The following is a 115,343-nucleotide window of genomic DNA, read 5'->3' as shown; positions in this document are numbered from 1 at the left end:
AATGACACCAATGTTTAAACTTATTGTAACAACTAAGCCTGAATCAAAGTCACAAGATGTTACTGACAAAATACATAATCGGGTAGTTTCTATTAGGGCAATTGACTTGCCAGGAGTAACAAGCGATTACGTGGAAATCATTCTTGATGATGCAGTCGGAAACCTAAAACGCGAAGACTTTGGTTCTGAATTTGAAGTAAGCCTGGGTTTTGAAGGTGAAAAACTGGTTAAAGTTGGGACTTATATTTTTGATGAAGTGACGTTTGAAGGTCACCCAATGAAAATGCGATTATTAGCCTCATCTGTGGATTTTTTAAATAACCTTAAGTCCTCAACCTCTAAGACTTGGTCTGATACGACATTGGGTGAAATTGTGAGTACTATCGCCAAAAAATACGGTTACACACCGAGTATATCTGATGCTTTGGCCAGTAAGCCCATCGAGCAGCTAGATCAAACATCCGAATCGGACTTGCAGCTGCTTAACCGCCTGGCATCCACCTATGGAGCCATATTTAAAGCAGTACAAGGCTTTATGATATTTAAGCCTAAAGGCAATGGGTTGAGTGTGTCAGGTACACCTCTTAACGCTGTTTATATTGAGCCTGGCATGGTAACTCGTTGGCAGGTCAATGACCGAGGTCGTCCACGCTATGGTGCAATACGTGCCAGCTATTATGATTACAATGCGGCTTTGGTTAAATATGTAACGGTGGGTGGTGGCGATGTGGTTGAGGAGCTAAAAACAACCTATGCGTCTGAAGAGGAAGCTTATTCACATGCGGCTGCCAGATTGCAAGATCGTACTATGGCAACGGTGGATGGTTATTTATCGCTGCCAGCTACACCAAAAGTTATCAAGGGGCTGATATCCGAAGGTGTGCTGGAACTTGCTAAATTTAGAACCAGTGTTGATGGTCGCTATCACATTACACGTGTCGAGCATACGTTAACTAAGCAGAGTGGCTATCAACTGAAAGTAGAATTCAGCAAACAGTGGACGGGTTATAAGAAGTGATTGGCATGAATAGAACAACGGGCAAGGTTTTAAGTGGTATTGACCACTTACGCCAACGCATTGCCGATGTTCTGACAACACCAATGGGTACCCGTGTTATGCGTCGAGACTATGGTTCACGGGTATTTGAGTTAATTGATAATCCAATGAACGAACGCTTTAAAGTTGAGATTACTATGGCCGTTTATGAGGCATTTAAAAGCCCTGTAAACGGTTTATATGATTTAACTTTAATCAGCGTCTCTGTCACGGCCAACACAAGCGGCCAATCTTTTATAGACATTGAAGGTAAATACGTCCCCACTGGTGAAATGCTGAAGCTTGAACAAATTGCATTGTAATTTTGAGGTTTTCAGATGGCTGGTGAATTCACAGCGGTTGACTTATCTAAGCTACCAGCACCAAGCGTGGTGGAATCGCTATCTTTTGAACAGATTTTTGCTGAGATGCTGGATGATATTCAGCAACGCTCAAGCACATTTACTGCATTGGTGGAATCTGACCCTGTCTACAAAGTACTTGAAGTGGCTGCCTATCGTGAACTGCTTATTCGCCAAAGAGTAAACGAAGCATCAAAAGCAGTTATGTTGGCCTATTCCAGTGACTCTGATTTAGATAACTTAGGTGCTCTATTTGGTGTTAATCGCTTGGTAATTGATGCAGGCGATGAGACCGCAACCCCACCAATACTTCCAACCTATGAAGCCGATAATGACTTTAGGTACCGCATCCAACTCTCACTAGAAGGTTACTCAACCGCTGGCCCTGAAGGAGCTTATGTTTTTCATGCTTTGTCCGCGGATGCTGATGTATTAGACACAAGTGCAACCAGTCCTGCACCTGGCGAAGTGTTAGTAACGGTATTATCTCGCACCAGCGATGGCACAGCCAATCAAACCTTGCTCGATGCCGTTGATGCTGTGCTTTCCGCAGACGATGTACGCCCATTAACCGATGCCGTCACCGTGCAAAGTGCCACTATTGTGCCTTACACCATTGAAGCCACGCTCTATTTTTATGCTGGCCCTGGATCAGAACAAGTGATGGCACAAGCACAAACGGCAGCTGAAACTTACACAGCTAATCAACACCGTATTGGCTTAGATGTCACCTTGTCTGGTATCTATGCCGCACTGCATCAACCAGGCGTGCAACGTGTAGAGCTGGTTCAGCCAGTCGCCAATATTGTGGTAGATCGTCAAAGCGCAACCTACTGCACAGCAATCACCTTAACCGATGGTGGTCTTGATGAGTGATAAAACAACGCTATTGCCACCCAATGCCACCGAGCAAGAACGTGCCATCGAGCAAACCACCGCACGCCTTGAAGACGTACCCATTGGCATTCGTGATCTATGGAACCCTGATACCTGTCCACAAGAGTTATTGCCATGGCTGGCCTGGTCGTTTTCATTAGATGCTTGGAAAAGCTACTGGCCTGAAGAGGTCAAACGTGCACGCATCAAACAAGCCGTAGCCATACAACGCAAAAAAGGCACATCCCAATCCGTCCGCGATGTAGTAGCCAGTTTTGGCGGTGGCTTGTCACTCAAAGAGTGGTGGCAAACCCAACCAAAAGGCACACCGCACACCTTTGAAGTCGTGCTCACATTAGGTAGCGGTGCACCCACTACGGCAGAATACCAGCAAGACGTAATAGACGCTATTACTCAAACAAAACCAGTGCGCTCGCATTTTACCTTTGTGCTTGGTATTACTGCATTAGGTGGCATCGGCTTTCAAAGCATTTTAAGAACCATGACACACCGCCGCCTACAGGCAGTAGAAGCACCCTATACAGGCGGCCTAGGCTTAGACGGCTATGCACGCCCAATGAACCATTTACGATTAACCGCAACAGAGGCAATTTAACATGTCTATTAGTTTAATAATCACAGACGCAGGCCGTGCCGAAGTTATCAATGCCGATAACACAGGTACAGGCCCTGTCACATTAACCGAGGTCGCGCTGGGTACAGGCATTGCCGCAAGTAATCCAACCCAAACCGCTTTGCAAGCCGAATTTAAACGCCTAACCACCATCAGCGGATTAGCCGTGGCGGATGACACTATCCACGTCACCGTGCGCGACGAAACCAATGCAGAATACAGCTTTTCAGAGTTCGGGATTTTCACCGACTCAGGCACGCTGTTCGCCGTCTATTCCGCACCAGCAGACATCATGCAAAAAGCCGCCGCGTCATCACTCAATATGGCGCTGGATGTAGTATTAGGCACGCTCGATGCCAATACCGTGACTTTTGGCGATACAAACTTCGCAAACCCGCCAGCGAGTGAGACGGTTAGCGGTGTTTCAAAAGTGGCTACACAAACAGAAACCAATACTGGCACGGACGACACTAAATTTGTCACGCCTAAAAAACTCAAAGCATGGGTAAAACAGGCGACCGAATCCGTAATTGGTATGCTGAAAATAGCCACCCAAGCGCAAACCGATGCTGGTATAGATGATACCGTAGCAGTAACACCTAAGAAAATGAGATTCGGATTTTTAATACAAAAAGCACTTCCAGGATATATTGTATTTCCATCATGGTTAGGCGGGTTTATTATACAGTGGTCATTTATCCCCTTTACATCATCAGCCGTACAGGTATGGACTTACCCAATATCGTTCCCCACTGCTTGCATTAATGTTTCCGGCCTTATGTTTAATGCCGGTGCAAGCCCGTACCTTTCCATAGAGAGCGCGCCGACAACAGCGAATGTTTCCTTGCGTAACTCCACTGGGGCAGTGGCTATAAACGGCTACGTTATCGCATTCGGATATTAAAAGGATTTAAAAAATGAAAATATTTTTCAGCGCTACAACAGGCGGGTTTTACCCCTCAACCATGCAAGCAGATTATAAAGCAGTAGGCACATGGCCAGCAGATGCCATTGAATTGACGGAATTAGAAAAGGCCACATATTGGCGAAAACAACCTCCAGAAGGCAAAAAACTAGGTGCTGACGTAGATGGTCGTCCTCTTTGGGTGGATCTGCCACCACTATCTGCAGAAGAACAAGCAATTTTAGATAACCGCTTAGCCAAACAAACAGGCGAGCTTTATGCAGATACGGGAATTACGGTACCCTTCACGAACGAGGTGGCCAATGGGCTAATGCAGATTAAAAACGGATTTGATGCGGCTAAAGATTTGGTAGCAACGGGTGCTATGACGCAGGCTGATTACGATGCGTTAAGTGCAAATCTAGAAATTAGCCCCACGGTTAAATTGCCATTAACCCCAGCTACTATCTTGCCATTCTCTGCATGGTTTTGGACTAAGCGCAGTGCCTTCTTCTAATCAAACATTAATAAACAGTGGTATTTTAGTTGAGGTGTTGTTACCAAATAATTGGTTACAACGCCCAAAATACCAACTCTTAAACAACATAGAGTGTGCTGGTCATCACGTACCAGCAGGCTTCATTTCAGATGGTGCAACCGTACCACGCATATTCTGGCCAATATTCCCACCCATTGGCCGCTACCTAAAAGCCACACTCGTTCACGACTACTATCTACAAAAAGGCTTAGACCGCAAAACCTGCGATCAACATTTCAAAACCTGTCTGATAGCTCTAAACGTAGAACCCTGGCGAGTCAACGCTATGTATTATGCTGTGCGAGGGTACGGTATAGCTAAAAAGTTAAGTTTACATGCCTGGCGAAAAATCGTCTTCTTCAGGAATCGGTTTAAGGTTTAATTCCATCTCAGCTTTGCACTCTTCAAAGCCACATTCTTCACAGAGTAATAAAGTATCATTTGGACAAATTGGACTGCTTATCCAGGACAATTTATTTTTACATTTTGGGCAAATATAACCATCACTTTCTCTCATGGTCAGGCTCCTTAATAATCTTCCATGGCAATATCTGGATGCCATGCTGGTGGCAGCTTAATAGGTTCAAATCGAATCGTATTGTTTGTCAAATCGATGGTAAATTCAAAACTGCGCTCGGCAGATTCATAATCGATGCTTCTCATGTCCTTACAAGGTGACCAGTAATCCACAATAAAGTTAAACTCCATTGATCCTACCATGCTGTCTTCATCAAGATTTAATTCATAGATATCGGCACCATCCATAGAAACTGTTTTATTTACCATACCGTCATCCGCCAAGCGTTCACAATAAAGCATAAAATCACCCATGCTATTGGAAATAGATTGTTTAACATGCTCTCTTAAATCTGTTACATGTCCTCTAATAGCCATTTCTATTGTTAAAACATCATCTTCTAATCTATACATAATCTTCTCAAACCTTTGAAATTCAAACTTTTTAATAAACCGTTAATCTGTCTTTAAAGCACGGTTAACCGTGTTGTAACTATTTAAACAAACTTGCATCAGACCTGAATGGTTTTTTTTATGCTTGATGCAGCGGTATAGATATGACAAATAAAAAGGAGATTGTCATGAAAAACATTGTTGTGATTGTATTGGTACTCATTTTAATAGGCTGCCCAGGGAACGTTCTTTAAGACCTAGATATCAAAAGCGTAGAAATAGTTTGAAACTTATCATGGGCTTGAAACCCAAAGGAAAGGTGAGTTTGTAAATAATAAACAGAAAGGAAAGGAGCGACCCGTCGATTGCACCAACAATCAACGAGCCACCCACACATGCTACATAGAGCATGAGTGAGCCAAGACTCCCCAGCTTACGTAAGCCAGGGGATTGTATCATTCATGCACTAGGAGCACCATATGAAACACCACCCAGTTATACCTTGGATTGGCGGAAAACGCCGTCTATCAAAATGGATTCTACCAAAATTCCCTGAACACAAATGCTATGTCGAAGCCTTTGCTGGCGGAGGCGCACTCTATTTTGCCAAAGAAGAAAGCAAAGTCGAAGTACTCAACGATTTCGATGGTGAACTGGTCAATATGTACCGCGTGATTCAACACCATTTAGAAGAGTTTTTAAGACAGTTTAAATGGGCTTTAAGTAGCCGAAAAATATACGAATGGCAAAACATGACCAGGCCTGAAACCTTAACAGATATACAACGTGCAGCACGTTTCTACTACCTCCAAAAACTATCTTTTGGAGGAAAAGTCACAGGAAGAACCTTCGGTACCGCAACCACCTCACCACCAAGGCTTAACCTAATGCGAATTGAAGAGGATATGAGCCAGGCACACCTAAGATTAGCCAGGACACATATTGAGCACTTATCATGGGAAAAAGTATTCAAGAAGTACGACCGAGAACACACCCTCATCTACTTAGACCCACCATACTGGCAAACCGAAGGCTACAGCTCAGAATTTCCCTGGGAGCATTACGAGCTCATGAATAAGATGGTTCGCCAATGCAAAGGAATGGCCATAATCAGCATCAACGCCCATCCAGACATCATTGAGCTGTTTGCAGGTCTACACATGGAGACAAAAGACATTAAATATACGGTTGGAGGTGGAGGCGGTAGCCAGGCAACAGAATTGTTAATATGGAATGATAATGTAGCCAATAAACTAAAACAGGCCTGTGGATAACTTTCTATTAAATTAGGTTTTAAATGCAGTTTAAAGAGTGTTTAAGACCTAAAAAAGATTCGCAAACCATCTGTCGCACAATAGCCAACCAAATGGCGCGCTACACAATAGAACACCAAGAAAGGAATTAAGGAACCATCATCGTCAGAAATAAATAAAATTTAGACATTAAAAAAGCCAGACTTCATTCACTCGTAAGTGTTTGAATAATCTGGCTTTAGAATGTGGTAGCGGGGGCTGGATTTGAACCAACGACCTTCGGGTTATGAGCCCGACGAGCTACCAAGCTGCTCCACCCCGCGACAATTTGTAGACCGTAACGTTTCCGTTTCGATGTGGCGTATTATAGGGAGTTACAGAAATATTACAACCCTAAATGGCAAGTTTATTTAAGTTTTTTCTAATATCCTTTTTTAGCACTACTTTGGCACGGTTAAAAACAAAAAAGGGAGTTTTTAAAACTCCCTTTTATAAGTATGAATAAAGCTAAATTACGCATTATTCTTTTTTATAAATTGCTTGAGGTTATAACGATATATAAAACCAGGGAAAGCAAAAATCATAAACATAAAGAGTGTGATTGTATAAAACTCCCAAGTTTGCTCAGCAACATGTCCCATACTTTTGTTCTCTAATTGATAGGCAAAAAAGCCTGTAACAATAAAGTATGAGAACCATTCCGTTAAGTTAATCCAAATAGACTTTTCTGGCACTTTTATAAAGATAAAAAGTCTATTTGATAATATAAACGGGATGTTCGCCAGTACAATGGCTGTTGCCACCAATAACCATACAGCTTGATTCATATCCATAATTTTATCCTAAAACGTAAAAAGCCCGCTTCACGGGCTTTTGTTAATTTAAATTACTTTTAAAGTACTTTTAAACTGTTGTAACACAAGTCAATCAAAGAACTCGGTACTAAACCTAGTACTAATAAAGAAAGCGCAAAGAAACTTACGGCCCAATTTGAACCTGAGCTGGTTGTTTCAATATTGGATTGATCTTCTGGTTTGTCAAAGTACATCGCTTTAACCACTTTCAAGTAGTAGAAGGCACTGATTACAGCCATGATAACACCGACTACTGCTATCCATACAAAACCTGCTTTGATTACTTCTTCTATAACGATGATTTTTGCCCAGAATCCAATAAATGGAGGAATACCAGCCATAGAGAATAGGACAATCAACATCATAAATGCTAACCACGGATTACGTGCATTTAAACCGATAAAATCAGAAATCTTATCAAATTCATTTCCAGTCTTAGATAATGCGACAATCATACCGAAACCAGCTACACCTGTAATCGCATAAACAATTACATAGAACATTGCTGCAGAATAACCTTCTGGAGTTGCTGCAATAACACCTAACAACATAAAACCAACATGACCGATACCTGAATAGGCAAGCATACGTTTTAAGTTATCCTGAACGATTGCAATTAGTGAGCCTACGACCATTGATAGAACAGATATCATGATAATCAGAGACTGCCAGTCTTCTACCAGGCCTGGTAAAGCTTCTTCAAGTAAGCGATAAAGCATAGCAAAACCAGCGATTTTAGGTGCTGTACCTAAATATAAAGTTACAGCTGAAGGCGAGCCTTGATAGACATCTGGCATCCACATATGGAATGGCACAGCCCCTAGCTTGAAGGCTAAACCGATTACTACAAATACCACACCAAATGATAGTACAACTTTATCAACATTACCTTCGGCAATCACTTTAGCCATTTCTGGGAATGTAATTGACCCCGTTGCACCATAAATCATTGAGAACCCGTATAACAGCATACCAGTGGCTAAAGCACCAAGTACAAAGTATTTGATTGCTGCTTCTAGGCCTTGACCGTGATCTTTTCTAAGGGCAATCATGGCATACATGGCTAAAGACATAATCTCTAAACCAATAAACATGGTAATCATGTTATGAGCTGAGATCATTACAAACATACCTAAAACACCAAACAGTCCTAAAATAAAGAACTCTCCAGTGAAGAATTTATGCTGTAACAGGTATTCTCGAGAGAAAAGGAAAATACCTAAACTCACTAAAATGGTGAATAGTTTGAGTACATCAGCAAAGCTATCACGTACAAAACTACCATCAAAAGTAATAACTTGTGTTGTAGCAAAACTTGTAAGAATAAAATACCCTACGACAACTAAAGAGATTTGAGTCGCATAGTACGTTGCAAATTGGTAACGTTTTGACCAAAAGGTATCTGCTACCAAAATAAAAGAAATGAGACCTAAAAGCACCATTTCTGGGATAGCTGGTGCAAATGATGGAATAACAAAATTCATATAATTAATTCACCTATATCCGATTAAAGTTTAGACGTTGTTGCTTGAACTAATAAGTTCTCAACAGAAGCGTGCATCACTTCCATAATAGGCGCAGGATAGACACCCAAGCCAACAACCGCTACTGCTAGAATTGCCATTATGGCAAATTCACGTTTATTTAAATCGGACAATTGTTCGACATTTTCATTTGTGACAGCACCAAAGAATACGCGCTTAACCATCCATAAGGTATAGGCCGCACCGATGACTAAGGTTAATGCCGCTAAAGTTCCGTACCAAAGGTTAGCTTTGAACGAGCTGATGATCACCATAAATTCACCTACAAACCCTGAAGTTCCAGGTAAACCTACGTTGGCCATAGCAAATAGGACTGCAAAGAACACAAACCATGGCATTTTATTCACAACACCACCATAGGCTGAAATTTCACGCGTATGCATACGGTCATATAACACACCAATGGCTAAGAACATAGCACCCGAGATAAATCCGTGAGAGATCATCTGAACCATGGCACCTTCCATACCAATTTGCGCCCCTTGAATGCTTCCAGTGTTTTGCATAATGTCATACACCAAGAACATACCTAGAGTAACAAACCCCATGTGTGAGATTGAAGAGTAAGCAACCAGTTTCTTCATATCACTTTGCACCATCGCGACCACACCGATATACACGATTGCGATGAGAGATAGGATGATGATTAACCAATCTAATGTCATGGATGCATCTGGAGTGATTGGCAAACTGAAACGAACAAAACCATAGCCCCCCATCTTAAGCATGATTGCCGCTAGTACAACAGATCCCGCTGTTGGTGCTTCAACGTGAGCATCAGGCAACCAAGTGTGTACTGGGAACATTGGAATCTTGACTGCAAATGCAATTAAGAACGCCAAGAAGATAAGAATCTGGACAGTCATACCTAACTGCATTGTTTGGAAGTCTAAAATACTAAAGCTACCTGATTGGTAATACATGTAGATAAATGAAATCAACATAAATACCGAACCGAAGAAGGTATATAAGAAGAACTTCATTGTTGCATAAACACGACGAGGCCCACCCCATTTACCGATTACGATAAACATTGGGATCAAAAGAGCTTCCCAGAAAATATAGAAAAGGATTGAATCTAAAGCGACGAAAACACCAACCATGATACCGCCCATGATAAGGAAGGCACCCATGTACTGTTCAACACGTTCTTTAATAACATCCCATGCCGAAGCAATGACTAACACTTGTGTAAACGTTGTTAGTAAGACTAAAGGCATTGATAGTCCATCTACTGCCAAGTGGTAGTAGATATTGAACATTGGAATCCATTCAACCTTCTCTTCGAACTGCATAGCAGCCGTAGTGGTATCAAAGTTGAACCACAAAGGAAGCGAAAGAATAAAAGTTAAGCCCGCCGTAGCAAGTGATAACCACTTTGCAACTGTATCGTTATTACGACCAGCAAATAATACTAGTAAACCACCAATAATTGGTAGCCACACTAGTGTGCTTAAAATAGGATAGCTTGATAGCATGTAGTCTATTCCCTTCTTCTTATTCTTTTAATTACCACAGAGTCCAAACTAGCATTGCTAGCAGACCAAAAATCATTACAAACGCGTAGTGATACATAAACCCAGTCTGAGACTGACGTAATGCAGCAGCTGAGTTAGCAACGGTCATAAAGGTGTTTGTTACCATACCAGTATCAATCAATTTAACATCAATCGAACGGGTAAAGAATTTACCTAATTTCTGACCACCTTCAACAAAAATGATTTCATTTAAACGATCGAAGCCATAAGCGTTATCCAACATGTAGTATCCACGAGGACACATATTTTTTAACTTACCAGGAATAGTTGGCATTTTGATATACAGCAACCAAGCTAAGAATACACCCGATAGAGCAAGGAATACTGGTAATGTCATAAATGAGTGCACAATCATATCCAACACACCGTGGTAGAAGGTATTGAATAGAGACATCATTACATCATTCTCCGGTAGGATGAAAATTGACTGACCAAAATACTGACCATTCAACATACCTTCTATCATTGGAATACCCATTACGACAGCAGGGATTGATAAAAGAATTAATGGAACCGTTACCACCCATGGAGACTCTTTAATCTCGTGTGTTTTAACGTAATCACTCTCTTCTCCATGGAAAACCAAGAAGAACATGCGGAAGCTATAGAATGCTGTGATAAACACACCCATCATTAACAGAACATAGGAGAAAGTTGATCCAAAACGTTCAGAAGCATCTAATGACAATAAAATTGAGTCTTTAGAGAAGAACCCAGAGAATCCAGGGAAACCAATTAATGCCAATGAACCAATTAACATGGCGGCATAGGTGATTGGCATGTACTTACGCATACCACCCATTTGACGGATGTCTTGAATGTGATGCATGGCAATAATGACCGAACCTGCCGCTAAGAACAATAATGCTTTAAAGAATGCATGCGTTAATACATGGAACATACCTGCCGCATAAGCTGAAGCACCCATAGCAGCAGTCATATAACCAAGCTGTGAAAGTGTAGAGTAAGCGACAACACGCTTAATATCGTTCTGAATAAGCCCAAGAAGCCCCATCATAAATGCCGTTAAAGCACCAATAACCAAGACAAAACTCAACGCGGCTTCAGACAATTCAAATGCAGGTGAAAGACGAGCCACCATAAAGATACCCGCTGTTACCATTGTCGCTGCGTGAATTAATGCAGAAATTGGCGTAGGACCTTCCATGGATTCTGGTAACCAAACATGTAAAGGCATCTGTGCAGATTTACCCATTGCACCAATGAACAATAAAATAAGCATTAAAGTAATCATTGACCATTCCACACCTGGAATGATTTCTATCATCACATCTTTTTGAGTTGAAAGCTGAGCAAAGAACTCTTTGTAATCCATAGTATTGAAATACACGAATACCACAGCGATACCTAGGATAAATCCAAAATCACCTACACGGTTAACCAAAAATGCTTTTAGGTTTGCTTGAATCGCAGACTCACGTTTCATGTAGAAACCAATCAATAGGTACGAGACTAAACCTACAGCTTCCCAACCGAAGAATAACTGCAGGAAGTTATTCGCCATAACCAATGAAAGCATTGAGAACGTGAATAAAGAGATATAACTGAAGAAACGCTGATAGTAAGGGTTATCGTGCCCGTAATCTTCATCATGGTCCATATAACCGATGGTATAGATGTGAACCATTAAAGATACGAACGTCACCACCAACATCATCGTGGCTGAAAGTTCATCAATCATGAAACCAAGTTCAAACTTGATGCCATCACTCACTAACCATGTATATAAACTGGCATTGTAAGCCTCAGCTCCATTAAGAACGAACTCTACAAATACATAAGCAGCTAAAACTGTAGAAATAGCCACACCCGCAATTGTTGAATAATGTGCACCTTTACGGCCTACTTGTCTACCAAACAAACCAGCGATAATAGAACCAACTAAAGGAGCAACTAAAATAACAGTAAGAATTGTATGCAACATCAACAACTACCCCTTCAGTGATCCAAGATCATCAACGTTGATGCTCTTACGATTACGGAATACTAATACGATAATAGCCAAACCAATTGCTGCTTCAGCTGCAGCAACGGTTAGGATAAAGAATACGAAGATTTGTCCAGTCACATCGTTTAAGTAATGTGAGAACGCAACTAGGTTCGTGTTAACAGCAAGGAGTAATAACTCAATTGCCATTAATAAAACAATGACATTTTTTCTATTTAAGAAAATACCCGCCATACTAATCATGAAAAGAACTGCACCAAAGATTAGGTAATCAGATAAAGCGATCATTTGTCATCCTCCTCTTTAGAAACAACATTTTTTTCAATAACCGTTTCCATCTTAACCATACGGAAACGTTCTGCTGCTAACGTTTTGTTTTGTTTATCAACATCTTGATATAACACTTCTGTTGTAGGACGACGACGTAACGTCAACGCGATAGCCGCAACAATACCTAATAAAAGAAGTACCGCTGCTAATACAAAGGCATAAGCGTGTGTAGTGTATAGAGGAATGGCAATCGCTTCAGTATTACTGAAGTCTGCTGCATGGGTTACTGGTGCACCCGTTACTTCTAAACCAAAATGTTCAGGTCCTAACACCATATACATCATGGCAAAAATGGCAGCCGCAGCCATCGCACCTAAAGGTAGGTATTTAGTAAAACCTTCTTTCAAAATCGCCATATTGATGTCTAACATCATGACGACAAATAAGAACAGTACCATTACGGCACCAACGTAAACTAAAATCAGTACCAGGCCTAGGAACTCAGCCTGAGCCATAATCCAAATACCTGCTGTTGAAACGAAAGCAAGAACTAACCAAAGAGCCGCCTTAACAGGGTTTTTAACAGAGATCATCATCAAACCTGCAACGGTAGCAATCGTAGCAAGGAGATAAAATATAAATTGTTCAAATGTCATAACTATCTACTTTCCTATTAACGATACTTAGCATCAACTGCACGGTCTGCAGCGATTTGCTCTTCATGTTTGTCACCAAAAGCTAACAAATCTTCTTTAGTACGGATATGAGGACCACGCTCGTGAAATTCATATTCGAATACACGCGTTTCGACAATCGCATCTACTGGACAAGCTTCTTCACAGAAACCACAGTAGATACACTTGAACATATCAATATCATATTGTGTTGTACGACGTGAACCATCATCGCGCTCTTCTGATTCAATCGTAATTGCGTTAGCAGGACAAACTGCTTCACATAATTTACAAGCGATACAGCGCTCTTCACCATTTTCATAACGGCGTAAAGCATGGTGCCCTCTAAAACGTGGTGAAAGTGGAGTTTTTTCTTCTGGATAACGAACGGTTATCTTTCTTTTGAAGAAATATTTACCTGTGACTGAAAGCCCTTTAAATAGCTCAGTAAGACCCCAGGTTTTAATTTGATGTTTTAAAAATTTACCCATGTCAGCCTCTATTAATTAAACCAAGGACCAAAGCTGAAGTATTGCATTGCACCTACAACGAATACCCAAACAATCGTAACTGGGATTAATACTTTCCATCCTAAACGCATTAATTGGTCATAACGGTAACGTGGGAATGTGGCACGTAACCATAAGAACACAAACAATAAGAATGATACTTTAAATGCTAACCAACCTAGTTGTGGAACCCATGCAAATAATGGTTCCAAAACAGGAACACCTTCAAACGGTGATAACCAACCACCAAGGAACATGATTGATGTCATGAAAGAGATCAAAATCATCATGGCGTATTCAGCCAGCATGAATACACCAAACGTCATACCAGAGTAATCTACGTGAAAACCAGCAACGATTTCAGCTTCACCCTCGATAACATCGAATGGTGTACGGTTTGTCTCTGCTAAACCAGAAATAAAGTAAACAAAGAACATAGGTAGCAGTGGTAATAGGTACCAATGCAATACTCCGCCTTTTTGACCATTTACAATTTCAGTTAAGTTCATACTGCCCGCAATCATCAATACCGTAACCAAAGCGAAACCCATTGCGATTTCATATGAAATTTTCTGAGCAGAACCACGTAAGGCTCCAAGGAATGCATACTTAGAGTTAGAAGCCCAACCCGCAATGATAATCCCGTACACCAAAATTGATGACACAGCCAATACATATAAAACACCCGCATTAATATCGGCTACAACCATACCTTCAGAGAATGGGATAACAGCCCAAGCTGTAACAGCAGGTGCTAAAGCAAGGACAGGCGCAATAATAAATAGGTACTTGTTAGATTGTGCAGGAAAGATAACCTCTTTAGTCATTAGTTTTAATGCATCAGCTATTGGCTGAAGTAAACCAAGAGGTCCAACTCGGTTTGGCCCCATACGAACCTGCATAAAACCAATTACCTTACGCTCAGCGTAAGTTAACCACGCAACCACTAACATAATAGGAAGAACAACAGCTACAGCTTGTAAAACAAGGGTAATAACGATTGCTAACCAATCAAATAAAAAGCCTGATAAAAAGGCTTGAAGTGTATCAAACATCTATTTACCCTCTTCCCATTGTTTCAACGTTTGCATCAGGGGTTGCCTGAAGCGATGGTGAACGACGAACAATCGCATCTATCTGATATGGAGAAACCATTCGTACGTCACCGTCATTATTACTTTGCGGTAATTCACAAGCTAATTCTGTAAAGTTGATTTTTGAGGCAACATTATCCAATACTTCACTCAACACTTCATTTGAATGTATGTAATCAAATCCATCAACATCAAACATATTGCCTAATACACGAAGAATTTTCCAAGCAGCCTTAGCATCACCTTTCGGTTCAACCGTCATTTTGAAAGATTGTTTTGTACCGTTAGCGTTAACAAAAGTTCCTGCAGTTTCAGTAAATGTTGCTATTGGTAACATTACATCTGCGTAAGAACGCTGATTTTCACTATCAAAGGCCGTTAAGTTCACAACAAAATTAGCATTTTGCATAGCTGTTAAAGCGGCATCGCCATTTGTAAAATCAGCTTCAGGTTCAATATTCATATTAATAAATGCTTGCATGCCTCCAGAAATCATTTGTGCACTGTTTTTACCCACAAGTGGTAAAAAGCCAACTAAATGTGCTCCTACTTCATTAGCAGATAACGGAAGAACGTTTAACTTCGCTCCAGTTGCTTCTGAAATAATGGCTGTAAGCTTCTGAATTACAGTGTAATCTGCATGATTTTGCGCTAATTGCCCTAGCATAATAGAGGCATTTTCAGTATCAATTAGAGACTGAGCAACTTGCTTTTGCTCTTCGTTAGCAGAAACCGTGTTTAACCAGGCCTGGTCAATTCCTTTAATCTCACAAGCGGCTTTAGCAATACCTGCAAGTGTGAACACCATTCCAGAATCAGAAGTAACTTCTGTAACCTTATAGTTAAAGTCATATTGAGCAGGATTAATCACTAATGCCTGTGCACCAGCCTGAACAGCTTTACGAATTCTGTGGTTAAGAATTGGCAATTCTTTACGAAGGTAAGACCCTACTAACAAGACAGTTTTTAGCTTTTCTACTTCATTCAAACTGTGCTCTAGTGATGGTGCATTAAAACCAACAGAGTCTGATTTAAAGTCAACTTGACGATGTCTATAGTCGATATTATTAATACCTAAACCACGTGCCATTTTTTGTAATAAATGAAGTTCTTCAAGAGTTGAGTTAGCAGAAGCTAAAACGCCAATATCTTGACTGTTTGTCAAAACGTTTTGAAGACCTGAAACGGCAAATTCTAAAGCCGTTTCCCAATCGGTGGCTTTCCACTCGCCATTTTGTTTGATCATAGGCTGAGTTAAGCGAGATTCACAATTCACACCCTCGTATGAAAAACGGTCTCTATCTGAAATCCAAACTTCATTAATCGCTTCATTTTCACGAGGAACAACACGTTTAACATCGTTGCCCTTGGTATGAACAGTAATGTGCGAACCGATACTATCGTGAGCAGCAATGGCTTTATGAGCCTTTAACTCCCAAGAACGAGCTGTATAGCGGAAAGGCTTAGATGTCAAAGCACCTACTGGGCATAAATCAATCATGTTGCCCGACATTTCTGAAGTGATTGATTTCTCAATGTAGGTACCAATTTCCATCCACTCACTTCGACCCGTTGCACCAAGTTCCATCATTCCAGCTACTTCCTGGCCAAAACGAACGCAACGCGTACAGTGGATACAACGCGTCATATCTGTTTTAATCAATGAACCTGCTTCACGATCGCTTACAACACGTTTAGCTTCTGAGTAACGAGAAACATCATCACCATAATCCATTGCTACATCTTGCAGTTCGCATTCACCACCTTGGTCGCAAATAGGACAATCCAATGGATGGTTAATTAACAAAAATTCCATAACAGACTTCTGAGCTGCAATCGCTTTTGCTGATTTAGTATGAACTTTCATACCATCTGTTACAGGAGTAGCACACGCAGGAAGCGGCTTCCATGCCCCCTCAACCTCTACAAGACACATACGACAGTTAGCCGCAATAGACAATTTCTTGTGGTAACAAAAACGGGGAATGGCAATTTGAGCATCATCAGCGACATCAATTAGCATGTCCCCTTCATGTGCTTCAATAACTTGTCCGTTTATTTCAACTTTTACCATAATTCTATAACCTAAGTTTTCTAACTTATTTTTCGTAATAATCGATATGGATTATTGACGATCTAAAATACTGCAACCATGTTCAATATAGTGCTGGAATTCATGTTCATAGTGCTCTAAAGCACTGGTTAATGCGATTGTTGCCGCATCACCTAAACCACAGATAACATTACCCATGATTTTCCCTGAAACATCCTTTAAAGCAGTGATATCTTCTGGACGGCCTTTGCCATTCACAATACGAGTCAAGACACGGTATAACCAACCTGTTCCTTCTCGGCACGGGGTACATTGACCACAAGACTCATCCCAATAAAAATGTGCTAAGTTTTGCATCACTTTAACGATATCTGTTTGATCATCCATGATGATGACCGAACCCGCTCCTAAAAAAGAACCTGCCTTAGCAATAGAGTCATAATCCATATTCATTGCCATCGCTTTTTCCGCTGGCAAAATCGCAGTTGAGGCTCCACCTGGAATGACCGCTTTTAATTGACGACCTTTCCAAATACCGCCAGCAAGTTCCAATAAATCTTTAAATGGTGTACCCATGCGAACTTCAAAGTTTCCTGGTGCATTTACGTGCCCAGAAACTGAATAACATTTTGTTCCACCTGCGTTTTCGACACCAAGGTCATTAAACCATTCGCCACCCTTAGCTAAAATCATTGGGATAGAAGCAAGTGTTTCGGTGTTATTAATCGTTGTTGGCTTGCCATACAAACCATAACTTGCAGGGAAAGGTGGTTTGAATCGTGGTTGACCTTTTTTACCTTCAATCGACTCAATAAGTGCAGTCTCTTCACCACAAATATAAGCACCCGCACCTAAATGCGTGAATAGGTCAAAATCCCAACCTGTACCAAGAATATCTTTACCCAACAAACCAGCTTCACGGGCCTGGTTAATCGCACCATTAAAGCGTTGATATGGTTCCCAAAATTCACCACGAATGTAGTTATAACCCGCTGAAGCACCAATCACATAACCTGCAATTGCCATACCTTCAACCAAAGCATGTGGGTTATATCGAAGAATGTCCCTATCCTTAAATGTGCCAGGTTCACCTTCATCAGAATTACATACAATATACTTCTGACCTGGTGCGAAGCGATTCATAAAACTCCACTTCAACCCAGTTGGGAAACCAGCTCCACCACGACCACGAATATTTGAAGTTTTCACTTCTTCGATAATTTCGTTTGGTTCGATTTCGCCTGCTACCACTTTTTTCCAAACTTCGTAACCACCGTTAGCGATATAGACATCAATATCCCAAGAGTTATCTAGATGGTTTAGACGGAAACAGTTTTCGTTTTGTACGACCATTTATTTCCCCCACTCTTCAAGTAGTAGATCAATCGAGTTTTCTGTTAAATTTTCGTAATAAGTTTTACCAACTTGCATCATTGGCGCACCACCACAAGAACCTAGACACTCAACCATTTTTATTGAAAATCGTCCATCAGGTGTCGTTTCACCTGGCTTAATACCTAATTTTGTTTCTAGATATTTAACTATGTCATCTTTACCACGCAACATGCACGAAATACTGTTACAAATACACAGTTTAATTTCGCCAACAGGAGCATGTTCATAGTTTCCATAGAAAGTCGCAACTTCATAGACTTCCATTGGTGTAATTTCTAAATATTCAGCAATTTGGTCCATTAAGTCATTCGTTAAATATCCATGATGACATTCCTGAACAATCCTTAACGCAGGCATAACCGCTGATTTTTTTTGTTCTACTGGATAGTTCGCAATCCATTTATCAATACGAGCTTTAACATCGCCTTGAATAAAGTTAGCTGTATTTGTCTCTGTCGAACTCATCGATCCACCTCTCCGAATACAATATCTTGCGTACCAATGATTGAAACCACATCGGCAATCATATGGCCTTTAACCATTTCATCTAATGACGCTAAGTGAGCAAATCCAGGTGCTCTTACTTTCATACGGTATGGTTTGTTAGCCCCGTCAGAAACCATATAGATACCAAATTCACCTTTAGGGTGCTCCACAGCAGAATACACTTCACTCTCAGGAACGGTGTAACCTTCTGTGTACAATTTAAAGTGATGAATTAACGCTTCCATATTTGACTTGGCATCTTCTCTTGAAGGAGGCGCAACTTTGTTGTCATCGGACATAACAGCACCAGGGTTTGCTTTTAACCAATCCACGCACTGTTTAATGATCTTATTTGATTCACGCATTTCTGCAATACGAACTAAATAACGGTCATAACAATCACCAGTTACACCGACTGGAATGTCAAAATCCATCTTGTCATAAACTTCATATGGTTGCTTTTTACGCAAATCCCACTCAATACCAGAACCACGCAACATCGGACCAGTAAAGCCCAGCTGTAAAGCACGTTCTGGAGAGACGATACCAATATCAACAGTACGCTGTTTCCAAATACGATTATCTGTTAAAAGCGTTTCATACTCATCAATGTATCCAGGAAAACGCTCAGTAAAGGCTTCGATAAAATCTAGTAAAGTTCCTTCACGTGTCTCGTTCAACTGGTCTAACTTTTTACCCGAATTCCATTTTGAAGCTTCATATTTAGCCATAGTATCAGGCAAATCACGGTATACCCCACCAGGACGGTAGTATGTAGCGTGCATGCGAGCACCTGAAACGGCTTCATAACAATCCATTAAATCTTCACGCTCACGGAAAGCATAAAGAAAAACTGTCATGGCACCGATATCCAATGCATGAGCACCTAACCACATCAAATGGTTAAGAACACGAGTGATTTCATCAAACATCACCCTAATGTATTGAGCACGCTCAGGAACTTCAACACCTAACATCTTTTCAATTGCCATGACATAAGCATGCTCGTTAGACATCATTGAGACATAATCTAAACGATCCATATAACCAATAGATTGGTTATAAGGTTTAAATTCAGCTAATTTTTCTGTACCACGGTGTAATAAACCAATATGTGGATCTGATCTCACAATGGTCTCACCATCAAGTTCTAAAACCAGACGTAACACACCATGTGCTGACGGGTGTTGAGGACCAAAGTTTAAAGTATAGTTACGAATTTCAGGCATATTTGATTCCTAATTACACGTTGCTTGGTGATTTTTTACGAATCACACGTGGGACATTGACTCTATTTTCAATAGATACTGGCTCATAGATTACGCGGCCTTTTTCTGCGTCGTAACGCATCTCCACGTGACCAGTAAGAGGGAAGTCTTTTCTTAAAGGATGTCCAACAAAACCATAATCCGTTAGGATGCGACGCAAATCTGGATGTCCTTTAAACAAAATACCAAATAAATCGAATGCTTCACGCTCAAACCAATTTGCAACATTCCACACATCAATGACGCTATCAACGATTGGCATTTGAGTAGACTCAGGGAACACTTTAACGCGTAAACGGAGATTATTTTTTACGGATAAAAGGTGATAAACCACAGCAAAACGTCTTTCCATTGAATCCGCTTCAGAGGCTTGCTCCTCTTCAGCGAAGTCAAATACTCCTCGACTAAAACCACTATTAACGGCTGTCATGGTTTCCCAATTAGCTTGACCATAATCCAAATAGTCAATACCACACAGATCCATAAGCTGCTCAAAACCGAGTTCTTCTTTTAATGTAGTGAGTGCTGCTAGAGCCGTTAGGGGAGAAAGCTCAATCGTAAGCTCATCTAAAGCGATGTTAGAAGAAATTATTTTATCCCCTAAAGCCTGATTAACATTGCTTTGTAAATCTAATACTGACTGTTTCATAGTAATGTCTACTTTCTTATTTCTTATCTAGCAATCGTGTTAGTACGTTTAATCTTATTCTGTAACTGAATAATTCCGTATAACAGAGCTTCTGCAGTTGGTGGACAACCTGGAACGTATACATCAACGGGTACAATTCGGTCACACCCTCTTACAACAGAGTACGAGTAGTGGTAGTAACCACCACCATTGGCACATGAACCCATTGAAATTACCCAACGTGGTTCTGCCATCTGATCATATACTTTACGTAAGGCTGGAGCCATTTTGTTTACAAGAGTTCCTGCAACAACCATCACATCAGACTGACGCGGACTAGGTCTAAAAATAATCCCAAAACGGTCTAAATCATAACGTGAAGCACCTGCATGCATCATCTCAACGGCACAACAAGCCAAACCAAACGTCATTGGCCATAACGAACCTGTTCTAGCCCAGTTAATTAATTTATCAGCAGAAGTGGTAACAACCCCTTCTTTTAAAACGCCTTCTACTCCCATTCAAGCGCTCCTTTTTTCCACTCGTAAATAAAACCAACGACTAATAGTGACAAAAACACACCCATTGCTAATAAACCAAATGTGCCCACTTCATCAAGCACAATAGCCCACGGAAATAGGAATGCAATTTCCAAGTCGAAAATAATAAACAAGATTGCTACAAGATAGAAACGTACATCAAACTTCATACGAGCATCTTCAAAAGCTTCAAATCCACACTCATAGGGAGAGTTTTTTTCTGAATCAGGTTTTTGCGGCCCCAATAGGTAACCGATTAAAATAGGGCCAACCCCAAAAAGGGTTCCTAGAACAATAAATACTAGGACTGGAAGATAGTTTTCTAGCATGGGTTTTAGACCTCGTCTAGCGTTTAATTGATTACTGCAACATTGCAGTAATATATAAATATGGTGCCGATGGCCGGAGTCGAACCGGCACAGCTTTCGCCACTACCCCCTCAAGATAGCGTGTCTACCAATTTCACCACATCGGCTAAATGTGTTTATTCAGGTACTACAGGAGCTTTAGTTTCTTCTTCAACCTTAGCTTCAATTGGTGCTTGTGTCACACTTTGATACCCTTTAGCTTGCTGGCTTCCGATATAAGCCAAAACTAAACTTGTAATAAAGAAAATAGTTGCAACGACTGCTGTCATACGAGACAAAAAGGTTGCAGAACCAGAGCTACCGAAAACTGATTGTGATGAACCGCCGCCGCCAAAATTTGCACCAGCATCAGCACCTTTACCATGTTGCACAAGAACAAGTGCAATCAGTATTAATGCAATAATTAAATGTATTGTTAATACAATTCCAAACATGATTAGCCCGCCGCTTTACAAATTGCGATGAAATCATTAGCGTTTAATGAAGCACCGCCAATCAATCCACCATCGATATCCGCTTGTCCAAACAACTCTTTTGCGTTGTCTGGTTTCACACTTCCACCGTATTGAATAATAACTTTTTCAGCAACAACTGGATTTAACCCAGCTAATTTGCCACGAATAAATGCATGCACTTCTTGTGCCTGTGCTGGTGAGGCTGTAACCCCTGTTCCAATCGCCCAAACAGGTTCATAGGCAATGACAATGTCTGTAAAAGCATCAATACCTACAACGGCTAAAACCGCATCAAGCTGAGTAGCAATCACTTGCTGCATCACTCCTGACTCACGTTCATCAAGCGTTTCGCCTACACAAAGAATAGGTGTGACGTTTGCAGATAGAGCGACCTGAACTTTAGTAGCAATTTCAGAATCTGTTTCACCGTAAATTGCACGGCGTTCTGAATGACCTAGAATGACATAAGAACAGTCAAAATCCTTTAACATCTCAGCAGAGATTTCACCTGTAAACGCACCTTGAACTGGCTCTTCTGCCATATTCTGAGCACCAACAGAAATACCATTACCCGCTAGGGTACGGTTAGTATAATCTATATAAATAGCAGGTGGACAAACAGCAACATCAACGTCACCAAGCTCGCTAGCTTGAGCATTCAAACCAGTTACTAAGCTCAAGATGGACGCTTTTGAACCATGCATTTTCCAGTTCCCTGCGACAAATGGCTTTCTCATTACTAATCTCCAACACAAAAGTTTTACAATATTAGCGTTTTCTTTTGTGAAAAACAATATTGCATTTTTATGAAATTTCTGATTTCACTACATTAATTAGCTCATTCGCCAATGATTCAACTAAAGCAGCATCAGCCCCCTCAATCATTACACGAATAAGTGGCTCTGTACCTGATGCGCGAACCAAAACTCGCCCCTCATCCGCAAGACGTTGTTCTGCTTCATTAATTGCGTTTTGCAACCCTATACTCTGCATAATTTTCTGAGCATCATCGACCACTTGATTTTTTAAAACCTGTGGGTAAAAATCGACTTCTGAAGTTAATTCAGACAATGTCTTACCTGAAGACACAATTGCAGACATTATTTGCAATGCCGCCACAATTCCATCACCCGTTGACGTCTTATTTAAGCACAACACATGACCAGAAGGCTCTGCACCGTAATTCCAGTTATTTTCAACCAATTTCTGCATGACGTAGCGATCACCAACTAATGAGCGTTCAAACCTTATACCTTTGGCTTTTAAGGCATTTTCTACACCTAGATTACTCATAACAGTACCGACCACCCCAGGCACATCAAAGTTAGACTGAGTGGCCAAAATGTAAAGAATCAAATCACCATCTACAACTTTGCCACTCGACTCAACCATCATGACTCGATCCCCATCGCCATCAAAAGCGATGCCTAAATCCGCACTTCGTTTAACCACCTCGTCCTGCAAAGCTTCAAGATGGGTTGCACCGCACTTTTGGTTAATATTGATACCATTAGGCTCAGCGCCAATCGTAATAACTTCTGCACCAAGCTCCTCAAACACATGAGGCGCAATATGGTATGTTGCTCCATGTGAACAGTCTAAAACAATTTTAAAACCATCTAATTTCACTGGTGCATAAAAAGTACTTTTACAAAATTCAATATAACGTCCAGCGGCATCTTCAATGCGCCTTGCCTTACCCAACTGTTCAGACGGAACAACTTCAATCTCTTCTTCAAATGCAGCTTCTACAGCAAGTTCTATTTCATCACTAATTTTTTTACCTTGAGATGAAAAAAATTTAATGCCGTTATCGTGATGTGGATTATGAGAAGCACTGATGACAATCCCCGCATCAGCGTGAAAAGTCTGGGTAAGATAAGCAACAGCCGGTGTTGGCATTGGACCAAGCAACCAAACATCAATACCTGCAGCGATAAAACCTGCTTCTAAAGCAGATTCAAACATATAGCCTGATATTCGAGTGTCTTTACCAATCATCACCCGACTCTCTCCACGAGCCTTCATGACTTTACCAGTAGCCCAACCAAGCTTCAGAATTTGGTCTGGGCGAATCATACCTGAACCAACCCTGTTTCGGATACCATCTGTACCGAAGTATTTCTTTTGTACTACACTCATATTCAACACCTATCACTACCCGTCATCAAACTAACTGTGAAATCACCTTAAGAGACTCAACAGTAGAGGCAACGTCATGCACTCTCACCACACTAGCCCCTTTCATTCCAGCGAGTACAGCGGCAGCAACACTACCATGTAAACGCTTCTCTACAGGAGCATTATCTAGCATCTCGCCAATCATCCTCTTACGAGATACTCCAACCAACAGAGGATAATCAAGCTCAATAAAATCTGACAGTTCATTAAACAGCTGCGTATTATGCGCCAAAGTCTTACCAAAGCCAAACCCTGGATCGATGATAATTTTATTTTTTGAAATACCAGCCGCCTCACACGCTTGTGCGCGATCCAGTAAAAAATCTCGAACCTCAATAACAACATCACCATATTCAGGCGCATTTTGCATATCTTCTGGGCAACCTTTTTTATGCATAATACAGACGGTAACATCTGACTCAGCTACGATTTGCATAGCGCCTTCTGACTGTAAAGCATTAACATCATTAACAATGTCAACACCTCTTGAAATAGCCTCAGCCATTACTTCAGTTTTATAAGTATCTATGGAAATAGGTATCTCAAAACGTGATTTAATCCACTCAATAACAGGAATAACTCTTTGCAGTTCAACCTCTAAAGAGACTTTTTCAGCACCAGGCCTGGTAGATTCGCCGCCAATATCAATAATATCAACACCTTCTTCAATCATCTGCAGAACTCTAGACTCGATAATTTGCTGATTAACGTAATTCCCACCATCCGAAAATGAATCAGGAGTCACATTCAATATCCCCATTACAAGAGGCATACCAGGCCTGGTAACATTTACTTTTAATATCTCATCATGCAAATCAAACATACATGTACTTCCAAGTTTAATAGGTTCAAAAAAAAACCCCGAAAAACGGGGTTTTTACACAACGATATAATCCATTAATGAAGTTTTGGCTCACCTTCTGAATCTTTAGCAGATCCATCACCACTTAAATCATCTTTAACCATATCATCTGTTTTATGATTTTCCTCTGTGGAATCATCCGATGCACTCATTGACGAACCAGAATCTTTATCATCAGAATCTCCCCAACCTTTTGGCTCACCAGCTGGACGACCTTCCATAATATTCTTGATTTGCTCTGCGTCAATCGTTTCATACTGCATTAACGCTTCAGTCATCAACTCCAACTCTTTAGAATGCTCAGTTAAGATATCTGTAGCTCTTTTATAGTTTCGATCTATCAGATTACGAATCTCATGATCAATTTCTTTTGAAATTTCACCAGAAACATTGGCATTACGAGAGGTACCCATAAAACCACCCTTATCGTCCTCTTCGTACATTAAAGGCCCTAAGTTATCAGACAATCCCCACTTAGTTACCATATTACGGGCAATAGAGGTGGCGCGCTCAATATCATTACTTGCCCCTGTTGTAACGGCGTCAGGGCCATAAATAATTTCTTCAGCAATACGCCCACCATATAAACTTGACAACTGGCTTTCAAGCTTACGTTTACTGTAACTATAACTATCTTCTTCAGGAAGGTACATGGTAACGCCTAACGCTCTACCACGAGGCATAATACTGACTTTATAAACAGGATCATGCTCTGGAACTATCCAGCCAACAATCGCGTGACCTGCCTCGTGATAAGCCGTCATACGACGCTCTTTCTCACTCATCACCATGCTCTTACGCTCAACACCCATAAGAATTTTGTCTTTGGCTTTTTCAAAGTGTTTTTGTGTAACTAATTTGTCATTATTACGCGCTGCAAATAGAGCGGCTTCATTCACTAGGTTCGCTAAATCCGCACCCGAAAAACCTGGTGTACCACGAGCAATATAAGATGGCTCAACATCGTCTGCCAATGGCACCTTTCGCATATGAACTTTTAAAATTTGCTCACGACCACGAATATCAGGTAAGCCAACCGTTACCTGTCTGTCAAAACGACCTGGACGAAGTAAAGCAGGATCTAAAACATCAGCACGGTTAGTGGCTGCAATGACAATAACCCCTTCATTCCCTTCAAAACCATCCATTTCAACCAACATTTGGTTCAAAGTTTGTTCACGTTCATCATTGCCGCCGCCCATACCTGAACCACGACTACGACCTACCGCATCAATTTCATCTATAAAAATAATACAAGGAGCGTGTGCTTTGGCTTGTTCAAACATGTCACGAACACGTGAGGCACCAACACCAACAAACATTTCTACAAAATCAGAACCCGAAATCGTAAAGAAAGGCACTTTTGCTTCACCAGCAATAGCTTTCGCTAATAAAGTTTTACCTGTACCTGGTGGGCCCACCATCAATACGCCACGCGGAATACTACCACCTAAGTTTTGGTACTTACTTGGATCTCTTAAAAAATCAACAATTTCACCCACTTCTTGTTTGGCTTCATCCGCACCAGCAACATCATCTAGCGTCACTTTGTTTTGATCATCGGTCAGCATTCTTGCCTTACTTTTACCAAATGACATTGGACCACCTTTACCGCCCATACCACCACCGACAGAGCGCATAAAGAAGATCCAGACAGCAATCAACAGAAGCATAGGGAACCAAGAGATAAAGATTTGCATCAAGACACTTTGCTGCTCAGGTGGCTGCGCACTTACCTTAACTTGATTGTCAAGCAAGTCACCCATTAAACCAGGGTCACCTGGATTATAAGTAGTAAAAGCATCACCATTCATATAGACACCACGAATCGTTGCGCCCTCAATTGAGACCTTACTAACTTGCCCTTGATGTACTTGCTCAATAAATTCTGAGTAATCTAGACGACTAGACGAACCTTGGCCTTGCGTACTAAAGTGATTGAATACAGACATTAGCACCATTGCCACTACAGTCCAAATCAGTACGTTTTTTAACATATCATTTTTCATGGTTAACCTTACTTTCTCATTGTCCCATGGTTATTTAACCATAAGGACAATCCTATCAGTTTTTTATAGAATTATTTTAACACATTCTGCCATAAACATATTTTATAGACAATTAAACTTTCTAATAATAACTATGCTTTTTTGCCCCGAGCTAAAAGATAAATCTCTTTACTTCTTGCCCTGGAAGCATCTGGCTTCCTAGTAATAACTTTAGTGTATTTAGACTTCAAGTTATTCATTAACTCGTTATAGCCTTCACCCTGAAAAACCTTCATTAACAAATCTCCATCTTTCTTTAAGACTTGATCAGCCAATTCAACGCAAAGCTCAACAAGATACATCGCTCTAGGAATATCAACCCCTTTATTGCCACTCATATTGGGTGCCATGTCAGACATGACCACATCGACATCACGACCATCAAGTGCATTTAATAAGTTTTCATAAACGTCATCTTCACGAAAGTCACCTTGAATAAAAGTCACACCTGCGAAAGGCTCTACGGGCAAAATATCTAAAGCAAATACTTCACCTTTTACGCCAATTTTATGCGTTGTCCATTGAGACCACCCGCCAGGAGCCGCACCTAAATCAACAACACACATACCTGGTTTAAACAGTCTATCTTTATCATCAATCTCTTGAAGCTTATAAACAGCACGTGAGCGCCAACCTTCTTGCTTTGCTTTTAACACATAAGGGTCGTCAAAATGCTCTTTTAACCAACCTGCACTCGATTTACTTCTCGCCATAATGAGATTTCAACTACAATATATCTAAATTTAAATTATTAATAATGACTTCAATTGGAAAATTCAATGAGCCAACCTGAAAAACTAACAACAAACCAAAAGAAATTTTTGCGTGGAATTGCTCACAACATCAATCCGATGATTATTATCGGAGCAAACGGTGTAACCGAAAGTTTGATGAAAGAGCTTGAGAGCACACTAGAGCACCACGAGATTCTTAAAATCAAAATGGCCTCTGCAGACAGAGATGATAGAAAACAAATTATAGACTATATCCTAGAACAAACAGGTGCATTACTAGTGCAATCCATTGGTAAAATCTGCGTTATCTATCGCCAGAGTGAAGACACAGAGTTACCACTTCCTCGCTAATTTTGATTAAGCTTGCTGACTTAACCAGCAAGCTTTTACTTCAAACTAAGTGCAACAATCCTTTTTGCAAATCTTTCTTTATATCCTCAATCGACTCCAACCCAACCGAGATACGGATTAGATTATCGGTAATCCCTGCTTTTAATCTTGCTTCTGGTTCAATTCGACTATGTGTTGTAGTGGCTGGATGTGTAATACTGGTTTTTACATCACCTAAATTAGCAGTTATTGACAACATTTCAGTACTATCAATTACCTTCCAAGCCTCAGCCTGTGAACCCTTAACTTTAAAACTGACCAGGCCTCCACCCGCCTTTTGCTGTTTGTTTGCTAGCGCAAATTGTGGATGCGACTCTAATCCTGGATAATAAACTTGTTCGACGGCTGGATGTTCTGCTAGCCAAATTGCCAACTGTTCAGCATTTTCGCAATGCGCTTTCATTCTTACTGGTAGAGTTTCCAACCCTTTTAAAAATACCCAAGCATTGAAAGGACTCATCGTTGGACCAGCGGTACGCATAAAACCACGGACATGCTCTTCAATTAAATCTTCACTCCCAACCACAGCCCCGCCAATACCACGACCTTGTCCATCAATAAACTTGGTGGCGGAGTGAATGACAATATCTGCACCCTGCTCTAGCGGTTTTTGTAGTACAGGTGTGCAGAAGCAATTATCCACAATCAACAAACAATCATTTTTCTTAGCCAGCACGCTTAATGCGCCTAAATCCGCTACTTCCGTTAATGGATTTGAAGGTGTTTCTAAAAACAGAGCTTTGGTATTAGGCTGAACAGCGACCTTCCATTCTGCTAGCTCTGTTTGAGATACAAAACTTACCTCAACCCCAAACTTAGCTAAATATTTTGTGAATAGCACTTTGGTTGTACCAAAAATACTTTGAGATGAAACGATATGGTCGCCAGATTTTAGCAATCCCATAAAAGTCGATAAGATAGCAGACATACCAGATGCTGTACCAACACAAGCCTCACCGCCTTCCATAGCTGCCAAACGGTTTTCAAAAGCTCTTACGGTTGGATTAGTAAAACGAGAGTAAACATTTCCCTTCTCTTCACCACTAAACCTCGCAGCAGCTTGCGCTGCCGATTTATAACGAAAGCTAGAAGTCGGGAAAATAGCCTCACTATTCTCCTGTTCAGCGGTCTGCTGATAACCTGTTCTGATCGCTAAGGTTTCAATATCAAATTCATTCATGAATATTTATCAACCTTAATTACCATTATACAAGCCAACAGTTTCCTGCCCTGGCGCTTGCTTTGTTGACTGCGCTGTATCATTTCGGCTCGTATCCAAAGACGCTAAATATTCTGGTGTTATATCACCCGTAATATATTCGCCACTGAAACAAGAGGTATCAAATTTAGGAATGTTTTCATTCCCTACAGCAACGGCATCAATTAAATCTTCTAAGTCCTGGTAGATTAATTTATCTGCGCCGATAAACTCCGCAATCTCTTCGGTTGTTCTACCATTAGCAACCAGCTCAGAAGCTGACGGCATATCAATACCGTAAACATAAGGGTATCGTACGGCTGGTGCGGCTGAAGCAAAATACACTTTTTTTGCTCCTGCTTCTCGAGCCATCTCTACGATTTGCCCCGATGTTGTTCCACGCACAATAGAGTCATCGACCAACAAGACATTTTTCCCTTCAAACTCTAAATCAATTGGGTTTAGTTTTTGACGTACTGATTTTTTACGTAACTGCTGACCAGGCATAATAAAAGTGCGCCCAATATAACGGTTTTTCATTAAACCTTCTCTATATGGGATATCGAGTGTTGAAGCCAACTCTAATGCCGAAGTACGACTGGTATCTGGAATAGGCATGACCACATCAATATCATGGTCTGGCCATTCACGTAGGATTTTTTCAGCCAATTTCTCACCCATTCTTAGGCGAGATTTATAAACAGAAATATCATCCATCATAGAGTCTGGACGTGCAAAATAAACATATTCAAAAATACACGGTGAGTATTGAGGGTTTTCAGCACACTGCTGGTAGTAAATATCACCTTGTTCTGTAATAACAACCGCTTCACCTGGTGCTAAATCTTTTTCTAAGGTAAAGCCTAAACCACCTAACGCAACCGATTCTGAAGCAATCATGTAATCGGTGCCGTTGTCGGTAACACGCTTACCAACCACAATAGGACGTAATGCAAAAGGATCACGAAAACCCACAACACCAATCGTAGAGATAATTCCTACTGCTGCATAACCACCTTTAACACGTTTATGTACACCACGAACCGCATTAAAGACATCTTCTTGATCAATGAATAACTTTTTATGTTGCATTAACTCATGGGCAAAAACGTTTAGTAATACCTCAGAATCAGAGTTTGTATTCAGGTGACGAAGGTCTGTACGGTAAATTTCTTCAGCAACTTCATCCGCATTAGTAAGGTTACCGTTATGGCCCATTGCGATACCGTATGGTGAGTTTACATAAAATGGCTGAGCTTCCGCACTTGAAGATGAGCCCGCCGTTGGATAACGAACATGCCCAATACCCATATTACCGTGCAGATCACGCATGTGTCTGGTTCGGAAAACATCTTTAACCATACCGTTATCTTTACGCTGGTAAAAACGCCCACCTTTACAAGTAACAATACCAGCGGCATCCTGGCCACGATGTTGCAAAATAGTCAGAGAATCATAAATCTCCTGATTAACATTACTTCCAGAACCCGATACAATTCCAATAATACCGCACATCTTCGTACACTCTCTTACTTACTAAATAGCTTTGATTAACCATGAATACATGGGTGACCCAGTACAGGCCTTAAGGTAATTGCACAACCTCACCATTGGTATGCAACATTTTATCTAATTTCGCCTTATCTTTGTCAGCTTTAGCCTTAGAAAGATAAGGACCCGTTCTTACAGAATAGACTTTAGTCTTTTCATAAAATTTAATATAAACATCATACTCAGTATCTAACTGACCCAACAAATCATTCGCTTCATGAATCTCTTTAAAAGCCAAAAGCCTAACAATCCACTGCCCTTTGTACTTTTCATTAGAATCGATTTCATCTGATTTATTAATTAACTTCTGAAGTTTGGTTGTTGCAACCACGTTTTTTGGGGTTGGTTGTTCTATATTTCTGCTGACTTGCTCTTGTTGTATTTGTGCATGTGATTGCTGGCCATTGGTAAGTGGTTTATCAGAATTTTCTGGTAAACGATAGGCATGCTCAACAATAGGTAGTGTACTTTTATCTTCAACGACTGTAGTGCCTTCGGGAACAAAATTAACTGGGTGGCTATACCATTGAGGTACAATCAAAACCAATAACCCCAGCCAAATTGATGCGCCAATTAATCGATATTTACTGATTAAATCCATGAAACTATTTTTTACCCTTTATCTTCTTCACTGGCTATTAATTGATGTTAAGGCTTGGGCTACCGTAAAAAAAGACCCCCAAACGAGTACATGTTTATTTTTCAATTCTTTAACAGCTTGAACCGCTACATTAATCGACTCATACTCGTAAACATCATCTTTATCCACACCAGCGTTCAACAAAGTTTGTTTCAAGGCTCCCACATCAGTTGATCTAGGGATCGCCAAGTCCGCAATAACCCACTTCTTTACCCAAGGCGCAATCACTTTAACCATTGGTAACATATCTTTATCACGTAAAGCTGAAAATACAGCAACCCGATCAGAAGAACACAGATCTTGGGTAGCTAAGTATTCAGCAAGCACCTCTGCCGATTGAGGATTATGGGCCACATCAATTAACCAGGCCTGGTGATTCAATTGCAAGCGTTCTAATCGGCCTGGATGCTTAACCTTAAGCAACCCCTGATTAATGGCCTCAACCTTAACAGGAAGTTTTGATTTAATCTTTAAAATTAAAGCAACAACCCCTGATGCATTCTGAAGCTGAAACGCTCCTTGTAATGAAGGCTTGGCTATTGTTATGGACTCTGGCTCTCCTCGCAGGCTTTGAAACAACCAGGCCTGGTTGTTTATTGGCGCTGACGTGTAAATAAAATCCTTACCGAGAACCGAGAAATCAACTTGCAAATGCTCCGCAAAGTCTAATAAGCTCGCGGGAGGATTTGAATCAGAACAAACGGAGATTTGCTCTTTGCGCATCACCCCCGCTTTCTCTAACGCAATCAGATTTCTATCATCCCCTAACCAATCAATATGATCGACATCAATAGCCGTAATTAAGCTCGCATCCGCATCCACAATATTAACTGCATCTAAACGCCCACCTAGTCCCACTTCTAATACAACGACATCTAATTCAGATTGCTTAAAGATACTTAATGCCGAAAGAGTCGAAAATTCAAAATAAGTTAACTTAGTCGTTTTTCGCTGATTCTCAATTGAATCAAATGCCTCAATAATTAACTGGTCATTAACTGGTTTACCATTGATTTGGATGCGTTCATTGAACGCTAATATATGTGGGGAAGTATAGGTACCAATCCGATAACCCGCTTCTATTAAGATGGCAGACAACATCGCCACACTTGAACCCTTGCCATTTGTACCCGCAACGGTAATCACAAAAGGAGCAGGCCTGGTAACTTGCATCTGATTAGCCACTAAACGTATACGCTCTAGCCCTAAATCAATTTCATCTGCATGAAGATGCAGTAACCAGTCTATCCACTGAGAGAGTGTTGACTGGTTATTTGGCGTTATCATCGGTTAATCAAGCTTCACTGGTTATTTAGGTTTTAATGTCTTTTAGGCCGGCTTGTTTTGTAACATCTTGCAAATATCAGCAAGCTCATTTCTGAGTTCATGGCGATGAATAATTCGATCAATTGCGCCATGCTCTAATAAGAACTCACTTCGCTGAAAGCCTTCAGGTAGTTTCTCGCGAACAGTTTGTTCTATAACGCGTGGACCTGCAAAACCAATTAAGGCTTTAGGTTCCGCTACATTCAAATCACCAAGCATCGCAAAACTCGCTGAAACCCCACCCATAGTAGGATCAGTTAAAACAGAAATAAACGGTAACCCTTGCGCTCTTAAACGCCCTAAAGCAGCACTGGTTTTTGCCATTTGCATTAACGAGAATAACGCTTCTTGCATACGCGCCCCACCACTGGCTGAAAATACAATGAACGGCGTTTTATGTTCAATCGCCTCATTGACAGCACGAACAAACTTCTCACCAACAACAGAACCCATTGAGCCGCCCATAAATTTAAACTCAAACGCACCAACCATAACAGGTAGGTCATTTATGGTTCCCGAACCAGTAATAAAAGAGTCTTTTTCACCTGTTGCTTTTTGTGCTGCCGCAATACGGTCTTTGTATTTTTTTAAGTCTCTAAATTTCAAAGCATCTACGGGAGAAACATTCACTGCCGTTTCAACAAAACTGCCTTCATCTAAAAAAGTCTCTAAACGTTGACGACCACCTAAACGCATATGATGATCACACTTAGGGCAAACTTCCTGGTTGCGTGTTACTTCAGAGCGGTACAAAGTACTTTCACACTTAGGACATTTTGTCCAAAGCCCTTCTGGAACAGATTTTTTACGCTCTGTTACTTGTTTAATACTTGGTAAAATTTTCTCAAACCAGTTCATATTTTCTCCTGCTGAAAAGCCATCTAATTGCGTTTCAATTTACATTCTTTATTGGTTTTATTTATTTTCGTCAGCGCGATCTATCGCATCACGGAATTCAGTCATCTTTTCGCCAATAGCTAAATGAATATCATAAAGTCCTTTAGACTCATTTGCCTCAATTAAAGTCACTAAAGAAGAACCTACAATTACAGCATCGCCCAATTTAGCCATTTCATAAGCCGTTTGACCATCTTTAATGCCAAAACCGATGCCTATTGGATGAGTGATTTGTGTTTTTAATCGTTCAAGTTGTTTCGCTACATCGACAACATCCAACTCTTTTGAGCCTGTTACGCCTTTTAGAGAGACATAATAAACAAACCCACTTCCTTTTTCATTAACCGCTTGTAAACGACTTTCAGGAGTAGTAGGCGAAACTAAGAAAACGCGATCTAAACCTTTAGATTCAAGCGCTTCTTTATACCCCATTGACTCTTCAGGAGGCATATCCACGGTTAATACCGCATCAACACCAACTGAACTGGCCGCATTAGCAAAAGATTCATAACCTTCTGCTTCTATTGGGTTTAAATATCCCATTAAGACAACAGGAGTTTTTTCATCTTTTTCACGGAAGACGCGTACAAACTCTAAAACATCGTCCAAACTCACATTGTGTTTTAAAGCACGCTCTACCGCCTTTTGAATGACTGGACCATCAGCCATTGGGTCTGAGAAAGGCACGCCTAATTCGATGATATTGGCACCCTTTTCTACTAAAAGATGCATTAAATCTATCGTGGCATTGGGTTCTGGATCACCCGCTGTGATATAAGGAATTAAAGCGGTTTTACCGTTTGCTTTTAAGTCTGCTAGCGTTTTTTGTATTCTACTCATGATATTTCTCTTATTGAGCGCTTTGCACAAAGGTGGATACTCAAGCAAAGCTCTCTTACAACAAAGTCTTGTTGCTATTTTTAAAACTCATAGCCTTCAATTTGGGCGATGGTATTCATATCTTTATCACCACGACCAGACAGGTTAATAATAATCGTCTGATCAGAGCTCATAGTTGGGGCAAGTTTAGTTGCATAAGCCAATGCATGTGCCGATTCTAAAGCTGGAATAATGCCTTCAAAACGTGTTAAATCTCTAAAACCTTGCAACGCTTCTTCATCGTCAATGGCAACATAATTTACACGACCAATGTCTTTTAACCAAGAGTGCTCAGGCCCAACACCAGGGTAATCCAGCCCTGCTGAAATTGAGTGTGTACCTAAAATTTGTCCATTTTTATCTTGCATTAAGTAAGTACGGTTACCATGTAAAACACCAGGGGTTCCCTTACATAATGGCGCGGCATGTTCTCCCGTCTCCAAACCATGACCAGCGGGTTCAACACCATAAATTTTCACTGAATCATCCGCTAAAAACTTATGAAACAAACCAATAGCATTAGAACCACCACCGACACAAGCAATAAGCGCATCTGGTAACTTACCCTCTTTTTCAAGAATTTGTTCACGCGCTTCTTGCCCAATAATCGCTTGAAAATCTCTTACCATGGCTGGGTAAGGGTGTGGCCCAGCTACCGTACCAATAATATAGAAAGTATCATCTACATTGGTTACCCAGTCACGCATAGCTTCATTTAAAGCATCTTTTAAAGTGCGAGAACCTGATTCAACGGCAACAACGGTTGCGCCCAGCATTTTCATACGCATGACGTTTGGGGCTTGACGAACTACATCATCCGCCCCCATATAAACCACACACTCTAACCCTAAACGGGCAGCAACCGTTGCACTGGCAACACCATGCTGGCCAGCACCTGTCTCGGCAATAATACGCGTTTTCCCTAAACGTTTAGCGAGTAAAGCCTGACCAATGGTATTATTTACCTTATGAGCACCTGTATGGTTTAAGTCTTCACGTTTTAAATAGATTTTTGCGCCACCTAATTCTTTAGACCATCGCTCTGCATAATAAAGAGGGGTTGGACGCCCCACGTAATCTCTTAAATCATTAGCAATCTCATCTAAAAAATCAGGGTTGTTTTTGACACTTTCATATTCCTGATTCAACTGTTCAAGCGCTGCCATCAGGGTTTCTGGTGCAAAAATCCCACCGTAAGGCCCAAAGTGACCATGCTTATCTGGAAATTTTGAAAAATCTATTGTCATTAAACTGTACTCATTACTTGTTGCATAAATTGCTTAATTTTTTCTGGTGATTTAATGCCTTTTGAAGCTTCAACACCACCGCTAACATCGACCGCCCAAGGAGACGCTGTCTGAATTGCTTGCTTAACATTTGAAGAGGTCAAGCCTCCAGCTAGAATGATTGGTAAGTCAAACTCTTTTGGAATCCACTCCCAATTAAACTTTTCACCCGTACCTCCTGGCACTCCTGCTACGTAAGCATCGAGCAACATCCCTCTACACTCTTTAAACTCAAGAGCTAAAGCGTGTAGGTCGGTCGACTTCTGCATACGCACCGCCTTAATATAGGGCTTAGCAAACTGCGCACAAAACTCAGCGCTTTCATCACCGTGAAACTGAATTAAATCAATGGAAACGGCATCCAAAACTTGCTTAACATAATTCGCTTCTGGGTTAACAAACAGCGCTGTCTTAGTAACAAAGGCTGGAATGGATTGCGCAATTTTCGCAGCTTGAGTTAACTCAACATGCCTAGGGCTAGGCTCATAAAAAACCAAACCAATTGCATCCGCTCCAGCATTCACTGCCAAGATTGCATCATTAACAGAAGTCAGACCGCAAATTTTAACACGTGTTCTTAAAGGCATTTAATTCCGCTCTTGAGTTTCTCGTCATACATCACAATTACAAACAACTTACTGCCACAACACTTCATCTACAACCACTTGAGGTATGTGTAATGCTGGCGGATATATTGCATTTACAAAAAACAAGCCACTCGCGGGTGCGGTGGCGGCTGCAAGTGTTCGGTCTTTTACCTGTAACAACTCCGCCACCCAACTAACTGGTTGATGCTTCTTACCAACTTCAACTAAAGTGCCCGTTATATTTCTTACCATATGATGCAAAAAAGCATTGGCTTGAATATCAATAAAAACCATATCACCTTTACGCGAAACGTTGATTGATTGAAGTTCACGCATCGCATGGCTCGCTTGGCAAGCCGAAGCTCTGAAAGAACTAAAATCATTCTCACCCAATAAGCTTTGTGCCGCCTCATTCATTAAGGTTTCATCTAACTTATAAGGCTCCCAAGTCACTCGACCATTCAATACTGCTGAGTGTACTTCTCTGTTATAAATAACATATCGATACTGTCTCGCAACGGCCGAAAAACGTGCGTGAAAATCATCAGTCACTTCCTTTGCCCAACGAATACGAATATCCCCTGGCAACTGAGTGTTAACACCTTGCACCCAGGCTTTATTAGGTCGAATAACATGGGTTTCAAAATGCACTATCTGACCAATTGAATGCACACCAGTATCCGTTCTGCCAGCACAATGCACATCAACCTTATGTGCAGCAATACTCGCTAATGCCGTTTCAACCTGTTCTTGAACAGAGGCACAGTGACTCTGTCTCTGCCAGCCACAATAATTTGTGCCGATATATTCAACACAAAGGGCAACTTTCTTCACGAAACTAAATGTAATCTTTAATCAGAACTTCAGCAATCTGCACCGTATTGGTTGCGGCACCTTTACGAACATTATCTGCAACGACCCAAAGATTCAAACCGTTTGGAATCGTGATATCTTCTCGAATACGACCAACATACACTGGATTTGTATTAGCGGCATCACTCACCGCTGTTGGGTAGCCACCATCAACATGTTCATCAATTAAAACAATACCATCCGCCTTTGCAAACAGAGCTTTCGCTTGTTCAGCAGTCATTTTTTCTTTTGTTTCAATGTGCACAGCTTCACTATGGCCAAAGAAAACGGGCACACGCACCGCTGTAGGGTTAACCAAGATAGAGTCATCTCCCATAATTTTCTTTGTTTCCCACACCATTTTCATCTCTTCTTTGGTGTAACCATTCTCCATAAACACATCAATTTGAGGAATACAGTTAAAAGCAATCTGTTTTGGGTAAACCTTAGTTTCTACGGGTTTCATATTGAGTAAATTAGCGGTTTGTTTCGCCAACTCTTCAATAGCTTCTTTACCTGTACCTGAAACAGCTTGATACGTTGCTACGTTAACACGACTTATCCCTACCGCATCATAAATGGGCTTTAACGCAACTAACATTTGAATCGTTGAGCAGTTAGGATTAGCAATAATGCCACGATTCTTATAACCTACAATCGCTTCAGGATTTACTTCAGGAACCACTAATGGAATATCATCGTCGTAACGGAATTCAGAGGTATTGTCGATAACGATACAACCTGCCTCAGCCGCTTTGGGCGCATAAATTTTAGAGACACTTGCACCTGGAGAGAATAGGCCAATTTGTGCCTTTGAAAAATCAAAGGTTTCTAAATCTAACACTTCAATCCAGGCGCCATTAAATTCAATTTTTTTACCTGCCGAACGACTACTGGCTAATGGGTATAACGTTCCAACTGGGAAATTACGTTCTTCAAGTACTTTTAAAATGGTTTCACCAACGGCACCTGTAGCACCAACCACTGCAACATCGTATAACTTTGTCATATCTCATCCTTCACAACATTAAGACTTTACTTAACGCGACACTTAATTATTTAAAATTCTTTGTATTGATTACCGTTAAAAAACAGAATTAATCATCACTCTTATTTGGTTCACTAGCTTTAAGCACCTTTGACTCTTGGTGGTCAGTTAAAGCTTCTTGACTCTTATTCGCTCTATGCGTTAACTGAGCAAAAGTTTCGGGTAAACTTACAACCATACCCCCTTCCGTCATTTCATGGCTTTGACCGATAAACTTGCCACCCGTTTCAACCGTTAATTCGCCACTTATGAGTTCACCAATCAATTTGCCACTTTGCAAAATATCAATTTTTTCACAGGCCACCTTGCCATCTAAGACGCCACTTAGCACAATACTTCTAGCTTTAAGCAAGCCTGAAACATGCCCTGTAACGCCAATAGAAACATCAAAATCACTATCAATGATGCCTTCAACTCGACCATCGATATGTAACGAACCCTTAAGCTCGCTTATTTCACCGCTAATGAAGCAACCGTCGGCGATAATTGTTTTTCCACCTTCTTGACGATTTGGTCGACGCTTAGACTTAAAGATGCCCATGGTACCCCTTTAACTTTTGTAAAAATGTCATCATATTTATCAATTTTCCACTGGTCAAACGGCTGTGGATTCAGTCTATGATGCAAAAACCAGACTTCATAATGTAAATGCGGCCCAGAAGAGCGACCTGTAGAACCAATTTCACCAATTTTTTGCCCTTGATGAACCACATCACCCACTTTTACTGAACGCTGACTCAAATGCCCATATCGGGTTTTAAAGCCATTAGCATGGAGAATCGTTACAAGGTTACCAAAACCACTGTCTGAGTTATAAGATGAAAATTGAACCACCCCGTCGGCCGTAGCAACCACATCATCACCCGTTTTACCTCGGTAATCTATACCGCCATGCAAGTGGCGTTTTCCAGTTAATGGATGATTTCGATAGCCGTATTTACTCGTTAAACCTCTATAGTCAAGTACTGCATGTCCGCTCGGAGTCATGCTTAACATCAGACTTTTTCCAAGCGTATTAAGCTGTACCTGTTTCACTCGCTCTTCATAAGGCAGTTTCTCAGGCTCTTCAGCATCAATTCCAACCAGACTTTCCAAGCCTTGTAGAGACTGATCTAAAAACTCAACTTGAGCACTTTTTTGCTCTAAATCAATCTCAAGATTATCTTTCTCTTCAAGTAAACGCTCATAATCAGTTTTGGTTTTTAATAAAACCTCATTATAAGCTGCAACCATTTGCTCATTATGCTCTTCTAGCTCCTGAGCTTGATAAGCTAGCCACCAAAGTGAGACAGCACCAACACTCCAAATAAGCATAAATACCGCTATCATCACCCAAGCAAATTTACGAAAAAAATGCTTAAACGAATAATGGCGTGAGCCATGTACGTCGCTGATTGTGACGGTAAAATAATTTCTCATTTAAAGGTAACTACACATTAATCTTTAATATAAGATTAAAGCGCTGCAACAACAGCGTCACCCATTTCACTACAAGAAACGCGAGTCATGCCATCAGAGTAAATATCACCCGTACGTAAACCTTGGTCTAATACTTTACCTACTGCATTTTCAATTTTTACCGCCAAATCTTCACGCCCTAAAGAGTAACGTAACATCATGGCGGCAGACAAGATAGTTGCCAACGGATTTGCTAAATTTTGCCCTGCAATATCAGGTGCGGAACCATGACTCGGCTCATACATACCTTTATTATTTGCATCTAAAGAAGCTGAGGCCAACATACCAATAGAGCCTGTCAACATTGAGGCTTCATCAGACAAAATATCGCCAAACATATTGCCAGTTACCATAACGTCAAACTGCTTTGGATTTAACACCAACTGCATAGCTGCGTTATCCACATACATGTGTTTTACTTCAACTTCTGGGTACTCTTTAGAAACATCGTCAACAATTTCACGCCATAGTTCAGTCACTTCCAACACATTCGCTTTATCAACCGAAGTCAGCTTTTTATTACGTTTCATAGCCGCTTGAAAAGCCACATGGGCAATACGTTTAATTTCAGATTCTGAATACACATAAGTATTAAAACCTTGGCGCTCACCGTTTTCTAAAGTACGAATACCACGAGGCTGACCAAAATAGATGCCACCTGTTAGTTCACGCACGATTAATATATCTAAACCTGCAACGATTTCAGGCTTTAATGTTGAGGCGTCCGCCAACTGAGGATACAAAAATGCTGGACGTAGATTTGCAAACAACTGCATCTCAGAGCGTAAACGTAACAGTCCTTTTTCTGGACGAACTGAGATATCCAGAGACTCCCACTTATATCCACCCACAGCACCAAGAAGCACCGCATCGGCCGCATGTGCTTTTGCCATTGTTTCATCTGCTAAAGGTACACCATGAACATCATAAGCCGCACCACCAACAAGATCTTCTGTCATAGAAATATCTAAACCATCAGATACTTTTAATGCTTCTAATACTTTTACGGCTTCCGCTGTAATTTCAGGACCAATACCATCACCAGGTAAAATCAATACTTCTTGTGTCATTTTCTAATACTCTTAACTTTTAAATTTAAATTCTGTGCAAATCACCAGGCCTGGTAGATTACCCCATAAACAACCATGGTGCAGTTTGCTTACGTTTTTCTTCATAAGCTTTAATATCTGCTTCGTGCTGCAAGGTTAGGCCAATATCATCCAAACCATTAATTAAACAATGGCGACGGAAACTATCCACTTCAAAAGCAATCGTTTCACCATTTGGTTTAATAATCTGTTGATTTTCTAAGTCAATCGTTAGCTGATAACCTTCTTCTGCATGAACTTCTTTGAAAAGTTTATCAACAACCGCTTCATCTAAAACAATCGGCAAAATACCATTTTTAAAACTGTTATTAAAGAAGATGTCGGCAAAACTTGGTGCAATAATGGCATCAAATCCATAATCTTTTAACGCCCAAGGCGCATGTTCACGACTTGAACCACAACCAAAGTTTTCACGTGCCAATAAAATTTTTGCACCTTGATAACGCGCTTGGTTTAAAACAAATTCTTTACGCAATGGACGGCCCGAATTATCTGAATCTGGCTGCCCCACATCCTCATAACGCCACTCATCAAACAAGTTTGGACCAAAACCACTACGTTTGATGGATTTTAAAAACTGCTTAGGAATAATCGCATCGGTATCCACATTCGCGCGATCCATCGGCGCCACAATGGCGGTCATTTTTACAAACTTTTCCATAATTTTTCTCCGCTATTGTGTTTTAAAGGTAATCACGAACATCAACAAAGTGACCAGCCACCGCAGCAGCAGCTGCCATCTCTGGACTCACTAAGTGAGTACGACCGCCCGCTCCCTGACGACCTTCAAAGTTACGGTTTGAGGTTGATGCACAATGTTTACCTGTTGGTAACTTGTCCGCATTCATTGCCAAACACATTGAACAACCTGGATTACGCCATTCAAAACCAGCTTCAATAAAGATTTTATCCAACCCTTCTTGCTCAGCTTGCTGCTTAACCAAACCAGATCCAGGAACCGCTAAGGCCTGTTCAACCTTATCAGAAATTTTACGACCCTTTAATACCTGAGCCGCCGCTCTAAAGTCTTCAATACGAGAGTTGGTACATGAACCAATAAACACATAATCCACTGGAATGTCTTTGATTGGCATATCGGCTTTTAGCCCCATATAGTGTAAAGCGCGTTCAATACCACCCGCTTTGACTGCATCCGCTTCATTAGCTGGATTAGGTACTTTACCATTTACATCTAACACCATCTCAGGAGAGGTTCCCCACGAGACTTGAGGTTCAATGGTCGAACCATCCAACTCGACAACCGTATCAAAAACAGCATCGTCATCTGACTTTAAATCTTGCCAAGAAGCAACCGCCGCTTCCCAATCTTTCTCTTTTGGCGCATAAGGACGACCTTTGACATAAGCAATGGTTTTTTCATCCACACCAACAAGACCAACACGTGCACCCGCTTCAATCGCCATATTACAAACGGTCATACGTCCTTCCACAGACATATCACGGAAAACTTGTCCACCAAATTCAATAGCGTGCCCATTACCACCAGCGGTACCAATCTTACCAATAATCGCCATCACAACATCTTTAGGCGTTACACCAGGCTGTAATATTCCATCAACCTTAATCAGCATGTTTTTCATTTTTTTCTGAATCAAACACTGAGTCGCTAAAACGTGCTCCACTTCAGAAGTACCAATACCGTGTGCCAAAGCGCCTAAAGCACCATGCGTTGCGGTATGAGAATCACCACACACTACCGTCATACCAGGTAAAGTCGCACCCTCTTCAGGCCCAACCACATGCACAATACCTTGACGAATATCGCCCATACCAAATTCAGTAATGCCAAATTCGCGGGCATTCATCCCTAATGTTACAACTTGAATACGAGAAACAGGATCTGCAATAGACTCCGCGCCCCCCGTTAATTCAGTGGTTGGTACGTTATGGTCACAAGTTGCCAAGTTGGTATCAATACGCCAAGGTTTACGATTTGCCAAACGCAGCCCTTCAAACGCTTGCGGTGAAGTTACTTCATGCAGTAACTGGCGATCTATATAAATTAACGCCGTTCCATCATCTTCTTGACGCACAACATGTGCATCCCACAATTTATCGTATAAAGTCTTTGCTGACATTGCTCTAAAACCCAACTGTTATAAAATTCAAAAAATAGTCCGAAATTATATCACTTCATCTTTTATCCGACATAGTAAAATAGCCACAGAATTCGTCAATTTAAGGTAAAAGGAAACAAAAATGAGCTATTCGGTCAAAGAAGTATTCTACTCACTGCAAGGTGAAGGGTTTCACAGTGGACGACCAGCTATTTTTTGTAGAATGAGTAAATGCAACCTTTGGACTGGCCGTGAAGTTGATAGAGCCGAAGCCGTTTGCCAATTTTGCGATACCGATTTTATCGGCACAGATGGACAAAATGGCGGAAAGTTTGCTGATGCCGAAGCGCTGTGCCAACACCTTTTACAGTTTTGGCCTGTTGATAGCAAGCAACACCCTTTTGTGGTGTTAACGGGTGGCGAACCTTTATTGCAGGTTGATGAAGCACTGATTAACGCCTTACATAACCATCACTTTGAAATTGCGGTAGAAACCAATGGCACTAAAACCGCTCCAGCAGGCATTGACTGGATCTGCATGAGCCCAAAAGCCAATGCACCCATTATTTTAGATTCGGGTCACGAACTCAAGCTGGTTTTCCCCCAACCTGAACTCATGCCAGAAAAAGTGGCCGACCTTAATTTTGATTTCTTCTATCTACAGCCCATGGATGACAGCAATTCAGAGGTGACTCAGGAGAATATTAAACAAGCTGTTGCCTACTGCTTAGCACATCCGCAGTGGAAATTAAGTTTACAAACACACAAACTCTTGGGCATTGATTAACCCAACAGCCTTAAGTTACCAGGCCTGGTAACTTAAAAAGCCAGAGTAATAAATAAAGATTAATAACCACTTGTTTAGCGCATAAAACAACCAAATTAAAGGCATACAATGCAAAACCAAATACTCACTCAAATTCAGATTGAAAGCCTGACCCATGACGGCAGAGGCGTAGCTCGCATAGACGGTAAAACCACCTTTATTGCTCACGCTGTACCTGGAGACATTGTAAGCATTCGTATCATTAAACAACAAGACAAGTTTGATGTAGCTGATTTATTGGAAATTGAGACACCATCCAAAGATAGAGTCACCCCTTTTTGCAAGGTCTACCATGAATGTGGAGGTTGCCAGTTACAACATATATCAATCGATGCACAACGCCACTGGAAATCCACCAACTTTATTACACGACTTACTCAAGCGGTAAGTGCCAAAAAATGCAAAGTTGCTGAGCCACTGGTTGGCAATGACACAGGCTATCGCCGCCGTGCTCGCTTTGGTCTTTCTATTAGCAAACAAGATAAAATAGCGCGTTTAGGCTTTAGAATTGAAGCCACCAATGAGTTAGTTGATATTGAACAGTGTCCAATCCTTACCCAAAACCTAAATAAAACGCTGCAAGAAAAACGCCCTGAACTCCTTGAGCAAGCGAGTCGAGCTTATAAAGAAATTAGCTTTGTAGAAGCCGATAATGGGGTTTTTATGACCAACAGTGCTTCAGATGAACCGAGCAATCTTGAACCTAAATACACATTAAACGGGTTAGAGATGCACTTCCCCGCAGGTGGATTTGTGCAAGTTAATGCTGAGCAAAACCAACAAATGGTCAACCAGGCATTAGAATGGCTAGAGTTAGACAGCACTCACAAAGTACTTGATCTATTTTGTGGTGTTGGCAATTTTACCTTGCCCATAGCTAAACAGGTTAAAAGTGTTGTAGGCATTGAAGGGCTGATTGAACTTACCCAAACCGCACAAAAAAACGCCAAAATCAATCAAATAAATAATACTGAATTTTACAAAGCGGATCTATTTGATGAGTGCGTAAAATCCCCTTGGTTTAGAGAGCAAAAGTATCAACGTGTTTTATTAGACCCAGGCAGACAAGGCGCTTTTGAAATCAGTAAAGTGCTTTATAAACTACAACCTGAAATCATCGTTTATGTCTCTTGTAATGCCGCTACTTTAATTAGAGACATTAAAGAGCTTGAAAAACAAGGTTACCAACTACACAAAGCAGGTCTTATTGACATGTTCCCCCATACCGTACATACGGAAGTGATGGTGCAACTTAAACTAGCCAAAAAACTTAAGAAAAAACCTCGTGGAATTTTTAAGATGTAACCACCAAACAGAACTCAACACTTTTTATAAAATACCTTATAAACAAACAAGCTTATTCCCAAACTTTACATAGCAATTCATTTCAAACATTAACTTACCAGGCCTGGTAAGTTAATAATGCCCGCTCAAAATTCACCATTAATTCTATTGTTTATCAATTATCTAGAAGATTTCAGTATTTAATGATATCATCTGCCTAATAAATAAATTAGTCATGGCTAATTTTTAGTTTAGCCAACAGTAATTATTTTAGCCAAACAACCAAATATAAACATCACCGAATCGAGTAGAAAAAAGATGAAACGCAAAACGTTTATGGCCACACTTAAAAGCATGGTAATTCACACTCTAGTTGCTTTTGGGCTATCCACACTGAGCTTAAATGCACAAGCCCAACTTAATGTTGTTACCACAACAGGAATGATTGCCGATTTAGTCAAAAACATAGGTGGTCAACATGTTGAAGTTACGGCTTTAATGGGTACAGGGGTTGATCCTCACCTTTACAAAGCAACGCAAGGTGACCTACGAAGACTCACTAAAGCCGATATCATTTTTTACAACGGCCTTCACCTTGAAGGAAAAATGCAAGATATTTTCGGCAAACTGGCCCGTAAAAAAGCCGTTTATGCGGTGAGCGAGAAAATTGACCACAAATCATTCATTCAGCATGGACAACACCCTGACCCTCATATTTGGTTTGACCTTTCTTTATGGCAATTAGCTGGGCAACGCGTTTTAGAGGTTTTGCAACAACAAGATCCAGCACATAAAAATGATTATCAAAAACAAGCCGACAGCTATCTTTCTGAAATGCAGGAACTAAACCAATGGATCTCTCAGCAAATTCAGACCGTTCCTGAAAAACAACGCATATTAATTACCGCACATGATGCTTTTGGCTATTTTGGTAAAGCTTATGGCGTTAAAGTAATGGGCTTACAAGGCATTAGTACCGCCGCTGAATTTGGTTTACAAGACATTAAAAAACTGAAAGATATTATTGTACAAAACCATGTCAAAGCGGTTTTTGTTGAATCGAGTGTTTCACCACGCTTCATTGAATCGTTAGTTGCTGGGGTTAAAGCAGAAGGTCACGCACTCGCTATTGGCGGTGAACTTTACTCTGATGCAATGGGCGTTACTGGCACTCCAACTGACCATTACTTTGGTATGGTTAAACACAATGTTGAAACCATAGTAAATGCCTTAAAACATTAAGACTCATCACAACCATTATTATAAAAAAGTATTCACATGGAAAATTCTAAGCCACATATTTCACCGCTGTCTGTCGAACATTTAAGCATGCGTTATCACCACAAACCCGTGTTAACCGATGTCAGTTTCAGCATCCCTGAAGGTAAAACCATTGCCATCGTTGGGCCTAATGGCGCGGGGAAATCCACACTGCTTAAAGGCATAATGGGGTTGGAGCCCACCATTGAAGGCAGTGTCAATTTCTTTGGCCAACCATTAGAAAAGAAACGTCTATCAACCGCTTATGTACCCCAGCGTGAAGAGATAGATTGGGATTTTCCAATCAACGTGATGGACGTTGTCTTAATGGGGCGTCATGGCCATTTAAAATTATGGCAACGCCCAGGAAAAATCGATAAGGAAATTGCAGAGCAAGCCCTTAAAGACCTGCAAATGTGGGATTTTAGAGACCGCCAAATCAGTCAATTATCTGGTGGACAACAACAGCGCGTGTTTTTAGCTCGTGCGCTTGCTCAACAAGCTACTTTGTACTTAATGGACGAACCGTTTGCAGGCGTGGATGTTTCTACCGAAAAAGCCATTATTGAACTGTTTAAAAACCTTAAGGCACAGGGTAAAACGATTATTTGTGTGCACCATGATTTAAATACGGTTGGCGAATACTTTGATTGGATTATCTTTATCAACGCACGTTTAGTTGCAGTAGGCCCCGTTGAAGAGGTTTTGACTAAGGAGAATTTAAATAAAACCTACGGAGGTCGCCTTTCACTTCTTAATGACTTAACAGAAGAGATGTACCGTACCAAACTTAATCAAGCACACGATACGGAATAAAGCAGATGGAAGCTTTTACTTTACTTCAACCTGTCTCCGTTTGGGATAATTTACTGGCCTTTTGGCGCTTTGAAGACATCAATGCCTTATGGGTGTTAACAGGCAGTGTCTTGTTAGGAATGAGTGCATCCGTTATAGGCGGCTTTGCCTTTCTACGTAAACGCTCTTTAATTGGTGACGCCCTTGCACACGCAGCGTTACCTGGCGTTATGATGGCCTTTCTGCTTTTTCAAACCAGAGATCCGTTAGTGATGTTTTTAGGAGCTGTCACCAGTAGTTTTATTGGTTTCTTTCTGATTGATTGGTTACCTAAAAACACCAAAATCAAACCCGATGCCGCCTTGGCGATTACACTCTCTTTTTTCTTTGCTTTAGGGTTAATGCTACTCTCTTACATCCAAGGTATGAATGTTGAGAATAAAAGCGGTTTAGATAAGATTCTATTTGGTCAAGCTGCTGCAATGACTCAAGACGACATTCGATTATTGGGTTATGTTGCGATTATCATTCTCATTACAGTCTCCCTCTTTTTTCAAAAGCTGCGTTTAATCGCATTCAATCGAAATTACGCTAGAACACTGGGTATAAAAGTAAATAGCTATGAACTGTTATTAGCATTACTCATCGTTATGTCAGTGGTTGTAGGCCTGCAATTGGTTGGCGTCGTCTTAATGGCTGCGGTGCTACTCACGCCAATTGCCGCCGCTCGATTTTGGAGTACCGAGTTAAGTAATATGCTCATTCTTTCTGCCATTATTGGTGCCATTAGTGCCATTATCAGCACACAAATATCTTACTTAGCGCCTGCGATGCCTACTGGCCCCTGGATGGTCGTTAGCCTTTCTGCTCTATTTATCATCTCCTTACTTTTTGCACCCAAAAAAGGCTTAATTAAAAATCATCTTGAGCATAAACAATTACGCCAAAAAGTGGCTGAAGAGAATATTCTTAGAACCCTCTATAAACTGGTTGAAAGAAATACCTTAGACCAACAAGATTTTAACCAAGCGGACATTCAGGCCTTACGAAGTGTACCAAGCTCAGACTTACAAAAAACCCTTAAAGCACTTTGTAAGAAGAGCTTTATTGAATCCTCTGCACGTGGTTTTAGATTGACTGAAACAGGGTTGAATATAGCCACACAACTGACCCGTCGCCATCGTTTATGGGAAAACTATCTTAACGAGCAAGCTGAGCTAACGCCTGAGCAAGTTCATAAACAAGCTGAACGCATTGAACACATTTTGACCGACATTCAAGAACAGCAACTCCAAGAAGAGCTAGCCAATGCCATCTCCGACCCTCATGGAAACCCCATCCCCTTGCAAAACAAAAGCACACCTTCGAGCAGTGGAGGGAATTCTTAATGTTAGACCTATTATTTCAACGCATTAGTGAACTGGGCATCAATGACATTTGGATTCTTGCTACAGCCAGCCTGGTTGCCGCCTCCTCAGCATTAGTTGGCGTGTTTTTAATTCTTCGTCGTCAAGCCTTAATTGGAGATGCCATTAGCCACTCCGTTTTATTAGGCATTGTGCTGGCCTTTTTATTAACCGAGAGCCGCTCACTTTTGGTGATGTTAAGTGGTGCCGTTGTAATTGGCCTTTTAACGGCATGGCTAAGTGATACCTTACACAGAGTCAGTAAATTGCAAAGTGATGCCAGTATTGGAATTATTTTTACCCTATTTTTTGCCACAGGCGTCATTTTAGTTTCCCTCTATGCTGGCCAAATTGATTTAGACCAAGAGTGCGTTCTCTACGGTGAAATAGCTTTTGTGCCGTTTGATACCATTATTATTGGCAGTATGGAACACGGCTGGGAACTCGGCCCACGTGCCTTCTGGGGAATTGGTATTGTCTTTTTAATTGTTTTAGCGAGTGTGGTCATCGGCTTTAAACGTCTAGAAACGATTGCCTTTCATCCAAACTTGGCGGTTTCATTAGGTATTAATGTTGTATTCTGGCACTATTTTTTAATGACACTGGTTTCTATGACAACCGTGGCCTCATTTGATGCTGTGGGTGCTATTTTAGTGGTGGCTTTATTAGTCATTCCTGCGAGTAGTGCTTATTTATTAGCCAATTCACTTAAATCTATGCTTTGGATAGCACTAGCCTACTCTCAATTGGCCGTAGTGATTGGTTACACTCTGGCCTTTTTACTCGATAGTTCAATCTCTGCTTCCATTGCTGTTAGCGCAGGTTTATTGCTTCTTATGACCGTTTTCATTCAGCAGATAAAAAAGAAATTACTGCGTCGCCAAGCCGTTGCACCAACACCTCAAAACACAATATAAACGCTTTTGCTCTTTAGGATATAAAAGGTCTGTATCGGCTAAATTCAAGCAAAAACAACTAAGTTACCAGGCCTGGTAACTTGGTTTACTTGTTGAAAATCATGCAAACATGCAAAGTTAAAAACTTATCATGTTCAGAAATCCAATGGCTAAACCAAGCTCTAAGGCGTTAATAAATGCGTGAGTAAATACTCTGCAACACCGTCTTGTGCATTCGACTTTGCCGTTGGTAGCTCTGGAAACAGAGATTTAACGGTCTCGCTGGCATTGTCCATCACAACCCCATGCCCAACCAAAGCCAACATCTCTTTATCGTTCATACCATCGCCCAAAGCCATAACCTGATCTGAGCTTAAACCTCTCTCCTGTAATATCATTTGTAACGCTTGCCCTTTTGAAACCCCTAAATTCATGACTTCAAGATATTCAGGTGAAGTAAAGGTAATATACAGTTGTTCACTTAATTCGGTTTTTAAAGTCTGCTCTAGATCCACAAGTACATCATGCTGGGCGGTAAAATAAATCTTATCAATATGATTTAAGTCAATTTGAGAGAAATCCCTCAACTTGTACTCAAACCCTGATTCCTCATGAATAGATAGCAAACTTTCATGCGGTTCTTCAACTAGCCATAAATCTTGTTGATAAAGATTACGATGAATATCAAAACCTTGAGAAAGCTCTAAAACCCGTTCAACAAGGTGTGCTGGCATATGGTTTTCATAAAGCAAGTCTCCATGATGATTGTGAACCCTTGCGCCGTTCGAAGTAATCAAACACATATCCACCCCAATCTGTTCAGCAATCAGATAGACATCCTGATAATGCCGACCCGTTGCCAACATAAATTGAACGCCACCCTTCACCAGCTCTTTAATCATATATTTGGTGTAAGCGGTTAATTTGTGTTGGGGGTTAAGTAAAGTACCATCCAAGTCAGAAACCACCAATCGAATGCCTTCAACTGCTGGGGACTCAGATTCTAAAAAAGGGAGATATGGCGGTGGAGATATTGGATTATTTGGTTTCATAAAACAGGTCTATACATAATTAATTACCAGGCCTGGTGAGTTCTAATGGTTATATTATTCAATATTATTTGTAATAACTGGATTTTCTACCAAACCCTCTTGAACCGCAAGCTTTGCTTCCTCACGACTCAATAACTCAATCAACCGCTCAACCTGGCGAATACAGCAGCCACTGCCTTGGCAAGCATAGGTTTTACTGCTCACCTCTTCAAGGGTTTTAGCACCTTGTTGAATCGTCTCTATAATCTCTTTTTTACTCACGTCGTAACAGACACAAACATTTCTAGACAAATTATGTGTCAGTTCACGAGGTAAAGCATTATCTTGTGTATTTAATTCAGTTGAACTTTGATTTGTCATAATAGTATTTAACAGTTAGTTTAGGCAGTTTGACCTTGAGACTTTTACACGAGTAAGGTTCGAGAAAAAATGAACGCCCAATCAAGATAGCGAAACTCGCTACCCTAAAAGTCTTTGGATGTAGGTGGCTCGTTTTATTCAGATTATCTGAATTTAGTAAATGAATCGCGCTATTCTACAGCACAACTCATTTTGGTTGCATTTGATGAAATTCAAGCTCTTTTGTCATAAGGTAGCGAACAATATGCGCACTGTCTTCTGCCGTAATGTCTTCAAACTTAAACGCCACTCGGTGTTTACCATTAAAACAGGCCTCTTGACTTACATTTACACAACTTGCCTGACCAAAAACAAACTCGTTATCCACTTTAAACAACGCACAGAATTTTTGGTTGATTGCAAATGGCTCTGCACTATAAATTGCAAACCCTCCTGCACCTAAATTAACACTTTCTTCATCCCAGTTTTCTGTATCAGAAATCGACTGATAAGCCGTTTTGACTCTAACAAGACGCGCTTCATAAACATTCAATAGTGAGACCAATGAGGTTATCACCATAGCCAACCAATTCCGTTTCTTTGCCAGGTCCTCTAGCCCTTTTAAGTAACTCAGAATATTAAATAGTTCTAATGGTTTTTTGTGATAAAAAAAGACCTTATTTCGCAAACTATTCTGCATAACACTCACAAGCTCATCGATATAGTGATCGAGCCGTTTTGAAAGGGCTTGCAGTAAAGGTAAAACTTTTGATGAACCTTTAGATTCGGGGAGAGTAAAACGTTTATTTACATTTAAACGTTCATGAAACTCATCCGTAGATAAAACATTGCGTCCTAATAAAATAGCGTCTAACAACCAAGCCATAAACTCAATTTTATCGTTCAGTCCTCTAAATATTTGCACACCACCATTTTGAATATGCTGCTTATCTTGAAAGAGAAAATCTATAGAGGTCTTAATGGATTGAATTTGCTTCTCATCGCCTTGCTGTATGAATGTAGCTCGGTTAATATGAAAACAAATCCCGTCTTCATTCATAGCTTCAAGATAATATGGCAAGGTAACATCAAATCGAAAAAATGATCGTTTATCACTACTCACTGTTTTGTCCTAACGAAAATGAAAAGCCACAAAATAAAAAGTCGCCACTACTAATTTAAGACTTTGCACGTTTGATTCCTACCTAAATTCTTAGCTTGATACAAAGCAACATCCACATTTTTAATTAAATCATGCACTTTTTGGTTAGTACTATATTGAGCAACCCCTAGGCTAATGGTGATTTTTCCCTTATGTTTGAAATCATATTTCTCTATTTTTTTTCTAATTCTTTCCGCACTATTAAAGGCTTCATCTAGTAACGTGCTCGGCATAATAACCAAAAACTCTTCTCCCCCAAAACGACCAAATAAATCGACCACCCTAAGTTCTTCACTGATGAGTAATGATAGCTCTTGTAGCACATAATCCCCTACATCATGCCCATACTGATCATTCACTTTTTTAAAGAAATCAACATCCAGCATAACGACAGAAAATGTCTCATTAAAACGCTGTGATCGATTAATCTCACCATCAAGTCGTTTCATTAACCCATAACGATTCGCAATCTGTGTCAAGCTATCGGTCGTCGCTAAATTTTCTAACTCATGATTGGCTTTGCCTAACTCTTTCGTTCTAGCCAAAACCTTATTTTCCAGTTCAATATTTAAATCTTTTAATTCATTATTTGCTTCAACTAAATCTTGCTGGTATTGAGAGAGAACTCGATAGAAAAGTAACGATATAAAACCTGAAATCAGTAGAGCCACTAAAACCGTTAAACCCGTTAATTTATTTAAATGACGTATTTTTTGTTCATACTGGTTTGTTAATCGTTGCTCTTGAACCGTGTAATTATTTTCTAAAGACTTAGGGTAAAAACCGCTCCCAATTACCCAACCACTTTGGGGCACCATTTTCACAAAAGTAAGCTTATTATCACGCAGCCCAGTTCTGGGGTTAAGCCACTCATAAGAGAGAAAACCACCCTCTTCATTTTGAGTAGTTTTAAGTATTTTTTTGTACAGCTCTTTTAACTCCAAATTATCCGCTTTCGTGACATTTTTTCCAACAATGTCTGGCCTTGCATAATTTAAGAGCAACCTGCCTTCAGCGTCCACTACAAAAAAGTAATCCGTTTCTCCTTTTCCTACTTGATTAATTGCCTCAAGCAAATAGGTATTGGTGTTTTTGGTTGCCGTATCCAGATATTCAGCAGAGCCTAAATACCAATCATAAATACCAAATTTTTTCACATAGGCTAGCTGCTTGAACTGTTGATCAATCGACTCACCTGGTTTAGTAAAAGTATCCCAAAGAAAACCGTGACCTTGAGTTTTGGTAATTGCAATCTCTTCACGAATTACCTTACGGCCAGTTGCATCCTCAAAATCAATAATTGAGCTACCTTCTAGGTGTTTAAGGTAACTTGGAGCGAGTTGAAAATTTCCATTAAAATCCAAAATCCAAATAAAACTTTCCCCCCCATTCCATACTAAAGGTCGTAAAGCCTCAGTAATGAGTTCTTTTAGTTCAGCTTCTGGCAACTTATCCACATAGTGATCGTATAAGGTAATGCCAATACGATAGGCATCATCAACCCTACGTTGGATTCTATTATGCAGTTTTTGATTAATAATAGATTGTTGATAACTGACTAAATCAACCATATTTTTGACTTTAGATTGGATACGAGACTTTTCTGTTTCTAAAAAATCTTGTTCAATTTGTGAGTATGAACGTTCATAGAGATCTTTTTCTACACTCACAATTAAAGTACCAACAAAGAAAACGATAGCTGGAATAACAAGAACAGGAACAAAAGCGATTAACTGGATAAGTTTTTTTCTATTTCGCACGAACTAAACACCTAAATGATTTTTTTACACCCAAAACTAATTCAGTTAATTGGCTACAAAGCTTAAAAACAGCCTTTTAATCTTCTCATTAAACCCTAATAAATACCAATAAGTTTTTTTTAAAAGCCCAAATCCCAATATAAAACCAACCTTCAAGAACCAAAAAAAAGCACCCTTAGGTGCTTTAAATTATATATTAAGAATACAAAGATTAACTCTGTGGCTTACCACTTGTTGATACATGGTAATGAGGATCTTCAGACACATTCACCTCAATCAACTCTTTGGCATCATCTAATAAAACCTGACATTCAGGACTTAGATGCTGAAGTGTTAACGTCTTACCTGCTGCTAAATACTTTTTAGTTAATCCATTAATCGCTTCAATCCCTGTATGGTCATACACTCTTGAGTGCATAAAATCGATTCTTACACAATCAGGGTCATTTTTAGGGTCAAACATATCGGTAAAATTTTGTGCCGATGCAAAGAACAATGGCCCTTGAACTTTATAAGTTTTAACCAACTTACCATTAATCTCTTCAGTCGTTTCTTGCAACATAATACGCTGAGCATGCTCCCAAGCAAACACTAAAGCCGCCACAATGATACCTGCAATAACGGCTACGGCTAAATCAAACATCACGGTTAATACCGTTACCATCACCATCACAAACGCATCCGCCTTAGTCATGCCACGCATAATATTCCAGCTCGCCCAGTTAAAGGTAGCAATCACCACAAAGAACATCAAACCAACAAGCGCGCCAATTGGCACCATCTCAATCCAAGACGATGCGACTAACACAATCACTAATAAACCCAATGCGGCAGAAATACCAGACCAACGTCCTGTTCCACCAGAATTCACGTTAATCATGGATTGACCAATCAAAGCACACCCGCCCATCGTACCAAACGAACCTGCTGTACAGTTTGCCGCACCTAAAGCGATACACTCTTTATTGGCTTTACCGCGAGTTTCAGTAATGTCATCAATCAATGTCATTGTTAATAAAGATTCAACCGAACCGATAATCGTTAAAATCACCGCATAGGGTAAAACAATCCATAGCGTTTCTAAAGACCAAAAGCCTTCAGGTAACGTGGTAAACCAGCTTAAACCTTGAAAACCACCCTCAACGCCATCGCCATAAATCAATGATTCTAATGTCCCTGAAACCGATGCTTTATCGCCAACCGTAATCGCATTAATATCAAAGAAAATCACCGCTAATGAGACTAATACTATGGCTGCTAAAGCCGATGGCACCGCTTTAGTAATCTTAGGAAGTAGATAGATAATCGCTAAAGTCGCCGCAATAATCATCAACATGATATTTAGACTATCACCCGTTAGCCAAGCGCCAGAGGAGTCTTTAAACTGTGTAAACTGGGCGATTAAAATAATTAAGGCTAGGCCATTTACAAACCCGAGCATAACCGAGCTGGGCACCATTCGAATAAACCGCCCCCATTTCATAAGCCCTATGAATATTTGAAAGAGACCCATCATAATCACCGCTAAGAACAAAAAGGACGCACCATGTTCCATTACCAGGTGCATCATTACCACGGCAAGAGAACCCGCTGCTGCCGTAATCATCCCAGGACGACCACCAAATACAGCCGTAATCATGCCCACAATAATAGCGGCATAAAGACCAACTAGCGGGTGAACGCCCGCTACAAAAGCAAAAGCCACCGCTTCAGGTACTAATGCAAGCGCTACAGTAATGCCTGATAGGGTGTCATTTTTATAGGTTTGCCAATGAAATGGCTGGCTTGGATGACTCATAAAAACTCCTAAAATTTAATGTGTGCAAATTCTAACAAAAACACAGTACAATTGTCGGATATTCAAAGCCTTAGTTGGCGAACTTAATCGTTAAAACAGATATGGGAAACATTATGTGGATTCACTACATTGGCGAAATTGCGATAGGATTTTTTGTATTCTTAATTTTGATACATTTTGGTTTGCATTTTCTTTTTAAATATCAAAAAAATAAAAAAAATCAACAACAGAAACAAAATTAAAATAATTTAACCCCTCTCAAAGCATGACTACTATTGTAAAAACTTATAGAATAAGGATTTTTACATAAAACAAAGGTGTGCAATGACTACCGTGGCCTATCTTTCTACTTCTGCATTAAGTAAAAAAGAAAATATAAGCAGTAAAGAGCTTTTTAACCTGCTTGAAAAAGCTCAATGGATACAGAAGTCTAATGACTCCTGGGAATTGACTGATTTAGGTATTTCTCAAGGAGGCCGTTACCAAGAAAGCAAACGATTTGGTCAATACATTGTTTGGCCTGAAAATCTTTCAAGCTTAACAGCACAGGCACAAGAAACAACATCCCCGCAAGATTCACAATTAACATCTAAAACAATTGGTCAACACTTTCAAATTTCGGCTAATAAAACCAATCAAATTCTCTCTGAGCTTGGCTGGATTAAAAAAGCCCTAAAAGGATGGCAAGCAACGGCTCAAGGTCTTAAATTGAAAGCGATACAATCGGAGGACTATCGTTCAGGTATTCCCTATGTGCGTTGGCCGCAAAGCATTCTTGATAATAAATCACTAAAAGAAACTATTGAGCAACTAAAGGGTAATAACAAAGAACCTAGTTCACTAGAAGAAACCAAAAAAGAATTCAGAGATAAATTTAAAGCGACTCACAGAACAACTGATGGCCACATGGTGCGTTCAAAAGCCGAAATGCTTATAGATAATTGGCTCTATATGGCTGAAATAGTTCATGCCTATGAACGCAAGCTCCCCATAGAAGAAGATGTCTATTCTGATTTTTACATCCCCGCTGGAAAGGTCTACATTGAATATTGGGGGCTTGAAGAGCAACCAAAATATTTAGAAAGAAAACAGAAAAAAATAGAAATCTATAAAAAGTACGGTTTTAATTTAATTGAACTGAAAGACCATGAAGTTCAAAACTTGGATGACCATCTTCCAAAATTACTTTTAAAATTTGGTGTTCAAGCTTATTAATCTAGCAAAAAGCCCATTTTACCAGGCCTGGTAAAATGGGCTTTTCATTACAAAATTCTAAAATAATTTAGAATTTATTCTGCAATATAAGTACAGCAATAATCAGCAATATGATTTACTTTAATACCAAACTTAGAGTTGGCTGGCACTTCAAAGCTTGAACCATTTGGAATCGCTTTCCACTCAGTTTCACCTGGTAATAATACCTCTACATCACCTGATTGCATTTCCATTACTTCTGCTAATTCAGTACCAAATTCGTATTCACCAGGCATCATAATACCCAATGTTTTTTTAGAACCATCGGCAAAAATCACAGTACGGCTCGTTACTTTACCGTCAAAATACACTGACGCTTCTTTTAATACCGTTACATTTTCAAATTTAGACATTCTTTTTCCTTTAAAAAATCATTTTATAAATTTTGGCTAATTATAGCCATTTATTAAAAATCACCAAGCTTTGTTAACATGATTTACTTCCTAACATGATTTTCACCAATAAACTCAATTTGGTAACCGTCTGGATCTTCGGCAAAAGCGATAATCGTTTCACCACCATTCATAGGCCCTGCTTCACGAATAATTTTACCGCCACCCGCTTTTACGGCTTCTGCCGCTTTATAAACATCAGGCACTTCAATAGCGATATGTCCATAGGCATTACCCAAATCATAACTGTCAACACCCCAGTTATAGGTTAGCTCTAAAACGGTATTTTCTTCTTCATTGCCGTAACCTAAAAACGCCAAGGTAAATTCGCCTTTTGGATACTCTTTTTGGCGAAGTAACTGCATCCCCATCACCTCTGTATAAAAGGCGATGGATTTTTCTAAATTTCCAACTCGTAACATCGTATGTAATAAACGCATATCTACTCCTTTCTAGTTTTCTTTAGTTGAATAATACCAATTTAAACGGGTTCTTTTGTCCATTTTAAAGCGATTAATAAAGCCATTGTTGCCATAATCACACTTAAACCATAAGCCAATGAGGCTCCACCAGCAGACCAACTATATCCAGCCAATAGCATTCCTAAAGCACCACCTAAACCATGACTCGATGCCGCGAATATCGCCTGGCCTTTACCATGATTTTTTCCTTTAAAAAAACTATCTATCAAATAGATTGCAGCGGCATGAAACAGACCAAAACTGGCGGCATGCAACAACTGGGCAAATAACATCCAAAAAACGGAATCGGCCAATGAACCAATCATTGCCCAGCGAATCACTGTTAATACAATACTGAGTAATATTAAGGTGCGTACAGCATAACGCCTAAAAAGCTGACTCATCCAAAAAAACACCGCAATTTCCGATAAAACCCCTAATGCCCAAAGTAAGGAAATTGTGGTTTTTTCATAACCTAAGTCAGCAAGTTGAATAGTATAGAAGCCATAATAAGCACCGTGAGAGAGCTGCACTAAAAAACTCACTATCAATAAACTCAAAACTTCAGGACGTTTAACGATTTGCATAAAGCCGTGTACTTCGCCTTCGTGTGGCAGACGTTTACCGTCTTTTACCAAATAACTGCTGCCCCAAACAATCAATAAAATCAGCAATAAATCCAATGGTAGCCAAGCCACTGAGAAGTGCTCTATCTGCCAACCAATCGACACAACCGCCGCAATAAAGCCGATTGAACCCCATAGTCGAATTTGACCGTAACGATGTTTATCTTCAAGGCCTAAACAGTTGAATGTATAAGATTCAAATTGAGGTAACGAGGAGTGCCAAAAAAAACTGAACACCATCAAGGTAAAAAAGACAGGCCAATAGGTTTCAAAAAAGAGTAAACCAATGGATGACATTGCGGCCAAAACAGTGGCTAATCGTACCCAATAGATTGATTTACCGCTTCGGTCTGCCAACCACCCCCAAATATTGGGTGCAATCACTTTGGTGAACATCATAATACCCAGAAGCTGACCAATTTCTATGGCTGAAAAGCTTAACGATTGCAGGTAATAGCCCATATAAGGAACGGTTGTTCCTAATACCGCAAAGTATAAAAAATAGTGAAATGAGAGCTTTTTATAAGCGTTTTGATAAGAACAGTTTTTCATTTAGCTTGAATGACTCTCAACAAAAAAGAAGGATTAGTTTTGGATTCATCTAATTTACCAGGCCTGGTAAATGAATAGAAATAAAAAAACGGAGTAAAGACGAAATGTATTTTATTCCGTCCTTTACTCCGCTTTGTGCATGGCTTTAATTAGTCCGATTAGCCTAATTTTAACCCATTACAATCATTCGCCAGCGTGAGCCAAATCCATAATAGGTGGAACCACATCGCCATTCTGAGCACGGTTACGCATAAAGTGGTCAAGTAAGACTATCGCCATTTGTGCTTCAGCAATCGGGGTTGCTCTAATTCCGACACATGGATCATGACGTCCTTTAGTCACCATCTCAATCGCTTCACCATCTGCATTAATACTTTTACCTGGTGTCATAATGCTCGACGTTGGCTTTAAAGCGATATGAGCCACAATATCTTGACCCGTTGAGATACCACCCAAAATACCACCCGCATGATTAGAGGCAAACCCTTGCGGTGACATCTCATCTCGGTGCTCTGTACCACGCTGAGCAGCCACCGCAAAACCATCACCTATTTCAACACCTTTAACGGCATTAATGCTCATTAAAGCGTGCGCTAAATCGGCATCTAAACGGTCAAATACGGGTTCACCTAATCCAACAGGCACATTTTTAGCCACGATGGTAATTTTGGCACCCACTGAATCTTTTTGCTTGAGCAAATTATCCATGTAGTCACGAATCTCTTCGCTCTTCTCTGGGCTTGGGCAAAAATATTCGTTTAAGTTATCGAATGGCCAAGTGACATTATCCACCGTAATAGGCCCTAACTGAGAAAGGTAACCTTTGACTTCAATACCTAAACGCTCTTTTAAATACTTTTTAGCGATTGCACCCGCAGCAACACGCATGGCCGTTTCACGTGCGGATGAACGCCCACCGCCACGGTAATCACGAAAACCATATTTTTGCGTGTAGGTATAATCCGCATGAGCAGGTCTAAAGGTCTCAGCCACTTTTGAGTAGTCTTTTGAACGCTGGTCTTTGTTATGAATAATCATTCCAATTGGCGTACCCGTGGTTTTCCCTTCAAACACGCCCGACAAAATTTGTACTTCGTCATCTTCACGACGAGCGGTAGCGTGTTTAGAGGTACCTGGCTTTCTGCGGTCAAGTTCTTGTTGAATATCCGCTTCGGTTAACTCTAAACCTGGAGGGCAACCATCCACAATGCAACCCAATGCCAAACCATGACTTTCGCCAAAGGTGGTGACTCTAAAATTTTGACCTAAAGTATTACCAGACATAAACCTGTTCTCAAATTCGTTATAATCGGGGTATTCTACCTAAAAACCGCCTAAATTGCATTTTCACACAGTCGAGTTTTACTTAAATGACATTGATTTCTACATCATTAAATTGGCAATATCCAAAGCCATTTATTTTTCAACACACTGTCCAGCAAGGAGACCTGGATTTTTTGGGGCACGTAAACAATAAAAGTTACCTGGCCTGGATGGAAAACGTCGCGTGGCAACACGCAAAATCGGTGGGCATAAGCCATGAAAAGCAGCGTGAACTAAACCGTATTATGGCGGTGTATGAAAACTGTATGCAGTATTTAGCAAGCTGTTATTTGGGGGATAAACTACTGATTGCTACTTGGGTGGGCGAACAACAAGGTTATTGCTTACGTAAACGCTACTTTCAAATTATTAGAGAGAGTGACCTAAAAACGGTGTTTACCGCTCAAGCAACCTATGTCTGTATTGATTTAACAGACCATAAACCCAAAAAAATACCCGCTGAGTTTATAAAGCCCTATCAAACAAACCCTTAGCCAATCTAGGCTTGTGTCTCAATTTTCACTAAACGCCCTACCAATTTACGCACCGCTGGTGCAACAAAAATCACGATTGGAAACGCGACTATAAAAGCCATAAACCAAGCTTTCATCCAAATAACCATAAAGCCTTCTGGCAAGCCAACGTTAAAAAAACTAATAATCGCGGACATTAAAAAAGACATAAAAAAGGCCATAAAAAATGCGAATAAAATCGATTGGTATTTTGCGTGAAACATCTAACTTAATTTCTCCTATAAACGGATTGATAAATAAAAAATCTAGGAGAGCGATTATAAGCTAACCTAGATTTTATTTGGGTGTAACTTTGAAGTTACATCTCTTTTACAGACTGTATTTAAACTCTGTAACACTCAATAGGTTATTTTTTGGTTCCTTCAATATGCAATTCAAGTAAAACAGTTGTAGATGCTGGCCCTAAATTTTTAGTGATATTGTAGTCAGCTAATTTAATTTCAGTGGTACCACTAAAACCAGAACGGTAACCACCCCAAGGGTCTTTGCCTTCACCAATTTTATGCGCCTGAATCGTGACTGGTTTGGTAACCCCATTTAAAGTAAAGTCACCTTTCACCTGCATATTTTCATCTGTGCCAGAGATTGAACTGCTGATAAAGGTTGATTCAGGATATTTACTCACATTCAGAAACTCATCACTACGCAAATGTTTATCTCGTTCTGCATGATTTGTGCTCACACTTTTAGTATCAATTTTTACATTGATTTTACTATTCGCAAGATTTTTATCATCATATTGATATTCACCAGAAAACTGGTTAAAGCGCCCTGTTAACCAACTGTAACCTAAGTGCTTAATTTTAAAATTGATTGACGCGTGCATCCCTGGCGTATCAATTGCATAACTGACTGGAGCGGAAATCGCAGTGCCTGATACAGACAGCAGTGCTACTGATAAAAATAAAGTACGGATTTTAGTCATGGTCGTTCTCCTAATTTAATAATGGGGCTTACGGTTTTAAAAGGGGTTTTAGCATTCGTTTCAAAGTGCTGTCTTTATCTATAAAGTGATGTTTTAGCGCGCCAATAAAATGTAAAGCAACAAAGCCTATTAAGGTAAAAGCTAGCCATTTGTGTACCTCACCAGCAATATCCGCTTGTTCAGAGATTGGCGCTACTAGAGCGGGAACAGAAAACCAGTTAAAAACAGAAATAGCTTGAGACTCGGCTGTTGAAATGAAATAGCCACTAAGACCTAACAAAAACACCAATAGATACAAAAGCAAATGCACACTTGAAGCGATAACTTTTAAAAAAATGGATTCCCCAAGCGCACTCGGTTTTGGATTTAAGATATTCCAGAAATACCTCAGCAACATCAGCGAAACTAACAGTACACCGACTGATTTATGAATATAGGGCGCATCGTGATACCAGGTTGAATAGTAATCTAATTCAACCATCCACAAACCTAAAGCAAACATAGCCAATACTGAAATAGCAACCGTCCAGTGAAGCACAATGGAAACCCAGCCATAAGTATGTTGTTGATTTGTTAATTGCATAATACATTCCAACTTGTTGATTGCTAAGGTGTAGTCTATAACGATACAAAAGCGCAAAAAACCAGTTAAAAAATAAAAGACCGTTCTATTTAATAGAACAATAAAGAAAAATACAGAAAATTGAGGAGAAAGCGTGTTTTAAGAAACAACCAGGCCTGGTAGAAATGATTCTTACCAGGCCTGGCTATTTGTTTTTAAGTATTCAATTTTAATATTTAAATTAGTGTTTATTATTTTTAATAAAATTCATACCTTGGAGCTTCCTGCTCCAATAATTGTTCTGACCAAGATTTAAGTAGGGTACGTGAATTGATCTCTTGAACTGGACGTGCATTTTCGCCCATGACTTCATTCAACTGCTGAATTTGTTCAATAGACGCTTCAATTGGGTTTTTAAAAACCATCCAATACACCCCTTCAGAACAAGGTGGGGTTGTTAAAGAACCGCTGTATTTATAAAACTCCGTATTTCCAGGAATAAACATAACGGGGTTTATACTTGCTCCTCTACGAATCTCCTCTTTACCAATCTCTTTTGGAAGGTTGCTTAATAGTGTCTGAATTTCAGGATTCTCTTCACCTTCCTGAAAAATCACCCCCATTACTGCGAGATTCCCATCACCATCTTTATGCACTAGATGCACTTCCATAGGATAATTAAAACCATCCTTCTGGTGCTCACTTGGCGTATGAAAGTGAAACTGTAGAAGTTCATAACGATGGCCAGCGAGCTTAATGTAACTGCCAAGCGGGTAATTGACTTGCACGGTATGGCCATTATTGACGATTTTTAAAGGTACATCACGATAATGTATATCGAGTTGTGGCAAACCCATTGTGCCCACGCCAGCTTTATCTTTTAAGTTAATAGGCGATTGGTTTTTACCTACCTTACATTGAATATTTTCAGGAGCTAACCCCCCCCAATGCTTCGGCCCTGACTCACCCGAGTATCCCCAATGCGGTTTGTGCTCTTGTTCAACCTTGGGAGGTTCTACCTTTGGCTCACTCTTTTTTTCTATAACCTTAGGTGTAGAAGAGGTCACCTCTGGCTTGGCCAAGTTATCCTTACCCGTTTTAGCTTTAATCTCAGCACCTAAATCCACTAATGGCTCTTTTGGCGTTTCATGCGTTTGCGACATGGCGGGCAAAGCACATAAGCCTAACGCAACAATTAAAGATTTTAATACAGGGTGCTTCATAACTTACTCCGAGCTTAATAGAGGTTTTTTTAGATGACAATTAATTGATACCAGCCAAGCAATAACTTTGCCAGGCCTGGTTCTATAGCGTATAGAAAAGGAATAGAGACGATGCCTATCTCTTAAAATAAAGTCGAAATAGGTTTGGCCCTATAGATTTGACCCTATTAAGTTAAGCAAATAAACATCGTTTTATAAAGTGGGTTAATTGAACGCTTTTGCATCGAGCACATCTTGAAAGAGTTCTAATTCAGATTTTTGAATAGCAAACACCCCTTCCCCTCCATGTTCAAACTCAAACCAATACAGAGGTAATTCAGGGTACTCTTGTTCAACAAAATATTGTGAAACACCGACTTCAACAATCAACACCCCATCTTCTTTTAGGTACTTTGGCGCTTCAGCCAAAATCTTGCGAACCAAATCCAACCCGTCATGCCCTGCTGCCAAACCCAACTCAGGTTCTTGCTTAAACTCTTCGGGCAAAGCCTGCATCTCTATTTCATCCACATAAGGTGGATTAGAGACAATTAAATCGTATTGTTTGCCTTCTAAAGCCGAATATAAATCGGACTGAATTGCATGGGCAAAATCATTTAAGCCATATTGGTCGATATTTTTCTGTGCCACCTCTAAAGCTTCTGCAGAGATATCGACCAAATCCACTTCTGAATTGGGAAAGGCTTTCAAAGAGGCAATCCCAATACAACCGCTGCCTGTGCACAAATCTAAAACATGAGTCACCGCTTCAGCATCTTGAATCCATGGCGCATAACTCTGTGAAATCAGTTCTGCTATAGGGGAACGTGGTACCAGCGTGTTTTCATTCACAATAAAACGCAGGCCTGCAAACCAAGCTTCACCCGTTAAATAGGCCGCGGGTTTACGTGATTCTATACGGCGCTGAAACAGTTCGGTCACTTGATGTCTTTCTTGAGCGGTTAGTTTTGCTTGCCAATAATTTTCTGGAATCTCTGCTGGCAGATTTAACACAAAAAATACCAAAACGCGCGCTTCATCAAAAGCGTTATCGGTACCATGACCAAAATAGAGTTCGGCTTTTTTAAATAAGCTACCACCCCAGCGGACAAAGTCCAGTACATTTTCTAAGCCTTCACTTTGGTAATTTACATTGCTCATAATTATATGTCTCTAAAAGATTGCTTGGGATTGTTAGGCGTTTGGTTTTTTAGCGTGTTTGGGTCTAAAACCTTTTACAAAGCTGTCATTGGTTTCAAGATAAGGACCTTCAATTAAGTCAATGCAGTAAGGAACCGCTGGAAAAACGGCTTCTAAACATTCGCCTATTGCAGACGGCTTACCTGGTAAATTAATAATTAAACAGCTACCACGTGTTCCCGCAATTTGGCGCGATAAAATTGCCGTAGGCACATATTGTAAAGAGACCGCACGCATCTGCTCGGCAAAACCATCTAAAATTTTATCGCAGACATTTTCAGTCGCTTCTGGCGTGACATCACGTTTTGCAGGGCCTGTACCGCCCGTCGTTAAAATCAGTCCACAACCGTGATTATCAACCATATCAATCAGTGTGGCTTCAATCACGCTTTGCTCGTCTTCAATCACCTTAGCGACGGCTGTCCAATCATTGCTAAGTGCCTGGCCAATCCACTCTTGCATAGCTGGACCACCCAAATCTTCATACTCACCACGGCTTGCTCGATCGGACACGGTGACAAAACCAATTTTAATTTCACTCTTTTGCATCTTTGACTCTTGAATCTATGAATTTAAGTCCACATATAATACCGTATTCTGCCCGTTATTAAGACGAAATCCTAAGTTTCAACGTTGAAATTTAAACATAAAGAAAAGCAAAGACATAACCAAAATATGACTGATAAAAACAACAATGAAATCCCTGAACTTGCCGAAGTTGACATAAAACCTTCCCATTCTGAAGAAGGTGAATCCACACGTACCCAAAATGCCATAACCTTTGAGGAAGCGTCAGATATTGAAGCCGTTATTGATGAGGAAGAGGATGACATTGACGAAGAACAGATCAAAATTGAAGTCAATGAAGCCCTAGCTAAAAAACTCATTCAAACCGCTAATGCGGTGCTTGAGGGGGAACACATTGTGAGTAATCCAGGCAGTATTTTTGGCCAACTCGCTAAACCTGAATTAACCATTCCTCGTGAGATTTTTTTACTGCCCGTTAAGGAACGTCCGTTTTTTCCAGGTCAACAATTGCCTGTTTTGCTTAATAAAGAGAGCTGGGGAGAAACCTACGAAGCCATTAAAGCCAGCAAATGCAAATACATTGGGATTATTTTTGTTAATACCGAACAGCATGATAGAGCGGAACCGAGCGATTTCTGCCAAATAGGTACCTTGGTTAAAATCCATGATCCCAAAGTGAAAGAGGATTACATTCAGCTCATTGCTGAAGGGGTAAAACGTTTTGAAATTAAAGAATGGATTTCGGGTAAAGCCCCCTATCGTGCTTTAGTAAATTACCCTAAAGACGTTATTGATGGTTCGGACAAAGAGTTTAAGGCTTACGGTTTGGCCATTATGAATGCCTTTAGAGAGTTATTACCTTTAAACCCACTTTACAGTGAAGAGTTAAAGTACTTCTTAAACCGCTATAGCGCCAGCGAACCTTCACAATTAGCGGACTTTGCTGCGGGTTTAACCACCGCTGAGAACGATAAACTGCAAGATGTTTTAGAAACTCTAAAACTTGCTGAACGAATGGAAAAGGTACTGGCACTCTTTAAACAAGAAATTGAAGTCACCAAACTGCAGTTTAATATTCGTGAACGAGTTGAAGAAAATTTATCAGAACATCAACGCGATTTCTTTCTACGTCAACAACTCAATGAAATTCAAAAAGAGTTGGGGATGGTCAAGGATGACCAAACAGTTGATACCGACCGTTTTAGAGAGCGCATTGAAAAACTCGCCCTCTCTGAAGAAGCCAGTAAAAAGGCCGAAGAAGAGCTAAGTAAACTCAATATGCTTGACCCTCAGTCGCCTGAATATAATGTCGCACGCAACTGGTTAGACTGGTTAACGCAACTGCCTTGGGGAAAACACAGCAAAGATTTATTAGATTTAAAACGTGCTAAAAAGGTGCTCGATAAAGGCCACGATGGTTTAGAAGATGTAAAAGACCGTATTCTTGAGTTTTTAGCCGTAGGCGCTTTAAAAGGTGAAGTGGCAGGCTCTATCATCTGTTTAGTGGGGCCGCCTGGTGTGGGTAAAACCTCAATTGGCCGCTCGATTGCCGAATCTTTAGGACGTAAGTTTTATCGTTTTTCAGTAGGCGGAATGCGTGATGAAGCTGAAATAAAGGGCCACAGACGGACCTATATTGGTGCCATGCCTGGTAAGTTTGTGCAAGCACTCAAAGACTGCGAAACCGCAAACCCTGTGATTATGTTAGATGAAGTCGATAAAATTGGTGCCTCTTTTCAGGGTGACCCTGCATCTGCGCTGTTAGAGGTTTTAGACCCCGAGCAAAACAGTGAGTTTATGGATCACTTTATGGATGTGCGTTTTGATTTATCTAAAGCACTTTTTGTCTGCACCGCCAATACCTTAGATTCAATTCCAGGCCCTCTGCTTGACCGTATGGAGGTGATTCGCCTATCGGGTTATATTACTGAAGAGAAGGTGCAAATTGCCAAACATCATCTATGGCCATCCCTTCTTGAAGAGGCTGGACTCACTAAAGAACAAGTGCAAATCACCCCAGCCGCGATTCGCCATGTTATTGAAGGTTATGCGCGTGAATCGGGTGTGCGTAATTTGAAAAAACAACTGGCCAAATTGGTACGAAAATTAGCATTTAAGTTTGTCACCTCTGATTTAACGCACTTTAAAATTCACGTTAATGAACTCGAAGAGATGCTTGGGCAACCCCGTTTTGTACCTGAAAAAGTTAATCAACAAATTGGTACTGTGACAGGGTTGGCTTGGACATCAATGGGTGGCGCAACCCTCACCATTGAAGCCAGCCGAGTACATACTTTAAACCGTGGTTTTAAGTTATCAGGTCAACTCGGTGAAGTGATGCAAGAATCGGCAGGCATCGCTTACAGCTTTATCTCTTCAAACTTAGAGAAATATAAAGCCGATCCTGAGTTCTTTGATAAAGCCTTTGTGCATTTGCACGTGCCAGATGGTGCCACCCCCAAAGATGGGCCTAGCGCTGGGGTAACTATGGCAACGGCTCTACTCTCTTTAGCGCGTGGTGAACCCATAAAAACAGCTTTGGCCATGACCGGAGAGTTAAGTTTGACAGGCCTGGTATTGCCCGTTGGAGGCATTAGAGAAAAGGTGATTGCGGCAAAACGCATTGGTATTAAAGAGTTAATTCTGCCAGAAGACAACCGTAAAGATTACCAAGAACTACCTGACTATTTACAAGAAGGAATGGGCATTCACTTTGCTAAAAACTTTGATGAGGTAGCGCGTTTAACGTTTAATATTCGCACAAAATCTATCGCGTTAAAAACCTACTTAGCGCATAAAGCGGCGGCTGAAGAATTTAATACCCAGCATTAAAATCTATTAACAACCAGCCCACCATTCGTTTTTAAAACCGACAAAAAACCCCGACTTACCAGGCCTGGTAAGTCGGGGTTTTAATTCTAGTTTATAAACTTCGCTAGCTTTTAAGCGAACAACACATTAATGATGATCGTATATCTTGGACTTCTTCTGAATCAAGCATTAACTCACTGATTCCATCTTGTTCGTAATTCCTCATTTCTTCACTACGGTAAGCACCCAATGAAACTTCTGAAACGATCGCATTCGCAACTTTAATCATTGCTACCATCGCCCTGACTTGATCATTTTTAATACGTTCACATTTTTCATTATGATGCAGCATAATGGCATTAAGCATATTCACAGGCAAACGCCATTTTTGGCCAATTAAAACTCCAATCATGGCATGATTTGAATCAAAAACCTCTTCCTCTTTTCTGATTGCCGAGACGGGTTTGGACATTGAATCCCTAAAAAGCCCTGCATAAGTTTCTTCATCTTTTGCTGCAAGCATCATCGCGCCCACATTATGAAACAAACCAAGCATGTAGGCCTCATCTCGAGTAATCCCATGCACCCATTCCGATAAATCCGCCATACAAAAGGCCACATCCACACTGTGATCCATAATGTCTTTGGATAATCCCTTACTGCCAAAGATATTCTTGATTGCCGCTGCGACCAATAGGTTTGATATATTAGTAAGCCCCATTACGGTTACCGCTTCACGAATTGAATTAACAGGCTCTTTGAGCTTAACAGCTGGGGAATTAATTAAGCGCATTAGCTCACCAGAAAGAGTCGTGTTTTTTGAGATAATATCCGCTACATTTCCCATATTGGCGAATTTACTTGATATTTCTTTATCAAGTTCAATAATTTCTTCAGGTAACTCGGGGATTTTTTGCCCATGGATAGCCTTAATGGCTTGGCGAAGTTTGTCTTGCATGCGGGTAAATCGTCCTAATTGTAAAGGTCAGATACTAAAAAATAATGTTCAGTAGTATATTACCAACGATAATTTAATAGAGTAAATATTTTTCACTTAAAAATCTTCACTAAAATCTATAGGCAGATAGAACTATAAAAAGTTATGACATAAATCGTTACTTTTGAGTAATCTAAACCTCAACTCAATCTTTAAAGTTATACGACATTAATGCCGATCTAATCTCAGATATCACATGGTCTTCAATCATTAATTCATTCAAACCATCTTGTTCATAAGCTCGCATTTCGCCACCACGATAAGCTCCTAGCGATATTTCAGCCACAATTGCATTGGCTAATTTAATCATGGCAACCATCGCTCTAACTTGGTCATTTTGAATTCGAGAACAATCTTCATTGTGATGCAACATAATGGCATTCAGCATATTGACTGGTAAATGCCATTTTTGGCCAATTAATACACCTATCATTGCGTGATCAGAGCCAAAAGCTTCGCGCTCTTTTAAGATAATTTTAAATGGCAAAGACATCGAGTTTCTGAATATTGACTCGTACTGTCCTTCATTTTTAGAGGCCAGCATTAATGCCCCAACATTATGAAATAGACCAAGCATATACGCTTCATCGCGGGTAACGCCTTCAACCCACTCAGATATATCCGCCATACAAAAGGCCACATCAACACTTTGATCCATAATGTCTTTAAAGAGGCCTTTTTTGCCAAACATATTGGTGATTGCGGCAGAAACCACGAGGTTATAGATATTGTCTAACCCCATAACATTCACAGCCTCACGAATTGATCTGATGGGCGTTTTTAACTTAACCACAGGTGAGTTCACCAACTTCATCACTTCACCAGACAGCGTGGTGTTCATTTCAATGATTTCTGCGACAGAAGCGGTACTGGCAAACTTGCTCTTAATCTCTTTTTCAAGACGCAAAATATCATCAGGAAGCTCTGGAATAGTTTGGCCTTTAATCGCGTGTAATGCGTTACGAAGTTTTTGTTGCATAGTTTTAAAATGCTTCCATGAATTAGTTAAATTTATAGCAATAGTGCCGTATGTAGAAATGAATACAAGGATGTCATAAAACTGTCATCCAAAATACGGTAGTTCGCAATAACACTGAGCAAAGTAACTGAATATTTTACCTCTATCACATTAAATAGAGAACATAATCCTAATCAAATTTCACGTTAATGTAATAAGCCAATCGTAAAATAGTGACAAATTAAAACATAAGCAAATGGTAATGGGAGAAACGATGCTTTTTTTAAATAAGCTTTCAGTGAAGCAAAGATTATGGATTAACCTACTGATTGTCATTACTTTTTTAGTCATCATCGTGAGCGAATCTCGAACGGCATTACAGCTAATCAATCAAAGCAGTTCAGAGTTAAAAAATATTCAGTCTACTCAGAGCTCCAAAATATCAGAGTTTCAGACCTTATTCTCTAATACCATTTTAAGCATGAACAACTATGCTCTCACTTTAGAAAAAGAGCATGGAGATGAATTTAATAACCAAATTGAAGTGCTTAAAGCGCTCAATCTTTCACTTAATTCAACTCAACAAATAAAAGCTTCAACGCTAGAATTAGAAAAGAAAAATTCTGATTTAGAGCCTGTATCAGAAATCAATAACACACCTCAAGAAGAGCTTGAACCGCAACTGGATGTTGAAGTAAGCGAGATGGCTGAAACCTTAAGAAAAATCAAAAAATCAGCCAATTCATTGGTGTTTTTAAAACGTCAAATCCAAGATACCATCGTTTATGGCATTGAACCTTCAGCCAATAATATTCAAACATTAATAGAATCTCTTAAAGCGATTGATGAAATTGATTCAACGGCTCTCAGTCTATTATCAGAAATTGAACAACGTTTAAAAGTATCGCAGATGAGCATGTCAAAAATGACATCAACCAGTGATTTAAAAAATAAACTGTTTTTTGATAACAAAGGTCTTGGTGATGGTGCTGAATCAACGTTTGAATCCCTAGCTGAAATTTTTGAAAGTGATTTTATAAATCGTGGCACTTTTGAAGAATTAACGAACGCTAGAGATGGCTATCAAGAATCCTTTAATGACTTGGCTGATTATCTAAAAACAACCCAACAAAACAATCATACCATCAGTGAACTCTCCTATAGTGCAACAAAACTGGTTCAAAACAGATTAAGCGAAACTGAAACAAAAACCGCAAATTTAATCAACAACCTTGATCAGTTAAGTGCCACTGTTATCAATCAAGTTGTCTATGAAAGTTTGGCAATATTAATGGCTTTAATAATTGTTAATATGTTGCTGGTGACATCGATTATTCGTCCGCTATACAACATGCGTGAACAGATTATTAACATTGCGCAAAACGGCTCTTATAAAGGGTGGAAGTCGCCTTCTGGAAAGAATGAATTGAATGATATTGGTGAAAGCGTTCAAATATTACTGAACTCGATTAGTTCAGTAACCAATGAAATTAATCAAGTCAGTGAGTCATTGGTTAAAGGTGATTTATCCGCCAATTTAAAAGGAGAATACAAAGGCGATTTAGCCATACTAAAAGATAATTTTAATGACTCAATGCACCAAGTAAAAGAGACCTTAAAAGAGATTGATAATGCCAGTCTCGCTTTAGCTCAAGGTGAACTAAAAACAAATATAGAACTGAACAATTTTAACGGTGACTATCATCATGTCATGCAAAACCTACAAAAAGCCATTGATATTCAAAAATCCTCTATTTCCTCAATCATCAATGTTATGAAAAATATGAGCATGGGTGATTTCAGCCATCGCATTGAGGCTGAATTACCAGGTGAATACCAGCATTTAAAAGAGTACTTAAACAACTCATCCGACAAACTTGAGATGGTTATCGACACCGCTAACACTATTTTAGATAACTACCGCCAAGGCAACTTCTCATTTCAAACTCAAACTCAATTTGATGGACGGTTACACGAACTCAAGGAAAATATGGACTCAGTGGCAAACCACATGAGCCAAATGCTATTCTCTGTAAAACAGGCTACTCATGATGCTTTAACAGGGGTTGAAGAGATTAGCTCTGGCAACCAAGACTTAAATCAACGTGTTCAAACTCAAGCAGCGGCCTTACAGAGTACTGCACAAAATATGGAAACGATGACCAGTACCATTGCGGAATCGTTGCAACAGGCTAAAGATGTGACCGCTTTAAGTGAATCGGTTAAGTATGAAATTCAACAAGGTAGTGAAGTGGTAAACCATATGGATCAAGCAATGAATGAAATCTCTAAAGCGAGTCAAGAGATTGCCAATATTACCGAAGTCATTGATAGCATTGCTTTCCAAACCAACCTTCTCGCTTTAAATGCGGCTGTTGAAGCCGCTAGAGCGGGAGAGGCTGGACGAGGTTTTGCCGTTGTGGCGAGCGAAGTACGAAATCTTGCAGGTCGTTCTGCAGAAGCCGCTAAACAGATTAAACAGGTTTCAGAGAGTAGCTTAACAAAGGTAGAAGCAGGCTTAGAATTAAGCAAGCAAACCACGGCAACGTTTTCACATAATCAAAAAGCCGTTGAAGAAGTCTCTGAAAGAATCTCTGAGATGCATCTAAACTTAGAGCAACAAGTCTCAGGGATTCAAGAAATTAGTCTAGCTTTTAACGCAATAGATAATACCACTCAGCAAAATGCGGCACTGGTTGAAGAAATTTCGTCCACTTCGGTTAATATCATTAGGCAAATGCAAGCATTAGAAGGCTCCGTAGATACCTTTAAGGTTTTACCTGTTAGCCCAATAGCACTGACAAAAACAACCTTAAGAGTCGCTTAAATTCAGTTAATATAAACCCACTCAAATCAACTATTGTTCAGTAACAAAGTTTTCAAACAGCGGCGCAACTATTTGCAATATTCGTTGCAATATAAGGGGTTGCCCTTCTGCATTTGGGTGCAAACCATCCGATTGCATTAAGTCAGGATCTAAAGCGACGGGTTCAATAAAAAACGGATCGAATGCAAGTGTATTTTTTTCGGCCAAGTCACGGTACATTTTTTGAAACATCTGGTCGTAGAGCGGGCCATAATTTGTGGGTAACTGCACCCCTAGCAAAATTACTTTACAGGCTTTATTAAACATTGGACACGCCTCAATCATACTTTGTAAGTTGCGTTTGGTAACATTCAAATCTTGGCCCCGTAATGCATCATTAGCGCCAAGTTCTAAAATCATAATCCTAGGCTGATGTTTTTCCAGTAACGCCTGTAATCTCTGCTTACCGCCAGATGTTGTTTCACCACTAATACTGGCATTTACCACATCAATTTGTGGATATTTTTTTTGTAATAAAGCAACCCACCCTTTTTCAACCTCTAAGCCATAAGCCGCACTTAAACTATCACCCATGACTAAAATCTTACCAGGCCTGGTAGGTATTGTAGCTGTCGTGCCTTGTGAGACGAGAGTAACTTCAGGATATTTCATGTTTTCACCCGCCATTGCAGCTTGCGGTTGTGCAGCGCTTAGACTAGGATGAAAGGCTATATTTACTATTACAAGCAATGATAAGAGAAGCTTAAACAGATGAGTGCCAGCAACCCTACTAAAGAAATTAATTATGTAATTGAACTGCAAAATGTGCATTATCAGATCCCTTCTGATTCAGAGGTTTTAGATATCATAAAAGCCTGTGACTTAAGAGTCCAGCCTGAAGAAGTCATTGCTATTGTAGGTCGTTCTGGCTCTGGAAAATCAACGCTGCTTTCTTTAATGGCAGGGCTTGAATCTGCCACGTCAGGAAAAGTGAGTCTACTTGGCCAAACCATTAATGCTTGCTCTGAAGATGAGCGTGCGCAAATCAGAGCACAACAAGTGGGTTTTATCTTTCAAAATTTTCAATTAATGCCCAGCATGACGGCCTTAGAAAATGTATTAATGCCACTAGAGTTATTTGATATAAATAATGCCAATGAAAAAGCACACAAGGCGCTTGAACAAGTTGGGTTGGCAAATAGAGCAAACCACCGACCTGCAGAACTTTCAGGTGGCGAACAGCAACGCGTTGCAATTGCCCGCGCTTTTGTCACAGAACCTAAAATACTCTTTGCGGATGAACCAACAGGTAACTTAGACGAAGAAACCGCCCAACAAATTCAAGCTTTACTATTTGAGCTAAATCGCACCTTAAAAACCACGCTGATTCTGGTGACTCATGACACTGAGTTTGCTCAGACTTGTCAAAAAGTCTATCACTTAACCAATGGCCAGTTAATAGAACAGTCTTCTTAGGGATTAACCAATGCTTAACACAATAAAACAAGAAGCCAGTACCGCTTCAAAATGGTTTTTTCGTAGCCTAAAAAAAGGCGATTGGTTATGGCTCATCATTGCGGTTATTATTGCAAGCACAACCGTAACCGTGGTCAAACAACTTGGTGAATCTGTACAACAAAGTATGTTGCGAAAAGCGGCAGAATCTCTTGGTGCAGACTTTGTCATTCAAAGTTCTCGCCCAATTGAGAGCAAATGGCAGCTAGAAGCCGAGAAACTAGGCCTAAAAACTTCACAGGCAACCTCTCTAGTCACAATGGCATTGGCAGAAAATACCAACGGTGAACAAAAGTTTCAACTCATACAGCTAAAAGGTATCTCGGCCAATCAACCTCTGCGAGGTCAATTAATATCGAACGATGCATTACCATTTAAAATGCTGAATAACCAAAGTGTGTGGGTAGAACCTAAGTTAATCTCGTTAATGCAATTGGATGCATCTTCACAAATAACATTAGGCACACAAAAATTTTCATTGGCAGGTACCGTTGAAAGCCCTCAAGTTACTAATCCAATGGCAAGTTTTGCTCCGCAAGTTTGGCTACCACTTACAGCACTTAATCAAACAGAGCTAATAGGCCCTGGCAGCCGCGTTAGCTACGCTCTTAATGTTGCAGGAGCGGATAAAAATGTGCAAAAGTTTGCTAAGCTCATTCAAAAAAACCAACAACCTCATTGGCAACTAATCTCCGCACAAGCTCCTTCTGAGGATTTAGGTAACTCCCTAGAAACGGCTTGGTTATTTTTAGACCTCTCTGCACTCTCTGCTATTTTAGTTGCGGGTATGTCCATACTGATTGCCAGCCGATTTTATTTAACTCGTTGGAAAAATAGCATGGCATTAATGAGAGCATTTGGCGCAAGCAATGGCAAAATGACTCGGCTATTTGCCTTTCAATTAACCTGGATTGCGGTGTTTAGCAGCGCGATAGGTGCCTTCTTGGGATATTTAATTTCTCTTATAATTCACCCTTATTTAGAAAACTTTTTTACCCCTTTGGTCACAGCTAACCCAATCCCCGCTTTATCAATTGGATTTTTGAGTGGCATTTTGGTCTTATGGACTTTTGCCTGGCAAGCATTTCAAAGTGCACTAAAAACACCGCCTATACAAATACTAAAATCGGTGCCGAGTCAAACAGGCTATGTGCATTGGTTGGTGAGTTTCTTTTTATTACTCACTCTGATTAGCTTAATGCTCAATATCAATGCAATTATTTGGATTTTATTAGGGATTATTGCCTTCAGTATTTTACTGTTCCTAGCTTCTTTGCTGCTGCTTAAGTTTTTAAATGTCCTGCAAAAATACAGTCATGGTTGGTTCAAAATCGCACTTTCTAATCTCAATAAAGAGCCAGGCCTGGTACAAATTCAGCTGGTTTCAGTTGGCATGGTGCTCTTTGTGTTAATGCTAATGACTTTTGTCAGACAAGATTTACTCTATAACTGGCAAGCGTCTTTACCAAGCAACACTCCTAATGCCTTTGTTATGAATATTCAGCCAGACCAAAAAGAAGCTGTGGATAACCTCTTAATAACTATCCCAAACAAAACTGAAGCCCCGATGGTTAGAGGGCGCTTAACTAAAATTAATAACAAAGAAATACTCGCTAGCCAACAAGAAAGCGAACGTGGTAAACGTTTATTACAGCGAGAAGCCAATATTGCGGTATTAAACCGTCTTCCCTCTCATAATATAATCGTGACACAAAGTAGCAAAGTGACTCAACTGCCTTTTGTTTCTGTTGAAGAAAGCATTGCAGAACTCTTCAATATTCATATTGATGATAAATTAACGTTTAATATCTCGGGGCAAGATTACACCTATCAGGTTAGTAGTCTTCGAAAAGTCGATTGGCAAAGCTTTCAATTGAATTTTTTCTTTATCATTCAACCCGTTGAAGGTATCGATCTCCCACTCTCTTATTTGAGTAATTTTCACATTCCAGCAGAAAATACAGAAATAACCCCTAAGCTAACCAAACAACTTGCTATTGAAACACCTGGCGTGATGTTGATTGATGTACGAAAAATCATGCAACAAATTCAAGACATTATGAACCAAGCAAGCTGGGCGGTTTCTGCGTTATATGCTTTTACGCTTCTTGCAAGCATAGGGGTACTCTTTACAGCCACCTTAGCCAGTCAGCAGTCGCGTATACAAAGCTGGCTGTTACTCAGAACCCTGGGCGCACAGAATAAAGAGATAATTAAGATTGGTTTAACTGAATTTGTCTTTTTAGGAGGACTCGCAGGCGTTTTAGCAGCCAGTTTTGCACAAATAGCGAGTATTTTAATCAGTCTCTACTTACTGAAAACATCGCCTTCTTTAGATATTTCTTTATGGCTACTGAGTGTTCTTGTTGGTAGCGGACTGTTTTTACTTATTGGTTTAGTTACTCAATGGGGTTATATCCAGCAAAGCCCTCAAAAACTCAAACGTTATTTAACAAATAGTTAAACATATACAAACAAATGTAGAAGCCAGCCTTTCACCAGGCCTGCTAAAACAGATAAATAACTACCTTTAATTTTTAAAATCCGTGTTCAAACCTCGGTCTATACTTATGTTTTTTCATTGAAAAATTTGATATTTGACACAAATAGTAATAATATATAACTAACTCATACATTAAATGGAGTTTAGTTATGGAAAATTCAAAGTTAGAAAAAAAATTAAATAAAACATGGAAGCACTTATTAAAAGCCAACCTTAAGCATGATGAAGAGCGCGCAACCTCTCTATTAAAAGAGATGATTCAATTAGAGATTGAACAGAAAAAACGTAAACATTAATCAAGAAAGGCTTACAAATCAGTAAAAAAGAAATTGATAATGGTTATAGAAAAAGAGTGGTCGGAATGACAGGATTTGAAACTGTAGCCGACCTCCTTTCCCCGTCCCCTAAACACTGGACATAAAGGGTTTACTGTGTACAATATCTAGTTACATACACCAGTGAATCATGCCGAAACACCTAACCAAACAATTCAATACCTGGACTTATCAAAGAAGAGTCCCCGCAGAACTAAAAGACCATCCTAAATTTACAGGCAAGAAGGTCATACGCAAATCATTAAAGACCGATTCACTTCAAGTAGCTCTCAAATTGAGAGATGCAGAAGACGCCAAACTTGAAGCCATCATTAGAGGTGACTTAATCTCTGAATATGAGGAGGCGTACAGACAACTTGTTGAAGATGAAGGACACCCTGCGACCGCAACTGATGACAAATTAGAAAACCTTTGGTGTGCTTTAGATAGCCTTGAAGACACTTATGACCTTGGTGGACGACTAGACCCTGCATACAAGAAAGACCCTATGATACTAGCCTTTAAAGCCTACATAGATAGAGCTAGAGGTAAAACAAAGGCACCCATCAAAGCCACCCTTTTACAAGCTCTTGAGATTGCTAGAAGTAAAGCCAAAGCTAATGGGCAAGCTCAAAGATATATCAACAGCTTTGATAACGCTGTAAGCCAATTCATTACGTTCTTAGGTGTTGCAGACATTGAGCTTGACTGGATAGATACCCAAACCGTTGATGACTTTATTGAACACAGGTTAAGCACCGTCACTCCAAAAACAGTTAAGAACGATATTACAGCCCTATCATCTATTTTTAGAACGGTTAAACGTAAAAACATGGTGACCAGTAACAACCCTTTCTTGGAACCTAACCTTTCAACTAAAAGAACCAAACACAGAGAAGCTTTTAGTGTTTCAGAGGCTAGTGCAATTTTAGAGGCATTACCTGAGAAGTTTAAGCTTGTATGGCGTATTGCTTATTACACAGGGATACGAAGAGAAGAGCTATTTAAACTTTCAGCCTCTAGTATCGTCATGAAGGAATCAGAAAAAGGGAACATCAAATGTTTTTCCATTGCTCCTAATGGTGAGGGTAAGACCGTGAACGCTACACGTTACATCCCTATACACCCTGAGCTTGAGCCTCACTTAGAAGGTTTCAACGGTTTTGACTTTGCCCCGAACACCTTCGGCACCCATAGACTCAAAACCACAATCAAACTATATGGAAAAGAATTTGCGGAGAGCCACTCCTTACACAGTCTAAGACATACCTTTAGTACAACCCTGCATAACCATTTACGAGAACAACCTCATTTAGTTGACTGGTTGACAGGCCACACAAGAACAATCCGCACTGAGAGTTACCAAACTTACTTTCACGGGTATGGGCTTGATATACTTTATGAGGCTGTTACGGCAATACCAAAGATTTAAAATTTTAACCATAAGTAAACAATCACCAATAAAGAACTAACTCACATCAACAGTTATTAGTTAATCACTTGTTACTTTGCATACACCATAATATTGACTTGGAACCAGGTTAACAATGATTGTACCCCGACTGTGAACAGATTGTCCTTTATCACTTATAACTGTTGTCTGCATCCCTCCCGAAGTAAGAGATTCCAGGAAGGTTATGCCTTTATCACCTGACCAATATTGAACCTCAGATAAACCATTATTCCCAACCACAAAGGCCTTTTTAGTCACAGTATCCAACTTAAACTCAAGTTTAAAAGGGTTAGCTGATATATCACTAAGCCCCTTAGATGATGCCGTTGAGTTATATAAACAACCCCACGAAAAAACACCTCCGTATGCAAACGGTACAACCAACAGCAATCCTAAAAACATAATCAACTTATTCAAAACTCAAATCCCCCATGAGTTGGTAAATCGGCTTCTCAAAAACAGAAGTTGAACGAGTACCGACTATTGAAACTTTTCTGTTCTTAACATCAATAGAGACTAACTCGAGGACTGCCCATCCCTTCTCAGGATTTGCATCCAAGCCAAGAAAAATCAGAGCATCTTTACTAGGAGAAGGAACACTTTCGTACTCCATACTTCCCATCAATAACTTCTTATCACCTTTAGCATTCTTAAACAAAGTAGCCGTCAAAGGATTTAATAACTTATCCTCAGAGCAACCCACTGGAGCAGTTGAATAACACCCCATACCCTTTAGGTTATTAAAGGATAGTGAGACCTGCTCAGCTTTAACAACTAAAGCATTCAAAGACATTACCAAAGCCAAACTTACTACGAATTTAGAGGGCATTAAACGCCTCCTTTTATTAAAACAAGTAAAAATACTAACACAACTACCACGACGACTACAACACCCTTTACTCCCTCTTTTTGAAATGACCGTTTAACAAACCCCATGGGGGTGCTTTTTAGCCTAGGAGTCCCTTAACCTTTCACTTCATAACATGCACAACGAACCTTGCATTTTGTTAAAACTTAATGATAGACTGTTATCAACTACCTTATAAGGACTATTAACAGTGATTAAGTATGTGACTTACTATCGTGTATCAACCAAGAAGCAAGGAGATTCTGGGCTTGGCCTGGATGCACAGAAACGAGACATTCAGCTATACCTAGAGAACTACTCAGGGACACCTTATGAAGTCATGGCAGAGTACATAGAGATTGACTCAGGGGCTAACTCAGATAGAAAAGAACTCAATGAGGCTATCAGATTAGCGAAAGCTGAGGGGGCGGTTTTGTTGGTTGCTAAACTGGATAGATTAAGCCGTAAGGTGTCCTTTGTGGCTAACCTAATGGATGACAAAGGGTTAAATCTTAAAGTGGCTCAAATGCCCAATGCTGATAAGTTTCAGTTGCATATCTATGCAGCTTTAGCTGAACAAGAAAGAGAGTTTATCTCTAAGCGAACCAAGGCCGCTATGCTTGAAGCTAGGGAGAGAGCCAAGAAAGAAGGAAGACCTCACAACCAGGGTGGACTTAGAGGCTCTACCGCTAAGGCTAACCAGGCTAGAAGAGACCAGGCGGACATCTTTGCAAGTAAACTTAGAGGCCTACTCACCCCCATGGTTAAAAACCAAATGAGCCTAGAGTCTATCGCTAACGCTCTCAACACCTCAGGTCATAAGACCGCTCAGGGTAAAGACTTTAAACCTATGACAGTTAGTCGATTAATCAAAAGATTAGACCTTTAAGCTCTATGGTATCGAAAGCCCTCACCTCTATGCTCTCCAAATGAGAACAAGTATCATCTAGTGTTCATGTAAGACTTCGACCTAAAGTAGCCCTAAGTATACTTTATCCTATCTACTTTATAGTCTCCTTTGTGAATCTAACTTATTGATAAATAAGGCTTTACCTTGAATTATCTTTGTGTATCATAATACCTCTTAACACAACCTATAAGAGCCAAAGGACACCTTATGATTGAGCATTACCTATGTGAAGTAACCAACAAGATAGCAACAACCTCTCTTACACCTGAGTTCCTCAGTGACCTTGGTGTGATTACCTTAGTACCCATGGTTAAACCAAATATACAACTGCTAGAACAGTATGAACAAAGTGGCGATACCTGTGTAGAAGTCTCAGGGCTTTTCTTTAGATTAGACTCAATAGAATAGATAGGCCTGTAAGCTCCTGAGAGCCTCACCACGGGGTTTTCCAGGAGCAACCTAACACTGAACCTAAAAGCCTCTCATAAGGTCTTTTTCACCTCTAGGTAAACCACTTTGCAACCTACGGCTTTATTACCTAGTATTTCAATATGCTCCCTATGGAAGGAAACACTTCCTATAGGGGAAAAGAAAAGCAAGCTTTGAAGTGTCTTATTCACCCCCTGTAAATCTAACCAATAAACTAACCTAAGGAACCACAATGAAAAATAAAGACTTTAAGGTCTTTCGCACCATTGGATTACCTGTGTCTATCTTTGACAAATTCAAGGACATACAGAGAGCCTACAGCGACCAAGGCAAACCATTAGATAACTCTCAAGTTATCGCTGAGTTAATTACAAATGCACACCAACAAATGAATGACACTGTAAGAGGAAACCTAAAGAATGAGCAACCTAACATTTAAGCCTAAATCTAAACGCTTAACAGTATCCTTTGAGAGAATCTCGGGGGATGTCATCAAAGGCGAAAACCAAGTGAGAGACTTTACAGCTAACGGTGCCAATAAAGGTAAAGCCCTTAGCAAGAGTAGAGAACATATCGAGGGACTCACAACGGCCTTAAGCCAAGGAGGAATCCTAGACCCTATCAGTGTTCACAAGGATGAAAAGCTAGGTTCTGATGGTAGACCCAGGTACACCGTTATAGATGGGCATCACAGATTACAAGCCTATAAGGAAGCCTACAGATTAGGCTTAATAACGACCAAAAGAGTAAGGTGTAAGGAACTACTAGACATAGACCGAAAAGAAGCCAAAGACTATGCCCTTAAGACTAACTTAAAAGACACCTTAAACATGACACCCCAAGAGAAATATCAGGCCACCTGGATTAACCTTTGGATGAATTGGGATGAACTAAAAGAGAAGTCACTTAGAGACCTAGCGAGTCACTTTGAGGGAAATGTCGGTAGAACTACCCTAGGTAAGATGAGAAAGACCGTCAAACATTTACTAGAAGAGGAAGCCGAACTGTATTCCTATAAAATTAATTCGGATAAACCTAGTGTAGAGCCTTGGAGACTAATGAGTACTAAGTATAAACATCTCTTGGACTCGGATACAGATGCTTATGAGCAAGCTAAACTCAAAGCTGAGATTACAATAAGCACAGCCCTGACAAGACTTACGGACTCAAAGGACTGGCGGTTACTTGATGATTCTACTAAAGAAAAATTAGCTAAAAGGATGCTTGGATGGGACTTTACAGATGAAGAACCTGAGGTGTCCTTTGACTTTTAGCCATATACACATTCCTAAATGGGAATAGGCATAAAGTGAACACTTTTGCACACTTAGTGGAACACCTGGAAACATTTGTAAGCCCTATGAACAAAGGGATTGACGCACCTAAGGGATGAACCTTGGGTGTCCATAGTGGACAGTCTAGCGGACGAAAGAAAACAAAAAGAAGAAATAATGAAAACCTAGTTACAACCTAGTTACATCTAACAAGAAAGAAAATTACAACCTATTGAAAACACAGAGATTTAAAATATTAAATGGTCGGAATGACAGGATTTGAACCTGCGACCACTTGTCCCCCAGACAAGTGCGCTACCAAGCTGCGCTACATTCCGATATAGATTTTCATTCATCAAAAAGACCTTTAAAGCACAACTAATGTGTTTAGTGGTCGTCAATAAATGGTTTTAGATTAATTCAGTTTATGCCAGCCTAGCTGATGCTCACAAGGCGTTATAGCCACGAGGTTTACCAGGCCTGGTAAATTGTAGGCATTATATCAAACTAACTTTTCTTTTATTATTGAAAACGTTTATTAATATAACTTCTGAATTCAGCAAGTTCATGTTTCATCAGTTGAAGCAGTTCAACCGTATTTTTTTGATCTCGATTCAAACTTGTGGTGTCAGAAACATCAATATCTCTTTTTGAGAGCCTTGCTTTCGCACCAGGAATAGTAAAACCTTGATCTTGCAGTAAACTTTTAATCTCTAATACCAAAATAACATCGTTTTTTTGGTAATAGCGACGCCCACGACGTTTACTGGGTTCAAGTTGTGGAAAAACTTGCTCCCAATAACGAAGTACATGCGATTTTAACTGGCAAATATCAGCCACCTCACCAATGGTAAAGTATTTTTTATCTGGCAACTCTATTTCAAGTTGCTCAGCAAACTGACTGTTTTTTTTGGGTTTAGCCATTGTTATCTATTTGCGCACGTAGTTTTTGACCAGGTTTAAATGTTACCACTCTTCGTGCTGAAATTGGAACATCTTCCCCTGTTCTAGGATTTCTTCCTGGACGAGGAGCTTTATCACGCAACTCAAAGTTTCCAAAACCAGAAAGTTTAATCTGTTCACCAGATACCAATACATCACTGATTTCATCGTAAAACTGCTCTACTAACTCTTTAGACTCACGCTTATTAAAGCCAAACGTATCGGCTAGATCTTGTGCTATATCTGCTTTAGTCAATGTCATAGGGTTTTCCTAATTATTATCTTTAGTTTTTGTTTAATTTATTCTTAACGAAGTTCTGCATTGACTGATTTTTTAGCCGAAGCCAAAATTTCATTCACTAAACTTTCTACTTCTTCATCTTGTAGCGTGCGCTCTTGGTGTTGAATTTTTAAGGCTATTGCCACACTCTTTTGCGTTGCTTCAATACCTTGCCCACGATAGATATCAAAAATTTCTACCGATTGTAAAATATCTGATTGTACTGCAGTCACAGCATCTATTAATTTTTGAACTGGTAAGCTCTCTTCTACCACAAAGGCCAAATCGCGCTGTGTTTCAGGGAATTTAGAAATAGGTAAAGCACTCGGTACATTCATTGTCATTAAAGCGTCTTGACGTATTTGGAACATATAAACCGTGCCACTTACACCCATTGTTTTAACAAGCTGTGGGTGCAACTGCCCCATTACACCAATCTCTTGACCCTCTTTGATTAAAGAAGCCGATTGACCAGGATGCAAAGCGGGATTATTACACGCCTCAAAACGTACATTATCTAGTTGATGACTCATACTTAATAGGTTTTCTACATCCCCTTTTAGGTCATAGAAATCAACATTACGTGAATCCATATCCCAACCTGATTTATGTGCTGAACCTACAACGGCCCCTGCAAACATTGGAATTTGTGTTGCACCAGTAGGATCTTGCTCATTCTTATAGAAAACCAAGCCTGCTTCAAATAAACGCACTCGTGATTGCTGGCGGTTTTGGTTATAACCCATTGTTTGTAATAAACCTGGGAATAACGTAGTACGCATCGCCTTCATGTCATCTGAAATCGGATTCTTTAACAATACATGAGGTAAATCAGGTGCAATCGCTTGCTGCTTATCTTCAGCCACAAAGCTGTAAGTGACTACCTCGTTGTAACCACGCTGAACTAAGGCATTTTTAAGTGCACTCAATGACTGTTCTGATTCATCTAATTCATTTAAAGTCATTGGCGCCATAACAGGTGTTTCAGGTAAGTTGTTATAGCCGTAAACACGCCCAATCTCTTCGATTAAGTCCATTTCAATCGCCATATCAAAACGGAATGAAGGTGCGGTAACTAACCAACCACTATCATTCACTTCAATCGTGAAGCCCAGGCCTGTAAAGATTTGTTCAACTTGTTTATCTGCAACCTCAACACCTAAACGGTTGGCAATCGTTTCACGACGTAATTGAATTTTGGCAATTTCTGGTAAGTTATCTTCAGAAATAATCGATGTAAATGTAGAAACCACACCACCAGCAATCTCAGTAAATAACTGCAATGCTCTATTTAAAGCACGCTCTGGTAACATAGGATCTACACCACGTTCAAAACGCATGGAAGAATCAGTATGAAGACCATATTGACGTGCTTTACCGGTAATCGCTAAACGTGAAAAATGGGCACATTCAAAGAATATTTGGCTTGTTGAATCGGTTACAGACGTAGATAAACCGCCCATAATACCTGCCAGAGCAATTGCACCGTTGTCGTCGGCAATAACCAGCGTATTATCAGCAAGTGTAATCTCTTTTTCATCAAGAGTGGTTAACTGCTCACCTGCTTTAGCCATACGCACTTGCACATCACCTTTGAGCTTATCTAAGTCAAACGCATGCATAGGTTGCCCGAGCTCTAAAAGCACGTAGTTAGTAATATCAACCACCAAGCTTAAAGAGCGTAAACCTGAACGCTGTAATTTTTGTACCATCCAAGCAGGTGTTTTGGCATTATTATCAAAGTTCGTTACCATACAACCTAAATATTTAGGACAAGCTTGCGGTTCTGAAACAACAACCTTTTGAGTGCAAGCCACCGTTCCAGCCATATCTTTATCTTCAAAAGGTTGAGTGAACTGGGCACCACTAATGGCGTGAACGTCACGCGCTAAGCCTAAAACACTAAAACAGTCTGCACGGTTAGGCGTTAAGTCAACATCGATAGAGCTATCATTCAAGTCAAGATATTCACGAATATCCATACCGATAGGTGCATCGGTTGGTAAAACATGTAAACCGTCTACACCGTCATCTGGTAGACCGATTTCTGTCGCACCACATAACATACCATGAGAAGGCACGCCACGAAGTTTGGCTTTTTTAATTTTGAAGTCACCAGGAAGAACCGCACCCACTTTGGCACAACAGGCTTTCATTCCAGCTACTACATTTTTAGCACCACAAACGATTTGTACGGGTTCTTCATCCCCCACATCAACTTGGGTAACATTTAATTTATCTGCATCAGGGTGCTTTTCTACTGAAAGAACATGTCCAACCACCACATTGGTAAATTGACCTGCAACAGGCTCAACATCATCAACTTCCAGGCCTGCTAAACTTAATTCTTCAGATAATGTATTGGTATCCCAGTTAGGATTTGTCCACTCTCTTAACCAATTTTCACTAAATTTCATATTCTATTCTCTAACCCTAATTTAACCAGGCCTGGTTATTTAAATTGCTGTAAAAAACGTAAATCGTTTTCAAAGAATTGACGTAAATCTTTTACGTTATAGCGAAGCATCGCTAATCGTTCAACACCTAAACCAAATGCCAAACCAGTATATTCTTCTGGATCAATACCCACGTTTTTCAACACATTTGGATGAACCATGCCACAGCCCAATACTTCGATCCAACGGCCATCACCAAACAGATCGGTAGCAATATCTACTTCTGCTGAAGGCTCAGTAAACGGAAAATAAGAAGGTCTAAAACGAGTTTTTAAGTTTTCGTCTTCAAAGAACTGACGTAAAAACTCAATCAATAGAGCACGTAGTTGTGCAAAACTGGCGTTTTTCTCAATAATCAGACCTTCAACCTGGTGAAACATTGGCGTATGAGTTTGGTCAGAGTCACAACGGTAAACACGCCCAGGAGCGATTATACGTAATGGTGGCTGTTTGTTTTCCATAGTACGAATTTGCACACCCGATGTATGCGTTCTTAAAACGGTATTTTCATTAATATAGAACGTATCATGCATAGCACGGGCAGGGTGTGTTTCAGGGATATTTAACGCTTCAAAGTTATGCCAATCATCTTCAATTTCAGGCCCAGTTTCTACATCAAAACCAGCGTTTGAGAACAAGGTTTCAATACGATGAAGAGTACGTGTAACAGGATGCAGACTCCCTACATCTGCATCACGTCCAGGTAGGGTAATGTCGATGGTTTCTTCTGCAAGCTTTTGAGCCAGCTTAGCATCATCAAGCTCTTTCTTTTTAGCGTTTAACAAGCTTTGTACGACTTGTTTTGCTTCATTAATGACCTGGCCAGCTTTAGGGCGCTCTTCTGCAGAAAGCTTACCTAATGTTTTCATTAGCTCAGTAAAATCCCCTTTTTTACCCAGGAATTGAACTCGTAGTTCGTCTAATTTTGATAATTCTGTTACTTCAGCAACCGCTGCTTGCGCTTGTGAAACAATATTTTGAAGTCGTTCTTGCATTTAATAAATGTCCTAAACGGTATTAATATGGTTTGAAATGGTTATGAAACATTGCACTGTGAGTCACTAAGCTTCTCCCAGTGAAATCTTGCATAGCCATTAAATTGAATCTTGCAAATTGCAATTTTAATGAAAAAAATAGGGGACTATAAAGTCCCCTATTTAAAAACTAGGTCACCCTAGTAGCACTAATTACGCTAAAGCAGCTTTTGCTTTTTCAGCGATAGCAGTGAATGCGGCTGCATCATGAACTGCGATGTCAGCAAGAACCTTACGGTCAACTGCAACACCTGCTTTGTTCAAACCGTTAATGAAACGGCTATATGTCATATCGTTCATACGAGCTGCTGCGTTGATACGCGCAATCCATAAACGACGGAACTGACGTTTTTTAGTACGACGGTCACGGTATGCATATTGACCAGCTTTAATTACTGCTTGTTTAGCAACACGAAAAACTTTACTACGAGCTCCGTAATAACCTTTTGCTGCTTTTAATACTTTGTTGTGTCTACGGCGTGCGATGACACCTCTTTTAACTCTTGCCATTGTTTCAAATCTCCAATTAAGCGAACGGTAACATGCGGCGAACCATCGCTACATCGTGATCGTGAATCATACTTCCAGAACGAAGTTGACGCTTACGCTTGGTAGACTTCTTAGTCAAAATATGACGTAAGTGAGACTGTTTACATTTGAAACGACCTGAGCCAGTTTTCGAGAAGCGCTTTTTAGCACTACTATTTGTTTTCATCTTTGGCATTGAATGAAACTCCGCATTTAAGTGTTACTCAATAAATTGAGCCACTTTCAGTTTTAAATTAAACCTTATGTAATAAAACATGAGATTTATTCTCGGCACAACGAACAGCACTGAGGGAGCTGCACCAGAAATTTACCTAGTTATTAAATAAACAAGGTAAACCCCAGCTGTTGTATTGCAATTTAATTATTTTAAAAAATATTAAAATTAATTAGCTTGCTTTTTCTTTGTTGGAGCGACCATCATTTGCATTTGACGACCTTCCATTTTAGGCATTTGTTCAACGGTAGCAACCTCTTGAATATCATCCCTAATACGTTCCAACATTTTAAGTCCCAGTTCCTTATGGGTGATTTCACGGCCACGGAACCAAATAGTTACCTTGACGCGATCACCGTTATCTAGGAATTTCACCAGGTTGCGTAGTTTTACCTGATAATCTCCCTCCTCAGTTCCTGGGCGAAACTTAACCTCTTTAACCTGGACTTGCTTCTGCTTTTTCTTAGCTTCATGCTGCTTTTTTTGCTGCTGGTAAAGATATTTACCATAGTCCATGATCTTACAAACTGGAGGATTTGCTTTCGCAGTAATCTCAACCAAATCTAACCCAGCTTCTGCCGCTTGTGCTAAGGCATCCTGAATGGATACCACACCCGCTTGCTCACCTTCAGCATCGATTAAACGCACTTCTGGTGTTGCAGTAATTGCCTTGTTGATTCTATCTTTTGGTGCTTCTGGTTGTTGCGGTCTTCCACGACCACCTCTTCTGATTGCGATAGCAATATCCTCCAATTAATTAAATTCTTTTTTGCTTGCTCTTAACAAGCATAACCATTTGCTATTCTTGTGTTTCGACAACACGTCCTAAATTAGCTATATCGTTATTAAATAGTTCTACAAGTTGTTCAAAGCTAAATGAACCTAGGTTTTGACCGTTTCTTGCACGAACATTGACACTGCCCTCTTCCATCTCTTGATCACCTACAACCAAGATATATGGAACACGTTGCATTGTGTGTTCGCGAATTTTAAACCCAACCTTCTCATTTCTCAAGTCCGAATCGACTCTAAACCCATGTTTTTTCAATTTTTTAGTCATTTCGACCACATATTCATTGTGGACTTCTGAAATTGGCGCCATTACAGCTTGAACTGGAGCCAACCAAGTTGGGAAACGACCTTCGTAATGTTCAATCAAAATACCCACAAAACGCTCTAGTGAACCTAAGATGGCACGGTGAATCATGACAGGATGGTGTTTTTCATTATCTTGACCAACATAAACCGCATTCAAGCGTTCAGCTTGGGTCATTGAGAAATCAAGCTGAATGGTACCACACTGCCATACACGTCCAATACAGTCTTTTAATTGAAACTCAATTTTAGGGCCATAAAATGCACCTTCGCCTGGCTGTAATTTGTAATCTAAACCTGCATCTTTTAACGTTGCTTCTAGTGCAGATTCGGCTAAATCCCAAACATCATCCGCACCTACACGCTGTTCTGGACGAGTTGAAAACTTTACTGCAATATTGTCAAAACCAAAATCCGCATAGGTTTCAAATACTAAATCAATACAAGCTTGTACTTCTTCTTTAATCTGTTCTTCTGTACAGAAAATATGTGCATCATCTTGGGTAAATGAACGAACGCGCATCAAACCATGCAATGTTCCAGATGGTTCATTACGATGTACCGTACCAAATTCAGCAATACGGATAGGTAAATCACGGTAACTGGTTAAATGACGGTTATAAACCTGAATATGCCCTGGGCAGTTCATTGGTTTAACCGCGTAATCTCGGTTATCCGTCTCGGTAGTGAACATATTGTCTTTAAATTTATCCCAGTGCCCTGACTTCTCCCATAAAGAACGATCAAGAATCAGTGGTGTGCGAATTTCATCATAATCATTCGCTACTAACTGACCACGCATATACTCTTCTACAATGCGGTATAAAGTCATTCCTTTAGGGTGCCAAAATGCCATACCAGGTGCTAAATCTTCAACGTGGAATAAATCAAGCGTTTTACCTAACTTACGGTGATCACGCTTTTCAGCCTCTTCCATCATATGTAAGTAATCTTTTAAAGATTGCTTATCTGGGAAAGCGACACCATAAATACGTTGTAACATTTTATTGTCTGAGTTACCGCGCCAGTATGCGCCTGCAACATGAGTGAGTTTTAATGCTTTAACAAAACTCATATTTGGCACATGTGGCCCAACACACATATCCACATACTCTTCGTGAAAATAAAAACCAAACTCTGTTTCATTCGGCAGATCACGAATCAATTCTAATTTGTACTCTTCACCACGAGACTCAAACGTTGCAACCGCTTCATCACGTGATAGCATTTTCTTAACAACAGGGTATTTTGTTTTAGCCAATTCCAACATACGCTTTTCAATTTTCTTTAAATCTTCTGGCGTAATTTTGTAATCCATATCAACGTCATAATAAAAACCATTCTCAATGACTGGGCCAATAGCCATTTTGACATCTGGATATAATTGTTTTAACGCATGGCCTAACAAATGAGCACATGAATGGCGCATAATATGTAGACCATCTTCATCTCGCATGGTAATAATTTCTAAACTTGCATCTTCAGAGATTAAATCACTCGCATCTTTAAGCTGACCATTAACACGCCCCGCTACCGTCGCTTTCGCCAGTCCCGTTCCAATGCTTTCAGCCACTTGCATAACTGATATAGCTTGATCAAACTCTTTAGTAGAACCGTCTGGTAACGTAATGATTGGCATAGATTTAGTCTCTTTGTCTGTAAAAATTACAAGGTTTAAAAATTAAGCCCGTTATTTTAGCATTTTCTTATACGCTTTATCTAGACTTTACATACACATAAAATAATTATGTATAACATTTGCTCCAAACAAAAAACCACCAGGCCTGGTGGTTTCTTTTTATACACGCTCAACTCGTTGAAAAAACGACTATAAACAGGATTATATTCCCATTTTTTCAGCCTCTGCATATGCCTGCTGTGCAAACTCATCATATTTATCTATAGAAAGGTCAAAATAAGCCAAGGCATCCAATAACTTTTTAGAAGGCATCTCTCTCTCTTCATCGGTGATATCTGCAATGCCATTATCAATACCAAGTCTAAAAACCGCTTGTTCTGCTAAGAATGTTAAATAAGCGTAAGACTGACAGCTTTCCTCCGCTTTCTCTGGATTGTGATGAAATGCCACTCCGATAATGGTTTCTTTAGAGAAATTCCATTGTTGTAACAAGCGAGCACTCATCAAAGCGTGATAAGTACCAAAAACTTTATTTTCGGCTAATGCTAATTTAGAAATATCATAATCTGTTAGTTTAATCACTTCCAAGTACTTTTCTCTGTCCTCAGTGGCCAATAAATACACACCAATATCACGCATTAAAGCCGCTAAAAAAGCCTCTCCTGAATCAAGCCCGAAAAATATTGCCATCTTCTGAGCGACCAATGCTGATAAAAAGGCATGTTTCAAAAAGAACGCATCACTAAACGGTGGTTTACGTCTAAAAGAGGTTTGATAGTGTATTAAATGTGCAATCAAACGCATCTCTTTTAAACCAATAATGGTCACGGCATCCGCTAAATCATTGACCTCATTCCCTGTCATATACTTAGCGCTATTGGCCATTTTTATTAGACCTGCCACTAATCGAGGGTCTTGTGCAATTAACTGAACAATATTCTCCATCGGCAAGTTTTCATTCTCATTTAATGCCTGCTCTAGTCGCATAAGAGCATCAGGAAAATATGGCAACTCATCCAACGACTTTAAGCGCTCCATAATCTCTTTACTGATATTTGGTTTTACATCTTCAGCCATCCAAAAACCCTTTAGTTAAATACAACCTACACACTTTTTATTAAAAATAAGACCTATCCTAAGCCATTTCCATTTTATACAAATTTCAGGTACAATCCGCACAAATTTTAAAACATAAGCGTTAACACTAAGGCTTTAAATACTAAAGCTTTAGTTTGCCAGGGGTGGTCAATTAAGACCTGAGATTTCGAGACACTGAAAGACCCTTTGAACCTGATCCAGATAATACTGGCGTAGGAACGGCACACACGATCAATTTGTTAAAAATAAGCTGGGATTCTGACTGCAATCAGAAACCCTTGCACTCTATTTTTTCCATCACCTCATGTGTTCTTATTCCTCGTCAAAAGGAAAGACCATGACCAATAAATTAACACCCATCTCATTGGCTGTTTTAACCGCACTTTCAGCAAGCCCTGTTTTTTCAGAAGAACTTGCCCCTGTTATAGTGAGTGCCGATTTACGTGAAACCACTGAACAAGACATCCCTGCAAGTGTAGATATAAAAACCCAAGCAGAACTACAAGATCAAGGTGCTACACACTTTGATGATGTTTTATTAAAAACACCTAATGTTAACTTCTCAGGCCAAAGCTCTCGGGCTCGTCATATTCAAATTCGAGGAATGGGTGAACGTGATGAATATACTGGTGCACCCAATTCAAGCGTAGGTTTTGCGATTGACGATATCGATTTCAGCGGAATAGGCATGACGGGCAATTTATTTGATGTTAAACAGGTAGAAGTTTTACGTGGGCCGCAAAATACCCGTTACGGTCAAAGTGCCATTGGTGGTTTAATTAATATCAAAACCAATGACCCTACTCCTTATGAAGAAGGTATGGCTGAAATTTCACTGGGCGAAGACAATCTACAAGAACTAGGCATTATGACAAGTGGCCCAATCAATTCAAAAGAAAATGCACCACAATACCGTCTAGCTATCTTTAATCACAGTAGCGATGGTTTTCGTACAAACGAAACCTTAGATAGAACAGATACCAATGGTCGTGATGAACTCACTTTACGCGGCAAAATGCGTTTTTTCCCAGACTCGGATACGACTGTAGATATCACTGTATTACATGCTGATTTAAATAATGGGTATGATGCGTGGTCTCGTGATAACTCTTTCACAACATTGTCAGACCAACCTGGTAAAGATTCCCAACTTTCAAATGCTGGTTCTTTAAAACTTGAGTCAAAGGCAAATCCAAACTTTATATTTACCAGTAATACGGGGCTTGCCAACTCTGACATGCTTTACAGCTATGATGAAGACTGGATGGCCGACACTTCAAGCTACGATGAAGGAACATATAAAAATAGTAAACATCGAAGAAGTTTTACTCAAGATTTACGATTAATTTCTACTGAAAACTCTAAAATTTTCAACCAATCAACCGACTGGCTTATTGGAGCTTACTTCTCTCATTTAGAAGAGGAAAACTCGTTTAAAGAAAGGTACTACTCTTTAGCCTATGCAGAAACATACAATACTGATGCGAAAAGCGATTTTATTCACAATAAAGTCGCCGTTTATGGTCAGTTAGATCAAGCAATAAATCAAAAGACCAAACTAACATACAGTCTAAGGGTAGAAAGAAACATTCAAGATTTTAATGAACAAAAAGAGCTTACAGGAACCTATCCTGCTAGCTTACCCTTTTCAACTAATACAGACGAAACACTCTGGGGTGGTTCAATTCACTACTCTTATAAATATAATGACCAACATACTGCATTTGCTGGTGTAACAAGAGGTTACAAAGCAGGTGGGTTTAAAACAGGTACAGGTGGTCAAGGGGATAATACTGAATTCCATTCTGAAACCTTATTTAATTATGAGATAGGCTTAAAATCTGTTTATTCGAAATACAACCTAACAACATCAACCAACTTTTTTTACATGGATAGATACAATCCACAATTTGATGGTTACATTTACGAAAATGGCATCTATACTTTTTTCACTGAAAACCTTGACAATGCCACTAACTACGGACTTGAGTCAGAGTTTAACTGGCAAGCAACCCCACACTTCAATCTATATGGCAGCGTTGGGTTAATTCAGACCGATGTCAATGGAACACCCGTGAGTGCCGACTTTGAAGTTTCAGATCGAGAGCAGGCACACGCTCCAAACTACCAAATAAATTTTGGCGCAAAGTATAGAAATACAAACGGCATGTATATTCAGGCTGACATTACTGCTGTTGATAAATTCTATTTTGACAATGTACACAGTGTTGAATCAAACTCTTACCATCTAGTTAATGCCCGCTTAGGTTATGAAAACAAAGACTATGAAGTCTATTTATGGGGTAAAAACCTAATGGATGAACGTTATGCAACTAGAGGTTTCGAAAATTTCTTTGGTGCACCAAATGTTGACAGCTTTATTAAACTTGGCGACCCTCGTCAAATTGGTATTACTGGTAGAGTTTATTTTTAATAAACCGTTTAAAGTTAAGGGCTCATAATGAGCCTTTTTTTGGAGTCTGCATAAATGAAAATTTCCGTTGATATAAGCCTCTACCCTTTACAAGAAAACTACAGAGAAGCGATCAAGATATTTATTCATCAAATTGAACAGATGCCTAATGTAGAGTTAACCGCCAATTCAATGAGTACAACTCTGTTTGGCGATTACACTGACATTATGCCATTCTTAAAACAAGCCATGCTGACAACGCTCAACGAGATACCAGAAAGTGTATTTGTTGTTAAGCTCTCTGGTGGCTGTCATTAAAACTGTTGTTAAATAAACGTATTAAAGAGAATATTATGCCTAAAATCCAAGGATATGAATCCCATGCAGTAGAGTATGACCAGTGGTTTACTGAAAACCCTGAAATACGTAACGCGGAAATTAAAGCTATTAAAACCCTACAGCCATTGGGAAAAGGTATTGAAATTGGTGCTGGAAGTGGTCAATTTACTCTTCCTTTACAAATAGATACAGGTATTGAACCATCACCAGCAATGCGTAATTTAGCCAAAGCTAAAGGGATAGATTTAATTGATGGTGTTGCTGAAAACCTGCCAATAGAAGACGGGCAATATGACTTTGCCATTTTTATTACCTCAACTTGCTTTTTAGATAGTCCATTAAAAGCTTATCAAGAAGCGGCACGAGTAACCAAAGATAACGGCAAAATCATTATTGCCTTTTTAGAAAAAAACTCTGAACTGGGCAAAGTTTATGAAGAACATAAAGCAGACAGCCCTTTTTATTGTGATGCCACATTTTATAGCTATGCCGATATTGAATCTCTTTTAAGCCAAGCAGGTTATAAAAACTTCAAGAGCATGCAAACCGTATTGCCTGAAAATGAATCACAAAAAACAAATGATGTTTTAGCTGGCCATGACCAAGGCGCGTTTGTAGTAATCTCTGCCGAAAAATAAGGAATAAAAAATGAAAGTCTCTGTCGAAATTAGCATGTACCCATTACAAGAAGAGTACTGCCAGCCAATTATTGATTTTATTGACCGCCTCGAACAACAAGCTAACGTTAGTATTCAACGTAATAGCATGTCTACACATATCTATGGTAATTATCACGATGTAATGAATACTCTGGATTCAGAAATGCTTAAGGTGCTTGAACAAATTCCTGAAACGGTCTTTGTCATCAAATTAATTGGTACTGACCGTGAAAAAGCAGTGATTAACGCTTGTGAGTAATGAATTATTAAATGCTATTTTACAAGCATTTTTAGCCCAATCCGGCTGGGAATGGTTGGCTGCAAGTTTGGGAATTCTCTATGTTATTCTTGCCGCCAAAGAATCTGTTTGGTGCTGGCCTGCGGCCTTTATTAGTACATTAATTTATACCGCGTTATTTTGGGAAGGACAACTCCCCATGCAAGCGCTTTTAAACTTTTACTATATGGGGATGGCGATTTATGGCTTTTTTCTTTGGAAAAAACAGTCTTCAGATAATAACTCAGTAAACATTAGCTCACGCTCATTTAAGTTCCATGCCACTTATATCTTAGCAGGCCTGGTAATTACTTTAATAATTGGTTTTTATCTAGCAAGCATTCCAGAAACTCGCTTTCCTTACTTAGACGCTCTTGTAATGGTATTTTCCATTATGACAACCGTCTTAATGGCGAGAAAAGTGATAGAGAACTGGCTTTACTGGATAGTTATTGATTCCTTTGCCATTGCACTATATTGGCAGACGGGATTTTATGTCACTATCGTCATGTTTTTGGTTTACTTAGTTTTGGCAGTGTATGGCTACAGTAATTGGTTAAAACTAAAAACACCTTTGGTTAAAGATTAAAAAAGCCAAATCAGCCAGTGAACAACTCTGGCTGATTCATCCACTTTTCAAAATCTGTCTCTCCCAACGCATTCATTAAATAAAACAATACTCGGTAAACATATCTCTGCTCTTCTATTAGTTGTATTCTTTGACCTGTAATAGAAACGTATTTACTGCAAAACACCTGCGCTTGCTCAGCCGTTAATAGATATTCAAGAATTACGAAATCCAATTCTATGGGTGCAAAAACATAAGCATCTAAATCAAATACACCAACTAACTGTCCATCCTGAATTGCAAACTGATCCCAACGCAAATCCATCATTACAGGCACTATTTTATGAAGACTAACCGCTTGTATCCAATCTAGAGCCTTATCAATATAACCAGAATTCAAGTCTAAATGCTTGGAAAGCGTAGTAATAGTTAGGGCAACTCTTTCTCGCCAGAACACTGCCTTATTCAAATTCGGATTGGATAAATTCGATTTGGTTGAAAAAGGCGCTATCACCCCAACTTCATCAATTTCCTGTCTATGCAGGCTAGCCAAGTGATGAGCAAATTTTTCTATATTTTGACTATTAATATCATTATCAGACATACTCACGGCATCTATTTTTTCAAGCACAATTGCACAGTTAGAACCTCCATTAAGAGTGTCATAAATTTGGGGTATTTTTAAAGCGGAGTGCTGTGAAAGGTATTCATAACTGTAAGCAGAATTCAGATAAGATTGGGTTAAGGTCAAACCAAAAAGGAATTCCATCGCTTGCCAAAAAGGAGTTTTGCCCTCTAAAGATTCTTTATTGTGGCTTTTTAGGATGAATTCGGGATAGGGAAATACACTAATTTTAGATTCCGCACAAACAATCTCCCACACCTCAGAACTGCTATCATCAAACAGGCCTGGTAATAAATTAACTGATAAAACCGCTGAATACTTTTGGAGTTCACCCACACCATAGCTTGAAAATGGCTTTTTTTGTAAAAAAGGATTAATTAATTGCCTGGCCGCCAAAAATAAGCCCTCTATTGATTTTAAATTGAAAAAGCATTACTAGATTATAAAGAATAATCGCTTTTTTGGGATAGAAACAAACAAAGCATTTATAAAACTCGACGAATTAGATATAATCGTTCGACTTTAATTTTGTGGCTCGGCCAAATACATCGACCACACAATCTTCAAGAATATAAAAGCATTAAAAGGATAAAACATGAATCTAGATCAAGCGCGCTTTTACATGGTAGAACAGCAAATCCGCCCTTGGGATGTTTTAGACCCCAAAATTCTAGATTTATTAATGGATCTTCCACGCCATTTATTTGTTGAATCTGGTAACGAAGAATTAGCTTATTCGGATATTGAATTACCAATTGGTCAAAACCAAACCATGATGGCGCCTAAAATTGAAGGACGCTTGTTGCAGGCTTTAGACATTGATGACAGTGATACCATTCTTGAAATCGGAACTGGCTCAGGCTACTTAACAGCTCTTATGGCAAACCTTGGTAAGTCTGTAACCACCGTTGAAATTCACCCTGACATTCAAGCTATTGCCAAGACTCGTTTAGCAAGTTACAAAAATATTGATTTTCAAGAAGGTGATGGCTCTGACAACTGGAATGACGGTAAAGATTACGATGTTATCGTATTAACAGGTTCTGTTACAGAAGTTCCACAAAACTATAAAGAAAAACTCAACTTGGGTGGTCGTTTAGTTGTCATCTCTGGCAATTCACCAGCTATGACAGCTCAAACCATCACGCGTATTAGTAATCAAGAATGGGAAACAGAAACGCTTTTTGAAACAGATTTAGCGGCACTGATTACTTCAAAACCCAAAAGCTCATTTACTTTCTAACCCTCTTCTCATTATTCAAAAAAATCTTTAGCCACAACCACCTGTTGGCTAAAGGCATATACCACTCTTACTAAACACCTTTTTCCAAAACTTCACTTTCTAAGTAATCTAGCTTAGAATGATTTTTAAAACTTAATCAACATGTAACAGACATGTCATAAGTTTTTTTATACCCTCATTGATAAAACATTTTGAATTTATTTAAAACCGTTTAAACCCTAGAATAGCACTACGACATAAGTTTACCTTATGCTATATAAACCCTATTAATAATAAGGAAATTCACATGGATTTGATTAGCCTTTATCCTACGTGGTTTGAACCTATGGTTGGTTCAGGCTGGGTAGTTGCGCTGATTGCGACTTTCCACGTACTTGCTTCTCACACATCAGTGGGTGCAGCTATGTTATTCGCATACCTTTCACATAAAGCTTACCGAGAAGATCGTGATGACCTTCTAGATTTCATTAAGAAATACGGTCTGTTCTTACTTGTCTTTACCTATGTTGCCGGATCCATTACTGGTCCAGGAATTTGGTACTCAACAACCGTTGCTAGTCCTAATGGTATTGGCGCACTGATTCACTCATTTGTATGGAAATGGGCAACTGAGTGGGTATTCTTCGTTATCGAAGTTGTTGGTGTTTACATGATTGTTTACCTAGTCGGAAAAGTGGATAAAAGAACCCACATGAAAATTTCTATCATTTTCGGTGTCGCTTCTTTTGCAACCCTTCTTATTATTGTAGGTATTCTGTCATTCATGATGCTTCCTGGTAAAGAAGTTTGGTTTGAAGAAGGTGGATATTTAAATGGTTTCTACGGAACTAACACCTTTATCCAAACAGGTATGCGTATTGCCTTTATGTTTACTATGACAGCCGTTGTAGGTGGAATCGTAGTAGCTGGCATTAAAGACCCTGCCTTCAAAAAAGAGATGGCACGCAAACTTGGCTGGTTAGGTATCGTTTCTACTATTATTGGAGCACTGATGTTCCAGTGGTATTTAACTTCTGTACCTGACCAAGCGTTATTGGTTATGGAAAACCGTTTACCAGCTTACTTTGAGCCAAGCATTATTGCCGTACTTTCTGGAACGCTAGCTTATTTTGTTATCACCATGCTACGCCCTCAAGTTCTTATTGAAGGTTTTGCAGGTGCAATGGCAGTTATTATTCTAGTTGCTGGTTTATGGCCTGAAGAGACGGCTCGTGAGTCTATGCGTAAACCTTATGTAGCAGGTCAGTATGTTTACTCTAACCAAGTAATTGGGCGTGACGTACCTGGTATGGATATTAAGTCTCAACTACCAACTATTGAAAAAGTCGGTATTTTAAAGGCGCACCCATTTACACCTGAACATTTGCAAACCGTGAGTGATACTAACAAAATCCAAGCGGGTGAATATATTGCAATGGTTTATTGTTCAAACTGCCACTCTCCTAGTGAGACAGGAATTCGTCCACTACATCGTTACTTCCCTGATGGTGTTACACAAGCACGTATGGAGAACTATGTTAAAGGGGTATTAACCACTGGTAACATCGCGTACATGCCTAAAATGCCTATGTTAGATTCAGAAGTAGAAGCTCTATCAGCCTACTTAGTAATGAATAACAACCAAGGTCAAGATGCTGTTGTAGCGGCAATTAAAGATGAAGTGAATAACCGCAATCGTGCATTAGCTGAAAAAAATGCCGCTGATAAAGTTGCCACTGCGACTATCTCACAGGAGGTGAAATAATGGATGCTTCTCAAGTAGCTCAAGTCACTGAGATGATGTATGCACTGCGTAATCCCGCAGGCATACCAACCTACCCAATTATTTTTATTGGACTAGGTGTATTAACTTTTGCCCTTCATATACTGTTTGTACAACTTATGCTGGGCACATCTGCCATTACTATTTTTGGCGCATTCAAAAATGACGATAAATGGCGCCGGTTAGCAGCAGCTATGCTGGAAATCTCAAAGGTTTCTGTTTCTGTTGCAATCGTTATTGGTGTTGCACCACTTCTGTTTGTGCAGGTTGTCTATGATCCACATTGGTATACATCAAACGTATTATCTGCTGTTTGGGTTATTGCTTTTATTGTCATTCTTATTTTTGCCTATTGGGCTATGTATGCCTACTACTTCATGAATAGCAAAGAGAAAGACAAAACGAAGCAACCAAAAGGTAGAGTTTGGATGTTGGTCAGCATTTCATTAATGCTAGTCGTTGGTTTTATTATGCACAGCTTAACCTCTCAAATCCTTCATCCTGAATTATGGAAAGAGTGGTATGTACAAAATGGTGTAATTGATTATTCAGGTTCTCAACTACACGCATATAACCTATGGCGTTTTGCATTCTTTATCAGTATGGCTATCCCTGTTACAGGTGGTATGTTAGTGACTTACCGTCGGTTTAAAATGGTTCGTGAAGATGCAGACCACGAATACCTAAACTGGGCTGCCGAAGTTGGTAAAAAATGGATTAAAGTCGGTTCTGTTATTGCAGCCGCTCTTTATGTTGCTTGGATGATAACTATTCCTGAAACAGCAGGTGATTTTGCTACCTCTTTCTGGGGCATTATTGGTGGTGTAATGGTTCTGTTCTATGCTATTTGGGCACAGGTTCGTTTACGTGGTGATGCTATGTTCTGTAGCTATATGGCTCTACCTATGGCATTAGTTATTGGTCTAGTGGTTGCCATCTCTCGTGAAATGTTACGTTATGGAATCTTAGATGGTTTCTTTGGCTATGACTTTATGGACTACAAAATTGTGATGGATTGGTATTCAACAGGCTTATTCTTCTTAACATTTGCAGTAGTGGGTGGCTCTGTTTTAGCTTACTTCTTAACAATAGCTTGGCAAGCTGGTCAAACAGTTGGTGTTTATACACCAAGCCCATTAGTTAATAGAATGGGAACGATTGCAATCTGGGTTGTTGCCATTTGGACAATTCAGTTCTTTGTAGTTGGTTTCTACATCTGGGCGAAATAGGAGAACAATATGAGAAATAAACTATTAATTGGCGCACTAATTAGCGCATCTACTATTGCTCTTACCCACCCTGCTTTAGCTGACGCCCAAAACCCAATTGCTTCGGGTGCAGCTATGGCATGGCAATGTGCTCCTTGCCATGGAACAAATGGTCAAGAATTTTTAGAAGCGATGCCACCACTAGCAGGCATGCCTGTAGAGCAATTTACAAAAGCAATGATTGCATACCGTGAAGGTACGCGACCTGCAATCATTATGGATCGTGTAGCACGCGGATTTACCGATGCTGAAATTGATGCCATGGCTGTTTGGTTTGAAAAACAACCCGTTAAGCAGTGGGAAAATACCAGCTTAAATGAAGCTCAGGAAATTAATAATAAAACTGAGACCCAAGCGACAGGAGGTCAAAAATGAGCCAACTAGAAAATAAAACATTTGATCAGAAAATTACTCGTCGTGATCTAATGAAAATCTTTGGCGCAACCGCCGTAGCAAGTACAGGTATTTTTGGGGCAAGCTCTAAAGCCTACGCTAAATCAGCTGCCCATGTTGTGGTTTTAGGTGGAGGTGTAGGTGGTTCTACCTTTGCCAAATACCTTCGATTTGCAGACCCTGATGTTAAAATTACTATTATTGAACAAGAGCCTGAATACATCACTTGTTTAAGAAGCAACGATGTTATTGTGGGTATGCACACATTAGATGAGCTGACTTTTAACCTTGACACCATTCGTACTAAATACAATATCAATGTTGTGATTGATAAAGTGATTGGTGCTGACTTCGACAAGAAAACAGTGACCACAGCAAAAGGTGACAGCTTCACTTATGACAAGCTTGTTGTTTCTCCAGGAATTGATTTTAAGTTTGAAGATTATGAAGGTTACGATGCCGAGTTAGCCGCGGGGGAATTTCCTCATGCTTACAAAGCAGGACCTCAAACGCTAAAATTAAGAGAACAATTGTTAGCTTTACCTAAAGGTGGAACAGCGATTATTGCACCACCTCAAAACCCTTTCCGCTGCCCTCCTGGGCCTTATGAAAGAGCGTCTTTCTTTGCTGAACATTTGAAGAAACACAACCCAACGGCTAAGTTAATTGTGTTAGACCCAAAAGACCGTTTCACCAAAGATGTCCCTTTCAAAAAAGCGTGGGAAAGACTTTATGGTTATAAAACCGACAACGCTTTAATCGAATGGGTATCAGGATCTGACGGTGGGCGTGTTGTTCGTTTAGATGCGGCTAACAAAATGGTTGAAACAGACGGCGGTGACTTTAAAGCGGACTTAATCAACATTATTCCAAACCAACGTGCAGGCGTATTGGCACAAAAATTAGGCTTAACCAATCAATCTGGCTGGTGCCCAATTAAGCGTAACACAATGGAATCTGAGATTCAGGAAGGTGTTTATGTATTAGGAGACAGCTCTATCGCTGATGCAATGCCTAAATCAGGTTATTCAGCTAACTCACAAGCTAAAGTATGCGCACAAGCCGTTGCCGATACCTTAAAAGGACAAACACCTGGCACAGCAATCTATTCAAACGTTTGTTATAGCCTTGCTGGCGAGAACTACGGCGTTTCTATTGCGGCTATTTATGAAGTCAAAGATGGATTAATTCAGCCTAAAGGTAAGTCTGCTGGTGTTTCAGAAATAACAGACAAACCAGCGCAACCCATACTTGAAGCCGTTTACCAAAAAAACTGGCAACGTGAATTCGTTAAAGATGTGTTCTCATAATTAAGGTAGATAAGATATGTTAAAACAAACTTTATTAACTGCTGCTTTAGTTGGAGTCACTCTGGCAAGCAGCGCCGCCCTTTCAGGTGGACATGGTGAAAAACCACACGCAACACCTTGGTCAAACTTTGCGCTAGAAAATACGCTAAAAGCAATGCCTCAGGGTGATGCAACTCGTGGTCAAGAAATTCATACTCAAATGATGTGTAATGCTTGTCATGGTGAAAAAGGTGAATCCCCTTCACGTAACTACGCCTCACTGAATGGTCAAACAGCAGAATATACCGCTAAGATGATGCTGGATTATCGTGATGGTCGCCGTTGGGAAAACTATAAACAAGCCAATATCATGGTTAAACTTGCTAAAGCAATGGACGTTCAGCAAATTGCCGATGTAGCGGCTTTTTATGCAAGCAATCCATCAACCGTTTGGGAAATCGAGGCTCAACCTGTTTCAGCCAAAATTGACCAACTTATTCGTAAGGGCGATGTAAGCCGAATGATTACTCCTTGTGCATCATGTCATGGAGCTCATGGAGAGGGTAAATCAATCACGCCTGCTATTGCTGGACAAGTACCAGAGTACTTCGTACGAACTATGAAGGCATATCAAGGTAAACATCGTAAAAATGATGTTAACGATGGTATGGGACAATTCACCCACGACTTAACTGACGAAGAAATCCAAGCGCTAGCGGATTACTACGCAACTTTAAGTAAATAAAAGGAGACCGTTATGACAGGTATTAAAGCCATTTTATGGGGTCTATTCTTAACCTTTGGCTCAATTGCACTTATGTGGTGGTTAAGCACCATCACGGTTGTTGCTGTTTAAGTTATCAACCCTTTAGACTCTCCTAAGTCACCTCTCAAGATTTATTTTGAGAGGTTCTTACTCATTTAAAATCATTCGTTTTGTGCATGAAGAAGTGTGCAAACCTAACTGTTTTAAACCCCACTAACCCAAACACAAGAATTTAATTATGAAAACCTTAAAAACACTTTCAATTTTAGAAGGAAGCTCACTGCTTTTACTTCTTTTTATTGCTGTACCCTTAAAACGCCTTAACGATATGCCTGAGGCGGTGAGTATCATTGGGCCAGTTCATGGTGGATTATTTATTATTTTTAACCTGTTTATTTTGTTTGCAATCTCAAAATTTAAACTTAAAAAGAAATATGCCGCTCTTGGTTTTATAGCTTCACTCATCCCTTTTGGTACCTTTATTTATAAGGCTAAAGTATTAAGTCGTAGAAGCGCATTTCGTTAATTTCTTTCTGTAGTACACAACCTTCTTCGTATAGAACTGGAGAGCATCATGTCACAAAGGTTACAAAATATCGCCTATTTTCCAGCCAGCTTTTTTGGCATGATTATGGGTTTAACAGGCCTGAGTATCGCCTTTATTGAGTTATCTAAAATATTCGCCAGCACTGCAACACTCATGAGTGTTTCACTCAATTTCACACTGTTTCTATTTATCATCTTAATGATGATGTACACCTTTAAAATTGTTAAATTTCCAAGGGAAGTCCTTGCTGAATTAAAACACCCTATCAAAATGAATTTTGTACCTGCCATAAGCATCAGTTTACTGCTATTAAGCATTGCATTTTATGCACTTGGCTATACTGAGCTTTCAAAATACACATGGATGATTGGTGCGGCTTTGCAGTTAAGCCTGACCTACTGGGTGTTATACAACTGGGTACACCAAGACTTCTTTACCCCAGAGCACTCAAATCCCGCTTGGTTTATCCCAATCGTAGGTAATATTGTTGTGCCCATTGTCGGCGTTCATCATGCACCAATAGAATTAAGTTGGTTTTTCTTTTCTGTTGGGATTATTTTTTGGGTAGTTGTTAAAGCGATTTTAATCAACAGAATCATCTTTCACACCCCTCTTCAAGAGAAACTGATTCCTACTCTATTTATTTTTATTGCGCCCCCAGCCGTTGGATTTATCTCTTATTTGGCACTAAACAACCAAGAAATCAATCAGTTTGCGATGGTTTTATTTTTCTTTGGTTTAGCCATGACACTTTTGATGCTCGTGTCAGCTGGTAAGTTTATGAAACTATCTTTTGCTTTATCTTGGTGGGCATTTACGTTTCCATTAGCGGCCATGGCTATTGCCAGTTACAAAATGGCACATCACACAAGCCATGATTTTTACCTTTACATTGCAATAGCCATTCATGCATTTCTATTTGTAATTGTTTTATTCTTTTTGATAAAAACTGCCAAAGCCGTCTATTTACAGCAAATATGTAATGACAAGCACTAATAAATTATTATGACTCAACTCAAACAAACACTGTTTACAACGAGTATGGAAGCCAGAGACCATGAATGTGACATTCAAGGTGTGGTCAATAATGCCCATTATCAACATTATTTTGAACACGCACGTCATCAGTTCCTACTTAAAAACGGCATAGACTTTGCCGAACTGGCTAAACAAAATATCAACTTAATGGTAAGCCATATCGAGATTAACTATAAATCATCATTAAAGGCGCATGATCGGTTTTATATTTCAGTTCAAGCCATTCAAGTATCCAAACTAAAGGTTCGTTTTGAACAAAAACTCTATTTAGAAAAGACTCAGCAACTAATGGCCATTGCCAATACAACCGTTGTACCCGTTGGAGCCTTTTCTAAACCGCTTAAAAACAGCCCTTTGCACACTTTATTCAGTTAGGAAGATATAAATGAAAATTGCAATTACCAGCCCAAATGCCAAAACCATTAGCGGCCATGCTGGAAAATGTCCTGGATATTTAATTTATGAAATTGATAGCAATCAAGACATTCAAAAAACACATATTAAATTAACCAAAGAACAGGTTCTCAAAAACCTCTCAGGCGCTCTCTCACTTAACACAGAGCATCCTCTCTACGGAATAGATACCTTTATCACCCAAAGCCTTGGGGAGGGTCTAAAAAACCGCCTAGCCCAAGATAACATTAAAGTTTATACCACCGAAAACAGTGACCCTGAAACGATTATTCAATCACTAATCAACTGATTTAACCGCCCCCCTTTTTTCATAAGTTACCAGGCCTGGTAAAATACAAAAACAGCAAATCAAAGACAATAAAAAACCCCGTAAATCAAACAATTTACAGGGTTTCAATAAACTCAACCTTTTTAGCGAGCGTTTTTGTCAAGGTCAAGACGGGTTCGAGCGAAGTTTACATTAAGTAAACGAGTTTGAATCCAACGCAGAGATTGGCAAAACAAGCCAACCTACCAGGCCTGGTAAAATACAAAAACAGCAAACCAAAGACAATAAAAAACCCCGTAAATCAAACAATTTACAGGGTTTTAATAAACTAAACCTTTTTAGCGAGCGTTTTTGTCAAGGTCAAGGCGGGTTCAAGCGAAGTTTACATTAAGTAAACGAGTTTGAATCCAACGCAGAGATTGGCAAAACAAGCCCACCAACCAGGCCTGGTAAAATACAAAAATAGCAAATCAAAGACAATAAAAAACCCCGTAAATCAAACAATTTACAGGGTTTCAATAAACTCAACCTTTTTAGCGAGCGTTTTTGTCAAGGTCAAGGCGGGTTCAAGCGAAGTTTACATTAAGTAAACGAGTTTGAATCCAACGCAGAGATTGGCAAAATAAGCCGCTAAAAAATTAGTTCTTTTCTTGGTCTACGATCTTATTCGACGCAATCCAAGGCATCATACCACGCAGTTTTTTACCAACTACTTCAATACCGTGCTCGGCGTTGTTACGACGTGCAGCCGTCATTGATGGGTAACCCGCTTGACCTTCAAGGATGAACTGCTTAGCGTATTCACCAGACTGGATGTTTCTTAGCGCCTGACGCATCGCTTCACGAGATTCAGCATTAATAACCTGTGGACCAGTTACATACTCACCATACTCAGCGTTGTTTGAGATTGAGTAGTTCATATCTGCGATACCACCTTCGAACATCAAGTCTACGATTAACTTAAGCTCGTGTAGACATTCGAAGTAAGCCATTTCTGGCTCGTATCCAGCTTCAACAAGCGTATCGAAACCAGCTTTAACAAGTTCAACAGCACCACCACAAAGAACCGCTTGTTCACCAAATAGGTCAGTTTCACATTCGTCACGGAAAGTTGTTTCGATGATACCAGTACGACCACCACCAACACCAGAAGCGTAAGATAGAGCAATCTCTTTTGCGTTACCAGAAGCATCTTGTTCGATAGCGATAAGGTCAGGAATACCACCACCACGAACGAATTCAGAACGTACAGTATGACCAGGTGCTTTTGGAGCGATCATGATGACGTCTAAATCTTTACGAGGAACGATTTGGTTATAGATAATTGCGAAACCGTGAGCAAATGCTAAAACAGCACCTTGCTTGATGTTAGGTTCAATCTCTTCTTTATAAAGAACAGACTGGAACTCATCTGGAGTAAGAATCATAACGACGTCAGCGTTAGCTACTGCAGTTGCTACGTCGGCAGTTTTTAGGCCGTAACCTTCAGCTTTAGCAATTGAAGAAGAGCCAGCGCGAAGACCAACTGTTACATCAACACCAGAATCTTGTAGGTTAGCTGCGTGAGCGTGACCTTGAGAACCAAAACCGATGATGGCAACTTTCTTACCTTGGATGATTGAAAGATCGCAGTCTTTATCGTAATAAACTTGCATTGTTATTATCCTTACTTTTAATGAACACCTTATTTGTAAGGCATTCGTTGTTACTAAAATATTTTTTAAATTGGTTAGTTAATAGCCACTTATTTATGCGGGCATTATCAACGACTTAACTATATGTGTAAACACTTTTCTCCACGCATGACACCAACTGTTCCAGAACGAATCGTTTCAAGAATCAATACTGGGTCAATCGCATCGATAAACGCATCTAATTTTTTAGACTCGCCAACCATTTGTACCGTGTATGTTGTTGAAGTAACATCAATGATGTCACCTCTAAAAATATCCGCTAAACGCTTATACTCTTCACGCATTTCACCCGTTGCGGATAGTTTGATTAACATCAGTTCACGCTCAATGTGTGTACCTTCTGTTAAGTCTAAAACCTTAACCACGTCAATTAGACGATTAAGGTGTTTAACAATCTGCTCAACTTGAGCAGATGTACCACTGGTAACAAGCGTTAAACGCGATAAAGAATCGTCTTCAGTAGGCGCTACCGTTAAGGCATGAATGTTATAGCCACGAGCTGAAAACAATCCTGCAACACGTGAAAGTGCCCCTGATTCATTTTCTATTAACATTGAAATAATATGTTTCATCGTCAGCCCCTATACCAAAATCATTTCATTAAGGCCTGCACCAGCAGGGATCATTGGGTAAACGTTTTCTTGTTGATCCGTTAGGATGTCTACAAAAACCAAACGGTCTTTATATTTATCAGAGAAAACTTCGTCTAATTGAGCATCCAATGTTTTTGGATCTTCAATACGTACACCAACGTGACCGTAAGACTCTGCCAACTTAACAAAATCAGGAAGCGATTCCATATAAGACATCGAGTAACGACGCTCATAAAAGAACTCTTGCCACTGACGAACCATGCCTAAGAAACCATTATTTAAACAGATGATTTTGACAGGTAAACCGTACTGTAAACAGGTTGAAAGCTCTTGAATATTCATTTGAATAGAACCTTCGCCTGTTACACAAACTACCGTAGCGTCTGGGTGTGCCATTTGCGCTCCCATTGCAGCGGGTAATCCAAAGCCCATTGTGCCTAAACCACCAGAGTTTAACCAACGACGCGGTTTATCAAACGGATAGTATTGCGCCGCATACATTTGGTGCTGACCAACGTCAGAGGCTACAAAAGCATCCCCTTTTGTTGCACGCCAAACTGACTCAACGGCCGCTTGAGGTTTGATTTTTGAACCCATAGTGTCATAACGTAAACACTTAGTTGCACGCCACTCTTCAATTTGAGTCCACCAATCTGCTAAAGCATCGGCATCTGATTTCAATTCTGTCTTATCTAAGATCGCATTCATTTCAGTCAGAACCTGTTTAACAGGCCCAACAATTGGAATATCAACCAAGACGTTTTTTGAGATAGACGCTGGGTCAATATCTACATGAATGATTTTTGCATCAGGACAGAACTTCTCTAGATTTCCCGTTACACGGTCATCAAAACGTGAACCAATCGCAATAATTACATCACTATGATGCATGGATAAGTTTGCTTCATAAGTACCATGCATACCCAACATACCAACAGACTGCTTATCAGATGCTGGGAAAGCACCTAAGCCCATCAGTGTTTGGGTAATAGGAAAACCTAACTTGTGAGTCAGTTCTGTTAGCTCTGCTGAAGCATCACCTAAAATAACACCACCACCAGTATATAAAATTGGTCGTTTAGCCGAAAGCATCATTTCAACCGCTTTCTTAATTTGTCCACTATGACCCTTTGTTACAGGCAAATAGGAGCGCATATCAACTTCTTGTGGATACACATAGGAGCTTTTGGCGTTTTGGATATCTTTTGGAATGTCAATCACAACTGGACCAGGTCGGCCAGTTGTTGCTAAGTAAAACGCTTTTTTGAGCGTAATAGCAAGGTCATTAACATCCTTAACTAAGAAGTTGTGTTTTACGATAGGTCTTGTAATACCAACAGTATCAATTTCTTGAAAGGCATCTAAACCAATCAGAGCCGTAGGCACCTGACCAGTAATACATACCATTGGAATTGAATCCATATAAGCTGTTGCTATCCCTGTTACCGCATTGGTTGCGCCAGGGCCAGACGTTACAAGTACCACTCCTGGTTTGCCTGTAGAGCGTGCATAGCCATCTGCAGCATGCACTGCAGCTTGTTCGTGACGCACCAAAATATGATTTACTTTTTTAGCGTCCGTATCTAAGGCATCGTAGATAGGCAAAACTGCACCACCTGGATAACCCCATATATGCTCTACTCCCTCATCTTCTAGATAATTTACGAAGATTTGGGCACCAGTCATTTCCACAACATCGTCCTCTTAGTAATAATTTATTCCCTTTTCAACTGCAAAATCCTGTGTCGGAAACAGTTCAAAAAGAAACAAAGTAAAAATTAGTTAAATTCATCACAGATTTTCAAATGTGATAAGGGAAGGAATTATATAAGATTTTCTAATACTTTAGAACCTTAAGAGAGGCTTTTTTATCGATAAAATCGGTCAGAAATTGAACCATTAACCATGGATTTCAATAAAAGCCGTAGAAATAATGATTAATAGCATCAATAAAATTAATAGCGAGCGTTTTACAGTCTAGTTTTGATACTCTGGTAAAAACAAAAACTTTCGGTAATGTTGTAATTCATCAATCGACTCTAAAATATCCGCTAAAGCCAGGTGAGCACCATTTTTTTGATGTGATTGATACACTTTTGGCGCCCATCGTCTCGCCAGCTCTTTCAAGGTACTCACGTCTAAATTACGATAGTGAAAGAACGCCTCCAACACTGGCATTTGCTCCACCATAAAACGACGGTCTTGACAGATGCTATTACCGCACATCGGGGATTTACCGATGGGTACATATTTTTTTAGAAACTCAATCGTCAAAGCTTGAGCCTCATCCATCGTTACCGTACTTTGTTGAACACGTTTCGTTAAACCTGAATTACCGTGGTGTGTCGTACACCATTCATCCATTTTATCCAATTCAGCCTGCTCAGTCTGAATGGCTAAAACGGGACCTTCTGCCAATACATTCAAATCGCTATCGGTCACCAAGGTCGCAATTTCAATAATCTTATGCTCTTTAGGCTCCAAACCTGTCATTTCTAGATCTATCCAGATTAGATTTTTATCTGATTTCATACAAATTCTCTTTAAAATTAGAACCGTGTTACAGACTTACCAGGCCTGCTAAATAGTTGCTAACAACTCGATATTCATTACTTTTTAATCAACACCTATCGTGAAAACGGCTCATAACATACAATATGCGCTTATATTAACGTAGAATTTGTGCAGAAAACACTGAAACTCCAAATTTGAAAACGATAACTACACAGAATAAATAGGTTTTGTATGAACTGGATAACTCCACTTTTTTTAGGCGCATTATTGCTAAACCTCATAATTGAAGTTTGGCTTAACATCAAAAATCAATTTCATATTGGCAAACATCGTGACAATGTCCCAGAGGACTTTTCAGAAGTCGTCAGTTTAGAAGCTCATCAAAAAGCCGCCGATTACAGTCGTGCCAAATTACAACTTAGTCGCCTAGGGTTATTTTATGATGCGGGGATTTTATGGTTTATGACGCTAGGCGGTGGCTTTCAAGACATCTATTCACTTTGGCAACAAAGTGGCTTAGACACTCAATGGATTGAAGTCGGTTTTTTACTGTCAACCTTATGGGTTTTATCCATCTTACATCTACCTTTTGCCATTATGAGCACGTTTAAAATCGAAGCTGAGTTTGGCTTCAATAAAACCACTCCGATGAAATTTGTGAGTGACTTGTTTAAACAGTGGCTCCTGATTCTCGCTTTAGGGCTACCGCTGATTTGGGTGATTTTAAGCATTATGACTCAATTTTTTGACCAGGCCTGGTGGTTTTATACTTGGGTCGTTTGGATGAGTTTTCAGTTAATCATTATGTGGGCTTACCCAAAATGGATTGCCCCTATTTTCAATAAATTTACCCCGCTTGAAGATGAGGAGATGAAAACTCGCATAACCAACCTACTGGAACGTACTGGTTTTGAATCGAACGGTATTTTTGTGATGGATGGTTCTTCACGTTCTGGTCATGGTAATGCGTACTTTACTGGCATGGGCAAAAACAAACGTATTGTCTTTTTTGACACCTTGTTAGAAAAACTCTCTCCAGAAGAGGTTGAGGCGGTTTTAGCACATGAATTAGGCCACTTTAAACATGGCCATATTCGCAAACGTTTAATTGAAGGTACGGTATATAGTTTAATTGGCTTAGCTCTATTAGGCTGGTTAATTCAAATGCCACAATTCTATACAGGCCTGGGTATGCAAGATCAATCACCTGCCATTGCACTATTATTGTTTATGACAGCCATCCCAGTGATGTTCTTTTTTATGGGGCCAATTAGTGCCATGAAAAGTCGTAAACATGAATTTGAAGCGGACGCCTTTGCAGCAGAACACGTAGGTGCTGAACACTTGATTTCAGCACTGTTAAAGATGTACCGCGATAACGCTAGCACTTTAACACCAGATCCGCTGTTTTCAGCTTATCATGACAGTCACCCACCAGCTAAGATTCGTATTGAACACTTAAAATCCTTAGCGGATAAATAGCTAATAGATAGCTAATTAACCGCGAACCAATAACGAACAAACTTGAAAAGTTGAACTTAACCCAAATATAGAATATTTAGAATTTTTATAACCCATATAATTTTAGGATAAAAACGATGAGCGATACTTCACCTTTAGTCCAAGAACTTTTAAACCAACAATGCATAGACATTCCTAAAGGCAGCAAACCGATTATTATTCCCACCATTGAGAGTAATTTAAGCCATCTTGATGGCTGGGATGCTCCGTTAAACTATGCCTCTATCTCTAAAACGTTTCAGTTTAAAAACTACCATCAAACCATTGCGTTTGTTAATGCGGTGACTTGGTTAGCAAATAAAGAAGACCATCACCCAAAAATTTGTTTTGACTACAATTCATGTGAGATTACATTAACCACGCATAATGCAAAAGGGCTAACTATGAACGACATGATATTAGCCGCTAAAATTAATGCATTGTTAGACTAAACCCTATCCATATCAATAACTGGTAACCCTAAATAGAATGGCCAAACGTAAGCTTTCACACCAACAAAAACGCCGAGTGCAAAAGAAAAACAGTACTCAAACCGTTGCTCAAGCCAATATTGAGAATGGTTCTCTAGGTGCAGAACAACCAGGCCTGGTCATTACCAGCTTTGGCAAACGTGTACTGGTAGAAGACATTCATGGTGAGAACCACAGCTGCGCGATTCGCCAACACTTAGGCAAACTGGTCGCAGGTGACCAAGTGGTTTGGCAAAGTGATATTGAAGCCAATACAGGTGTCGTGGTAAGGGTTCAGCCAAGAACACATGAACTTAGCAGGCCTGGTTTTAGAGGGCAAACTCGCATGATTGCCGCTAATATTGATTTTATTGGTATTGTAATGCCCGTTGTACCTGGGATTCATCCAGATATGATTGACCGCTATCTAATCGCAGCTAAGCAGCTCGATATTCCCGCCATTATTATTATCAATAAGGTCGATTTACTTGAGTCTGAAGACGATTGGGAAGCGATAGCTGAACTTCTTGAGCCTTATGATGCCCTGGAGATTGAACTTATTCCTGCGTCAACCGTTTCACAAGAAGGTTTACAGACCTTGCAAGATTTTATGGCCGATAAAAACAGTGTATTTGTCGGCCCATCAGGTGCAGGTAAATCCTCCCTCATCAATGCTTTAATACCCGATTTAGACATACGTGTTGGTCAACTATCTGAAGCCACTGGACTGGGAAAGCACACTACGACCAATAGTATTCTTTACCATTTAACCGTGCAAGATAACGACAGTCAGGAATTACGAACAACAGGAAACTTGATTGACTCACCTGGTGTTAGGCAATTTAGCCCAACGCCTTGTGATCTATCTGAACTTGAAAGTTACTATCCAGATTTTGCGCCATTTTTAGGCCAGTGTAAATACAACAATTGTACCCATTCAATTGAGCCAAATTGTGCCATAAAAATGGCTGTAGAAAACGATGACATTGCTTTAAGCCGCTATCAAAGTTTTCAACGTCTATTAGAAGAGTTTAAAACGGCAGAAACTGAAGCTGGTTTTTAATTAGTTAGAGGCTAGCCAAACAGATCCTGCGTAGATGAGTCCCATTGTTCCAAAGATGGCCGCCACCCAAAAAAGAAAAACCCAACCAATATGAATCGGTTTTCTAATTAACTTTAGCAAGAACCAGCTGATTACTGTTAACACCAGCGCAATGAGCCATAAGCGAATTAATACCATTATTTGTCTTTTCCTTTAAGTAATTAAGAACCTCATTATAGCGAATTCCATTTCTCTCCATGTTAAATGGAATCGTTTTTTCTGATTTTACCTAACAAATCGCACTGTCACCTATTTTGAAAATGAAGCTTCATCCAATAAATAAAATAGATTTTTTAAGGCTTATCACCTTTTATTACGTTTCTTGACAGAATTTCATTGAAAATTAAGGGTTACTCAAGTCTTCTTTCTTGACTAACCCCCCCTTTTCGTTTGTAATTGCACCCAGGGATAAAACCCGAACTTTTTTTAAAGTGCTTTAGGAGAGTACACGATGAAAAATACATTAATTGCACTAGCTGCGGCTGGTTTAGTTTCTTTTGGTGCAGCTGCTCAAGCTGGTGACGCAACTGCTGGTCAATCTGCATACGCAACTTGCGTAGGTTGTCACGGTGCTGCGGCTGAAGGTGGAGTTGGTCCTAAATTAGCTGGTCAAGCTCCAGCTGATGTTGTTGCTAAGCTTCAAGCTTACAAAGCAGGTGAACAAGTAGGTCCTATGACTTCTATGATGGCTCCAATGGCTGCTGGTCTTTCTGACGCAGACATGGAAAACATCGCTGCTTACGTTGCTGGTCTATAATTTTATAGATTAATACGTTGAAGAAACCGCCTACAGGTGAAATACCTTAGGCGGTTTTTTTATGCCTAAATTTTAATAATAGATGCGTTTAAAACGGAATCTTCACCCTTCTAGACTTGATTTAATCACTCTACCGCTATAAATTAACCCTTTAGGTATTAACATTTATTTTTAAAGAGAATTGATATGAAAAATTTACTGATTGCAACACTTTCAACAGGCTTACTACTTTCTGCAAATGCTCAAGCCGAAGCGCCAGCCGCCCCAGCTAAAGCAGCAATGTGTATTGGTTGTCACGGTGCAAATGGCAACAGCGTGGTACCTAACTTCCCTAAACTCGCTGGGCAACATGCAAGCTATACAGCTAAACAGTTAAAAGATTTTCGTGATGGTTTCCGTAAAGATGCAACCATGTCTACTTTTGCTAAGGGCTTAACAGATCAAGAAATTCAAGAATTAGCCGACTATTACGCAGCGCAATAAAGCTCTAATAGCAAAGCATCAACTTACCAGGCCTGGTAAGTTTGTTTATAAAACAAAAAGGCACATCAATTGATGTGCCTTTTTTATTAAGAAGATTTTAAAAATATTTTAAGAGAGTTTTAAAAGCCTTATAGGAGTACTTTCTCTACCCCCTCTTTTTCTAATCGATTAATAAATTGGGTTTTCCAACTATCTCCATAAAGATTTTTGGCCAATTCAACCACGATATAATCCGTTTTAAGGCCTGTTTCATCTTCATAACGGTTCAGCCCCTGCTGACATGCGGGACATGAGGTCAATAACTTCACCTCACCACCAATCGATTTATCGTGCCCAGTAAGTTCATTAATGCCATTAGTCAGTTCAATGCTTTTTCTAAAACGTAACTGTTCAGAAATATCGGGCCTTGCCGTCGCTAAAGTACCAGCTTCACTACAACAACGATCAGAGAGTAGCACCTCTTCTGTTTTCAGTAAATCTTTAACAACACTTGTGCCTTCCATTTTTTTCATAGGATCATGGCATGGCGCGTGATAGAGATACTTAACACCATTTGAGGAATCAACCGACATACCCTTTTCTGATAGATATTCATGGATGTCTAACAAACGACATCCTGGAAAAATGCGTTCAAATTCATATTTCAGAAGCTGATCCATACAGGTACCACAAGAAACAATGACTGTTTTAATATCTAAATAATTGAGTGTATTAGCAACACGGTGGAATAAAGCGCGGTTTTCTGCCGTAATTTGTGCACCTTTGTCCGCTTGACCAGCCGCTGTTTGAGGGTAACCACAACACAAGTAACCAGGTGGCAA

121 protein-coding genes, 3 tRNA genes and 1 riboswitch (1 of these 125 cut by a window edge) are annotated in these 115,343 nt (G+C 39.9%); of the genes, 47 read left to right on the top strand and 77 right to left on the bottom strand.

What is annotated here, in order from left to right; all coding sequences use genetic code 11:
* Position 1: 1 nt before the first annotated feature.
* The 7 genes from A379_RS11475 to A379_RS13285 are packed head-to-tail and all read left to right on the top strand — an operon-like array spanning position 2 to position 4,732.
* On the top strand, positions 2 to 1,018 hold the full coding sequence (locus A379_RS11475) for a phage late control D family protein (protein WP_040728215.1): 1,017 nt from the start codon (positions 2 to 4) through the stop codon (positions 1,016 to 1,018).
* Between the two features lie 5 nt (positions 1,019 to 1,023).
* Positions 1,024 to 1,359, top strand: a complete 336-nt coding sequence (locus tag A379_RS11470; protein ID WP_051145186.1) for a GPW/gp25 family protein — start codon at positions 1,024 to 1,026, stop codon at positions 1,357 to 1,359.
* A 15-nt stretch (positions 1,360 to 1,374) separates the two neighbouring features.
* The gene (locus tag A379_RS11465) at positions 1,375 to 2,274 is read left to right on the top strand and encodes a baseplate J/gp47 family protein (protein ID WP_040728213.1); all 900 of its coding nucleotides are present in this window, start codon (positions 1,375 to 1,377) and stop codon (positions 2,272 to 2,274) included.
* Positions 2,267 to 2,890 (top strand): phage tail protein I, encoded by a 624-nt coding sequence (locus A379_RS11460; RefSeq protein WP_081696412.1) that lies wholly within the window; start codon positions 2,267 to 2,269, stop codon positions 2,888 to 2,890. Before A379_RS11465 ends, A379_RS11460 begins: the two co-directional genes overlap by 8 nt.
* Before the next feature lies 1 nt (position 2,891).
* A complete protein-coding gene (locus A379_RS11455) occupies positions 2,892 to 3,812 on the top strand; it encodes a phage tail protein (protein WP_040728211.1) in 921 nt (306 codons plus the stop codon).
* Between the two features lie 13 nt (positions 3,813 to 3,825).
* Positions 3,826 to 4,329 carry a tail fiber assembly protein gene (locus tag A379_RS12855; protein ID WP_051145185.1) on the top strand — a complete coding sequence of 168 codons (504 nt, stop codon included), beginning with the start codon at positions 3,826 to 3,828 and terminating at the stop codon, positions 4,327 to 4,329.
* Entirely contained in the window at positions 4,316 to 4,732 is a 417-nt protein-coding gene (locus tag A379_RS13285; RefSeq protein WP_198525679.1) for a DUF1353 domain-containing protein, read from the top strand. Before A379_RS12855 ends, A379_RS13285 begins: the two co-directional genes overlap by 14 nt.
* Here the strand turns inward: A379_RS13285 and A379_RS13080 are convergent.
* On the bottom strand, positions 4,682 to 4,867 hold the full coding sequence (locus tag A379_RS13080) for a hypothetical protein (RefSeq protein WP_040728210.1): 186 nt from the start codon (positions 4,865 to 4,867) through the stop codon (positions 4,682 to 4,684). The genes A379_RS13285 and A379_RS13080 overlap by 51 nt on opposite strands.
* An 11-nt stretch (positions 4,868 to 4,878) precedes the next feature.
* Positions 4,879 to 5,280, bottom strand: a complete 402-nt coding sequence (locus A379_RS11440) for a hypothetical protein (protein WP_040728209.1) — start codon at positions 5,278 to 5,280, stop codon at positions 4,879 to 4,881.
* Positions 5,281 to 5,738: 458 nt separating this feature from the next.
* On the opposite strand from A379_RS11440, the gene A379_RS11435 reads away from it, so the two are divergent.
* Positions 5,739 to 6,533, top strand: coding sequence for a DNA adenine methylase (locus A379_RS11435; RefSeq protein ID WP_040728207.1), 795 nt, complete (start codon positions 5,739 to 5,741; stop codon positions 6,531 to 6,533).
* Positions 6,534 to 6,758: 225 nt separating this feature from the next.
* On the opposite strand, the gene A379_RS11430 is transcribed toward A379_RS11435, so the two are convergent.
* The 23 genes from A379_RS11430 to rlmE form a co-directional block, all read right to left on the bottom strand.
* A tRNA-Met gene (locus tag A379_RS11430) sits at positions 6,759 to 6,835 on the bottom strand.
* 189 nt (positions 6,836 to 7,024) lie between these two features.
* Positions 7,025 to 7,345 carry a DUF2818 family protein gene (locus tag A379_RS11425; protein WP_040728205.1) on the bottom strand — a complete coding sequence of 107 codons (321 nt, stop codon included), beginning with the start codon at positions 7,343 to 7,345 and terminating at the stop codon, positions 7,025 to 7,027.
* A gap of 59 nt (positions 7,346 to 7,404) precedes the next feature.
* The gene (nuoN, locus tag A379_RS11420) at positions 7,405 to 8,850 is read right to left on the bottom strand and encodes an NADH-quinone oxidoreductase subunit NuoN (RefSeq protein WP_040728203.1); all 1,446 of its coding nucleotides are present in this window, start codon (positions 8,848 to 8,850) and stop codon (positions 7,405 to 7,407) included.
* 23 nt (positions 8,851 to 8,873) lie between these two features.
* Positions 8,874 to 10,388: an NADH-quinone oxidoreductase subunit M gene (locus tag A379_RS11415; RefSeq protein WP_040728202.1), complete on the bottom strand. Its 1,515-nt coding sequence runs from the start codon at positions 10,386 to 10,388 to the stop codon at positions 8,874 to 8,876.
* A 31-nt stretch (positions 10,389 to 10,419) separates the two neighbouring features.
* Positions 10,420 to 12,393, bottom strand: a complete 1,974-nt coding sequence (gene nuoL, locus A379_RS11410; RefSeq protein WP_040728200.1) for an NADH-quinone oxidoreductase subunit L — start codon at positions 12,391 to 12,393, stop codon at positions 10,420 to 10,422.
* 6 nt (positions 12,394 to 12,399) lie between these two features.
* A complete protein-coding gene (nuoK, locus tag A379_RS11405) occupies positions 12,400 to 12,705 on the bottom strand; it encodes an NADH-quinone oxidoreductase subunit NuoK (protein ID WP_029407865.1) in 306 nt (101 codons plus the stop codon).
* Positions 12,702 to 13,343, bottom strand: coding sequence for an NADH-quinone oxidoreductase subunit J (locus tag A379_RS11400; protein ID WP_040728197.1), 642 nt, complete (start codon positions 13,341 to 13,343; stop codon positions 12,702 to 12,704). The genes nuoK and A379_RS11400 overlap by 4 nt, the downstream gene beginning before the upstream one ends.
* A gap of 17 nt (positions 13,344 to 13,360) precedes the next feature.
* Complete coding sequence (nuoI, locus tag A379_RS11395) at positions 13,361 to 13,852, bottom strand: NADH-quinone oxidoreductase subunit NuoI (protein ID WP_040728195.1); 492 nt, start codon at positions 13,850 to 13,852, stop codon at positions 13,361 to 13,363.
* Between the two features lie 11 nt (positions 13,853 to 13,863).
* On the bottom strand, positions 13,864 to 14,925 hold the full coding sequence (gene nuoH / locus A379_RS11390; protein WP_040728193.1) for an NADH-quinone oxidoreductase subunit NuoH: 1,062 nt from the start codon (positions 14,923 to 14,925) through the stop codon (positions 13,864 to 13,866).
* Between the two features lie 4 nt (positions 14,926 to 14,929).
* Entirely contained in the window at positions 14,930 to 17,038 is a 2,109-nt protein-coding gene (gene nuoG, locus A379_RS11385) for an NADH-quinone oxidoreductase subunit NuoG (RefSeq protein WP_040728192.1), read from the bottom strand.
* 51 nt (positions 17,039 to 17,089) lie between these two features.
* Positions 17,090 to 18,370 carry an NADH-quinone oxidoreductase subunit NuoF gene (nuoF, locus tag A379_RS11380; protein WP_040728191.1) on the bottom strand — a complete coding sequence of 427 codons (1,281 nt, stop codon included), beginning with the start codon at positions 18,368 to 18,370 and terminating at the stop codon, positions 17,090 to 17,092.
* On the bottom strand, positions 18,371 to 18,877 hold the full coding sequence (nuoE, locus tag A379_RS11375; RefSeq protein ID WP_040728189.1) for an NADH-quinone oxidoreductase subunit NuoE: 507 nt from the start codon (positions 18,875 to 18,877) through the stop codon (positions 18,371 to 18,373).
* Positions 18,874 to 20,127, bottom strand: a complete 1,254-nt coding sequence (locus tag A379_RS11370; RefSeq protein WP_040728187.1) for an NADH-quinone oxidoreductase subunit D — start codon at positions 20,125 to 20,127, stop codon at positions 18,874 to 18,876. The genes nuoE and A379_RS11370 overlap by 4 nt, the downstream gene beginning before the upstream one ends.
* A 13-nt stretch (positions 20,128 to 20,140) precedes the next feature.
* Complete coding sequence (locus A379_RS11365) at positions 20,141 to 20,815, bottom strand: NADH-quinone oxidoreductase subunit C (RefSeq protein WP_040728186.1); 675 nt, start codon at positions 20,813 to 20,815, stop codon at positions 20,141 to 20,143.
* Positions 20,816 to 20,838: 23 nt separating this feature from the next.
* Positions 20,839 to 21,315, bottom strand: a complete 477-nt coding sequence (locus A379_RS11360) for an NADH-quinone oxidoreductase subunit B family protein (RefSeq protein WP_040728184.1) — start codon at positions 21,313 to 21,315, stop codon at positions 20,839 to 20,841.
* Positions 21,306 to 21,662 (bottom strand): NADH-quinone oxidoreductase subunit A, encoded by a 357-nt coding sequence (locus tag A379_RS11355; protein WP_040728182.1) that lies wholly within the window; start codon positions 21,660 to 21,662, stop codon positions 21,306 to 21,308. Before A379_RS11355 ends, A379_RS11360 begins: the two co-directional genes overlap by 10 nt.
* Positions 21,663 to 21,723: 61 nt before the next feature.
* Positions 21,724 to 21,808, bottom strand: a tRNA-Leu gene (locus tag A379_RS11350).
* A 9-nt stretch (positions 21,809 to 21,817) separates the two neighbouring features.
* Positions 21,818 to 22,135 carry a preprotein translocase subunit SecG gene (secG, locus tag A379_RS11345; protein ID WP_040728181.1) on the bottom strand — a complete coding sequence of 106 codons (318 nt, stop codon included), beginning with the start codon at positions 22,133 to 22,135 and terminating at the stop codon, positions 21,818 to 21,820.
* Positions 22,136 to 22,137: 2 nt separating this feature from the next.
* The gene (tpiA, locus tag A379_RS11340) at positions 22,138 to 22,893 is read right to left on the bottom strand and encodes a triose-phosphate isomerase (protein ID WP_040728180.1); all 756 of its coding nucleotides are present in this window, start codon (positions 22,891 to 22,893) and stop codon (positions 22,138 to 22,140) included.
* A 67-nt stretch (positions 22,894 to 22,960) separates the two neighbouring features.
* Positions 22,961 to 24,298: a phosphoglucosamine mutase gene (gene glmM, locus A379_RS11335; RefSeq protein ID WP_040728178.1), complete on the bottom strand. Its 1,338-nt coding sequence runs from the start codon at positions 24,296 to 24,298 to the stop codon at positions 22,961 to 22,963.
* Positions 24,299 to 24,323: 25 nt separating this feature from the next.
* Positions 24,324 to 25,160: a dihydropteroate synthase gene (gene folP, locus A379_RS11330; RefSeq protein WP_040728177.1), complete on the bottom strand. Its 837-nt coding sequence runs from the start codon at positions 25,158 to 25,160 to the stop codon at positions 24,324 to 24,326.
* A 74-nt stretch (positions 25,161 to 25,234) separates the two neighbouring features.
* Positions 25,235 to 27,208 carry an ATP-dependent zinc metalloprotease FtsH gene (ftsH, locus tag A379_RS11325; RefSeq protein ID WP_040728175.1) on the bottom strand — a complete coding sequence of 658 codons (1,974 nt, stop codon included), beginning with the start codon at positions 27,206 to 27,208 and terminating at the stop codon, positions 25,235 to 25,237.
* Positions 27,209 to 27,339: 131 nt separating this feature from the next.
* Positions 27,340 to 27,960 carry a 23S rRNA (uridine(2552)-2'-O)-methyltransferase RlmE gene (gene rlmE, locus A379_RS11320; protein WP_040728174.1) on the bottom strand — a complete coding sequence of 207 codons (621 nt, stop codon included), beginning with the start codon at positions 27,958 to 27,960 and terminating at the stop codon, positions 27,340 to 27,342.
* A gap of 66 nt (positions 27,961 to 28,026) precedes the next feature.
* Between rlmE and yhbY the strand changes: the two genes are divergently transcribed.
* On the top strand, positions 28,027 to 28,332 hold the full coding sequence (gene yhbY / locus A379_RS11315; RefSeq protein ID WP_040728173.1) for a ribosome assembly RNA-binding protein YhbY: 306 nt from the start codon (positions 28,027 to 28,029) through the stop codon (positions 28,330 to 28,332).
* Positions 28,333 to 28,372: 40 nt separating this feature from the next.
* Here the strand turns inward: yhbY and A379_RS11310 are convergent, their stop codons facing one another.
* From A379_RS11310 to leuC, 15 genes are all read right to left on the bottom strand, one after another.
* Positions 28,373 to 29,551, bottom strand: a complete 1,179-nt coding sequence (locus A379_RS11310; protein WP_040728171.1) for an O-succinylhomoserine sulfhydrylase — start codon at positions 29,549 to 29,551, stop codon at positions 28,373 to 28,375.
* Between the two features lie 15 nt (positions 29,552 to 29,566).
* The gene (purF, locus tag A379_RS11305; RefSeq protein WP_040728170.1) at positions 29,567 to 31,084 is read right to left on the bottom strand and encodes an amidophosphoribosyltransferase; all 1,518 of its coding nucleotides are present in this window, start codon (positions 31,082 to 31,084) and stop codon (positions 29,567 to 29,569) included.
* 70 nt (positions 31,085 to 31,154) lie between these two features.
* A complete protein-coding gene (locus tag A379_RS11300) occupies positions 31,155 to 31,721 on the bottom strand; it encodes an SPOR domain-containing protein (protein ID WP_040728169.1) in 567 nt (188 codons plus the stop codon).
* A gap of 27 nt (positions 31,722 to 31,748) precedes the next feature.
* A complete protein-coding gene (locus tag A379_RS11295) occupies positions 31,749 to 33,047 on the bottom strand; it encodes a folylpolyglutamate synthase/dihydrofolate synthase family protein (protein WP_040728167.1) in 1,299 nt (432 codons plus the stop codon).
* Positions 33,048 to 33,089: 42 nt separating this feature from the next.
* Positions 33,090 to 33,944 (bottom strand): acetyl-CoA carboxylase, carboxyltransferase subunit beta, encoded by an 855-nt coding sequence (gene accD / locus A379_RS11290; RefSeq protein WP_040728166.1) that lies wholly within the window; start codon positions 33,942 to 33,944, stop codon positions 33,090 to 33,092.
* A gap of 57 nt (positions 33,945 to 34,001) precedes the next feature.
* Positions 34,002 to 34,823 carry a tryptophan synthase subunit alpha gene (gene trpA, locus A379_RS11285; protein ID WP_040728164.1) on the bottom strand — a complete coding sequence of 274 codons (822 nt, stop codon included), beginning with the start codon at positions 34,821 to 34,823 and terminating at the stop codon, positions 34,002 to 34,004.
* An 80-nt stretch (positions 34,824 to 34,903) separates the two neighbouring features.
* The gene (trpB, locus tag A379_RS11280; RefSeq protein WP_040728162.1) at positions 34,904 to 36,109 is read right to left on the bottom strand and encodes a tryptophan synthase subunit beta; all 1,206 of its coding nucleotides are present in this window, start codon (positions 36,107 to 36,109) and stop codon (positions 34,904 to 34,906) included.
* Positions 36,109 to 36,735, bottom strand: coding sequence for a phosphoribosylanthranilate isomerase (locus tag A379_RS11275; protein ID WP_040728161.1), 627 nt, complete (start codon positions 36,733 to 36,735; stop codon positions 36,109 to 36,111). The genes trpB and A379_RS11275 overlap by 1 nt, the downstream gene beginning before the upstream one ends.
* A gap of 48 nt (positions 36,736 to 36,783) precedes the next feature.
* On the bottom strand, positions 36,784 to 37,569 hold the full coding sequence (gene truA / locus A379_RS11270; RefSeq protein WP_081696410.1) for a tRNA pseudouridine(38-40) synthase TruA: 786 nt from the start codon (positions 37,567 to 37,569) through the stop codon (positions 36,784 to 36,786).
* A 4-nt stretch (positions 37,570 to 37,573) separates the two neighbouring features.
* A complete protein-coding gene (locus A379_RS11265) occupies positions 37,574 to 38,596 on the bottom strand; it encodes an aspartate-semialdehyde dehydrogenase (RefSeq protein ID WP_040728159.1) in 1,023 nt (340 codons plus the stop codon).
* An 88-nt stretch (positions 38,597 to 38,684) separates the two neighbouring features.
* On the bottom strand, positions 38,685 to 39,176 hold the full coding sequence (locus A379_RS11260; protein WP_051145184.1) for a polymer-forming cytoskeletal protein: 492 nt from the start codon (positions 39,174 to 39,176) through the stop codon (positions 38,685 to 38,687).
* Entirely contained in the window at positions 39,086 to 40,054 is a 969-nt protein-coding gene (locus tag A379_RS11255) for a peptidoglycan DD-metalloendopeptidase family protein (RefSeq protein ID WP_040728157.1), read from the bottom strand. The genes A379_RS11260 and A379_RS11255 overlap by 91 nt, the downstream gene beginning before the upstream one ends.
* A gap of 35 nt (positions 40,055 to 40,089) precedes the next feature.
* Positions 40,090 to 41,163, bottom strand: a complete 1,074-nt coding sequence (gene leuB / locus A379_RS11250) for a 3-isopropylmalate dehydrogenase (protein ID WP_040728156.1) — start codon at positions 41,161 to 41,163, stop codon at positions 40,090 to 40,092.
* A 58-nt stretch (positions 41,164 to 41,221) separates the two neighbouring features.
* The gene (gene leuD / locus A379_RS11245) at positions 41,222 to 41,863 is read right to left on the bottom strand and encodes a 3-isopropylmalate dehydratase small subunit (protein ID WP_040728154.1); all 642 of its coding nucleotides are present in this window, start codon (positions 41,861 to 41,863) and stop codon (positions 41,222 to 41,224) included.
* Positions 41,864 to 41,885: 22 nt separating this feature from the next.
* A complete protein-coding gene (leuC, locus tag A379_RS11240) occupies positions 41,886 to 43,301 on the bottom strand; it encodes a 3-isopropylmalate dehydratase large subunit (RefSeq protein ID WP_040728153.1) in 1,416 nt (471 codons plus the stop codon).
* A 121-nt stretch (positions 43,302 to 43,422) separates the two neighbouring features.
* Between leuC and queE the strand changes: the two genes are divergently transcribed.
* The 6 genes from queE to A379_RS11210 all read left to right on the top strand — a co-directional run bounded on the left by queE (position 43,423) and on the right by A379_RS11210 (position 49,768).
* Positions 43,423 to 44,067 (top strand): 7-carboxy-7-deazaguanine synthase, encoded by a 645-nt coding sequence (queE, locus tag A379_RS11235; RefSeq protein ID WP_040728152.1) that lies wholly within the window; start codon positions 43,423 to 43,425, stop codon positions 44,065 to 44,067.
* A gap of 108 nt (positions 44,068 to 44,175) precedes the next feature.
* On the top strand, positions 44,176 to 45,411 hold the full coding sequence (gene rlmD / locus A379_RS11230) for a 23S rRNA (uracil(1939)-C(5))-methyltransferase RlmD (protein ID WP_040728151.1): 1,236 nt from the start codon (positions 44,176 to 44,178) through the stop codon (positions 45,409 to 45,411).
* A gap of 297 nt (positions 45,412 to 45,708) precedes the next feature.
* Positions 45,709 to 46,632, top strand: coding sequence for a metal ABC transporter solute-binding protein, Zn/Mn family (locus A379_RS11225; protein WP_040728149.1), 924 nt, complete (start codon positions 45,709 to 45,711; stop codon positions 46,630 to 46,632).
* 36 nt (positions 46,633 to 46,668) lie between these two features.
* Positions 46,669 to 47,466, top strand: a complete 798-nt coding sequence (locus A379_RS11220) for a metal ABC transporter ATP-binding protein (protein ID WP_040728148.1) — start codon at positions 46,669 to 46,671, stop codon at positions 47,464 to 47,466.
* 5 nt (positions 47,467 to 47,471) lie between these two features.
* A complete protein-coding gene (locus A379_RS11215; protein WP_051145183.1) occupies positions 47,472 to 48,833 on the top strand; it encodes an iron chelate uptake ABC transporter family permease subunit in 1,362 nt (453 codons plus the stop codon).
* Positions 48,833 to 49,768, top strand: coding sequence for a metal ABC transporter permease (locus A379_RS11210; RefSeq protein ID WP_198525678.1), 936 nt, complete (start codon positions 48,833 to 48,835; stop codon positions 49,766 to 49,768). The genes A379_RS11215 and A379_RS11210 overlap by 1 nt, the downstream gene beginning before the upstream one ends.
* 161 nt (positions 49,769 to 49,929) lie before the next feature.
* Here A379_RS11210 and A379_RS11205 read toward each other — a convergent pair whose 3' ends face one another.
* The 5 genes from A379_RS11205 to A379_RS11185 form a co-directional block, all read right to left on the bottom strand.
* Positions 49,930 to 50,799 carry an HAD family hydrolase gene (locus A379_RS11205; RefSeq protein WP_081696409.1) on the bottom strand — a complete coding sequence of 290 codons (870 nt, stop codon included), beginning with the start codon at positions 50,797 to 50,799 and terminating at the stop codon, positions 49,930 to 49,932.
* A 54-nt stretch (positions 50,800 to 50,853) separates the two neighbouring features.
* Positions 50,854 to 51,159 carry a (2Fe-2S)-binding protein gene (locus tag A379_RS11200; protein ID WP_051145182.1) on the bottom strand — a complete coding sequence of 102 codons (306 nt, stop codon included), beginning with the start codon at positions 51,157 to 51,159 and terminating at the stop codon, positions 50,854 to 50,856.
* Positions 51,160 to 51,346: 187 nt separating this feature from the next.
* On the bottom strand, positions 51,347 to 52,261 hold the full coding sequence (locus tag A379_RS11195; RefSeq protein WP_040728147.1) for a PilZ domain-containing protein: 915 nt from the start codon (positions 52,259 to 52,261) through the stop codon (positions 51,347 to 51,349).
* 50 nt (positions 52,262 to 52,311) lie between these two features.
* Positions 52,312 to 54,060 (bottom strand): cache domain-containing protein, encoded by a 1,749-nt coding sequence (locus A379_RS11190; protein WP_040728146.1) that lies wholly within the window; start codon positions 54,058 to 54,060, stop codon positions 52,312 to 52,314.
* A gap of 211 nt (positions 54,061 to 54,271) precedes the next feature.
* The gene (locus A379_RS11185; protein WP_040728145.1) at positions 54,272 to 55,858 is read right to left on the bottom strand and encodes a SulP family inorganic anion transporter; all 1,587 of its coding nucleotides are present in this window, start codon (positions 55,856 to 55,858) and stop codon (positions 54,272 to 54,274) included.
* Positions 55,859 to 56,182: 324 nt separating this feature from the next.
* Between A379_RS11185 and A379_RS11180 the strand changes: the two genes are divergently transcribed.
* Positions 56,183 to 57,073, top strand: coding sequence for a hypothetical protein (locus tag A379_RS11180; protein ID WP_040728143.1), 891 nt, complete (start codon positions 56,183 to 56,185; stop codon positions 57,071 to 57,073).
* Positions 57,074 to 57,147: 74 nt separating this feature from the next.
* Here the strand turns inward: A379_RS11180 and A379_RS11175 are convergent, their stop codons facing one another.
* The 4 genes from A379_RS11175 to aroC all read right to left on the bottom strand — a co-directional run bounded on the left by A379_RS11175 (position 57,148) and on the right by aroC (position 60,427).
* The gene (locus A379_RS11175; RefSeq protein ID WP_040728142.1) at positions 57,148 to 57,465 is read right to left on the bottom strand and encodes a pyrimidine/purine nucleoside phosphorylase; all 318 of its coding nucleotides are present in this window, start codon (positions 57,463 to 57,465) and stop codon (positions 57,148 to 57,150) included.
* Positions 57,466 to 57,548: 83 nt separating this feature from the next.
* Entirely contained in the window at positions 57,549 to 57,944 is a 396-nt protein-coding gene (gene gloA, locus A379_RS11170; protein WP_040728141.1) for a lactoylglutathione lyase, read from the bottom strand.
* Positions 57,945 to 57,985: 41 nt separating this feature from the next.
* Complete coding sequence (locus A379_RS11165) at positions 57,986 to 59,143, bottom strand: MFS transporter (RefSeq protein WP_040728139.1); 1,158 nt, start codon at positions 59,141 to 59,143, stop codon at positions 57,986 to 57,988.
* Positions 59,144 to 59,326: 183 nt separating this feature from the next.
* On the bottom strand, positions 59,327 to 60,427 hold the full coding sequence (gene aroC / locus A379_RS11160) for a chorismate synthase (protein ID WP_040728137.1): 1,101 nt from the start codon (positions 60,425 to 60,427) through the stop codon (positions 59,327 to 59,329).
* 86 nt (positions 60,428 to 60,513) lie between these two features.
* On the opposite strand from aroC, the gene A379_RS11155 reads away from it, so the two are divergent.
* On the top strand, positions 60,514 to 60,960 hold the full coding sequence (locus A379_RS11155) for a thioesterase family protein (protein WP_040728136.1): 447 nt from the start codon (positions 60,514 to 60,516) through the stop codon (positions 60,958 to 60,960).
* Positions 60,961 to 60,965: 5 nt separating this feature from the next.
* Here A379_RS11155 and A379_RS11150 read toward each other — a convergent pair whose 3' ends face one another.
* From A379_RS11150 to mog, 6 genes are all read right to left on the bottom strand, one after another.
* Complete coding sequence (locus A379_RS11150; protein ID WP_040728135.1) at positions 60,966 to 61,202, bottom strand: DUF2798 domain-containing protein; 237 nt, start codon at positions 61,200 to 61,202, stop codon at positions 60,966 to 60,968.
* Between the two features lie 143 nt (positions 61,203 to 61,345).
* Positions 61,346 to 61,924 carry a YceI family protein gene (locus tag A379_RS11145; RefSeq protein ID WP_040728133.1) on the bottom strand — a complete coding sequence of 193 codons (579 nt, stop codon included), beginning with the start codon at positions 61,922 to 61,924 and terminating at the stop codon, positions 61,346 to 61,348.
* A gap of 28 nt (positions 61,925 to 61,952) precedes the next feature.
* Entirely contained in the window at positions 61,953 to 62,507 is a 555-nt protein-coding gene (locus A379_RS11140) for a cytochrome b (RefSeq protein WP_040728132.1), read from the bottom strand.
* Between the two features lie 236 nt (positions 62,508 to 62,743).
* Positions 62,744 to 63,709: a carbonic anhydrase gene (locus A379_RS11135; protein WP_040728131.1), complete on the bottom strand. Its 966-nt coding sequence runs from the start codon at positions 63,707 to 63,709 to the stop codon at positions 62,744 to 62,746.
* A 204-nt stretch (positions 63,710 to 63,913) separates the two neighbouring features.
* Positions 63,914 to 64,849 carry a 50S ribosomal protein L3 N(5)-glutamine methyltransferase gene (gene prmB / locus A379_RS11130; RefSeq protein WP_040728130.1) on the bottom strand — a complete coding sequence of 312 codons (936 nt, stop codon included), beginning with the start codon at positions 64,847 to 64,849 and terminating at the stop codon, positions 63,914 to 63,916.
* Positions 64,850 to 64,882: 33 nt separating this feature from the next.
* A complete protein-coding gene (mog, locus tag A379_RS11125; RefSeq protein ID WP_040728129.1) occupies positions 64,883 to 65,437 on the bottom strand; it encodes a molybdopterin adenylyltransferase in 555 nt (184 codons plus the stop codon).
* 126 nt (positions 65,438 to 65,563) lie between these two features.
* Here mog and lon point away from each other — a divergent pair, with 126 nt between their 5' ends.
* The gene (lon, locus tag A379_RS11120) at positions 65,564 to 68,248 is read left to right on the top strand and encodes an endopeptidase La (protein ID WP_081696408.1); all 2,685 of its coding nucleotides are present in this window, start codon (positions 65,564 to 65,566) and stop codon (positions 68,246 to 68,248) included.
* Between the two features lie 103 nt (positions 68,249 to 68,351).
* Here lon and A379_RS11115 read toward each other — a convergent pair whose 3' ends face one another.
* Both A379_RS11115 and A379_RS11110 read right to left on the bottom strand, forming a co-directional pair.
* Complete coding sequence (locus tag A379_RS11115; protein ID WP_040728128.1) at positions 68,352 to 69,185, bottom strand: HDOD domain-containing protein; 834 nt, start codon at positions 69,183 to 69,185, stop codon at positions 68,352 to 68,354.
* A 184-nt stretch (positions 69,186 to 69,369) separates the two neighbouring features.
* The gene (locus A379_RS11110) at positions 69,370 to 70,203 is read right to left on the bottom strand and encodes an HDOD domain-containing protein (RefSeq protein ID WP_040728127.1); all 834 of its coding nucleotides are present in this window, start codon (positions 70,201 to 70,203) and stop codon (positions 69,370 to 69,372) included.
* A 253-nt stretch (positions 70,204 to 70,456) separates the two neighbouring features.
* Between A379_RS11110 and A379_RS11105 the strand changes: the two genes are divergently transcribed.
* The gene (locus A379_RS11105) at positions 70,457 to 73,009 is read left to right on the top strand and encodes a methyl-accepting chemotaxis protein (RefSeq protein WP_157832372.1); all 2,553 of its coding nucleotides are present in this window, start codon (positions 70,457 to 70,459) and stop codon (positions 73,007 to 73,009) included.
* A gap of 30 nt (positions 73,010 to 73,039) precedes the next feature.
* Here the strand turns inward: A379_RS11105 and A379_RS11100 are convergent, their stop codons facing one another.
* Positions 73,040 to 73,660, bottom strand: a complete 621-nt coding sequence (locus A379_RS11100) for an arylesterase (RefSeq protein WP_040729100.1) — start codon at positions 73,658 to 73,660, stop codon at positions 73,040 to 73,042.
* Positions 73,661 to 73,759: 99 nt separating this feature from the next.
* Here A379_RS11100 and A379_RS11095 point away from each other — a divergent pair, with 99 nt between their 5' ends.
* The 4 genes from A379_RS11095 to A379_RS11085 all read left to right on the top strand — a co-directional run bounded on the left by A379_RS11095 (position 73,760) and on the right by A379_RS11085 (position 78,752).
* Positions 73,760 to 74,464: an ABC transporter ATP-binding protein gene (locus A379_RS11095; protein ID WP_040728124.1), complete on the top strand. Its 705-nt coding sequence runs from the start codon at positions 73,760 to 73,762 to the stop codon at positions 74,462 to 74,464.
* 10 nt (positions 74,465 to 74,474) lie between these two features.
* Positions 74,475 to 76,967: an ABC transporter permease gene (locus tag A379_RS11090; protein WP_040728122.1), complete on the top strand. Its 2,493-nt coding sequence runs from the start codon at positions 74,475 to 74,477 to the stop codon at positions 76,965 to 76,967.
* 188 nt (positions 76,968 to 77,155) lie between these two features.
* Positions 77,156 to 77,302 carry a hypothetical protein gene (locus A379_RS13075; protein ID WP_157832371.1) on the top strand — a complete coding sequence of 49 codons (147 nt, stop codon included), beginning with the start codon at positions 77,156 to 77,158 and terminating at the stop codon, positions 77,300 to 77,302.
* 169 nt (positions 77,303 to 77,471) lie between these two features.
* On the top strand, positions 77,472 to 78,752 hold the full coding sequence (locus A379_RS11085; protein WP_040728120.1) for a DUF6538 domain-containing protein: 1,281 nt from the start codon (positions 77,472 to 77,474) through the stop codon (positions 78,750 to 78,752).
* A 60-nt stretch (positions 78,753 to 78,812) separates the two neighbouring features.
* Here the strand turns inward: A379_RS11085 and A379_RS11080 are convergent, their stop codons facing one another.
* Both A379_RS11080 and A379_RS11075 read right to left on the bottom strand, forming a co-directional pair.
* A complete protein-coding gene (locus tag A379_RS11080; protein WP_040728118.1) occupies positions 78,813 to 79,190 on the bottom strand; it encodes a hypothetical protein in 378 nt (125 codons plus the stop codon).
* Positions 79,183 to 79,602 carry a hypothetical protein gene (locus A379_RS11075; RefSeq protein ID WP_040728117.1) on the bottom strand — a complete coding sequence of 140 codons (420 nt, stop codon included), beginning with the start codon at positions 79,600 to 79,602 and terminating at the stop codon, positions 79,183 to 79,185. The genes A379_RS11080 and A379_RS11075 overlap by 8 nt, the downstream gene beginning before the upstream one ends.
* A 229-nt stretch (positions 79,603 to 79,831) precedes the next feature.
* Here A379_RS11075 and A379_RS11070 point away from each other — a divergent pair, with 229 nt between their 5' ends.
* The 4 genes from A379_RS11070 (at position 79,832) to A379_RS11055 (ending at position 82,233) form a co-directional block, all read left to right on the top strand.
* On the top strand, positions 79,832 to 80,509 hold the full coding sequence (locus tag A379_RS11070; RefSeq protein ID WP_040728116.1) for a recombinase family protein: 678 nt from the start codon (positions 79,832 to 79,834) through the stop codon (positions 80,507 to 80,509).
* 228 nt (positions 80,510 to 80,737) lie between these two features.
* On the top strand, positions 80,738 to 80,938 hold the full coding sequence (locus tag A379_RS11065) for a hypothetical protein (RefSeq protein ID WP_040728115.1): 201 nt from the start codon (positions 80,738 to 80,740) through the stop codon (positions 80,936 to 80,938).
* Positions 80,939 to 81,191: 253 nt separating this feature from the next.
* Entirely contained in the window at positions 81,192 to 81,398 is a 207-nt protein-coding gene (locus A379_RS11060) for a hypothetical protein (RefSeq protein ID WP_040728114.1), read from the top strand.
* A complete protein-coding gene (locus A379_RS11055) occupies positions 81,379 to 82,233 on the top strand; it encodes a ParB/RepB/Spo0J family partition protein (protein ID WP_040728113.1) in 855 nt (284 codons plus the stop codon). Before A379_RS11060 ends, A379_RS11055 begins: the two co-directional genes overlap by 20 nt.
* 261 nt (positions 82,234 to 82,494) lie before the next feature.
* Here the strand turns inward: A379_RS11055 and A379_RS11050 are convergent.
* The 10 genes from A379_RS11050 to A379_RS11010 all read right to left on the bottom strand — a co-directional run bounded on the left by A379_RS11050 (position 82,495) and on the right by A379_RS11010 (position 91,519).
* Positions 82,495 to 82,571, bottom strand: a tRNA-Pro gene (locus tag A379_RS11050).
* Positions 82,572 to 82,755: 184 nt separating this feature from the next.
* The gene (locus A379_RS11045; RefSeq protein WP_040728111.1) at positions 82,756 to 83,157 is read right to left on the bottom strand and encodes a MerR family transcriptional regulator; all 402 of its coding nucleotides are present in this window, start codon (positions 83,155 to 83,157) and stop codon (positions 82,756 to 82,758) included.
* Positions 83,150 to 83,437, bottom strand: coding sequence for an integration host factor subunit alpha (locus tag A379_RS11040; protein WP_040728109.1), 288 nt, complete (start codon positions 83,435 to 83,437; stop codon positions 83,150 to 83,152). The genes A379_RS11045 and A379_RS11040 overlap by 8 nt, the downstream gene beginning before the upstream one ends.
* 44 nt (positions 83,438 to 83,481) lie before the next feature.
* Positions 83,482 to 85,872 carry a phenylalanine--tRNA ligase subunit beta gene (gene pheT, locus A379_RS11035; protein WP_040728108.1) on the bottom strand — a complete coding sequence of 797 codons (2,391 nt, stop codon included), beginning with the start codon at positions 85,870 to 85,872 and terminating at the stop codon, positions 83,482 to 83,484.
* Positions 85,873 to 85,907: 35 nt separating this feature from the next.
* Positions 85,908 to 86,906, bottom strand: coding sequence for a phenylalanine--tRNA ligase subunit alpha (gene pheS, locus A379_RS11030; protein ID WP_040728107.1), 999 nt, complete (start codon positions 86,904 to 86,906; stop codon positions 85,908 to 85,910).
* A 192-nt stretch (positions 86,907 to 87,098) separates the two neighbouring features.
* Positions 87,099 to 87,455: a 50S ribosomal protein L20 gene (gene rplT, locus A379_RS11025; protein ID WP_040728104.1), complete on the bottom strand. Its 357-nt coding sequence runs from the start codon at positions 87,453 to 87,455 to the stop codon at positions 87,099 to 87,101.
* 16 nt (positions 87,456 to 87,471) lie between these two features.
* Positions 87,472 to 87,669, bottom strand: coding sequence for a 50S ribosomal protein L35 (rpmI, locus tag A379_RS12960; protein WP_081696406.1), 198 nt, complete (start codon positions 87,667 to 87,669; stop codon positions 87,472 to 87,474).
* 207 nt (positions 87,670 to 87,876) lie between these two features.
* Positions 87,877 to 88,440 carry a translation initiation factor IF-3 gene (infC, locus tag A379_RS11020; protein ID WP_198525704.1) on the bottom strand — a complete coding sequence of 188 codons (564 nt, stop codon included), beginning with the start codon at positions 88,438 to 88,440 and terminating at the stop codon, positions 87,877 to 87,879.
* A 67-nt stretch (positions 88,441 to 88,507) separates the two neighbouring features.
* On the bottom strand, positions 88,508 to 90,442 hold the full coding sequence (gene thrS, locus A379_RS11015; protein WP_040728102.1) for a threonine--tRNA ligase: 1,935 nt from the start codon (positions 90,440 to 90,442) through the stop codon (positions 88,508 to 88,510).
* A 201-nt stretch (positions 90,443 to 90,643) separates the two neighbouring features.
* Positions 90,644 to 91,519 carry an HDOD domain-containing protein gene (locus tag A379_RS11010; protein ID WP_040728101.1) on the bottom strand — a complete coding sequence of 292 codons (876 nt, stop codon included), beginning with the start codon at positions 91,517 to 91,519 and terminating at the stop codon, positions 90,644 to 90,646.
* A gap of 150 nt (positions 91,520 to 91,669) precedes the next feature.
* Positions 91,670 to 91,777, top strand: a riboswitch (TPP riboswitch).
* Positions 91,778 to 91,877: 100 nt separating this feature from the next.
* On the opposite strand from A379_RS11010, the gene A379_RS11005 reads away from it, so the two are divergent.
* From A379_RS11005 to pnuC, 5 genes are read left to right on the top strand one after another with little or no spacing between them, the layout of a single operon-like run.
* Positions 91,878 to 93,974, top strand: coding sequence for a TonB-dependent receptor (locus A379_RS11005; RefSeq protein ID WP_040728099.1), 2,097 nt, complete (start codon positions 91,878 to 91,880; stop codon positions 93,972 to 93,974).
* A gap of 54 nt (positions 93,975 to 94,028) precedes the next feature.
* Positions 94,029 to 94,271 carry a YkoF family thiamine/hydroxymethylpyrimidine-binding protein gene (locus A379_RS11000; RefSeq protein ID WP_040728098.1) on the top strand — a complete coding sequence of 81 codons (243 nt, stop codon included), beginning with the start codon at positions 94,029 to 94,031 and terminating at the stop codon, positions 94,269 to 94,271.
* 35 nt (positions 94,272 to 94,306) lie between these two features.
* Positions 94,307 to 94,930, top strand: a complete 624-nt coding sequence (locus A379_RS10995) for a class I SAM-dependent methyltransferase (protein ID WP_040728097.1) — start codon at positions 94,307 to 94,309, stop codon at positions 94,928 to 94,930.
* A 10-nt stretch (positions 94,931 to 94,940) separates the two neighbouring features.
* Positions 94,941 to 95,210: a YkoF family thiamine/hydroxymethylpyrimidine-binding protein gene (locus A379_RS10990; RefSeq protein ID WP_040728095.1), complete on the top strand. Its 270-nt coding sequence runs from the start codon at positions 94,941 to 94,943 to the stop codon at positions 95,208 to 95,210.
* Positions 95,203 to 95,817 carry a nicotinamide riboside transporter PnuC gene (pnuC, locus tag A379_RS10985; protein WP_040728094.1) on the top strand — a complete coding sequence of 205 codons (615 nt, stop codon included), beginning with the start codon at positions 95,203 to 95,205 and terminating at the stop codon, positions 95,815 to 95,817. The genes A379_RS10990 and pnuC overlap by 8 nt, the downstream gene beginning before the upstream one ends.
* A gap of 10 nt (positions 95,818 to 95,827) precedes the next feature.
* On the opposite strand, the gene A379_RS12850 is transcribed toward pnuC, so the two are convergent.
* Positions 95,828 to 96,757, bottom strand: coding sequence for a hypothetical protein (locus tag A379_RS12850; protein WP_157832370.1), 930 nt, complete (start codon positions 96,755 to 96,757; stop codon positions 95,828 to 95,830).
* 259 nt (positions 96,758 to 97,016) lie between these two features.
* Between A379_RS12850 and A379_RS10975 the strand changes: the two genes are divergently transcribed.
* From A379_RS10975 to A379_RS10930, 10 genes are all read left to right on the top strand, one after another.
* A complete protein-coding gene (locus A379_RS10975; protein ID WP_040728092.1) occupies positions 97,017 to 97,664 on the top strand; it encodes a protein-L-isoaspartate O-methyltransferase in 648 nt (215 codons plus the stop codon).
* Positions 97,665 to 97,950: 286 nt separating this feature from the next.
* Positions 97,951 to 99,408 carry a cytochrome c gene (locus A379_RS10970; protein WP_040728090.1) on the top strand — a complete coding sequence of 486 codons (1,458 nt, stop codon included), beginning with the start codon at positions 97,951 to 97,953 and terminating at the stop codon, positions 99,406 to 99,408.
* Positions 99,408 to 100,655, top strand: coding sequence for a hypothetical protein (locus A379_RS10965; RefSeq protein WP_040728088.1), 1,248 nt, complete (start codon positions 99,408 to 99,410; stop codon positions 100,653 to 100,655). Before A379_RS10970 ends, A379_RS10965 begins: the two co-directional genes overlap by 1 nt.
* Before the next feature lie 9 nt (positions 100,656 to 100,664).
* Positions 100,665 to 101,069, top strand: a complete 405-nt coding sequence (locus A379_RS12845) for a c-type cytochrome (protein ID WP_051145178.1) — start codon at positions 100,665 to 100,667, stop codon at positions 101,067 to 101,069.
* On the top strand, positions 101,066 to 102,397 hold the full coding sequence (locus A379_RS10955) for an NAD(P)/FAD-dependent oxidoreductase (RefSeq protein ID WP_040728087.1): 1,332 nt from the start codon (positions 101,066 to 101,068) through the stop codon (positions 102,395 to 102,397). The genes A379_RS12845 and A379_RS10955 overlap by 4 nt, the downstream gene beginning before the upstream one ends.
* Before the next feature lie 16 nt (positions 102,398 to 102,413).
* Positions 102,414 to 103,121, top strand: a complete 708-nt coding sequence (locus tag A379_RS10950; RefSeq protein ID WP_040728085.1) for a c-type cytochrome — start codon at positions 102,414 to 102,416, stop codon at positions 103,119 to 103,121.
* A gap of 259 nt (positions 103,122 to 103,380) precedes the next feature.
* Positions 103,381 to 103,668 carry a DUF3817 domain-containing protein gene (locus tag A379_RS10945; RefSeq protein ID WP_040728083.1) on the top strand — a complete coding sequence of 96 codons (288 nt, stop codon included), beginning with the start codon at positions 103,381 to 103,383 and terminating at the stop codon, positions 103,666 to 103,668.
* 48 nt (positions 103,669 to 103,716) lie between these two features.
* Complete coding sequence (locus tag A379_RS10940) at positions 103,717 to 104,685, top strand: SLAC1 anion channel family protein (RefSeq protein WP_040728081.1); 969 nt, start codon at positions 103,717 to 103,719, stop codon at positions 104,683 to 104,685.
* A gap of 9 nt (positions 104,686 to 104,694) precedes the next feature.
* On the top strand, positions 104,695 to 105,102 hold the full coding sequence (locus A379_RS10935; RefSeq protein ID WP_232744847.1) for a thioesterase family protein: 408 nt from the start codon (positions 104,695 to 104,697) through the stop codon (positions 105,100 to 105,102).
* Between the two features lie 10 nt (positions 105,103 to 105,112).
* Positions 105,113 to 105,430, top strand: coding sequence for a NifB/NifX family molybdenum-iron cluster-binding protein (locus tag A379_RS10930; RefSeq protein ID WP_051145176.1), 318 nt, complete (start codon positions 105,113 to 105,115; stop codon positions 105,428 to 105,430).
* Between the two features lie 617 nt (positions 105,431 to 106,047).
* Here A379_RS10930 and ilvC read toward each other — a convergent pair.
* From ilvC to orn, 4 genes are all read right to left on the bottom strand, one after another.
* Positions 106,048 to 107,064 carry a ketol-acid reductoisomerase gene (gene ilvC / locus A379_RS10925; protein ID WP_040728080.1) on the bottom strand — a complete coding sequence of 339 codons (1,017 nt, stop codon included), beginning with the start codon at positions 107,062 to 107,064 and terminating at the stop codon, positions 106,048 to 106,050.
* A gap of 119 nt (positions 107,065 to 107,183) precedes the next feature.
* On the bottom strand, positions 107,184 to 107,675 hold the full coding sequence (ilvN, locus tag A379_RS10920) for an acetolactate synthase small subunit (RefSeq protein WP_040728079.1): 492 nt from the start codon (positions 107,673 to 107,675) through the stop codon (positions 107,184 to 107,186).
* Positions 107,676 to 107,684: 9 nt separating this feature from the next.
* Positions 107,685 to 109,388 (bottom strand): acetolactate synthase 3 large subunit, encoded by a 1,704-nt coding sequence (locus A379_RS10915; protein WP_081696404.1) that lies wholly within the window; start codon positions 109,386 to 109,388, stop codon positions 107,685 to 107,687.
* Between the two features lie 285 nt (positions 109,389 to 109,673).
* The gene (orn, locus tag A379_RS10910; protein WP_040728078.1) at positions 109,674 to 110,228 is read right to left on the bottom strand and encodes an oligoribonuclease; all 555 of its coding nucleotides are present in this window, start codon (positions 110,226 to 110,228) and stop codon (positions 109,674 to 109,676) included.
* Positions 110,229 to 110,441: 213 nt separating this feature from the next.
* Between orn and A379_RS10905 the strand changes: the two genes are divergently transcribed.
* The 3 genes from A379_RS10905 (at position 110,442) to rsgA (ending at position 113,243) form a co-directional block, all read left to right on the top strand.
* Positions 110,442 to 111,692 (top strand): M48 family metallopeptidase, encoded by a 1,251-nt coding sequence (locus A379_RS10905; protein WP_040728076.1) that lies wholly within the window; start codon positions 110,442 to 110,444, stop codon positions 111,690 to 111,692.
* A 116-nt stretch (positions 111,693 to 111,808) separates the two neighbouring features.
* Positions 111,809 to 112,162 (top strand): 4a-hydroxytetrahydrobiopterin dehydratase, encoded by a 354-nt coding sequence (locus A379_RS10900; RefSeq protein WP_040728075.1) that lies wholly within the window; start codon positions 111,809 to 111,811, stop codon positions 112,160 to 112,162.
* 37 nt (positions 112,163 to 112,199) lie between these two features.
* Positions 112,200 to 113,243 carry a ribosome small subunit-dependent GTPase A gene (gene rsgA / locus A379_RS10895; RefSeq protein ID WP_040728073.1) on the top strand — a complete coding sequence of 348 codons (1,044 nt, stop codon included), beginning with the start codon at positions 112,200 to 112,202 and terminating at the stop codon, positions 113,241 to 113,243.
* Here rsgA and A379_RS13130 read toward each other — a convergent pair whose 3' ends face one another.
* Positions 113,244 to 113,420, bottom strand: coding sequence for a hypothetical protein (locus A379_RS13130; protein ID WP_198525677.1), 177 nt, complete (start codon positions 113,418 to 113,420; stop codon positions 113,244 to 113,246).
* A 313-nt stretch (positions 113,421 to 113,733) separates the two neighbouring features.
* Between A379_RS13130 and A379_RS10890 the strand changes: the two genes are divergently transcribed.
* Together A379_RS10890 and A379_RS10885 are read left to right on the top strand one after the other, a co-directional pair.
* Positions 113,734 to 114,039: a c-type cytochrome gene (locus tag A379_RS10890; RefSeq protein WP_040728071.1), complete on the top strand. Its 306-nt coding sequence runs from the start codon at positions 113,734 to 113,736 to the stop codon at positions 114,037 to 114,039.
* A 186-nt stretch (positions 114,040 to 114,225) separates the two neighbouring features.
* Complete coding sequence (locus tag A379_RS10885; RefSeq protein ID WP_198525676.1) at positions 114,226 to 114,522, top strand: cytochrome c; 297 nt, start codon at positions 114,226 to 114,228, stop codon at positions 114,520 to 114,522.
* A gap of 128 nt (positions 114,523 to 114,650) precedes the next feature.
* Here A379_RS10885 and A379_RS10880 read toward each other — a convergent pair whose 3' ends face one another.
* On the bottom strand, positions 114,651 to 115,343 hold the final stretch of the coding sequence (locus A379_RS10880; RefSeq protein WP_040728067.1) for a DUF3683 domain-containing protein. It continues 3,171 nt past the right edge of the window; only the last 693 of its 3,864 coding nucleotides appear in the window; the start codon falls outside the window, past its right edge; it ends in the stop codon at positions 114,651 to 114,653.

The organism is Thiomicrorhabdus sp. Kp2, assembly GCF_000478585.1.
GTDB lineage: Bacteria > Pseudomonadota > Gammaproteobacteria > Thiomicrospirales > Thiomicrospiraceae > Thiomicrorhabdus.
Note: the sequence above shows the minus strand (reverse complement) of the source record. Positions and strands in the feature narration are given on the sequence as shown.

Coding starts and splice junctions, on each gene's coding strand:
- A379_RS11475 (WP_040728215.1), top strand. CDS start 2: ATGACACCAATGTTTAAACTTATTGTAACAACTAAGCCTGAATCAAAG.
- A379_RS11470 (WP_051145186.1), top strand. CDS start 1,024: ATGAATAGAACAACGGGCAAGGTTTTAAGTGGTATTGACCACTTACGC.
- A379_RS11465 (WP_040728213.1), top strand. CDS start 1,375: ATGGCTGGTGAATTCACAGCGGTTGACTTATCTAAGCTACCAGCACCA.
- A379_RS11460 (WP_081696412.1), top strand. CDS start 2,267: ATGAGTGATAAAACAACGCTATTGCCACCCAATGCCACCGAGCAAGAA.
- A379_RS11455 (WP_040728211.1), top strand. CDS start 2,892: ATGTCTATTAGTTTAATAATCACAGACGCAGGCCGTGCCGAAGTTATC.
- A379_RS12855 (WP_051145185.1), top strand. CDS start 3,826: ATGAAAATATTTTTCAGCGCTACAACAGGCGGGTTTTACCCCTCAACC.
- A379_RS13080 (WP_040728210.1), bottom strand. CDS start 4,867: ATGAGAGAAAGTGATGGTTATATTTGCCCAAAATGTAAAAATAAATTG.
- A379_RS11440 (WP_040728209.1), bottom strand. CDS start 5,280: ATGTATAGATTAGAAGATGATGTTTTAACAATAGAAATGGCTATTAGA.
- A379_RS11435 (WP_040728207.1), top strand. CDS start 5,739: ATGAAACACCACCCAGTTATACCTTGGATTGGCGGAAAACGCCGTCTA.
- A379_RS11425 (WP_040728205.1), bottom strand. CDS start 7,345: ATGGATATGAATCAAGCTGTATGGTTATTGGTGGCAACAGCCATTGTA.
- nuoN (WP_040728203.1), bottom strand. CDS start 8,850: ATGAATTTTGTTATTCCATCATTTGCACCAGCTATCCCAGAAATGGTG.
- A379_RS11415 (WP_040728202.1), bottom strand. CDS start 10,388: ATGCTATCAAGCTATCCTATTTTAAGCACACTAGTGTGGCTACCAATT.
- nuoL (WP_040728200.1), bottom strand. CDS start 12,393: ATGTTGCATACAATTCTTACTGTTATTTTAGTTGCTCCTTTAGTTGGT.
- nuoK (WP_029407865.1), bottom strand. CDS start 12,705: ATGATCGCTTTATCTGATTACCTAATCTTTGGTGCAGTTCTTTTCATG.
- A379_RS11400 (WP_040728197.1), bottom strand. CDS start 13,343: ATGACATTTGAACAATTTATATTTTATCTCCTTGCTACGATTGCTACC.
- nuoI (WP_040728195.1), bottom strand. CDS start 13,852: ATGGGTAAATTTTTAAAACATCAAATTAAAACCTGGGGTCTTACTGAG.
- nuoH (WP_040728193.1), bottom strand. CDS start 14,925: ATGTTTGATACACTTCAAGCCTTTTTATCAGGCTTTTTATTTGATTGG.
- nuoG (WP_040728192.1), bottom strand. CDS start 17,038: ATGGTAAAAGTTGAAATAAACGGACAAGTTATTGAAGCACATGAAGGG.
- nuoF (WP_040728191.1), bottom strand. CDS start 18,370: ATGGTCGTACAAAACGAAAACTGTTTCCGTCTAAACCATCTAGATAAC.
- nuoE (WP_040728189.1), bottom strand. CDS start 18,877: ATGAGTTCGACAGAGACAAATACAGCTAACTTTATTCAAGGCGATGTT.
- A379_RS11370 (WP_040728187.1), bottom strand. CDS start 20,127: ATGCCTGAAATTCGTAACTATACTTTAAACTTTGGTCCTCAACACCCG.
- A379_RS11365 (WP_040728186.1), bottom strand. CDS start 20,815: ATGAAACAGTCAGTATTAGATTTACAAAGCAATGTTAATCAGGCTTTA.
- A379_RS11360 (WP_040728184.1), bottom strand. CDS start 21,315: ATGGGAGTAGAAGGCGTTTTAAAAGAAGGGGTTGTTACCACTTCTGCT.
- A379_RS11355 (WP_040728182.1), bottom strand. CDS start 21,662: ATGCTAGAAAACTATCTTCCAGTCCTAGTATTTATTGTTCTAGGAACC.
- secG (WP_040728181.1), bottom strand. CDS start 22,135: ATGTTTGGAATTGTATTAACAATACATTTAATTATTGCATTAATACTG.
- tpiA (WP_040728180.1), bottom strand. CDS start 22,893: ATGAGAAAGCCATTTGTCGCAGGGAACTGGAAAATGCATGGTTCAAAA.
- glmM (WP_040728178.1), bottom strand. CDS start 24,298: ATGAGTGTAGTACAAAAGAAATACTTCGGTACAGATGGTATCCGAAAC.
- folP (WP_040728177.1), bottom strand. CDS start 25,160: ATGTTTGATTTGCATGATGAGATATTAAAAGTAAATGTTACCAGGCCT.
- ftsH (WP_040728175.1), bottom strand. CDS start 27,208: ATGAAAAATGATATGTTAAAAAACGTACTGATTTGGACTGTAGTGGCA.
- rlmE (WP_040728174.1), bottom strand. CDS start 27,960: ATGGCGAGAAGTAAATCGAGTGCAGGTTGGTTAAAAGAGCATTTTGAC.
- yhbY (WP_040728173.1), top strand. CDS start 28,027: ATGAGCCAACCTGAAAAACTAACAACAAACCAAAAGAAATTTTTGCGT.
- A379_RS11310 (WP_040728171.1), bottom strand. CDS start 29,551: ATGAATGAATTTGATATTGAAACCTTAGCGATCAGAACAGGTTATCAG.
- purF (WP_040728170.1), bottom strand. CDS start 31,084: ATGTGCGGTATTATTGGAATTGTATCGGGTTCTGGAAGTAATGTTAAT.
- A379_RS11300 (WP_040728169.1), bottom strand. CDS start 31,721: ATGGATTTAATCAGTAAATATCGATTAATTGGCGCATCAATTTGGCTG.
- A379_RS11295 (WP_040728167.1), bottom strand. CDS start 33,047: ATGATAACGCCAAATAACCAGTCAACACTCTCTCAGTGGATAGACTGG.
- accD (WP_040728166.1), bottom strand. CDS start 33,944: ATGAACTGGTTTGAGAAAATTTTACCAAGTATTAAACAAGTAACAGAG.
- trpA (WP_040728164.1), bottom strand. CDS start 34,823: ATGAGTAGAATACAAAAAACGCTAGCAGACTTAAAAGCAAACGGTAAA.
- trpB (WP_040728162.1), bottom strand. CDS start 36,109: ATGACAATAGATTTTTCAAAATTTCCAGATAAGCATGGTCACTTTGGG.
- A379_RS11275 (WP_040728161.1), bottom strand. CDS start 36,735: ATGCCTTTAAGAACACGTGTTAAAATTTGCGGTCTGACTTCTGTTAAT.
- A379_RS11265 (WP_040728159.1), bottom strand. CDS start 38,596: ATGACAAAGTTATACGATGTTGCAGTGGTTGGTGCTACAGGTGCCGTT.
- A379_RS11260 (WP_051145184.1), bottom strand. CDS start 39,176: ATGGGCATCTTTAAGTCTAAGCGTCGACCAAATCGTCAAGAAGGTGGA.
- A379_RS11255 (WP_040728157.1), bottom strand. CDS start 40,054: ATGAGAAATTATTTTACCGTCACAATCAGCGACGTACATGGCTCACGC.
- leuB (WP_040728156.1), bottom strand. CDS start 41,163: ATGACACAAGAAGTATTGATTTTACCTGGTGATGGTATTGGTCCTGAA.
- leuD (WP_040728154.1), bottom strand. CDS start 41,863: ATGGAAAAGTTTGTAAAAATGACCGCCATTGTGGCGCCGATGGATCGC.
- leuC (WP_040728153.1), bottom strand. CDS start 43,301: ATGTCAGCAAAGACTTTATACGATAAATTGTGGGATGCACATGTTGTG.
- queE (WP_040728152.1), top strand. CDS start 43,423: ATGAGCTATTCGGTCAAAGAAGTATTCTACTCACTGCAAGGTGAAGGG.
- rlmD (WP_040728151.1), top strand. CDS start 44,176: ATGCAAAACCAAATACTCACTCAAATTCAGATTGAAAGCCTGACCCAT.
- A379_RS11225 (WP_040728149.1), top strand. CDS start 45,709: ATGAAACGCAAAACGTTTATGGCCACACTTAAAAGCATGGTAATTCAC.
- A379_RS11220 (WP_040728148.1), top strand. CDS start 46,669: ATGGAAAATTCTAAGCCACATATTTCACCGCTGTCTGTCGAACATTTA.
- A379_RS11215 (WP_051145183.1), top strand. CDS start 47,472: ATGGAAGCTTTTACTTTACTTCAACCTGTCTCCGTTTGGGATAATTTA.
- A379_RS11210 (WP_198525678.1), top strand. CDS start 48,833: ATGTTAGACCTATTATTTCAACGCATTAGTGAACTGGGCATCAATGAC.
- A379_RS11205 (WP_081696409.1), bottom strand. CDS start 50,799: ATGAAACCAAATAATCCAATATCTCCACCGCCATATCTCCCTTTTTTA.
- A379_RS11200 (WP_051145182.1), bottom strand. CDS start 51,159: ATGACAAATCAAAGTTCAACTGAATTAAATACACAAGATAATGCTTTA.
- A379_RS11185 (WP_040728145.1), bottom strand. CDS start 55,858: ATGAGTCATCCAAGCCAGCCATTTCATTGGCAAACCTATAAAAATGAC.
- A379_RS11180 (WP_040728143.1), top strand. CDS start 56,183: ATGACTACCGTGGCCTATCTTTCTACTTCTGCATTAAGTAAAAAAGAA.
- A379_RS11175 (WP_040728142.1), bottom strand. CDS start 57,465: ATGTCTAAATTTGAAAATGTAACGGTATTAAAAGAAGCGTCAGTGTAT.
- gloA (WP_040728141.1), bottom strand. CDS start 57,944: ATGCGTTTATTACATACGATGTTACGAGTTGGAAATTTAGAAAAATCC.
- A379_RS11165 (WP_040728139.1), bottom strand. CDS start 59,143: ATGAAAAACTGTTCTTATCAAAACGCTTATAAAAAGCTCTCATTTCAC.
- aroC (WP_040728137.1), bottom strand. CDS start 60,427: ATGTCTGGTAATACTTTAGGTCAAAATTTTAGAGTCACCACCTTTGGC.
- A379_RS11155 (WP_040728136.1), top strand. CDS start 60,514: ATGACATTGATTTCTACATCATTAAATTGGCAATATCCAAAGCCATTT.
- A379_RS11150 (WP_040728135.1), bottom strand. CDS start 61,202: ATGTTTCACGCAAAATACCAATCGATTTTATTCGCATTTTTTATGGCC.
- A379_RS11145 (WP_040728133.1), bottom strand. CDS start 61,924: ATGACTAAAATCCGTACTTTATTTTTATCAGTAGCACTGCTGTCTGTA.
- A379_RS11140 (WP_040728132.1), bottom strand. CDS start 62,507: ATGCAATTAACAAATCAACAACATACTTATGGCTGGGTTTCCATTGTG.
- A379_RS11135 (WP_040728131.1), bottom strand. CDS start 63,709: ATGAAGCACCCTGTATTAAAATCTTTAATTGTTGCGTTAGGCTTATGT.
- prmB (WP_040728130.1), bottom strand. CDS start 64,849: ATGAGCAATGTAAATTACCAAAGTGAAGGCTTAGAAAATGTACTGGAC.
- mog (WP_040728129.1), bottom strand. CDS start 65,437: ATGCAAAAGAGTGAAATTAAAATTGGTTTTGTCACCGTGTCCGATCGA.
- lon (WP_081696408.1), top strand. CDS start 65,564: ATGACTGATAAAAACAACAATGAAATCCCTGAACTTGCCGAAGTTGAC.
- A379_RS11115 (WP_040728128.1), bottom strand. CDS start 69,185: ATGCAAGACAAACTTCGCCAAGCCATTAAGGCTATCCATGGGCAAAAA.
- A379_RS11110 (WP_040728127.1), bottom strand. CDS start 70,203: ATGCAACAAAAACTTCGTAACGCATTACACGCGATTAAAGGCCAAACT.
- A379_RS11105 (WP_157832372.1), top strand. CDS start 70,457: ATGCTTTTTTTAAATAAGCTTTCAGTGAAGCAAAGATTATGGATTAAC.
- A379_RS11100 (WP_040729100.1), bottom strand. CDS start 73,660: ATGAAATATCCTGAAGTTACTCTCGTCTCACAAGGCACGACAGCTACA.
- A379_RS11095 (WP_040728124.1), top strand. CDS start 73,760: ATGAGTGCCAGCAACCCTACTAAAGAAATTAATTATGTAATTGAACTG.
- A379_RS11090 (WP_040728122.1), top strand. CDS start 74,475: ATGCTTAACACAATAAAACAAGAAGCCAGTACCGCTTCAAAATGGTTT.
- A379_RS13075 (WP_157832371.1), top strand. CDS start 77,156: ATGGAAAATTCAAAGTTAGAAAAAAAATTAAATAAAACATGGAAGCAC.
- A379_RS11085 (WP_040728120.1), top strand. CDS start 77,472: ATGCCGAAACACCTAACCAAACAATTCAATACCTGGACTTATCAAAGA.
- A379_RS11075 (WP_040728117.1), bottom strand. CDS start 79,602: ATGCCCTCTAAATTCGTAGTAAGTTTGGCTTTGGTAATGTCTTTGAAT.
- A379_RS11065 (WP_040728115.1), top strand. CDS start 80,738: ATGATTGAGCATTACCTATGTGAAGTAACCAACAAGATAGCAACAACC.
- A379_RS11060 (WP_040728114.1), top strand. CDS start 81,192: ATGAAAAATAAAGACTTTAAGGTCTTTCGCACCATTGGATTACCTGTG.
- A379_RS11055 (WP_040728113.1), top strand. CDS start 81,379: ATGAGCAACCTAACATTTAAGCCTAAATCTAAACGCTTAACAGTATCC.
- A379_RS11045 (WP_040728111.1), bottom strand. CDS start 83,157: ATGGCTAAACCCAAAAAAAACAGTCAGTTTGCTGAGCAACTTGAAATA.
- A379_RS11040 (WP_040728109.1), bottom strand. CDS start 83,437: ATGACATTGACTAAAGCAGATATAGCACAAGATCTAGCCGATACGTTT.
- pheT (WP_040728108.1), bottom strand. CDS start 85,872: ATGAAATTTAGTGAAAATTGGTTAAGAGAGTGGACAAATCCTAACTGG.
- pheS (WP_040728107.1), bottom strand. CDS start 86,906: ATGCAAGAACGACTTCAAAATATTGTTTCACAAGCGCAAGCAGCGGTT.
- rplT (WP_040728104.1), bottom strand. CDS start 87,455: ATGGCAAGAGTTAAAAGAGGTGTCATCGCACGCCGTAGACACAACAAA.
- rpmI (WP_081696406.1), bottom strand. CDS start 87,669: ATGCCAAAGATGAAAACAAATAGTAGTGCTAAAAAGCGCTTCTCGAAA.
- thrS (WP_040728102.1), bottom strand. CDS start 90,442: ATGCCAATCATTACGTTACCAGACGGTTCTACTAAAGAGTTTGATCAA.
- A379_RS11010 (WP_040728101.1), bottom strand. CDS start 91,519: ATGGCTGAAGATGTAAAACCAAATATCAGTAAAGAGATTATGGAGCGC.
- A379_RS11005 (WP_040728099.1), top strand. CDS start 91,878: ATGACCAATAAATTAACACCCATCTCATTGGCTGTTTTAACCGCACTT.
- A379_RS11000 (WP_040728098.1), top strand. CDS start 94,029: ATGAAAATTTCCGTTGATATAAGCCTCTACCCTTTACAAGAAAACTAC.
- A379_RS10995 (WP_040728097.1), top strand. CDS start 94,307: ATGCCTAAAATCCAAGGATATGAATCCCATGCAGTAGAGTATGACCAG.
- A379_RS10990 (WP_040728095.1), top strand. CDS start 94,941: ATGAAAGTCTCTGTCGAAATTAGCATGTACCCATTACAAGAAGAGTAC.
- A379_RS10975 (WP_040728092.1), top strand. CDS start 97,017: ATGAATCTAGATCAAGCGCGCTTTTACATGGTAGAACAGCAAATCCGC.
- A379_RS10970 (WP_040728090.1), top strand. CDS start 97,951: ATGGATTTGATTAGCCTTTATCCTACGTGGTTTGAACCTATGGTTGGT.
- A379_RS10965 (WP_040728088.1), top strand. CDS start 99,408: ATGGATGCTTCTCAAGTAGCTCAAGTCACTGAGATGATGTATGCACTG.
- A379_RS12845 (WP_051145178.1), top strand. CDS start 100,665: ATGAGAAATAAACTATTAATTGGCGCACTAATTAGCGCATCTACTATT.
- A379_RS10955 (WP_040728087.1), top strand. CDS start 101,066: ATGAGCCAACTAGAAAATAAAACATTTGATCAGAAAATTACTCGTCGT.
- A379_RS10950 (WP_040728085.1), top strand. CDS start 102,414: ATGTTAAAACAAACTTTATTAACTGCTGCTTTAGTTGGAGTCACTCTG.
- A379_RS10945 (WP_040728083.1), top strand. CDS start 103,381: ATGAAAACCTTAAAAACACTTTCAATTTTAGAAGGAAGCTCACTGCTT.
- A379_RS10940 (WP_040728081.1), top strand. CDS start 103,717: ATGTCACAAAGGTTACAAAATATCGCCTATTTTCCAGCCAGCTTTTTT.
- A379_RS10935 (WP_232744847.1), top strand. CDS start 104,695: ATGACTCAACTCAAACAAACACTGTTTACAACGAGTATGGAAGCCAGA.
- A379_RS10930 (WP_051145176.1), top strand. CDS start 105,113: ATGAAAATTGCAATTACCAGCCCAAATGCCAAAACCATTAGCGGCCAT.
- ilvC (WP_040728080.1), bottom strand. CDS start 107,064: ATGCAAGTTTATTACGATAAAGACTGCGATCTTTCAATCATCCAAGGT.
- ilvN (WP_040728079.1), bottom strand. CDS start 107,675: ATGAAACATATTATTTCAATGTTAATAGAAAATGAATCAGGGGCACTT.
- orn (WP_040728078.1), bottom strand. CDS start 110,228: ATGAAATCAGATAAAAATCTAATCTGGATAGATCTAGAAATGACAGGT.
- A379_RS10905 (WP_040728076.1), top strand. CDS start 110,442: ATGAACTGGATAACTCCACTTTTTTTAGGCGCATTATTGCTAAACCTC.
- A379_RS10900 (WP_040728075.1), top strand. CDS start 111,809: ATGAGCGATACTTCACCTTTAGTCCAAGAACTTTTAAACCAACAATGC.
- rsgA (WP_040728073.1), top strand. CDS start 112,200: ATGGCCAAACGTAAGCTTTCACACCAACAAAAACGCCGAGTGCAAAAG.
- A379_RS13130 (WP_198525677.1), bottom strand. CDS start 113,420: ATGGTATTAATTCGCTTATGGCTCATTGCGCTGGTGTTAACAGTAATC.
- A379_RS10890 (WP_040728071.1), top strand. CDS start 113,734: ATGAAAAATACATTAATTGCACTAGCTGCGGCTGGTTTAGTTTCTTTT.
- A379_RS10885 (WP_198525676.1), top strand. CDS start 114,226: ATGAAAAATTTACTGATTGCAACACTTTCAACAGGCTTACTACTTTCT.